Annotated in this window: 75 protein-coding genes, 1 rRNA gene and 1 pseudogene; 59 read left to right on the top strand and 18 right to left on the bottom strand. The window is 70.4% G+C overall.

Annotation, left to right across the window (positions count from 1 at the left end):
• Window positions 1-251: 251 nt before the first annotated feature.
• A complete protein-coding gene (locus HCC61_RS28345) occupies window positions 252-2,051 on the top strand; it encodes a PucR family transcriptional regulator (RefSeq protein ID WP_169140376.1) in 1,800 nt (599 codons plus the stop codon).
• Between the two features lie 153 nt (window positions 2,052-2,204).
• Here the strand turns inward: HCC61_RS28345 and HCC61_RS28350 are convergent, their stop codons facing one another.
• Together HCC61_RS28350 and HCC61_RS28355 are read right to left on the bottom strand one after the other, a co-directional pair.
• The gene (locus HCC61_RS28350) at window positions 2,205-3,584 is read right to left on the bottom strand and encodes an aspartate aminotransferase family protein (protein WP_169140378.1); all 1,380 of its coding nucleotides are present in this window, start codon (window positions 3,582-3,584) and stop codon (window positions 2,205-2,207) included.
• Complete coding sequence (locus tag HCC61_RS28355) at window positions 3,569-4,057, bottom strand: Lrp/AsnC family transcriptional regulator (RefSeq protein ID WP_169140380.1); 489 nt, start codon at window positions 4,055-4,057, stop codon at window positions 3,569-3,571. The genes HCC61_RS28350 and HCC61_RS28355 overlap by 16 nt, the downstream gene beginning before the upstream one ends.
• A gap of 171 nt (window positions 4,058-4,228) precedes the next feature.
• Between HCC61_RS28355 and HCC61_RS28360 the strand changes: the two genes are divergently transcribed.
• On the top strand, window positions 4,229-5,662 hold the full coding sequence (locus tag HCC61_RS28360) for a gamma-aminobutyraldehyde dehydrogenase (protein WP_169140382.1): 1,434 nt from the start codon (window positions 4,229-4,231) through the stop codon (window positions 5,660-5,662).
• A gap of 97 nt (window positions 5,663-5,759) precedes the next feature.
• On the opposite strand, the gene HCC61_RS28365 is transcribed toward HCC61_RS28360, so the two are convergent.
• Both HCC61_RS28365 and HCC61_RS28370 read right to left on the bottom strand, forming a co-directional pair.
• On the bottom strand, window positions 5,760-6,155 hold the full coding sequence (locus HCC61_RS28365) for a zinc ribbon domain-containing protein (protein WP_169140384.1): 396 nt from the start codon (window positions 6,153-6,155) through the stop codon (window positions 5,760-5,762).
• A 172-nt stretch (window positions 6,156-6,327) separates the two neighbouring features.
• Window positions 6,328-7,422 carry an adenosine deaminase gene (locus HCC61_RS28370; RefSeq protein ID WP_240969371.1) on the bottom strand — a complete coding sequence of 365 codons (1,095 nt, stop codon included), beginning with the start codon at window positions 7,420-7,422 and terminating at the stop codon, window positions 6,328-6,330.
• A gap of 64 nt (window positions 7,423-7,486) precedes the next feature.
• On the opposite strand from HCC61_RS28370, the gene HCC61_RS28375 reads away from it, so the two are divergent.
• From HCC61_RS28375 to HCC61_RS28410, 8 genes are all read left to right on the top strand, one after another.
• Window positions 7,487-8,380: a DUF4190 domain-containing protein gene (locus HCC61_RS28375; RefSeq protein ID WP_169140388.1), complete on the top strand. Its 894-nt coding sequence runs from the start codon at window positions 7,487-7,489 to the stop codon at window positions 8,378-8,380.
• 131 nt (window positions 8,381-8,511) lie between these two features.
• Window positions 8,512-10,026: a gamma-aminobutyraldehyde dehydrogenase gene (locus HCC61_RS28380; protein WP_169140390.1), complete on the top strand. Its 1,515-nt coding sequence runs from the start codon at window positions 8,512-8,514 to the stop codon at window positions 10,024-10,026.
• A gap of 189 nt (window positions 10,027-10,215) precedes the next feature.
• Complete coding sequence (locus HCC61_RS28385; RefSeq protein ID WP_169140392.1) at window positions 10,216-11,469, top strand: spermidine/putrescine ABC transporter substrate-binding protein; 1,254 nt, start codon at window positions 10,216-10,218, stop codon at window positions 11,467-11,469.
• Window positions 11,470-11,486: 17 nt separating this feature from the next.
• The gene (locus HCC61_RS28390; RefSeq protein WP_169140394.1) at window positions 11,487-12,671 is read left to right on the top strand and encodes an ABC transporter ATP-binding protein; all 1,185 of its coding nucleotides are present in this window, start codon (window positions 11,487-11,489) and stop codon (window positions 12,669-12,671) included.
• Window positions 12,668-13,663: an ABC transporter permease gene (locus HCC61_RS28395; RefSeq protein WP_169140396.1), complete on the top strand. Its 996-nt coding sequence runs from the start codon at window positions 12,668-12,670 to the stop codon at window positions 13,661-13,663. The genes HCC61_RS28390 and HCC61_RS28395 overlap by 4 nt, the downstream gene beginning before the upstream one ends.
• Window positions 13,663-14,490 (top strand): ABC transporter permease, encoded by an 828-nt coding sequence (locus tag HCC61_RS28400; protein WP_206323135.1) that lies wholly within the window; start codon window positions 13,663-13,665, stop codon window positions 14,488-14,490. Before HCC61_RS28395 ends, HCC61_RS28400 begins: the two co-directional genes overlap by 1 nt.
• A gap of 17 nt (window positions 14,491-14,507) precedes the next feature.
• Entirely contained in the window at window positions 14,508-15,995 is a 1,488-nt protein-coding gene (locus HCC61_RS28405) for an FAD-dependent oxidoreductase (RefSeq protein WP_169140508.1), read from the top strand.
• A 165-nt stretch (window positions 15,996-16,160) separates the two neighbouring features.
• A complete protein-coding gene (locus HCC61_RS28410) occupies window positions 16,161-16,868 on the top strand; it encodes a C39 family peptidase (RefSeq protein WP_169140398.1) in 708 nt (235 codons plus the stop codon).
• Window positions 16,869-16,998: 130 nt separating this feature from the next.
• Here the strand turns inward: HCC61_RS28410 and HCC61_RS28415 are convergent, their stop codons facing one another.
• Both HCC61_RS28415 and gabT read right to left on the bottom strand, forming a co-directional pair.
• On the bottom strand, window positions 16,999-17,727 hold the full coding sequence (locus HCC61_RS28415; protein WP_346777427.1) for a phosphatase PAP2 family protein: 729 nt from the start codon (window positions 17,725-17,727) through the stop codon (window positions 16,999-17,001).
• Between the two features lie 334 nt (window positions 17,728-18,061).
• The gene (gene gabT / locus HCC61_RS28420) at window positions 18,062-19,411 is read right to left on the bottom strand and encodes a 4-aminobutyrate--2-oxoglutarate transaminase (RefSeq protein ID WP_169140512.1); all 1,350 of its coding nucleotides are present in this window, start codon (window positions 19,409-19,411) and stop codon (window positions 18,062-18,064) included.
• Between the two features lie 375 nt (window positions 19,412-19,786).
• On the opposite strand from gabT, the gene HCC61_RS28425 reads away from it, so the two are divergent.
• From HCC61_RS28425 to HCC61_RS28480, 12 genes are all read left to right on the top strand, one after another.
• A complete protein-coding gene (locus tag HCC61_RS28425) occupies window positions 19,787-22,081 on the top strand; it encodes an ATP-binding protein (RefSeq protein WP_240969372.1) in 2,295 nt (764 codons plus the stop codon).
• A 73-nt stretch (window positions 22,082-22,154) separates the two neighbouring features.
• On the top strand, window positions 22,155-23,996 hold the full coding sequence (locus tag HCC61_RS28430) for a PucR family transcriptional regulator (RefSeq protein WP_169140400.1): 1,842 nt from the start codon (window positions 22,155-22,157) through the stop codon (window positions 23,994-23,996).
• 432 nt (window positions 23,997-24,428) lie between these two features.
• Window positions 24,429-25,883 carry an aldehyde dehydrogenase family protein gene (locus tag HCC61_RS28435; RefSeq protein ID WP_169140402.1) on the top strand — a complete coding sequence of 485 codons (1,455 nt, stop codon included), beginning with the start codon at window positions 24,429-24,431 and terminating at the stop codon, window positions 25,881-25,883.
• Window positions 25,884-25,972: 89 nt separating this feature from the next.
• Window positions 25,973-26,962, top strand: coding sequence for a phosphotriesterase (locus tag HCC61_RS28440; RefSeq protein ID WP_169140516.1), 990 nt, complete (start codon window positions 25,973-25,975; stop codon window positions 26,960-26,962).
• A 4-nt stretch (window positions 26,963-26,966) separates the two neighbouring features.
• Window positions 26,967-27,731, top strand: coding sequence for a metallophosphoesterase (locus HCC61_RS28445; protein ID WP_169140404.1), 765 nt, complete (start codon window positions 26,967-26,969; stop codon window positions 27,729-27,731).
• 219 nt (window positions 27,732-27,950) lie between these two features.
• On the top strand, window positions 27,951-29,864 hold the full coding sequence (locus tag HCC61_RS28450) for an acyl-CoA dehydrogenase family protein (RefSeq protein ID WP_169140518.1): 1,914 nt from the start codon (window positions 27,951-27,953) through the stop codon (window positions 29,862-29,864).
• 279 nt (window positions 29,865-30,143) lie between these two features.
• Complete coding sequence (gene dxr / locus HCC61_RS28455; protein WP_169140406.1) at window positions 30,144-31,415, top strand: 1-deoxy-D-xylulose-5-phosphate reductoisomerase; 1,272 nt, start codon at window positions 30,144-30,146, stop codon at window positions 31,413-31,415.
• Window positions 31,412-32,716, top strand: coding sequence for a site-2 protease family protein (locus HCC61_RS28460; RefSeq protein WP_169140408.1), 1,305 nt, complete (start codon window positions 31,412-31,414; stop codon window positions 32,714-32,716). Before dxr ends, HCC61_RS28460 begins: the two co-directional genes overlap by 4 nt.
• 192 nt (window positions 32,717-32,908) lie before the next feature.
• Window positions 32,909-34,072 carry a flavodoxin-dependent (E)-4-hydroxy-3-methylbut-2-enyl-diphosphate synthase gene (ispG, locus tag HCC61_RS28465; RefSeq protein WP_169140410.1) on the top strand — a complete coding sequence of 388 codons (1,164 nt, stop codon included), beginning with the start codon at window positions 32,909-32,911 and terminating at the stop codon, window positions 34,070-34,072.
• 227 nt (window positions 34,073-34,299) lie between these two features.
• The gene (locus HCC61_RS28470; RefSeq protein WP_169140412.1) at window positions 34,300-35,145 is read left to right on the top strand and encodes a GNAT family N-acetyltransferase; all 846 of its coding nucleotides are present in this window, start codon (window positions 34,300-34,302) and stop codon (window positions 35,143-35,145) included.
• A gap of 110 nt (window positions 35,146-35,255) precedes the next feature.
• Window positions 35,256-35,828 (top strand): GNAT family N-acetyltransferase, encoded by a 573-nt coding sequence (locus HCC61_RS28475; RefSeq protein WP_169140414.1) that lies wholly within the window; start codon window positions 35,256-35,258, stop codon window positions 35,826-35,828.
• A gap of 221 nt (window positions 35,829-36,049) precedes the next feature.
• The gene (locus tag HCC61_RS28480; RefSeq protein WP_169140416.1) at window positions 36,050-37,762 is read left to right on the top strand and encodes a proline--tRNA ligase; all 1,713 of its coding nucleotides are present in this window, start codon (window positions 36,050-36,052) and stop codon (window positions 37,760-37,762) included.
• A 41-nt stretch (window positions 37,763-37,803) separates the two neighbouring features.
• On the opposite strand, the gene HCC61_RS28485 is transcribed toward HCC61_RS28480, so the two are convergent.
• From HCC61_RS28485 to HCC61_RS28495, 3 genes are all read right to left on the bottom strand, one after another.
• Window positions 37,804-38,784, bottom strand: coding sequence for an aminoglycoside phosphotransferase family protein (locus HCC61_RS28485; protein WP_169140418.1), 981 nt, complete (start codon window positions 38,782-38,784; stop codon window positions 37,804-37,806).
• 272 nt (window positions 38,785-39,056) lie between these two features.
• The gene (locus HCC61_RS28490; RefSeq protein ID WP_169140420.1) at window positions 39,057-39,536 is read right to left on the bottom strand and encodes a ferritin-like domain-containing protein; all 480 of its coding nucleotides are present in this window, start codon (window positions 39,534-39,536) and stop codon (window positions 39,057-39,059) included.
• Window positions 39,533-40,165, bottom strand: a complete 633-nt coding sequence (locus HCC61_RS28495) for a hypothetical protein (RefSeq protein ID WP_240969373.1) — start codon at window positions 40,163-40,165, stop codon at window positions 39,533-39,535. The genes HCC61_RS28490 and HCC61_RS28495 overlap by 4 nt, the downstream gene beginning before the upstream one ends.
• A 294-nt stretch (window positions 40,166-40,459) precedes the next feature.
• Between HCC61_RS28495 and rimP the strand changes: the two genes are divergently transcribed.
• From rimP to HCC61_RS28560, 13 genes are all read left to right on the top strand, one after another.
• Window positions 40,460-41,008 carry a ribosome maturation factor RimP gene (gene rimP / locus HCC61_RS28500; protein WP_169140422.1) on the top strand — a complete coding sequence of 183 codons (549 nt, stop codon included), beginning with the start codon at window positions 40,460-40,462 and terminating at the stop codon, window positions 41,006-41,008.
• A 2-nt stretch (window positions 41,009-41,010) separates the two neighbouring features.
• Window positions 41,011-42,048, top strand: a complete 1,038-nt coding sequence (nusA, locus tag HCC61_RS28505; RefSeq protein WP_169140424.1) for a transcription termination factor NusA — start codon at window positions 41,011-41,013, stop codon at window positions 42,046-42,048.
• Between the two features lie 61 nt (window positions 42,049-42,109).
• Window positions 42,110-42,397 carry a YlxR family protein gene (locus tag HCC61_RS28510; RefSeq protein ID WP_169140426.1) on the top strand — a complete coding sequence of 96 codons (288 nt, stop codon included), beginning with the start codon at window positions 42,110-42,112 and terminating at the stop codon, window positions 42,395-42,397.
• Window positions 42,398-42,553: 156 nt separating this feature from the next.
• Window positions 42,554-45,562: a translation initiation factor IF-2 gene (gene infB / locus HCC61_RS28515; RefSeq protein ID WP_169140428.1), complete on the top strand. Its 3,009-nt coding sequence runs from the start codon at window positions 42,554-42,556 to the stop codon at window positions 45,560-45,562.
• 101 nt (window positions 45,563-45,663) lie between these two features.
• On the top strand, window positions 45,664-45,960 hold the full coding sequence (locus HCC61_RS28520) for a DUF503 domain-containing protein (protein WP_169140430.1): 297 nt from the start codon (window positions 45,664-45,666) through the stop codon (window positions 45,958-45,960).
• Between the two features lie 15 nt (window positions 45,961-45,975).
• Complete coding sequence (gene rbfA / locus HCC61_RS28525; RefSeq protein ID WP_169140432.1) at window positions 45,976-46,464, top strand: 30S ribosome-binding factor RbfA; 489 nt, start codon at window positions 45,976-45,978, stop codon at window positions 46,462-46,464.
• Between the two features lie 3 nt (window positions 46,465-46,467).
• A complete protein-coding gene (gene truB, locus HCC61_RS28530; RefSeq protein ID WP_169140434.1) occupies window positions 46,468-47,403 on the top strand; it encodes a tRNA pseudouridine(55) synthase TruB in 936 nt (311 codons plus the stop codon).
• A gap of 311 nt (window positions 47,404-47,714) precedes the next feature.
• Complete coding sequence (locus HCC61_RS28535) at window positions 47,715-49,193, top strand: four-carbon acid sugar kinase family protein (RefSeq protein ID WP_169140436.1); 1,479 nt, start codon at window positions 47,715-47,717, stop codon at window positions 49,191-49,193.
• Window positions 49,190-50,221 (top strand): 4-hydroxythreonine-4-phosphate dehydrogenase PdxA, encoded by a 1,032-nt coding sequence (gene pdxA / locus HCC61_RS28540; RefSeq protein ID WP_169140438.1) that lies wholly within the window; start codon window positions 49,190-49,192, stop codon window positions 50,219-50,221. Before HCC61_RS28535 ends, pdxA begins: the two co-directional genes overlap by 4 nt.
• 41 nt (window positions 50,222-50,262) lie before the next feature.
• Window positions 50,263-51,663 (top strand): MFS transporter, encoded by a 1,401-nt coding sequence (locus tag HCC61_RS28545; RefSeq protein WP_169140440.1) that lies wholly within the window; start codon window positions 50,263-50,265, stop codon window positions 51,661-51,663.
• The gene (locus HCC61_RS28550) at window positions 51,660-52,448 is read left to right on the top strand and encodes a DeoR/GlpR family DNA-binding transcription regulator (RefSeq protein WP_169140442.1); all 789 of its coding nucleotides are present in this window, start codon (window positions 51,660-51,662) and stop codon (window positions 52,446-52,448) included. The genes HCC61_RS28545 and HCC61_RS28550 overlap by 4 nt, the downstream gene beginning before the upstream one ends.
• 287 nt (window positions 52,449-52,735) lie before the next feature.
• The gene (locus HCC61_RS28555; RefSeq protein WP_169140444.1) at window positions 52,736-57,088 is read left to right on the top strand and encodes a hypothetical protein; all 4,353 of its coding nucleotides are present in this window, start codon (window positions 52,736-52,738) and stop codon (window positions 57,086-57,088) included.
• 63 nt (window positions 57,089-57,151) lie between these two features.
• Entirely contained in the window at window positions 57,152-58,102 is a 951-nt protein-coding gene (locus HCC61_RS28560) for a bifunctional riboflavin kinase/FAD synthetase (RefSeq protein ID WP_169140446.1), read from the top strand.
• 220 nt (window positions 58,103-58,322) lie between these two features.
• Here HCC61_RS28560 and HCC61_RS28565 read toward each other — a convergent pair whose 3' ends face one another.
• From HCC61_RS28565 to eccE, 4 genes and pseudogenes are all read right to left on the bottom strand, one after another.
• Window positions 58,323-60,764 (bottom strand): MinD/ParA family protein, encoded by a 2,442-nt coding sequence (locus tag HCC61_RS28565; protein WP_169140448.1) that lies wholly within the window; start codon window positions 60,762-60,764, stop codon window positions 58,323-58,325.
• Window positions 60,765-61,451: 687 nt separating this feature from the next.
• Window positions 61,452-61,667, bottom strand: a pseudogene (locus HCC61_RS31360) (SCO5717 family growth-regulating ATPase); the annotation flags it as partial.
• Window positions 61,668-61,990: 323 nt separating this feature from the next.
• A complete protein-coding gene (locus tag HCC61_RS28570) occupies window positions 61,991-62,860 on the bottom strand; it encodes a hypothetical protein (protein WP_240969374.1) in 870 nt (289 codons plus the stop codon).
• A 14-nt stretch (window positions 62,861-62,874) separates the two neighbouring features.
• The gene (eccE, locus tag HCC61_RS28575) at window positions 62,875-64,200 is read right to left on the bottom strand and encodes a type VII secretion protein EccE (RefSeq protein WP_169140450.1); all 1,326 of its coding nucleotides are present in this window, start codon (window positions 64,198-64,200) and stop codon (window positions 62,875-62,877) included.
• A 590-nt stretch (window positions 64,201-64,790) separates the two neighbouring features.
• Here eccE and eccB point away from each other — a divergent pair.
• From eccB to HCC61_RS28620, 9 genes are all read left to right on the top strand, one after another.
• A complete protein-coding gene (gene eccB / locus HCC61_RS28580; protein ID WP_169140452.1) occupies window positions 64,791-66,341 on the top strand; it encodes a type VII secretion protein EccB in 1,551 nt (516 codons plus the stop codon).
• A gap of 358 nt (window positions 66,342-66,699) precedes the next feature.
• The gene (locus HCC61_RS28585) at window positions 66,700-67,011 is read left to right on the top strand and encodes a WXG100 family type VII secretion target (RefSeq protein ID WP_070018068.1); all 312 of its coding nucleotides are present in this window, start codon (window positions 66,700-66,702) and stop codon (window positions 67,009-67,011) included.
• A gap of 90 nt (window positions 67,012-67,101) precedes the next feature.
• Window positions 67,102-67,392: a WXG100 family type VII secretion target gene (locus HCC61_RS28590; protein ID WP_169140454.1), complete on the top strand. Its 291-nt coding sequence runs from the start codon at window positions 67,102-67,104 to the stop codon at window positions 67,390-67,392.
• Between the two features lie 144 nt (window positions 67,393-67,536).
• Entirely contained in the window at window positions 67,537-68,922 is a 1,386-nt protein-coding gene (gene mycP, locus HCC61_RS28595; protein WP_169140456.1) for a type VII secretion-associated serine protease mycosin, read from the top strand.
• Window positions 68,923-68,948: 26 nt separating this feature from the next.
• Complete coding sequence (locus tag HCC61_RS28600; protein ID WP_169140458.1) at window positions 68,949-69,278, top strand: hypothetical protein; 330 nt, start codon at window positions 68,949-68,951, stop codon at window positions 69,276-69,278.
• Between the two features lie 40 nt (window positions 69,279-69,318).
• Entirely contained in the window at window positions 69,319-70,830 is a 1,512-nt protein-coding gene (locus HCC61_RS31365; RefSeq protein WP_169140460.1) for a hypothetical protein, read from the top strand.
• Between the two features lie 94 nt (window positions 70,831-70,924).
• Complete coding sequence (locus tag HCC61_RS28610) at window positions 70,925-72,229, top strand: S8 family serine peptidase (RefSeq protein WP_240969376.1); 1,305 nt, start codon at window positions 70,925-70,927, stop codon at window positions 72,227-72,229.
• Between the two features lie 80 nt (window positions 72,230-72,309).
• Window positions 72,310-73,641 (top strand): type VII secretion-associated serine protease mycosin, encoded by a 1,332-nt coding sequence (gene mycP / locus HCC61_RS28615; RefSeq protein ID WP_169140374.1) that lies wholly within the window; start codon window positions 72,310-72,312, stop codon window positions 73,639-73,641.
• 973 nt (window positions 73,642-74,614) lie between these two features.
• Complete coding sequence (locus tag HCC61_RS28620) at window positions 74,615-75,118, top strand: hypothetical protein (RefSeq protein ID WP_169140462.1); 504 nt, start codon at window positions 74,615-74,617, stop codon at window positions 75,116-75,118.
• 105 nt (window positions 75,119-75,223) lie between these two features.
• On the opposite strand, the gene HCC61_RS28625 is transcribed toward HCC61_RS28620, so the two are convergent.
• The gene (locus HCC61_RS28625; protein WP_169140464.1) at window positions 75,224-75,613 is read right to left on the bottom strand and encodes a hypothetical protein; all 390 of its coding nucleotides are present in this window, start codon (window positions 75,611-75,613) and stop codon (window positions 75,224-75,226) included.
• Window positions 75,614-75,994: 381 nt separating this feature from the next.
• Here HCC61_RS28625 and HCC61_RS28630 point away from each other — a divergent pair, with 381 nt between their 5' ends.
• From HCC61_RS28630 to HCC61_RS28650, 5 genes are all read left to right on the top strand, one after another.
• Entirely contained in the window at window positions 75,995-76,315 is a 321-nt protein-coding gene (locus tag HCC61_RS28630) for a hypothetical protein (protein WP_169140466.1), read from the top strand.
• On the top strand, window positions 76,315-77,604 hold the full coding sequence (locus HCC61_RS28635; protein WP_169140468.1) for a putative T7SS-secreted protein: 1,290 nt from the start codon (window positions 76,315-76,317) through the stop codon (window positions 77,602-77,604). Before HCC61_RS28630 ends, HCC61_RS28635 begins: the two co-directional genes overlap by 1 nt.
• Complete coding sequence (locus HCC61_RS28640) at window positions 77,601-78,305, top strand: hypothetical protein (protein ID WP_169140470.1); 705 nt, start codon at window positions 77,601-77,603, stop codon at window positions 78,303-78,305. The genes HCC61_RS28635 and HCC61_RS28640 overlap by 4 nt, the downstream gene beginning before the upstream one ends.
• Window positions 78,302-79,135, top strand: coding sequence for a hypothetical protein (locus HCC61_RS28645; protein WP_169140472.1), 834 nt, complete (start codon window positions 78,302-78,304; stop codon window positions 79,133-79,135). Before HCC61_RS28640 ends, HCC61_RS28645 begins: the two co-directional genes overlap by 4 nt.
• Before the next feature lie 70 nt (window positions 79,136-79,205).
• Window positions 79,206-79,901, top strand: a complete 696-nt coding sequence (locus HCC61_RS28650; protein ID WP_169140474.1) for a hypothetical protein — start codon at window positions 79,206-79,208, stop codon at window positions 79,899-79,901.
• Between the two features lie 89 nt (window positions 79,902-79,990).
• Here the strand turns inward: HCC61_RS28650 and HCC61_RS28655 are convergent, their stop codons facing one another.
• Window positions 79,991-80,245: a DUF397 domain-containing protein gene (locus HCC61_RS28655; RefSeq protein WP_169140476.1), complete on the bottom strand. Its 255-nt coding sequence runs from the start codon at window positions 80,243-80,245 to the stop codon at window positions 79,991-79,993.
• Between the two features lie 427 nt (window positions 80,246-80,672).
• A complete protein-coding gene (eccCa, locus tag HCC61_RS28660) occupies window positions 80,673-84,614 on the bottom strand; it encodes a type VII secretion protein EccCa (RefSeq protein WP_169140478.1) in 3,942 nt (1,313 codons plus the stop codon).
• A 268-nt stretch (window positions 84,615-84,882) separates the two neighbouring features.
• Here eccCa and eccD point away from each other — a divergent pair, with 268 nt between their 5' ends.
• From eccD to HCC61_RS28690, 6 genes are all read left to right on the top strand, one after another.
• Window positions 84,883-86,346 carry a type VII secretion integral membrane protein EccD gene (eccD, locus tag HCC61_RS28665; protein WP_169140480.1) on the top strand — a complete coding sequence of 488 codons (1,464 nt, stop codon included), beginning with the start codon at window positions 84,883-84,885 and terminating at the stop codon, window positions 86,344-86,346.
• Between the two features lie 188 nt (window positions 86,347-86,534).
• Window positions 86,535-86,825, top strand: coding sequence for a 30S ribosomal protein S15 (gene rpsO / locus HCC61_RS28670; RefSeq protein WP_169140490.1), 291 nt, complete (start codon window positions 86,535-86,537; stop codon window positions 86,823-86,825).
• A gap of 340 nt (window positions 86,826-87,165) precedes the next feature.
• A complete protein-coding gene (locus HCC61_RS28675; RefSeq protein WP_169140492.1) occupies window positions 87,166-89,418 on the top strand; it encodes a polyribonucleotide nucleotidyltransferase in 2,253 nt (750 codons plus the stop codon).
• On the top strand, window positions 89,415-90,869 hold the full coding sequence (locus HCC61_RS28680) for a pitrilysin family protein (protein ID WP_346777428.1): 1,455 nt from the start codon (window positions 89,415-89,417) through the stop codon (window positions 90,867-90,869). Before HCC61_RS28675 ends, HCC61_RS28680 begins: the two co-directional genes overlap by 4 nt.
• A 58-nt stretch (window positions 90,870-90,927) precedes the next feature.
• The gene (gene dapB / locus HCC61_RS28685; RefSeq protein WP_169140494.1) at window positions 90,928-91,683 is read left to right on the top strand and encodes a 4-hydroxy-tetrahydrodipicolinate reductase; all 756 of its coding nucleotides are present in this window, start codon (window positions 90,928-90,930) and stop codon (window positions 91,681-91,683) included.
• A 4-nt stretch (window positions 91,684-91,687) separates the two neighbouring features.
• Window positions 91,688-92,218: a hypothetical protein gene (locus tag HCC61_RS28690; RefSeq protein ID WP_346777429.1), complete on the top strand. Its 531-nt coding sequence runs from the start codon at window positions 91,688-91,690 to the stop codon at window positions 92,216-92,218.
• Window positions 92,219-92,231: 13 nt separating this feature from the next.
• On the opposite strand, the gene HCC61_RS28695 is transcribed toward HCC61_RS28690, so the two are convergent.
• Both HCC61_RS28695 and HCC61_RS28700 read right to left on the bottom strand, forming a co-directional pair.
• On the bottom strand, window positions 92,232-92,807 hold the full coding sequence (locus tag HCC61_RS28695; protein WP_169140496.1) for a hypothetical protein: 576 nt from the start codon (window positions 92,805-92,807) through the stop codon (window positions 92,232-92,234).
• 143 nt (window positions 92,808-92,950) lie between these two features.
• Window positions 92,951-93,187, bottom strand: coding sequence for a hypothetical protein (locus HCC61_RS28700; protein ID WP_169140498.1), 237 nt, complete (start codon window positions 93,185-93,187; stop codon window positions 92,951-92,953).
• Window positions 93,188-93,456: 269 nt separating this feature from the next.
• On the opposite strand from HCC61_RS28700, the gene thyX reads away from it, so the two are divergent.
• The 4 genes from thyX to HCC61_RS28720 form a co-directional block, all read left to right on the top strand.
• Window positions 93,457-94,197: an FAD-dependent thymidylate synthase gene (thyX, locus tag HCC61_RS28705; RefSeq protein WP_169140500.1), complete on the top strand. Its 741-nt coding sequence runs from the start codon at window positions 93,457-93,459 to the stop codon at window positions 94,195-94,197.
• 261 nt (window positions 94,198-94,458) lie between these two features.
• Window positions 94,459-95,358: a 4-hydroxy-tetrahydrodipicolinate synthase gene (dapA, locus tag HCC61_RS28710; RefSeq protein WP_169140502.1), complete on the top strand. Its 900-nt coding sequence runs from the start codon at window positions 94,459-94,461 to the stop codon at window positions 95,356-95,358.
• Window positions 95,359-95,558: 200 nt separating this feature from the next.
• Complete coding sequence (locus tag HCC61_RS28715; RefSeq protein ID WP_169140504.1) at window positions 95,559-97,244, top strand: ribonuclease J; 1,686 nt, start codon at window positions 95,559-95,561, stop codon at window positions 97,242-97,244.
• A gap of 404 nt (window positions 97,245-97,648) precedes the next feature.
• Window positions 97,649-97,717, top strand: a 16S ribosomal RNA gene (locus HCC61_RS28720); the annotation flags it as partial.

The following is a 97,717-nucleotide window of genomic DNA, read 5'->3' on the forward strand; positions in this document are numbered from 1 at the left end:
CTGTCAGTGCCTCCGGAGCCGGTGACACCACCCCCCAGGCCATGCACTCGACAGGGGGATTCAGTCATGCCAGCTCCAGAGGCCGGGAGCCCCATTGCGGGGCCACGAAGAAGGTAATGGGCGTGGGGACGCGGGGGGTTCGGGACGCTTTTCGTATCGCGTGACGAGGAGCCTAGGTGTCGTCAAGACGGCCGGGAAGTGTACGTTTCCCACATCGATGCAGCCTCGGCTGTAGGAATCGTCCATAGCTCATGACATCGGGGGTGGCCGTGCAGGAGCTGGTGCCGACGACCGTCCCCGTCCCGCTGTCCGTGCTGACGGACGACGCCCAGCTGGGGCTTCGGCAGGTGGCGGGTCCGGACGGTTCGGGCGAGACGCCCGTGCACTCGGTGCACACCAGCGAGATGGCCGATCCGCTGCCGTATCTGCTCGGTGGCGAGCTGCTGCTGAGCGCCGGGGTGCACTGCCCGCCGGGGCCGGACCGGGGCGAGCACTGGGAGCGTTACGTGCTGCGCTCGGTGGAGGCCGGTGCGGCGGCGCTCGGATTCGGCGTCGCCCCGGTCCACGACGAGGTTCCGGCACAGCTCGCCGAGGCCTGCGACCGTCATGGGCTGCCGCTCGTCGAGGTGCCGCGGGACACGCCGTTCACTGCGGTCGCGCGGGCCCTGTGGCAGGCGGTCACGCAGCGCAGGCACCGGGCGCTGCGCAGGCTGAGCGATGCGCAGCAGACGCTCGCCGCGGCGGCGGCCGGGCCCCATCCCGTACCGGCGGTGCTCGGTCAGCTGGCACAGCATCTGGACGCCTGGGCCGTACTGCTCGACCGGGACGGCGGTGAACTCGTATCGGCGGGCTCCGCGCCTCCGGGCGACGCCCGGGCCGAACTCGCCTCGCTCACGCGGCTGTTGCATCCGGGGCCGTCGTCAGCCGCCGGCTCCTGCGGCGAACTGCGGCTGAGCGTCTACGGGTTGGGAGGCGGCGCCGGCGGTCGTGGCGCCCGTGCCGGAGGGGGCGCCGGTCCCGGGCGCAAGCCTCTCGCGCTCGGCCTGTGCGCACCGCACCGCGACGGGATCGACGGCGCCATCGCGGCCGTGGCGGTCGTGCTGCTGGCGCTGCTCACCGAACGGCGTGCCGCGGAGGCCGAGGAGCTGCGCTCGGCCGCGCTCGTACGGCTGATGCTGGGCGCTTCCCCGGAGGAGGCGGCGTCGCTGCTGCACGGAGACGGGGACGGCGGACCGCGGGGGGACGGACACAGCCACGGACACGGCCACGCACGCGGAGAGGCACGCGGGGACGGGGACGCACTCGACGAGGAGGACGCGCGCCGGTGGATCGTGGTGCACGGGCGGCGGCGCGGCCCGGACGCGGGCGCGGAGCGCACCGCCGGCGAGGATGCGCCCGAACTGCCGCCCGAGCAGGACCCGTTCGCGACGGCCGCGCTCGCGGCGGGTCTCGGCACCACGCTCATCGACCGGGCGGACGGCGAACTGCGTGCCCTGGTACCGGTCTTGGACGCGCGCCCGGACGGCGCGCACCCGGACACCGGCGAGGACATGCACGTGGATGCGCGCGGGGACACGGAAGGGGACATGGACGGGGACATGGACGGGAGCGGCACCGCACCCCTCGACGTCGAGCCCCAGCCGGGCTGGACCCTCGGCGTCAGCCGCCCCGTGCCCGCGGCCCAATTGCCCCGCGGGGACGCCGAGGCCGCACGCGCGCTGCGCCGGGCACTCGCCGAACGCCGCCCGCTCGTGCGGCAGCGCGCGGCCGGCGCCGACGACGCCGGGGGCCTTGCCTCGCTGGTCGCGCCGGAGGAGGCCCGCGCACTGGCGAAGGGACGGCTCGCGCCCCTCGACGGAAGCCCGCGGCTCGTGGAGACGCTGCGCATGTGGCTGTCGCTGAACGGCAGTTGGGACCGTACGGCGGTTGCGCTGGAGGTCCACCGCAACACGGTACGGCAGCGCATCGCCCGCACCGGCGCCCTGCTGGGTCAGGACCTGGCCGATCCGGACGTACGGATGGAGCTGTGGTTCGCACTCAAGTGGCGCTGATCCGCCGGGTGTTGTGACCGGGCGGGCCGGAACGGCACGGGCCCGGCCCGGTACTTGGACCTGCCGCCGTACCGGACCCGGCCCTGTACCGGACCCGGCCCCGTACCGGACCCGGCCCCGTACCGGACCCGGACCGTGAAGGTGCCCGGCGGTTCAGAGCTTCGTCCACGCCTCCGTCAGCACCGAACGCAGAATCTGCTCGGCCTCGTCGAAGACGCTCTGGTCGGAGATGAGCGGCGGTGCGAGCTGTACGACCGGGTCTCCGCGGTCGTCGGCGCGGCAGTAGAGCCCGGCGTCGAAGAGCGCCTTGGAGAGGAAGCCGTAGAGGATCCGCTCCGACTCCTCCTCGGTGAAGGTCTCCTTGGTGGCCTTGTCCTTGACGAGCTCGATGCCGTAGAAGAAGCCGCTGCCGCGCACGTCGCCGACGATCGGCAGATCGAGCAGCCTGCGCAGCGTCGCGAGGAAGGCGTCCTCGTGGTCCAGCACGTGCTGGTTGAGCCCCTCGCGTTCGAAGATGTCGAGGTTGGCCAGCGCCACCGCCGCCGAGACCGGGTGGCCGCCGAAGGTGTAGCCGTGCAGGAAGGTGTTGTCCCCCTTCCAGAACGGCTCGGCGATGCGGTCCGAGATGACGGCGGCGCCGATCGGGGAGTAGCCGGAGGTCATGCCCTTGGCGCAGGTGATGATGTCCGGCACGTAGCCGAACTTGTCGCAGCCGAAGAGGGTGCCCAGTCGTCCGAAGGCGCAGATGACCTCGTCGGAGACGAGCAGCACGTCGTGCCGGTCGCAGATCTCGCGCACGCGCCGGAAATAGCCGGGCGGGGGCGGGAAGCAGCCGCCCGCGTTCTGCACGGGTTCGAGGAAGACGGCCGCGACGGTCTCGGGGCCTTCGAAGAGGATCTGCTGCTCGATCTGGTCGGCGGCCCAGCGGCCGAACGCCTCGGGGTCGTCGCCGTGCGCGGGCGCGCGGTAGATGTTCGTGTTGGGCACCTTGTGCGCGCCGGGCACCAGGGGCTCGAACGGCGCCTTGAGACCCGGGAGTCCGGTGATCGACAGGGCTCCGTGCGGGGTGCCGTGATAGGCGACGTTGCGCGAGATCACCTTGTACTTGCCGGGGTTGCCGGTCAGCTTGTGGAACTGCTTGGCCAGCTTCCACGCCGTCTCGACGGCCTCTCCTCCGCCCGTGGTGAAGAAGACCTTGTTGAGGTCGCCGGGAGCGTGGTGGGCCAGGCGCTCGGCGAGTTCGACCGCCTTGGGGTGCGCGTAGGACCAGATCGGGAAGAAGCCGAGGTCCTGCGCCTGCTTGTTGGCGGCTTCGGCCAGCTCCGTACGGCCGTGCCCGGCCTGTACGACGAAGAGCCCGGCGAGGCCGTCGAGGTAGCGCTTGCCACGGGTGTCGTAGATGTGGGCGCCCTCGCCGCGGACGATCGTGGGGACGGGCGCCTGCTCGTACGACGACATGCGGGTGAAGTGCATCCACAGATGGTCGTAAGCGGTCTTGGAGAGATCCTTGCTCACGGTTATCGCGTTCCCCATGTGTAGGTCTGCTTTCGCAGCTTGAGGTAGACGAAACTCTCGGTGGAGCGCACGCCCGGAAGCGAGCGGATCCGCTTGGTGATCATTTCCAGGAGATGTTCGTCGTCCTGGCACACGATCTCGACGAGCAGGTCGAACGAACCGGCCGTGACGACCACGTAGTCGACCTCGTCGATCTCGGCGAGGGCATCGGCCACGGCCTCGAGATCGCCCTCGATGTTCATGCCGACCATCGCCTGCCGCAGGAAGCCCACCGTGAGCGGGTCGGTGACGGCGACGATCTGCATGACACCCTGGTCCTGGAGCTTCTGGACCCGCTGACGCACGGCGGCCTCCGACAGGCCGACGGCCTTGCCGATGGCGGCGTACGGCCGCCGGCCGTCCTCCTGGAGCTGCTCGATGATCGCCAGCGACACATCGTCGAGCGAGCGGATGCCGTTTGTCTTCTTCGCGTCTCGGGCCACGCACGACACTGTGCATGAGACCTCCGCCGGATAGCAACCCGTAAGCGATGTAATTCGAAGCAATAAGTGCTTGTAAAAACAGAATCCGTCGTAGGCGGTGTGGTGGTGTATCGAAAGCGTTGCACTGCTGGTTAGGGTGGCGGTCTCACCCAATGGACAACGAAGCAGGAGGGGTGCGAAGTGACCACCGAGCTGCGTCGGCTGCGCAACTACATCGACGGGGAGTTCCGGGACGCCGCTGACGGCAGGACCACCGACGTGGTCAATCCGGCCACGGGCGACGTGTACGCCACCGCGCCGCTTTCCGCAGCCGCCGACGTCGACGCGGCGATGGCCGCGGCCGAGAAGGCGTTCCCGGCCTGGCGCGATGCGACTCCGGCCGAGCGTCAGAAGGCGATCCTGAAGATCGCCGACGTGCTGGAGGCCCGCGCGGACGAGTTCCTGGCCGTCGAGTGCGAGAACTGCGGCAAGCCGCTGGAGCTGACGAGGCAGGAAGAACTGCCCATGATGCTCGACCAGATCCGCTTCTTCGCCGGTGCCGCCCGCATGCTGGAGGGCAAGTCGGCCGGCGAGTACATGGAGGGGCTCACCTCCTATGTACGGCGCGAACCCGTCGGCGTATGCGCCCAGGTCGCCCCGTGGAACTATCCCGCGATGATGGCCGTCTGGAAGTTCGCGCCGGCGCTGGCCGCGGGCAACACGGTCGTGCTGAAGCCGTCCGACACCACCCCCGCCTCAGCCGTCTTCATGGCCGAGGTGATGGGGGAGATCCTGCCCAAGGGCGTCTTCAACGTCATCTGCGGCGACCGCGACACCGGGCGCCTCATGGTCGAGCACGAGACGCCCGCGATGGCGTCGATCACCGGGTCGGTGCGCGCCGGTATCGAGGTCGCGGGCAGCGCGGCCAAGGACGTCAAGCGCGTGCACCTGGAGCTGGGCGGCAAGGCGCCGTGTGTCGTCTTCGACGACGCCGACGTGGCCGCCGCCGTCGAGGGCATCAGGGACGGCGGCTTCTTCAACGCCGGCCAGGACTGTACGGCCGCCACCCGCGTCCTCGTGCAGGAGGGCGTGTACGAGCAGTTCGTCACCGCGCTGGCCAAGGCGGCGGGCGAGGTCAAGACCGGCGACCTCAGCGACCCGGACTGCTTCTACGGGCCGCTGAACAACCCCACGCACCTGGAGAAGGTGAGCGGCTTCATCGACCGCCTTCCCGCGCACGCCAAGGTCGAGTCGGGCGGCGAACGCGTCGGCGACAAGGGCTGGTTCTACGCGCCGACGGTCGTCTCCGGGCTGCGCCAGGACGACGAGATCATCCAGAACGAGGTCTTCGGGCCGGTGATCACCGTGCAGAAGTTCACGGACGAGGACCAGGCGGTGGGCTGGGCCAACGACGTGGAGTACGCGCTGGCTTCGTCGGTGTGGACCACCAACCACGGCCGTGCCATGCGGCTTTCGAAGTCGCTGGACTTCGGCTGCGTATGGATCAACACGCACATCCCGCTGGTCGCGGAGATGCCGCACGGCGGATTCAAGAAGTCCGGCTACGGAAAGGACCTTTCCGCGTACGGACTTGAGGACTACACGCGCGTCAAGCACGTGATGACGGCGCTGTGAGCGGCTGAACCGCCGGGCTGCCGGCGGGAACGCGAGGGCCCCGGGGCGGACGAGCCCCGGGGCCCTCGCGCGTCAAGGCGCAGGTGGCGTCGCCGTGTCAGGACTGGTACGGGTTCTGCGGCGGCGGGCCGAACCCCTGAGGCGTCTGCCCCTGCGGCTGCTGACCCGCGTACGGGTTGCCCTGCGGCGGCAACTGCCCCTGGCCGGGCTGCGGAGCGCCGTGATCGGGCTGAGGACCGCCGGGCTGCGGACCGCCGCCGCCCTGTGCGAGCAACTGCTCGGCGTTCTCCTTCGTCACCTCGCTCGCACCGCCGCAGAACGTGCACTGGAGATAGTGCTTCGCCGGTGCGATCGGGAACAGCGGGATGAAGAAGAGCGAGAACTTCGTGACGCGCTTGCGCAGCGAATGAGCCGCGGGGTTGCCGCAGAAGTTGCACAGCAGATTCAGCATGGCCAGCTGAAGCATCTTGGTCGAGGTGCCGAAGATGAGCACGCGATCCCCGTTTCTGAATGTGTATCCGGATGTTGCGGTGGTGTCCAAAGCAGCCAACCATCCGGCATGTGCCGCCCGTCAAGCGGTTCGCGCAACGGCACGGCCCACCGGACGGGCCGGCCGTAGCGGGTGCCGCGGGTGCCGCGGTGCGCACCGGCCGGTCCGCCCGCCGTCACACGGCGCCGGCCCCGTCTCCCGTACGCGTGCGGTGCCAGGAGGCGAGATGCGCGTCGATCTCCTCGTTCAGCCGCCGCTTGCCCGAGTCGTCCATGAAGGAGGCGCGCACCGCGTTCCCGGCGAGCGCGGCGACGCCCGCCGCGTCGAGGCCGAGCAGCCGGGCGGCGATCACGTACTCGTTGTTGAGGTCCGTGCCGAACATCGGCGGGTCGTCGCTGTTGACCGTCACGAGCACGCCGGCCTCGGACATCTCCCGCAGCGGGTGGTCCTCCAGCTTCTCCACCGCGCGGGTCGCGATGTTGGAGGTGGGGCAGACCTCCAGGGGGATCTGCCGCTCGGCGAGATGCTCCAGCAGCCGCGGATCCTTCACGGCGCTGGTGCCGTGCCCGATGCGCTCGGCCCGCAGCGAGGTGAGGGCGTCCCAGACCGTCCCGGGTCCCGTGGTCTCTCCCGCGTGCGGCACACTGCGCAGCCCCGCGGCGATCGCACGGTCGAAGTACGGCTTGAACTGCGGCCGCGGAACGCCGATTTCGGGCCCGCCCAGCCCGAAGGAGATCAGCCCGTCCGGCCCCTTCTCGGTGGCGATGCGCGTGGTCTCCTCGGCCGCCGGGAGCCCGGCCTCGCCGGGGATGTCGAAGGTCCAGCGCAGTACGACGCCCAACTCCCGCTCCGCCGCGGTCCGTGCGTCCTCGATGGCCTCCAGGAACGCCTCGGCCGGTATGCCGCGGCTGGTCGAGCTGAACGGCGTGACGGTCAACTCGGCGTAGCGCACCTGCTGGCGGGCCATGTCGCGGGCGATCTCGTAGGTGAGCAGCCGTACGTCCTCGGCGTCCCGCAGCAGGTCGACGACCGAGAGATAGATCTCGATGAAGTGGGCGAAGTCGGTGAAGGTGAAGTAGTCCCGCAGGGCGGCGGGGTCCTGGGGAACGCCGGAGTCCGGGTGCCGCGCCGCGAGTTCGGCGACGATGCGGGGCGAGGCGGAGCCGACGTGGTGCACGTGCAGTTCGGCCTTGGGCAGCCCGGCGATGAATGCGTCGAGGTCGGAAAACTCTGACAACGGGGCCTCCTGCGGGAAAGGGAACCGGATCATCGTATGCGGGGTGTCACGGCGGACGAATAGCATGGGCGGCCGACGAGGAACCCCGGGAGGGGACATGGCAGACGACACCGGACGCCCCGGGCGGTCCGGCGACGAGCAGCACAATCCGTGGGCGCCTCCTCGGGACGGGGTCGCACCGGGCAGGGGGAGCATGGACCACAGCGAAGAGGACCGGAAGCGCCGGTCGGTCGCCGAGCAGCCGACGATCACCTCGGGGTCGGGTGCGGTGCCGCCTCCGGTTCCGCCTCCCGTTCCGCCCGCGCCGGGTGCGGGTCCAGGGGCGGGTCCGGGTGCGGCTGCCGGAGGGCCCGGCGGGGGGCCGGGCTCCGGTTATGCGGCGTCGCCGTACGGGGCACCGTCGCCGTACGGACAGCAGCACCAGCAACAGCAGCAGTACCCGCATCCGCCGCAGCAGCCCCAGGCGCCGCAGCCCTACGCGGGCAGCGGTGCGGCGTACGGCTATCCGAATCCGGCGCCGCAGCCGTACGGATACGGCGCGGGCCCCGGCCCCGTCGGCTACGGGTGGCACGGACCGCCGCAGCAGCCCGGCGGCAAGGCGGTCGCCGCGATGGTGCTCGGCATCATCGGTCTGCTCACCGTCTCGACCTGCTGGGGAAGCTTCCTCGGGATCTTCCTCAGCCCGGTCGCCCTGGGCCTCGGCCTCTCCGCGAAGCGGGCCGCCGACCGCGGCGAGGCGGGCGGACGCGGCCAGGCCGTGGCGGGCTTCGTGATGGGCATCATCGGCACGGTGCTGTCCGTGCTGCTCGTCGCGTTCCTCGTGGTGATGCTGACGGCCTACAACGAGGAGTTCGGCGAGTACGACTCCGATCCCGGCTCCGGCGACGGTTCCTCGCTCGACGCCCGTGAGCGTGCGGTGGTCCTCGTGCTGCCCGGGGCCGGAGCAGCCACCGGCGGCATCGGCGGCGGCGCTGCGGATCGTGGGGCCTGAGCACCGGTCATGGTGCAGATTCCGTAGCGCAATCAAACGGTAACGACGGAATCCCTTGTTTGATCGGGATCCTCCTGTCAGGATCGGCGTCCGACACCAGCTGACGCCCCGCCGTAGGCAGGAGGAGCCCGATGGTCCAGCGCTTCGACGTGTCCTCACGGTTCGCAGCGGGCGCGCAGTTCACCGGCGGACGGCTCGGATCCGGCGCCTCGGGAAGGACGCACACCGTCGTCGACCCGGCCACGGGCGAGAGCGTCCTCGGCTATGAGCTGGCGAGCCCCGACGACGTCGGCGCCGCCGTGGAGGCGGCGGGGCGCGCACTGCCGGAGTGGGCGGGCGCCACACCCGGCGAGCGCTCCGACGCGATGCACCGCTGGGCGGCCCTGCTCAAGGAGCGCACCGGGGAGTTCGTGTACGCGGAGTCGCTCCAGTGCGGAAAGCCGCTGAAGCTGTCCGAGGAGTTCGACGTGCCGGGCTCCTTCGACAACGTCGCCTTCTTCGCGGGCGCCGCCCGGCAGCTTCCCGGTGTCGCCGCCGCCGAGTACAGCGGCGACCACACCTCGTACGTACGGCGTGAACCGCTCGGCGTGATCGGGTCGATCGCCCCCTGGAACTACCCGCTCCAGATGGCCGCTTGGAAGATCCTCCCGGCCGTCGCCGCGGGCAACACGATCGTCCTCAAGCCCAGCGAACTCACCCCGCTGACCTCGCTGATGTTCGCGGAGGCGGCGTGCGAGGCGGGCATACCGGACGGCGTGGTCAACATCCTCTCCGGCGCCGGTCAGGACGCCGGCGAGGCCCTGGTGGGCCACCCGTCCGTCGCCATGACCTCCTTCACCGGGTCGACCGCGGTGGGCAAGCGCGTCGCGGAGATCGCGACCGGCACCGTCAAGCGGCTCCACCTGGAGCTGGGCGGCAAGGCGCCGTTCGTCGTCTTCGACGACGCCGACCTGACGGCCGCCGTGCACGGCGCGGTCGCCGGCGCCCTGATCAACTCCGGTCAGGACTGCACCGCCGCGACCCGCGCGTACGTACAGCGGCCGCTCTACGACGAGTTCGTCGCCGGCGTCGCGGACCTGATGCGCGAGGTGCGCGTCGGCGACCCCTTCGCGCCCGGCACCGACCTCGGCCCCCTCGTCTCGTACGCGCACCGCGACCGCGTCGCCGGATTCGTGGAGCGGGCCCGCTCGTACGCCACCGTCGTCACCGGCGGCGATACACCCGGTGGCGAACTCGCCAAGGGCGCCTACTATCTCCCTACGCTCATCACGGACGCGCCGCAGGACAGCGAGATCGTCCAGCAGGAGGTCTTCGGGCCCGTGCTGACGGTGCTGCCCTTCGACGCCGACGACCAGGGCATCGCCCTGGCCAACGACACCCCGTACGGACTGGCCGCCTCTGCGTGGAGCCGCGACGTCTTCCGCACGGGCAGCGCGGCCCGGCGGATCCGGGCCGGCTGCGTGTGGATCAACGACCACATCCCGATCATCAGCGAGATGCCGCACGGGGGCTACAAGGCCTCCGGCTACGGCAAGGACATGTCCGCGTACTCCTTCGAGGAGTACACACAGATCAAGCACGTCATGCAGGACGTCACCGCGGAGCCGCGCAAGGACTGGCACCGCACCGTGTTCGGCGACCGCTGAGGGCGCCGGTGCCGGTGCCTGTGCCACCGGCGCATCGCTGGCACCGCGCGCACCGATGGCCCCCGGACGCAGCCGACGCCCCCGGGCTCCCGGCGCCCCCGCCGGACGCCGCCCCGTACCACGTACCACCGTCCACCCGCGATCCGCCCGCACTTCCTTCCCCGCCCCTCAACCGGAAGGCAGCCCCCGATGGACCTGGACCCGCAGCTGTACGAAGGCCTGCCCGACCCCATACGCAAGGCCTGGGAACGGAGCCTCGCCGACGGCCGCGCCGCCATGAGCCGCCGCCGGCTGCTCCGCCTCGGCTCGCTCGCGATGGGCGGCGCCGCGCTCGCCGCGTGCGGCATCCCGCCCGCGGCGGGCGGCCAGGGCGGCAACGACCCGGAGGACACTCCCGACTGGTCCAAGAAGGAGAAGGTCCTCAACTTCGCCAACTGGCCCCTCTACATCGACGTCGACGACAAGAACAAGAAGAAGCGGCCCACGCTCGACCGCTTCGAGCGGCAGCACGGCATCAAGGTCAAGTACGTCGAGGACATCAACGACAACAACGAGTTCTTCGGCAAGATCAAGCCGCAGCTCGCCGCGGGCCAGGACACCGGACGCGACCTGGTCGTCCTGACCGACTGGATGTCCGGGCGCATCATCCGCCAGGGCTGGTCGCAGCGCCTCGACCCCGCGCATCTGCCCAACGCGGTCACCAACCTGGAGGACCGCTTCCGTACGGCACCCCACGACCCCGGCCGCCAGTACAGCTATCCGTGGGCCGGCACCGCCTGCGTCGTCGCCTACAACAAGAAGGCCACCGGCGGCAAGAAGGTCACCAGCGTCTCGCAGCTGCTGGAGGACGACTCCCTCAAGGGCAGGGTGTCCATGCTCACGGAGATGAGCGACACCATGGGCCTGTCGATGCTCGACGGGGGCATCAACCCCGAGAAGTTCACCGCGGACGACTTCGACAAGACCCTCGCCCGCCTCCAGAAGGCCGTCGACGGCAAGCAGCTGCGCCGCTTCAGCGGCAACGACTACCTCGACGAGCTCAACTCCGGTGACATCGCCGCCTGTCTGGCCTGGGCCGGCGACATAGTGCAGCTGAAGATCGACAACCCGGACGTCGAGTTCGCCCTGCCCGACAGCGGCTACCTCTACGGCACGGACGACCTCCTCATCCCCGCGAAGGCCCGGCACCAGGCCAACGCCGAGGCGCTGATCAACTACTACTACCAGCCCGAGGTGGCCGCCGAACTCGCCGCCTGGGTCAACTACATATGTCCCGTCACGGGCGCCAAGGCCGAGATGGAGAAGATCGACAAGGACCTCGCGGACAACCCGCTGATCTTCCCGGACGCCAAGACCATCGAGCTCGGCAAGAACTTCCGGCCCATGTCGACCGGTGAACACGCCCGCTACGAGAACAAGTTCGCCAAGCTCATCGGCGCCTAGGCCAGGAAGACCAGACCATGACGATCACTCTTTCCGGTGTCAGCAAGGTCTTCGGCGACTTCACCGCCGTGCACCCGCTGGACCTCACCATTCCCGAGGGCTCCTTCTTCGCCCTCCTCGGCGCATCCGGCTGCGGCAAGACCACCACCCTGCGCATGATCGCGGGGCTGGAGGAGCCGACCGGCGGCGGCATCCTCCTCGGCGACGAGGACATCACCGCGCTCCCGCCGCACAAGCGCCCCGTGAACACCGTCTTCCAGAACTACGCGCTCTTCCCGCACCTCGACGTGGAGGAGAACGTCGCCTTCGGGCTGCGGCGGCGCGGCGTCACCTCCGTGGGCAAGCAGGTCGAGGAGATGCTGGAGCTGGTCGAACTCGGCCCGCTCGCCAAGCGCAAGCCCCGCCAGCTCTCCGGCGGGCAGCAGCAACGCGTCGCGCTCGCCCGCGCGTTGATCAACCGGCCGCAGGTGCTGCTGCTCGACGAGCCGCTCGGCGCCCTCGACCTCAAGCTGCGCCGCCAGATGCAGCTGGAGCTCAAGCGCATCCAGACGGAGGTCGGCATCACCTTCGTACACGTCACGCACGACCAGGAGGAGGCCATGACCATGGCCGACACCGTGGCCGTCATGAACGCGGGACGGGTCGAGCAACTGGGCGCGCCCGACGAGCTGTACGAGCGGCCCCGCTCCACCTTCGTCGCCAACTTCCTCGGCACCTCCAACCTCATCGAGGCGGAGATCGCCGAGACGAAGGGCGAGGAGCTGCTGCTGAAGGCCGTCGGCTCCGGCACGCCGCTGCGGCTGCCCGTGGAACGGTGCGCGGTCGAGAACCCGCAGGCGGGCGTCAAGGTGCTGGTGGGGGTGCGGCCCGAGAAGATCTCGCTCAGTCATGCCGAGGACGGTGGTGAGGATTCCGGCGGCTCGGGCTCCGGCTCCGGTTCGGGTTCCGGCTCCGCGCCCGGCCCTGGCTCCGACAACCGCCTCACCGGCCGGATACGCGACGCGGGCTACCTCGGCGTCTCCCTCCAGTACGTCGTCGACAGCCCCGTCTGCCCCGAGTTCAGCGTCTACGAGCAGAACGTCGAGCGTGACGCACGGCTGACACCGGGCGCCGAGGTCGTGATGCACTGGCGGCCCGCCCACACCTTCGCGCTGGACGCCGCACAGGACGCCGACGCCGGCACCGTGGAGGAGGCGCTGTGACCGCCTCGACCGCGCAGGCCTCACCGGGCGCACCGCCGCCGTCCGGTTCGGGTTCCGGTAGCGGGTCCGGTCCCGAGCCGTCGGGCGCCGCGGAGCCGGACGGCACGAAGGGCGGCACGCCCGCACGCTCCCGGCGCCGCCTCACCCCGTACTGGCTGCTGCTTCCCGCGGGGCTCTGGCTCGCCGTGTTCTTCGTCGCGCCGTTCTTCTACCAGGCCTCGACGTCCGTGCAGAGCGGCTCCCTCGAAGAGGGCTTCCGCGTCACCTGGCACTTCGCCAACTACACCGATGCGCTGGCCGTTTACGGGCCGCATTTCGTGCGCTCGTTCCTGTACGCCGCCACAGCCACGCTGCTGTGCCTGCTCGTCGGCTACCCCCTCGCGTACATGATCGCCTTCCGCGCCGGGCGGTGGCGCGGGGTGCTGCTGGTGATGGTGATCGCGCCCTTCTTCACCAGCTTCCTGATCCGCACGCTGGCCTGGAAGACGATCCTCTCCGACGCGGGCCCGGTCGTCGGCGTACTGAAGTTTGTCCATGTACTGGACTTCACAAGCCAGTTGGGCCTCACCGGGGACGACAGGCTGCTGGCGACACCGCTGGCGGTGGTGTGCGGGCTGACGTACAACTTCCTGCCGTTCATGATCCTTCCGCTCTACAGCTCGCTGGAGCGGATCGACCAGTCGCTGCACGAGGCGGCACGGGATCTGTACGCGAAACCGGCGACCGTCTTCCGCAAGGTGACCTTCCCGCTCTCCCTGCCGGGGGTCGTCGCCGGCACGCTGCTCACCTTCATCCCGGCCTCGGGCGACTACATCAACGCGCAGCTGCTCGGCTCCCCGAACACGCAGATGGTCGGCAACGCCATCCAGAAGCAGTTCCTCAACGTCCTCGACTACCCCGCGGCGGCCGCCATGTCCTTCATCCTCATGGCGATCATCCTGATCGTGGTCAGTGTCTATATGCGCAAGGCGGGAACGGAGGAACTCGTGTGATGGCCGCTGCAACACGCTCCCGGGCTCTCGCGCCGCTGCACTGGCTGCGCCGCAACGCGGTCGTACTCGCCGGTGCGGCCTCCCTCGTCTACCTGCTGCTGCCGAACGCGGTGGTGATGCTCTTCTCCTTCAACAAGCCGGCGGGCCGCTTCAATTACGAGTGGCGCACCTTCTCCACCGACGCCTGGACCGACCCGTGCGGCGTCGCCGACATGTGCGGATCGCTCGGGCTCAGCCTCCAGATCGCCGTGCTGGCAACGGTGTTCGCCACCGCCTTCGGCACGCTCGCCGCGTTCGCCCTGGCCCGTTACCGCTTCCGCGGCAAGGGCACGGGCAACGCGCTGATCTTCCTCCCGATGGCCATGCCCGAGGTCGTCATGGGCGCCTCGCTCGGCACGCTGTTCCTCAACACACGCGTCGCGTTCGGCTTCGTCACGATCCTGATCGCGCACATCATGTTCTGCCTGAGCTTCGTGGTCGTCGCCGTGAAGGCCCGCGTGATGAGCATGGATCCGCGGCTCGAGGAGGCGGCGCGCGATCTGTACGCGGGGCCGCTCCAGACCTTCGTACGGGTCACGCTGCCGCTGGCGGCGCCGGGGATCGCGGCGGGCGCGATGCTCAGCTTCGCCCTGTCCTTCGACGACTTCATCATCACGCAGTTCAACGCCGGGCCCTCGACGGTCACTTTCCCGATGTTCGTGTGGGGCGCCGCGCAGCGGGGCGTCCCGGTGCAGGTCAACGTCATCGGCACGGCCATGTTCCTGATCGCGGTCGGGATCGTGCTGGGCGGCCGGATCGCGGCCGGTCGGCGCAAGAGGCAGGCATGACCGAGGGGGCGGAGGCCATGACACCGGACGGGGCGGCGGCCGTACGGGCCCTCGCGGGCGCGCGGCCCGTGCCGTACTGGCTGGACGACCCCGAGCACCGCCCCGAGCCGCTGCCCGCGCTGTCCGGCGGGACCCGGTGCGATCTGCTCGTCGTCGGCGGCGGCTACAGCGGTCTGTGGACGGCGCTGATCGCGAAGGAGCGCGACCCGTCCCGCGACGTGGTGCTGCTGGAGGGCAAGGAGACCGGCTGGGCCGCCTCCGGCCGTAACGGCGGTTTCTGCGACGCCTCCCTCACCCACGGCTTCGCCAACGGACTCGCCCGCTGGCCCGACGAGATCGAGACGCTGGAGCGCCTCGGGCTCGCCAACCTCGACGCCATCGAAGAGGCCGTCGCGCGCCACGGCATCGACTGCGACTTCGAACGCACCGGGGAGATCGACCTGGCGACCGAGCCGCATCAGGTGGCGGAGCTGCGCGAGGCCGCCGAGGAGGCGGCGCGGCACGGGCTCGGCGAGCGCGTGACGTTCCTGGACCGCGCCGCCGTACGCGAACAGGTCGACTCTCCCGCCTTCCTCGCGGGCCTGTGGTTCCGGCACAGCGTGGCGATGCTCCACCCCGCCAAGCTCGCCTGGGGACTCAAGCGTGCCTGTCTGGAGGCGGGCGTGCGCATCTACGAGCACACGCCGGCGCGCGGCCTGACGGACGGCCGGGGCGGTGAAGGCGGTGCCGGGGAGAAGGGCGGCAGCGTCGCGGAGAAGAGCGGGAAGGGCGGCAGCGCCGGGGCGGTCATCGTGAGCACCCCGCACGGACGCGTCCGCGCCCGGCAGGCCGCCCTCGCGACGAACGCGTTCCCGTCGCTGCTGCGCCGCCTGCGCCCGTACATCGTCCCCATCTACGACTACGCGCTGATGACCGAGCCGCTGAGCGAGGAGCAGCTGGCGTCCCTCGGCTGGCAGGGGCGGCAGGGGCTCGCCGACAGCGCGAACCACTTCCACTACTTCCGGCTGACCGCCGACGACCGCATCCTGTGGGGCGGTTACGACGCGCTCTACCACTACGGCAGCCGGATCGCCGCGGAGTACGACCAGCGGCCCGAGACGTTCCGCAAGCTGGCGGGCCATTTCTTCGCCACCTTCCCGCAGTTGAAGGGCGTGCGCTTCAGCCACACCTGGGGCGGGGTAATCGACACCTGCTCCCGCTTCTCGCCCTTCTTCGGCACGGCACACGGCGGCCGGGTCGCCTACGCGGCGGGCTATACGGGGCTGGGCGTGGGCGCGACCCGGTTCGGGGCCGAGGTGATGCTCGACCTGCTCAGCGGCGAGTCCACTGAACGCACGGAACTGGAACTCGTGCGCAAGAAGCCGCTGCCCTTCCCCCCGGAACCGGTGCGCTGGGCCGGGATCGCCATGACGCAGTGGTCCCTCACGCGTGCGGACGCGCGTGGTGGCCGCCGCAACCTGTGGCTGAAGGCGATGGACGCGGCGGGAATGGGCTTCGACACCTGAGACACCCGACGGCGGGCCGCGCGCCACCGGCGTGCGCGGCGGCAGCGGCGCTCCGCGTCGTCACTGGTGGGCCCGGTGAAAGGCCGTTCAGACCTCTGCCCCGCCCTGCCTCCGTGGTGGCATGCTCCGTTCAACTACCCCCCACCAAGGAGCAGTTGAATGCGCATGCGCATCAGACCCATGGCCGCGACCGTGGCCCTGACGGCCGCGGGACTGCTGGCCGTACCCGGAACGGCGATGGCGGACGAGTCCCACGGGAGCGCCGTCACGCGGATCGCCGCCGAGCCGGGAGCGTCGGCGGCCCCCGTCGAAGTGAGCCGCGACGGCTCGCACATACGCACCGAGGGCAGCGAGGCCGAAGCCGCCAAGACCCTCGAAGTGGACTACCAGGTCCAGGAGATGGGCTACTGGTGCGGCCCCGCCGCGACCCGTATCGCCCTCTCCGCACGCATCGCGCCGCCCAGCCAGGCGGACCTCGCGGCACAGCTCGGTACCACCGAGAACGGCACCGACGACATCAGCCAGGTCACCGGCGTGCTCAACGCCAACCTCGGCGGCAGCGACTACGAGTCGAAGTACATGCCCGGCGACCCGCCGTCGCAGGAGCAGAAGGACCTGCTGTGGCAGGACGTCGTGGGCGGCATCGACAACAACCTGCCGCTCGTCACCAACATCGTGGCGCCGCCCGGCAATCAGCCCCCCGGCTATCCGTCGGACCAGACGATCTACCACTACTTCACGGTCATCGGCTACGACGACGCCAACAAGACCGTACTGATAGCCGACCCGGCGTCCTTCTCCGGCAACCAGATCTACTGGCTCTCCTTCGACCAGCTCGCGTCCCTGATTCCGCCGAAGGGATACGCGGCCTGACGACCGGTCCCTCCGTCACGGTCCGGTGTGCCCGACGCCTCCGATGCGCCGTGACGGTCCGGGCCCCGGGACGCCGTACGCCGGGCAGGTCCTCCCATCCGGCCGCTCACCCCCCCTCTTGCGGCCGGGCTCACCGTCCGGCGTGCGGCCCGCCGCGCCGCGGCCCCCGTCGACCGGGGGCCGCGGCGCGTGCCTGACCGGACGGCTCCGCGGACGAGCCCTCGGGGGACGAGCTCTCGGAGGCCGAAGCCCCGGGGGCCGAGGCCCCGGGGGCCGACGTCTCCGTGTCCGCCGACCACGAGCCGCGGAGCCCGCGCACCGCCGCTGCCGTCGCCGACGTGAGCACCACCCAGCTCAGGCACCAGCTCGCCACCACGTCCAGCGGCCAGTGGTAGCCGCGCCAGACCAGACCCGCGCTGCACGCGAGGGTGAGCAGCGCGGCCGTGGCCGGCAGCGGCCAGTACGGGGGCCGCCGCACCGTCAGGGAGAACAGCAGCGCCGCGCCGCCGAAGGCGACGGCCGCCGTGGCGGTGTGGCCGGAGGGGTAGTAGTTGGTGCCGCCCGGCGGCCCCGGTCTGCCCAGCCACACCTTGACGAGGGTGACGGCCAGGCCCGTGGCCGTCAGGGCCAGCGCCGCGCACACGGGCGGCACCCAGCGGCGCGCGCCCCCGGTGACCACCGCATACGTCATGGCCGCAGCGAGCACAGGAACGGCGACCGCCAAGTTGCCCAGATCGGCGAGGAGTTCGGCGACCGCGTCGGGCGGAGAGTTGCGCTGGAGCAGGTTCCCCAGCCGCATGTCGGCGGCGACGAGAGGCCCGTCGACGGCGACCTGCCAGGTGATGAGGGCGAAGACCACGCAACACAGCGCACAGAGGGCCACATGAAAAACCGACCGCCCCGGAACAGGGGGGAAAGTTCCGGAGCGGCCGTATCGATCGGCATTCCGCGAGCCCCGGGGGGTATGGAGCGGGCGGTCCCCCGATCGGTGAGGAGCGTGCGCCAGGGCACTACCGGGCTCGTCTTGGGGAGAGACGGGTCCGGGCCGGGAGTCCGGAGTGGAGTTCCGGAGTACCCGGATACGGAAACCGTACGGCAGCCCGGCGAGGCCGGACAGCCGGATTACGTACCGGCCATCGGCCTCGCACACATTCTTCACGCCGAACGGTTTCCGCACCCTTGGCCGGCCCTGATCACAGACCGGCCAGCGCGCCTTCCAGCACGTCCAGGCCCTCCTCCAGGAGGTCCTCGCCGATCACCATGGGCGGCAGGAAACGCATCACGTTCCCGTAGGTGCCGGTGGTGAGCACCAGCAGCCCGTTCTCGTGGCAGGCCTTGGCGAGGGCGGCGGTGGTCTGCGGGTCGGGCTCCTTGCCGCCGGGCTTGACCAGCTCGATGGCGAGCATGGCGCCGCGTCCGCGCACGTCGCCGATGACGTCGTACTGCTCGGCCAGCTTCCGCAGCCGCGGCTTCATGATCTCCTCGATGCGCTTGGCCCTGGCGGGCAGGTCCAGCTCCCGCATCGTCTCGATGGAGCCGAGCGCGGCGGCGCAGGCCACCGGGTTGCCGCCGTAGGTGCCGCCGAGGCCGCCGACGTGCGGCGCGTCCATGATGTCGGCGCGGCCGGTCACGGCCGCCAGCGGCATGCCGCCCGCGATGCCCTTCGCGGTGGTGATCAGGTCGGGGACGATGCCCTCGTCCTCGCAGGCGAACCACTGGCCGGTACGGCAGAAGCCGGACTGGATCTCGTCCGCGACGAAGACGATGCCGTTCTCCTTCGCGAACTGCGCGAGACGCGGCAGGAAGCCCTTCGCCGGCTCGATGAAGCCGCCCTCGCCGAGCACCGGCTCGATGAGGATCGCCGCGACGTTCTCGGCGCCGACCTGCTTGCTGATCTGGTCGATGGCCTGGGCGGCGGCCTCCTCCGCGCAGTTCTCGGGGCCGGTCAGCCAGCGGAAGGGGTAGGCGACCGGGACCCGGTACACCTCGGGCGCGAAGGGCCCGAAGCTGTGCTTGTACGGCATGCTCTTCGAGGTCAGCGCCATCGTCAGGTTCGTACGGCCGTGGTAGCCGTGGTCGAAGACGACGACCGCCTGGCGCTTGGTGTACGCGCGGGCGATCTTGACGGCGTTCTCGACGGCCTCCGCACCGGAGTTGAACAGCGCGCTCTTCTTCGCGTGGTCGCCCGGGGTGAGCCGCGCCAGCTCCTCGCAGACCTCCACGTACGGCTCGTACGGCGTCACCATCACACAGGTGTGGGTGTACTTGGCGAGCTGCTCGCTCGCGCGGCGCACGACCGCCTCGGCGCTGTTGCCCACACCGGTCACGGCGATCCCGGAACCGAAGTCGATGAAGGAGTTCCCGTCGACGTCCTCCAGGACACCGCCCCCGGCCCGCGCGGCGAAGACGGGCATCACGGTGCCGATGCCGTCGGCCACCGCGGCCTGCTTACGGGCCATCAGGTCCTGGGACTTCGGCCCGGGAACGGAAGTGACGACGCGGCGCTCCTGGGGGAGGGCGGGGCCACCGGACAGTTCCGTCATCGTGCTCATATCGCTCTCTCTCAGGACGAAGGGGTCTGCCGTTCTTCGCAGGCTAGAGGCCCGGCGGAGGGCGGGACATGCACCGGTGCGGAGAAGTCTCCGTGTCGTGTTGGCCGTCACGGCTATAGGCAGCGGACGGCCGCGCGGCGCCGCGCACGGCCGCCGCGGCGTTGCTCCCCGCGGCCCTGGACGGGCCAACTCCCCACTCCGGCGGCTAGATTGGGGCCGGGAGATGCAAGCGCAGCGTGGAGCGACGGAACCCGGCCCGATACGGGCCCCAGGGCCCGCCCACGATGAGCCAACTCGGCGCCTGGGCAGCTAGATTGGGTAGCAGGCACACACGCACACAGGCTGGTCAAGGGGTAAGGGCGGCAGATGGACTCGGACGGCACACCCGGAGCCGGTCAGGTACCGCTACCCGGCTCCGGGGAGAGGTGGCCCGCCGGCGGACTGCCGCGGCAGGGGGCGGTACGGCCGGACCGCGAGACCTACGGACAGCAGCGCGGCGTCGCGGCCACGCCCGCAATGCCGGAGCGGATGCCGCGATCGGGCCCGTCGCTCGCCGAGTGGCTGCGTACCCCGCGCCCCGAGGCGATCCCCGGTATCTGGCGCTTCGGCCACCGGATGCGGCCTCCTGAGGATCCGGACCGGGTCGGTGATCGGCAACTGTTGGGTGGAGCGCTTCTTTCCCTGTTGGTCGGAGGCCTGGTCTGGTCGCTGATCAAGAACGGCTACTTTCCGCTCATCGACTGGATCTTTGCGATCTCCCCGAAGTCGTGGCTCCCTGTCCCTGATGCCCACGGTCATGTGGATGCAGGAAGGAAGTTGTTCAGTTACTTCGTCTCCTATGTCCTGATACTTGCCCCACTCCTCTACGTGACGGGGCGCGTGGGGCGCTGGGCAGAGGTGTGGCGGCGTCACGGCCTTCCCCGGCTCCGTGGGATTCGTGGCGCGGAGTCCAATTCGTCTTCCAGCAGTGCGGTACGGAGCAGCACGGACCGAATCAGCGCAGAAGGCCGCCCGAGTACCAGCGTGGGTCGGCCCGAGACACGACCAATGATTCATGCGGACCTTGCTGTTGACGAGGTGAGTGGTCCGGCCGACCCCGTCGGGTGGCCTGCGGTCCGGGATGCCGGCGAGCATGAAGCCGCTGATCTGCTCACCCGCGAAGTGCAGGCGGGCCGGATGAACGACGTGGATTACGTCCGTATCGACAGGAAGTGGCAGTCCGGACGGGCACAGCCCGCGGAACGAGCTTCCTTCGCTGCCGAGGTGCTCAGGTGTGGTGCCGCTGCCTGGACCCATCCGTCCGGGGCGCGGGACCTGCCCGGCCGTTTTGCCCGGCACGATCTCCTCACAGGTCAGGTGCGGCTCGGGACCGTGCCGGAGGCCGACCGGAACCCGTCTCGCTACCGGGGGGCCGGGGTCGCCGTCGATCCCGGCTCTCTCAGCACCTCACTGCTCGTCGTCGGCCCCTCGGGTGCGGGCAAGACCACCAAGGTCGCGCGCCCCGTGGTCGAAAACCTCGCGCTCCAGGCTCTCGTGGGACGCACTGCCGTTGTCGCGGTCGGGCCGCCTGGATCCGAGCTGGGTCCGGAGTCCGGCTTCGACGTGGTGATCAAGCTCGGAAACCCGGATTCCGCACATGACTTGGACCTCTACGGCGGCACCACCGACCCTGACGAGGCAGCCACCGTTCTTGCCGAGGCATTGATCGGTGACGACCCGCAGGCTGATACGCGCCGTGCGGCCACGGTGCTGGCTCAGCTCATCGGTCCTTACCGCGCCGCCCATGGGCACTACCCTCCCGTTCCCGTGCTCCGTGAATTGCTGGACGGGGTGCCTGTCGCCCTTGCCGCGCTGCGCGAGGCGTGCAAGGAGGCGCCGGAGACGGCGGGGACCGCGCTGCGTGAACTGGACGCGCGTGAACGGCAGTCCAGCCGCGAAGACGACCCTGGACGTCTTCTCGCAGATCGTGTGGCTCTCCTGGACCGTCCCGCGTTCGCCGGTTTCTTCGATACGGCCGCCGATGCCCGTCCGTTTTCGATGCGGGCGCTCGAGCACGCGGTCCGTGTCCGTATCGATCTCCCTGAGCGGGGACATGCGGAGGCGTCGCGGCTTCTGAGTCGGCTCTTGCTCGCCCAGTTCTCGGCATGCGTGGTCGCACGCGCCGATCAGTCCCGCTTCGCATGCCTGGTTCTCGACGACGCCACGCACACGCTCACGCCTGCGTCGGTGCGTGAGATCCAGCGGCTCCGCACCGCGAATGCGGGGGTCCTGTTCGGGCTGCGGTCTCTCGCCGAAGTCCCCGAGCGCCTGCGATCCGCCGCCCTCGGAGCGGTCGGCTGCAGGGTGGTGCTGTCCGGTATCAATACCTGGGACGGCGAGATCTTCGCGCAGGCCTGGGGCCAGGAGTGGGTCCAGACCGAGGACGTCACACGCACACCGGACTTCCACGGTGGTCTGATCACCCGCTGGGTGCGCGGCATCCGGACTCTGTTCACCGGCGTACGGGCCACCACCAGTTCGGTCACCGTCCGCACCGTGCAGCGCGAGCGCTGGTCCGCCTCCGACCTCGCCAACGACGTGCCGCCCGGCCATGCCGTGCTGTCGCTGACGAACGTCCGCGGGGAGCGGACTCCTCCGATCCTGGCGGAGCTGGGGGAGTGACCGCCGGAGCCGGTTCGGTGAGGACTTCGGGAATGACCGAAATGAACCGGGCGCCTGTACGGTGAGGCTTGTTATGCCACCGACACTCGCCTCGCTCGTCCAGCACTCCGCACTCCGGCTCGCCGTGCTCACGGGGCAGGACCGGCTGGACACGGATGTGCGCTGGGCACACGCCAGCGAGCTCGCCGATCCGACTCCGTATCTCGAGGGCGGCGAACTGCTCCTCGTCACGGCCCTGAAGCTGGACGCCGAGGACCCCGGGGCGATGCGTTCCTACGTACGGCGGCTGACCGAAAAGGGCGTGGTCGGCATGGGCTTCGCCGCCGGGGTCAACTACGAGAAGGTGCCGGACGCACTGGTCGAGGCGTGCCGCGAGGCGGACCTGCCGCTGCTCGAAGTGCCGCGCCGCACACCGTTCATCGCCATCAGCAAGGCGGTCTCGGCGGCCATCGCCGCCGAGCAGTACCGCGCGGTCACGGCCGGCTTCGAGGCGCAGCGCGAGATGACGCGGGCGGCCCTCTCCCAGGAGGGTCCGTCGGCGCTGCTCAGCAGGCTCGCCTCGGAGGTGGACGGCTGGGCCGCGCTGTACGACGCGTCGGGCGCCATGGTCGCCCACGCGCCGGCGTGGGCGGTGCGCCGTGCCGCCCGCTTCGTGGCGGACGCGGAGCGGCTGCGCGACAGGCCCGCACCGGCGAGCGCGGTGGTCAGCGGACCGGACGCCGGCGACGACCGGGTCGAGCTCCAGTCGGTCGGCGGCGGACGCCGCGCGAAGGCCGTGCTCGCGGTCGGCACGGCCGCACCCCTGGGCACCGCCGAGCGCTACGCCGTGCACTCTGCGATCGCGCTGCTGACCCTCACGATGGAGCGGTCGCGCGCCCTTCAGGAGGCCGAACAGCGCCTGGGCGCAGCGGTGATGAGGATGCTGCTGTCCGGTGAGGCCGACCACGCGCGCGCCGTCGCCGGAAGGCTGTACGGAGGGCTGCTGGACGCGCCGATGCGCGTGCTGGTGGCCGAGCCGGCCGCCGGTTCCGCGTCCCGGGTGCGCGGCGGCGGGAGCGCGACCGCCGGCGGGCAGCCGGTGAACGGGAGCGGACCGGCGGGCGGCGGCGCGGGCAACGCCGCGGCGGCCGGTGCGCGGGCCGCGGATCCGGGCGCACGCGCGGGCACCGGGAACGGCCACGGGACGGCGCCCGGCAATCTGCCCGTCGTGACCGTCACCGAGGCCTCGGCTGTCTCCGTGCCCGTACCCGAGGGCGTCGCCGAGGACCTGCCCGGCCCTCTCGAGCAGCTCTCCGACCTCATCGAGACCTCCGCCGCGCGCAACGGCGAGGCGGTCCTCGTCGTCCCGGACGGCAGCCGCATCGTGGTCCTCGCCTCCGACGGCGGCGCCGCGGTCGCCTCCTGCGCCCAGTACGCGGCGGCGTGCGCCGAGGCGCTCGAATCCTCCCGTTCCGGCGGGCCTCACCAGCCGGGCCGCGCGGGGTCGGTGCCCGACGACGCCCTCGTCATCGGGGTCTCCGCGCCGACCGGTCTCGCCGGGGCCGCGGTCGCGTTCAAGCAGGCCGACCAGGCGCTGTCGGTCGCCCGCCGCCGCGGCGCACCGCTCGTGGAGCACGAGGACGTGGCCGCCGGATCGGTGCTTCCGCTGCTCGCCGACGACGCGGTGCGGGCCTTCGCCGATGGCCTGCTCCGCTCGCTGCGCGAGCACGACGCCAACGGCAGGGGCGACCTCGTGGCCTCCCTGCGAGCCTGGCTCTCCCGGCACGGCCAGTGGGACGCGGCAGCCGCCGACCTGGGCGTGCACCGGCACACGCTGCGCTACCGGATGCGCCGCGTCGAGGAGATCCTGGGACGCTCGCTGGACGACCCGGACGTACGGATGGAGCTGTGGCTCGCGCTGAAGGCCACGGGCTGACGGCGGTCTGAGGGCTGGCTGACGGCGGGTTGACGACGGCGAGACGGGCTGACGGCCTGCTGGCGACGCGGGCGACGCGGGCGACGCGGGCGACGCGGGCGACGCGGGCCCGCGACGGGTCCGACGCGGCGCCGCACACGACGGGCGGGCGCCCCGTTACGAAGGCACGGGCACGGGAGACAGCGCCCGCGCCTACCCCCGCCCACCCGCCGAAGTGTCCGTGACAATCCGGCGTGTGCCGGATCACGACTGCTACGCGCCGGACAAGAAATCCCGGTGCGGGCAGCCCCTACGGTTGAGAGGGGAGAGAGCCGGACGGTGCCGTCCGCCGCGTATCGGGGAGGGCACGCCCACGTCGGTACGTACCGGACCACTCCGGCCCTCTCCCGCACCTCATTCCACGACAGCACCACTTCGGAAGGCGGGCCCGCAGTGACGACAGCGACTTCCCCGACCGCGTTCTGGCTCGCCGGCCGTCAGGCCACCGGCGACGAGACGCTCGACGTCACCTCGCCGTGGGACGGCCGGCTCGTGGGCAGCATCAGCCTTCCCACGGCCTCACAGACCGAGGAGGCCGTGGCCGCGGCCGCCGCCGTCGCCGACGAGTTCTCCGCGACGCCGGCGCACGTACGGGCCGCGGCCCTGGACCACATCACGGCCAGGGTCCGCGAGCGCTCCGAGGAGATCGCCGAACTCATCTCCGCGGAGAACGGCAAGCCGATGAAGTGGGCGCGCGGCGAGGTCGGCCGCTGCGTCTCCGTCTTCCGCTGGGCCGCCGACGAGGCCCGCCGCTTCAACGGAGGCGAGGCCCAGCGGCTCGACTCCGACGCGGGCGGCACGGGACGCCTCGCCTACACCCGGCGCTTCCCGTACGGACCGGTGCTCGGCATCGCGCCCTTCAACTTCCCGCTCAACCTGTGCGCCCACAAGGTCGCCCCCGCGATCGCCGTCGGCACGCCGATCATCCTCAAGCCCGCGCCGGCCACGCCGCTGTCCGGCCTCCTCATCGGCGAACTGCTCGCGGAGACCGACCTTCCCGCCGGCTCGTGGTCCGTACTGCCCGTGCCCAACGACCGGATGCCGGAGCTCGTCCAGGATGAGCGGCTGCCGATCATCTCCTTCACCGGCTCCGCGCCCGTCGGCTGGTCCATCCTCGACTCCGCCCCGCGCAAGCGCGTCACCCTCGAACTGGGCGGCAACGGCGCCGCGATCGTGCTCGGCGACTTCTCCTCCGAGGCCGATCTCGACTGGGCGGCGCAGCGCATCGCCACCTTCTCCAACTACCAGGCCGGCCAGTCCTGCATCTCCGTGCAGCGCGTCATCGCCGACAGCTCGGTCTACGACCGCCTCGTGCCGAAGGTCGTCACCGCCATCGAGGCACTGCGCACGGGCGACCCGGCCGACCCGGCCACGGACGTCGGGCCGCTGGTGAGCGAGGACGCGGCCAAGCGTGTCGAGGAATGGGTCGACGAGGCCGTCTCGCGCGGCGCGAAGCTGCTCGCGGGCGGCAAGCGCGAGGGCGCCACGTTCGCCCCGACTGTGCTGGAGAACGTCCCCGCCGACACCCGTATCGGCTGCGAGGAGGTCTTCGGGCCGGTCATGACGCTGACGAGGACCGACGGCGAGGACGAGGCGTTCGCCGCCGCCAACGACTCCAAGTACGGCCTCCAGGCAGGGCTGTTCACGCACGACATCCAGGCGGCGTTCCGCGCGCACCGGGCGCTCGAGATGGGCGGCGTGATCGTCGGCGACGTCCCGTCCTACCGGGCCGACCAGATGCCGTACGGCGGCGCGAAGCAGTCCGGGGTGGGCCGCGAGGGCGTCCGCTTCGCGATGGAGGACTACACGTACGAGCGCGTGATGGTGCTGACGGGCCTGGAGCTGTAGACCGCAGGCCGCCTCCCGGGGCCGGGCGAAGGCCTGCCCCCGGGAGGCGGTCCGTCGCCCCGGCGCCGGGGTACGTTCCCCCCATGCCCATGACCGGTGGCACAGAGGGGGCCGGGACGGGTGCCGGTCCGTGGGGCGGGGGCGCGGTCCGTACCGTCCTCGGTGACATCCCCGGCGACCTGCTCGGCGTCTGCGACGCCCACGCCCATCTCTTCCTCCGCACGCCCGCGTCGCCGGGCGAGGAACTGGCCGACCAGGACGCCGCCGAGGCCGAGTCGGCCGCCTTCGCGGAGGCGGGCGGCACGGCGGCGGTGCAGTGGACGCCGTACGGCATGGGGCGCTCCGCGGGCGCGCTCGCCGAAATCGCCCGGCGGACCGGACTGCACCTCGTCGCCGCGACCGGGCTGCATCAGGCGGTGCACTACGCCGGGCAGGAGCGCGGACAAGCCGGGCAGCCGGCGGGCCCCGGAACCCAAGTCGCCGACCTCGCCCGGCTGTTCGTCGACGAGCTGACCCTGGGCGTGAGCCGCAGCGTGTGCGGCGAGGCGCCGCGCGCCGGGCTGATCAAGGTGGCGGGCGCTCTCGGCGGCCTCGACGACCACGCCTCCCGCACCCTCCACGCCGCCGCCGAGGCCCATCACGCCACCGGAGCGCCCGTGGCCGTGCACCTTGACGGCGGCACCGCGGCGCACGACGTGCTCGACCTGCTCTGCGACCGCCGCGGCGTGCCGCCGCACCGCGTGCTGCTGGGCCACCCCGGCCGACTGCCGGACCCGCGGCTGCACCTCGCGCTCGCGCGCCGCGGCGCCTGGCTCGTCTTCGACGGACCCTCCCGCGCCCACCACGCCACCGACCTGAGGCTGGCGGACTGCATCACGGCCCTCGTCGATCGGGGCCACGCGGACAGCGTCCTGCTCGGCTCCGACACCACGACGGCGGCGGAGCGCGGCGCACCGGGGATGCGCCACCTCCCGGAGGTCCTTCTGCCGCGTATCGCACGGGAGTCGGGCAAGGAGACCGCCGAGCGCATCTCCGTACGCAATCCCGCCCGCGCCTTCGCGGCCGACTGGAAGGAGTGAGCCGTTGTTCGTCTTCGCGCACATCAGCGACACCCACCTGGGACAGGACCGCGCCGACGGCGGAGCCCGCGCCCTGGAACGCACGGAACGGGTGCTGCGCGCGCTCGACGCCCTCCCCGGCGAACTGGACGCCGTCGTCCACACCGGCGACGTCACCGACCACGGAACCCCGGAGGAGTACGCACAGGCCGCGAAGCTTCTCGGCGCCTCCAGGCACACGGTGCTGCACTGCCCCGGCAACCACGATGCGCGCGGCCCGTACCGTGCCGCCCTGCTCGACGGCGACCCGGACGACTCCGCACCGGTGAACAGGCTGCACGTGCTGCCCGGCGCCACCTTCGCGATGTGCGACAGCAGCATCCCTGGCCGGGGCGACGGCTACCTCGACGACGCCACCCTCGACTGGCTGGACGCGGCGCTCGCGGGCGCCCACCGGGACCGGCCGGCGTTCGTCTGCTTCCACCACCCGCCGCTGCGGCTGCACGGCCAGTACGTCGATCCCATCCGGCAGTTCGGGGAGGAGCGCCTCGCCGCGGTCGTCGAGCGGCACCCGCACGTGGCGGCACTGCTGTGCGGCCACAGCCACACCCCCGCGGTCACGGCCTTCGCGGGCCTGCCCCTCGTGGCCGCGCCCGGTGTCGTCTCCAGCCTGCGGATGCCGTGGGAGGGCGAGCAGAACGGCCCCCTCGACTACGAGCTCCCGCCGATGCTCGCCTACCACGTCCACGACGACGGCCGCCTCACGACCCACTTCCGCGTCCTGCCGTAGCGCACCCGCGCCGCGGCACCGGCGCCAAGCGCGCCCCGATCCCCGATCCCCGGGCCCCGGGCCCGATCCCGTGCGTCCCGCGCGGGAACCGTATGCGCGAGGCCTGGTACGCAACGGATGAATCGGGTACATACGAGCGAGTAGCACCGGCCGGTAGTGCGCGGCGCCCACGGCGCCGCACGGAGTCCACTGTCCCTACCACGCGGCGAGATGAGTGAGATGACTGTCTCCGAGCGCGAAGCCCGAGAAGTAGCCGAAGCCGCACGCGAACAGGACTGGCGCAAGCCCAGCTTCGCCAAGGAGATGTTCCTGGGCCGCTTCCGGCTGGACCTGATCCATCCCCACCCCGAACCTCCCGCCGAGGACGTGCGGCGCGGCGAGGAGTTCCTGACGAAGCTGCGCGACTTCTGCGAGACGACGATCGACGGGGCCCGGATCGAGCGCGAGGACCGCATCCCCGACGAGGTCGTCAGCGGCCTCAAGGAGCTCGGCGCGCTCGGCATGAAGGTCGGCCCCGAGCACGGCGGTCTCGGTCTCACGCAGGTCTACTACAACAAGGCCCTGGCCATGGTCAGCACGGCTAGCCCCGCCGTCGGCGCGCTGCTCTCCGCTCACCAGTCGATCGGGGTGCCGCAGCCGCTGAAGATGTTCGGCACGCAGGAGCAGAAGGACACGTTCCTGCCGCGCTGCGCCCGTACGGACATCTCCGCGTTCCTGCTGACCGAGCCCGATGTGGGCTCGGACCCGGCGCGGCTCGCGACCACCGCCGTACCGGACGGCGACGAATACGTACTCGACGGCGTCAAGCTGTGGACCACCAACGGCGTCGTCGCCGACCTGCTCGTCGTGATGGCCCGCGTACCGAAGTCCGAAGGCCACCGGGGCGGCATCACGGCCTTCGTCGTCGAGGGGGCCTCCGAGGGCATCACCGTCGAGAACCGCAACACCTTCATGGGCCTGCGCGGCCTGGAGAACGGCGTCACCCGCCTCCACCAGGTCCGCGTCCCCGCGGCCAACCGCATCGGCAAGGAGGGCGAAGGCCTCAAGATCGCGCTGACCACCCTCAACACCGGGCGGCTCTCCCTGCCGGCCACCTGCGTCGGCGCCGGCAAGTGGTGTCTGAAGGTGGCCCGCGAGTGGGGCGAGGCGCGGGTGCAGTGGGGCCGTCCCGTCGCGAAGCACGAGGCCGTCGGCGCGAAGATGTCGTTCATCGCCGCGACGACGTTCGCACTGGAGGCCGTGGTCGACCTCTCCAGCCAGATGGCCGACGAGGAGCGCAACGACATCCGCATCGAGGCCGCGCTGGCGAAGCTGTTCGGCAGCGAGATGGCCTGGCTGATGGCCGACGAGCTGGTGCAGATCCGCGGCGGACGGGGCTTCGAGACCGCCGAGTCGCTGGCGGCCCGCGGCGAGCGCGGCGTACCGGCGGAGCAGCTGCTGCGCGACCTGCGCATCAACCGGATCTTCGAGGGCTCGACGGAGATCATGCATCTCCTCATCGCCCGCGAGGCCGTCGACGCCCACCTGTCGGTGGCGGGCGACCTGATCGACCCGGACAAGACGCTCTCCGACAAGAGCCGCGCGGCCGTGGCGGCCGGCGGCTTCTACGCCCGCTGGCTGCCCAAACTCGTCGCGGGGCCGGGCCAGTTGCCCGGCACGTACCCCGACTTCGGCGAACTCGCCGCGCACCTGCGGTACGTGGAGCGCACCTCGCGCAAGCTGGCCCGCTCCACGTTCTACGCGATGTCGCGCTGGCAGGGCCGGATGGAGACCAAGCAGGGCTTCCTCGGGCGGATCGTGGACATCGGCGCGGAGCTGTTCGCGATGAGCGCCGCATGCGTACGTGCGGAGAAGCTGCGCCGTGACGCGCTGAGCAGCGGGCCCGACGGCAGGGCTCCGTACCAGCTGGCCGACGCCTTCTGCCGCCAGTCGCGGATCCGCGTCGAGGAGCTGTTCGGCAGGCTTTGGCACAACACCGACGACCTGGACCGGAAGGTCGTGACGGGCATTCTCGACGGCGCTTACACGTGGCTGGAGGACGGCATCGTCGACGCCTCGTCGGACGGGCCGTGGATCGCGGAGGCGCCGCACGGGCCGTCGAAGAAGAAGAACGTGCACAGGCGGATCGGCTGACGCCCACGCCCTCCCGGGAGGGGGCGGACGCCCGGTGCGCGGCCGATGACCGTGCGCCGGGCGTTCGCGGTGAAGTGGGGGCGCGTGCACCATCGTTGGGCGCTGCTCTCGCCATCCGTATGCGGGCAGGACAGGGCAGCGGGCACGGCCGCCACCGTGGGCGCGACGGCGTCCCGCGGCACCGCGGCGGCACCCGGACCGCACGGGCCCGCCGCGGTCCGCTCGGCCGGGCCCGGAGGCGGTGAACGCGGCAGGCCGGGGAGCCGTCAGAATGGATCCATGACGGAACCTCTCGCTGATCCGCATCTGCGGCCCGCCCCCGGCCCCCCGGACCTCCCGGAAGGCATCGACGCCCCGGCAGGCCCGCGCGACATCGTGATCCTCGGATCGACCGGCTCCATCGGCACCCAGGCGGTCGACGTCGTACTGAGCAATCCGGGACGGTTCCGGGTCACCGGGCTCTCCGCGGCGGGAGGCCGGATCGAGCTGCTGGCCGGCCAGGCGCACCGGCTCCAGGTGCGGACCGTGGCCGTCGCCCGCGAGGACAAGGTCGGGCAGCTGCGCCAGGCGCTGCGCGCCGAGTACGGACCGGGCGAGCCCATCCCCGAGGTACTCGCAGGGCCGGACGCGGCGACCGAACTGGCCGCGAGCGAATGCCACACGGTGCTCAACGGCATCACGGGCTCCATCGGGCTGGCGCCCACCCTCGCCGCTCTGGAGGCGGGCCGGATGCTGGCGCTGGCGAACAAGGAGTCGCTGATCGTCGGCGGACCGCTGGTACGTGCGCTGGCCGCACCCGGCCAGATCGTGCCCGTCGACTCCGAGCACTCGGCGCTCTTCCAGGCCCTGATGAGCGGCACGCACTCCGAGGTGCGCAAGCTGCTGATCACCGCCTCGGGCGGCCCGTTCCGCGGACGTACGAAGGACGCGCTCGCCGACGTCACGCCCAAGGAGGCGCTGGCCCACCCGACCTGGGACATGGGTCCGGTGATCACCGTCAACTCGGCGACGCTCGTCAACAAGGGCCTGGAGGTCATCGAGGCCCATCTCCTCTACGGCGTCCCCTTCGAGCGGATCGAGGTCGTCGTGCACCCGCAGTCGGCGGTGCACTCGATGGTGGAGTTCAACGACGGCTCGACCCTGGCCCAGTGCGGACCGCCCGACATGCGGCTGCCGATCGCGCTCGGGATCGGCTGGCCCGAGAGGGTGCCGGAGGCCGGGCCTGTCTTCGACTGGTCCCGCGCGATGTCGTGGGACTTCTTCCCGCTGGACGGTGACGCGTTCCCGTCCGTGCCGCTCGCCTTCGAGGTCGGCCGCGCGGGAGGCACGGCGCCCGCCGTCTACAACGCCGCGAACGAGGAGTGCGTGGAGGCGTTCTTGGGCGGAAGGCTGCCGTTCCCCGGCATCGTGGATACGGTTGCCGCTGTGGTCGAGGAGCACGGGACGCCCCGCGCGGCGGCGCTGACGCTCGACGATGTCCTCGACGCGGAGAACTGGGCGCGCGAGCGCGCCCGCGAACTGGCGACGGCAGCAGCGGAGGCCCGCGCATGACGACCCTCATGACCATCCTCGGCATAGTCGTCTTCTTCGTGGGCCTGCTCTTCTCCATCGCCTGGCACGAGTTGGGGCATCTCTCGACGGCGAAGATGTTCGGCATCCGCGTACCGCAGTACATGGTCGGATTCGGGCCGACGATCCTCTCCCGCCGCAGGGGGGAGACGGAGTACGGGTTCAAGGCGGTGCCACTCGGCGGCTACATCCGCATGATCGGGATGTTCCCGCCCGGCGAGGACGGGACGCTGCGCCAGCGTTCGACCTCCCCGTTCCGCGGCATGATCGAGGACGCACGGGCCGCGGCCTTCGAGGAGCTGCAACCCGGCGACGAGAAGCGGCTGTTCTACACGAGGGCGCCCTGGAAGCGCGTGATCGTGATGTTCGCCGGCCCGTTCATGAACCTGATCCTCGCCGTCGTGATCTTCCTCGTCGTCCTGATGTCCTTCGGCATCAACACCCAGACCACCACGGTCTCCTCGGTCTCCAAGTGCGTCATCCCGGCGTCGGCGAAGTCCGACTCGTGCCCGAAGGGGGCGAAGGACTCCCCGGCGAAGGCGGCCGGCCTGCTGCCGGGCGACAAGATCGTGGCCTTCGACGGCAAGCCCGTCACCGAGTGGGGCACCCTCCAGCAGTCGATCCGGGACACCACGGGGCACGCCACCATCACCGTCCGGCGCGACGGCGCCAGCAAGACCCTCGATGCCGATCTGATCTCGAACAAGGTCGCCAAGTCCGACGGCCGCGGCGGCTATGTCGACGGCGAGTACGTCACGGCCGGATTCCTCGGCTTCACTCCGGCCAGCGGCGTGATCCAGCAGTCGTTCCCGCAGTCGGTCGACCGGATGAGCGACATGATGGCCTCGGGCGTGCAGGCGCTGGTCGCGCTGCCGTCGAAGGTCCCCGACCTGTGGAACGCCGCGTTCGACGGCGCCGAGCGCAAGCAGGACTCCCCGATGGGCGTCGTCGGCGCCGCACGCGTCGGCGGTGAGGTCTTCTCACTCGACATCCCGCCGACCCAGCGGGTGGCGACGATGCTCTTCCTCGTCGCGGGCTTCAACCTGTCGCTCTTCCTGTTCAACATGCTGCCGCTGCTGCCGCTGGACGGCGGCCACATCGCGGGAGCCCTCTGGGAGTCGGTACGCAGGGCCTTCGCCAAGGTCTTCAGGCGACCCGACCCCGGTCCGTTCGACGTGGCGAAGCTGATGCCCGTCGCGTACGTGGTCGCCGGGATATTCATCTGCTTCACGCTGCTGGTGCTCGTCGCCGACGTCGTGAATCCGGTGCGGCTGGCGGGCTAGCACGACGGGTCGGCACGGCGGTCCCGTCCGTACCGTCCGTGCCATCCGGGCGGGATTCGGCCCGGCGTGTGCGCTTCGTCCCGCTCTCGGGACAGGGATGTGCTCGTACGGGTGACGGTGCCGTAATCTCGGTGACCGGAGCCCGCCGATCTCCCCGGACTTCTCTATTCACACCTTGGGGTTGCACGCCTGATGACAGCGACAGCGATTTCGCTCGGAATGCCGGACGTACCGACCAAGCTCACCGACCGGCGCAAGAGCCGGAAGATCCAGGTGGGCCCGGTGGCCGTCGGCGGTGACGCGCCGGTGTCCGTACAGTCGATGACCACGACGCGCACGGCCGACATCGGCTCGACGCTCCAGCAGATCGCCGAACTGACGGCGTCCGGCTGCCAGATCGTGCGAGTGGCCTGCCCCACCCAGGAGGACGCCGACGCGCTGTCCACCATCGCGGCCAAGTCGCAGATCCCCGTGATCGCCGACATCCACTTCCAGCCCAAGTACGTCTTCGCCGCGATCGACGCCGGCTGCGCGGCCGTCCGCGTCAACCCGGGCAACATCAAGCAGTTCGACGACAAGGTCAAGGAGATCGCCCGGGCCGCTTCCGGCGCGGGCGTCCCCATCCGCATCGGCGTCAACGCCGGCTCTCTCGACAAGCGGCTGCTGGAGAAGCACGGCAAGGCCACTCCGGAGGCGCTCGTCGAGTCCGCGCTGTGGGAGTGCTCGCTCTTCGAGGAGCACGACTTCCGCGACATCAAGATCTCGGTGAAGCACAACGACCCCGTGGTCATGATCAACGCCTACCGGCAGCTCGCCGCGCAGTGCGACTATCCGCTGCACCTCGGAGTCACCGAGGCCGGCCCCGCCTTCCAGGGCACCATCAAGTCGTCCGTGGCCTTCGGCGCGCTGCTCGCGGAGGGCATCGGGGACACCATCCGCGTCTCGCTGTCCGCGCCGCCCGCCGAGGAGTGCAAGGTCGGCATCTCGATCCTGGAGTCGCTGGGCCTGCGCCAGCGCCGACTGGAGATCGTCTCCTGCCCGTCCTGCGGCCGCGCCCAGGTCGACGTCTACAAGCTGGCCGACGAGGTCACCGCGGGCCTCGACGGCATGGAGGTCCCGCTGCGCGTCGCCGTGATGGGCTGCGTCGTCAACGGTCCGGGCGAGGCACGCGAGGCGGACCTCGGCGTCGCCTCCGGCAACGGCAAGGGACAGATCTTCGTCAAGGGCGAAGTCATCAAGACCGTTCCGGAATCGAAGATCGTCGAGACGCTCATCGACGAGGCCATGAAGATCGCCGAGCAGATGGAGAAGGACGGCGTCGCCTCGGGCGAGCCGGAGGTCGCCGTCAGCGGCTGAGCCGCGGCGACGGGCGGGACGGCCGGACACGGCCGGCAGACATCGGCTCCGGGACGGCCCCGGAGGCCCCGCGGCACCCCTTCCGGGATCCGCGGTCCGGCCTCCGGAGCCGCCCCGTGCCTACGGGCCCGTAGGTACGCCCCGCCGGCTGCGGGGTACAGTCGGAAGAGCGCCTTCCCCCCATCTCCTCAGTCCCCAGGGCACGTCACGGTGAGGCAGCCGACACGTTGTTGACCACCACCTCCACCCGGGTCGTCGAGCCCGGCGAACTCGACGACGTACTCGCGCTGATGAACCGCGAGCCCGTCAACAACGCCTTCATCGCCTCCCGCGTGCACACCGCCGGACTCGACGCCCTGCGCCTCGGCGGCGAGATGTGGGGCTGGTACCACCGGGGCAGGCTGGAGTCCCTCTGCTACGCGGGCGCGAACCTCGTGCCGCTGTGCGCCGGCCCGGAAGCCGTGCGCGCTTTCGCCGAGCGGGCCCGGCGCCAGGGCCGCCGCTGCTCGTCCATCGTCGGACCGGCCCGCCCCACCGCCGCCCTGTGGTCGCAGCTCGAACCGCACTGGGGCCCCGCGCGCGACGTCCGCCGCCGGCAGCCGCTCATGGTCACCGACGAGGTTCCGCGGGACGTACGGCCCGATCCGCTGGTACGCCGCATCCGCAAGGACGAGATGGAGACCGTGCTGCCTGCCTGCGTGGAGATGTTCACCGAGGAGGTCGGCGTCTCCCCGCTCGCGGGCGACGGCGGCCTCGTCTACCAGTCACGGGTCGCCGAACTCGTAGGCTCCGGGCGCTCGTTCGCCCGCGTCGAGGACGGCCGGATCGTCTTCAAGGCGGAGATCGGCGCGGCCACGCCCCGCGCCTGCCAGATCCAGGGGGTCTGGGTCACGCCCGAGCGGCGCGGCGAGGGACTGTCGGTCTCCGGGATGGCGGCGGTGCTGCGTTACGCGCTCAACGAGTTCGCGCCGGTGGCCAGCCTCTACGTCAACGACTTCAACGAGGCCGCGCGCGCCTCGTACAGACGCGTCGGCTTCCGCGAGGTCGGCTCGTTCATGAGCGTCCTCTTCTAGGGCGTGCCCGCGAGGTCCCGCCCGGGCCGCGACGGTCCCGGCGCGATCCGGCCGGCCCGTCGTGCGCACCGCCCGCCGCCGTACCCATGACTGGCTGTAGCCTCCCCGTCATGCTGCATTCCGCCGGGGGTCCGCCGCCCCAGGACCCCCGCGAGCCCGTCGTAGGACCGCTCGACCTCGAAGCGCACGTGGACGACGCGCTCGCGGTGCAGGCCGTCGCCTTCGGGCTGAGCGACGAAGAGATCGGGGTGCGGCGGCACATCGTGCTGCGCCATCTGAAGTCCCCCGGCGCCCGGGCGCTGGGCGCGCGCACGCCGGAGGGCAGGCTCGTCGGATTCGTCTACGGGATGCCCAACGACCGTACGCAGTGGTGGTCCACGGTCGTCGCGGGCCCGCTGCGCGCCGAGGGCTTCGAGGAGTGGCTCAACGACTCCTTCGTCATCACGGAGCTGCATGTGCTTCCGCTGTACCAGCGGCGCGGTATCGGCCGCCGGCTGATCACCTCGCTCACCGACACCGCCGGGGAAGCGCGTTCGCTGCTCTCCGCGATCGACACCGAGAGCCCCGCCCGCTCCCTCTACCACCGCCTCGGCTACCGGGATCTGGCGCGCAACGTGCACTTTCCGAGCGCCCCGAGCCCGTACGCGGTGATGGGGGCCTGGCTGCCGCTGCCCCGGCTCTGACGTCGGGCCCTGACGTCGGACCTTGACGTCGGGCTCTGATCTCGGCTCTGACGGCAGGCCCGGCGGCGAAGGCCCGCGGGTCCCCATGGCCCGGGCCGGGGCGGGGAATCGCATTTCCGTGGCGTGCGCGGGGCCGGATAGTCTCGTCCCCAGTCGTTTCCCGCAGAAGCAGTCGTTCCGCAGCAGTCCCCTCTGCTGTCAATCACCGCACGGAGAATTCCATGGCAGCCCGAGTCCAGCGTTTGTCCCGGTCGATGCTGAAGACGCTGCGCGACGCACCGGCCGACGCCGAGACCGTGAGCCACAAGCTGCTGGTGCGCGCGGGGTACGTGCGCCGCGCCGCGGCCGGCATCTGGACGTGGCTGCCGCTGGGCCTGACGGTGCTGGAGAACGTCACCCGGGTCGTGCGCGAGGAGATGGACGCCATCGGCGCCCAGGAGGTGCTGCTGCCGGCGCTGCTGCCCAAGGAGCCGTACGAGATCTCCGGCCGGTACGAGGAGTACGGCGACCTGCTCTTCCGCCTGGAGGACCGCAAGGGCGCCGCCTATCTGCTCGGCCCCACGCACGAGGAGATCTTCACCCAGGTCGTCAAGGACCAGTGCACGTCCTACAAGGACCTGCCGGTGACGCTGTACCAGATCCAGACGAAGTACCGCGACGAGGCGCGTCCCCGCTCCGGCATCCTCCGCGGCCGTGAGTTCACGATGAAGGACGCCTACTCCTTCGACGTCAGCGACGAGGGCCTCGCCGAGTCGTATGCGCAGGAGCGCGAGGCGTACCGGCGCATCTTCGACCGCCTCGGCCTCGACTACCGCATCGTCTCCGCCGTTTCGGGCGCGATGGGCGGCTCGGCCTCGGAGGAGTTCCTCGCGCCGGCCGCCGCCGGCGAGGACACCTACGCGCAGTGCCCCTCCTGCGGATTCGCGGCGAACACCGAGGCGCTGACCCATCCCGTGGTGGCCGCGGAGCCCGCCGAGCATCCGGCGGTCGAGGAGCTCGACACACCGGACACCCCGACCATCGAGACGCTCGCCGGATTCCTGGGCGTACCGGCGGCGGCCACGCTGAAGAACCTGCTGGTGAAGGTCGACGGCGAGATCACGGCGGTGGGCGTTCCCGGCGACCGCGACGTGGACCTGGGCAAGCTCGCGGAGCATCTCGCGCCCGCAGAGGTCGAGTTGGTCACGGCCGAGGACTTCACCGACCGGCCCGATCTCGTACGCGGCTACGTCGGCCCGCAGAACGGCATGGCGGGCAAGGCCTTCCGCTACATCGCCGACCCCCGCATCGCGCCGGGCACCGAGTGGGTCACCGGCGCCAACAAGCCGGAGAGGCACGCACGTCACGTGGTGTGCGGCCGCGACTTCGAGGTCGACGACTACCTCGACGTGGTCGTGGCCCTGCCCGGCGACCCCTGCCCGCGCTGCGGTTCGGGCATCGAGCTCGACAGGGCGATCGAGATCGGCCACATCTTCCAGCTCGGCCGCAAGTACGCCGACGCCTTCGAGCTGGACGTGCTCGGGCAGGACGGCAAGCCGGTGCGCGTGACGATGGGTTCGTACGGCATCGGCGTCACGCGTGCCGTGGCGGCCCTCGCCGAGCAGACCGCGGACGAACAGGGTCTGTGCTGGCCGCGGGAGATCGCCCCGGCCGACGTCCACGTCGTCGCCGCGGGCAAGGCGCTCCAGACGGAGACGGCCGTGGAGGTCGGGGAGAAGCTCGGCGCGGCCGGAGTGCGGGTGATCGTGGACGACCGTGCTGGGGTCTCGCCGGGCGTGAAGTTCACGGACGCGGAGCTGATCGGCGTGCCCACGATCCTGATCGTGGGCCGGGGCGCGAAGGACGGGCTCGTCGAGCTGAAGGACCGCCGCAGCGGCGAGCGCGAGGAACTGACGGTGGCGGACGCGGTCGCACGCCTGTCGGCGGCCGGCTGAGCGTCGCGGTCCGGGCGTACGGACGCCGGCCCCGGTCGCGGTCAGAGCCAGCCGGCGAACTCCAGCAGCAGTTCGCCGTCCTCCCTGCTGCCGCTGCTGATGTGCCGTACGCCCGACTCCACCGCACGGTAGAGCGACCAGCCCCGAAGCCGCTCACGGTCGACGTCGAGGGAGTCGGCGAGCTTGTGCACCCGGCGCCGCGTCGCCGAGGCGGCACCGGGGGAGGCCACGAGATCGTGCAGCCGGTCGCGCACCAGCCGTGCCAGGTCGTACGTACGCTCGCCCACCACCGGATCCGGCCCCGCCGCGAGCCACGGAGCGCGCCCGGAGTCGGCGGAGAGGACCGCGCCCTGCCTGAAGTCGCCGTGCAGCAGCACCTGTTCGGGCGGACCGTCCAGCAGGGCGTCCCGCAGTTCCAGCGCCTCGTCGCGCAGCGGCCGCGCTTCCTCCGGCGTCGCGGGCGAACGCAGGAACTCGCTGCTCGCCGCCGTGTGCTCGGCCACGGTGCACAGCGCCCCCGCCGCGGCACCCGGCGCCTCCGCGGACGCCGCCTCCGCCGGGATCCACAGCCTCCGTACCGCCGAGGCCGCCTCCAGCATCGCCTTCGCCTCCGGAAGCGAACGCAGCGACATCTCGCCGTGCAGCCGCTCCAGCAGCAGCGCCCCCTCGCCGGGCTCGGAGCGCAGCAGCCGTACGGCGCCCCGGCCGTCCCACAGCGTGAGGGCCGCGGCCTCGCGCTCGGCGCGTTCCCGTGCGCCGGCGGCGTACGGCGCGAGCAGCTTGAGCGCCGCCGGACTCCCGTCGGCCTCCCGCACGAGCGCCACCAGGCTGCCGCGTCCGCCGGGAGAGACCACGCGCTCAGCCGTCAGCTCCCACTTCTCCAGCATCCGCTCCAGCAGCGAAGGCAACTCCGCGAGCCATTGCTCACCGGCACGGGCCGTCGGTTCGCCGGCGTGCCCCTGCTGCGAGCCGAGGGTGCGCACAAGCCGCTGCGGAGGATCGAGAGGCAGTGCAGAAGCCATGCGGTGAAGGGGACCTTTCTTTACGGCTGATCTTTTACGGCTGACCGTCGTTGCGGCTGACAGTGACCTGTCCTTCCGGCCGGCATCGGACGTGGCCGGCCTCGCACGTCGTTGCGGCGGCACGCCGGTGCATCGTTGCGTCGGCGCGAGGCGGTGCCGCGTCATCCGGGCCTTGTGATGTGGGCGTTTTGTGTGCTGCGGGCGTGCGGGCATTGCGAACAGCGTTGCGCTGCGGTGCGAGTACGCGGGCCGGTCCGGGGTCCGGGGGACGGTCAGAGCGAACCGGACGTCTCACCGGGCGTCGGCGACCCCGAAGCCTCCGGGCCGTCGGAGGCGGAGCGCTCGGAGAGACCAGGGAAGGCTACGCTGCTGCCCCGCCAGCGCACCGACCGGACCGCCGCCTCGCGCAGCACCCCCGCTGCCTCGCGCCTCCGGGCGCCCCCGCTGGCACGTACGAGATCCGCGTACACGCCGGCCAGCCGGTCCTCCAGCTCCGCCGCGAGCCGCACGGCGGCCGCGCTGTCGGGCACGGCGAACGGCAGAGCGTACGCCGCTGCCGCCGGCTCCGGCTCACCGCCCAGGTCGCGGACTTCGCGGCGCAGCGCGTCACGCCGGGAGCGGTGTGCGTCGTAGGCGCTGCGCGCCTCGTCCTGGCGTGACGAGTCGATACGGCCGCCGACGACGCCATAGCCGTAGACGGTGGCGTGCTCCGCGGCGAGGGCCGCCTGCACGGCGTCGACCAGCTTCTTCATGCGCCGTCGTCCTCTCCGTCCTCGCCCTTCCCGTCCTCGTACGTGCCCTCGCCCGCGCCGAGCAGATACGCGTGCGCAGCGCCCGCCGCGGCGAGCGAAGCCAGCAGCCGTGCCGTCTCCGGGGGCGCCGTCACCAGCGCAGCCGTACGCACCCGGGCCGTACGCTGCTCCGCGTCGCCCAGTGCCGTCAGCGCCGCCTTCTCGTCACCGGGCACCCTCGGCTTGTCCTGCCCGCGCTTCCCGCCGCCCGTGCCGTCGTCACCGGGCCCGGTCCCGTCGCGCCCTCGGCCGTCGCGTCCCTTGCCGCCCTCGCTGTTCTTCTCGTCCTCGCCGCTGAGGACTTCCGCGTGCCGCATCGTCGCCGCACGCAGCGGGCGGAGCCGTTCCGCGAGACCGGAGTGGGCGTCGGCTGTGGCGTCATAGCGGGCCAGGAGGTCCAGGCTCTGCCGGGTCGCCTGCCGGCGCAGCCGCTTGTCCGCCGCGGTGACCTGCGCGGAGTCCTCGCCGCCGCCGTCCCCGGAGCAGCCCGTGAGCGTCGTGAGAGCACCGAGCGGCCCCAGCGCGCCCAGCGTGCCGGCGACCATGGACCGCCTGCGCGGGCCGTCCGGCGGCGACGGCGTGAGCGGCATGGGGGCTCCCTGGTCGGCGTCGGCATCGCTCGGAACTGCGCGGCGGGCACACGTGTGCGGTGATCACCGCCCGAGAGCGTACCCGCGCGCTTCCGAACGCCTCGACGGGCCACCCTCACTGGGCCCATCAATACCCCCGCGTCCCCTGACATCGCGCCCGGATCGCCCGTCTGGTCGGCGGCACCCGCGGCAGACGTTAGGCTTGGAGCCCTGCACGCCGACGTCAACTCCCCCAGTACAGGTCCCTGGTACAGGCACCCCTACAACAGCACACGCGGCCGAGGAGTCACCCGGATGAGCACCACCCAGAACGAGAGGCTGCGCGGACTGCTGGAGCCCCTCGTGAGCAAGAAGGGGCTGGATCTCGAAGAGATCGAGGTGACCCCCGCCGGGAAGCGGCGGGTCCTCCGCGTCGTGGTCGATTCCGACGACGGAGTCCAGCTGGACACCTGCGCCGAGCTGAGCCGCATCCTCTCCGAGGTCCTGGACGGGACCGACACCATGGGCGGCACCCCGTACGTACTGGAAGTGACCTCGCCCGGAGCCGATCGTCCCCTCACCGAGGAGCGCCACTTCCGCCGAGCCCGCGGCCGGCTGGTCAAGGCGAACCTCACCGAGGCCGCGGGGGGCGGAGAGCTGACGGCGCGCATCACGAGCGTGGACGCGGAGGGCATCGACCTCGAGGTCCCCGGCGTGAAGGGCCGCAGGCCCACCGCCCGCCGGCTCGGCTACGGCGAGATCGCCAAGGCGCGGGTGGAGATCGAGTTCAACCGCAAGGCCGCCGAGAAGAGAACACAGGACGAGTCCGCGGCCGCTGAGGACGAAGGCAAGGAGGAGGCGTAGCCGTGGACATCGACATGAGCGCCCTGCGCGGGCTGGTGAGGGAGAAGGAGATCTCGCTCGATCTGCTGGTCGAGGCGATCGAGTCCGCGCTTCTGATCGCCTACCACCGCACCGAGGGCAGCTACCGCGACGCCCGCGTCGAACTGGACCGCAAGACCGGCCACGTGACCGTCTGGGCGAAGGAGAGCGCGGCCGACCTGGCCGAGGGCGCCGAGCCGCAGGAGTTCGACGACACCCCCAGCGGATTCGGGCGCATCGCTGCCACCACCGCGAAGCAGGTCATCCTCCAGCGGCTGCGGGACGCCGAGGAGGAGGTCACCTTCGGCGAGTACGCGGGCCGCGAGGGCGACGTCGTCGCGGGCGTGGTCCAGCAGGGCAAGGACCCCAAGAGCGTGCTCGTCGACATCGGCAAGCTGGAGGCGATCCTCCCGCCGCAGGAGCAGGTCCCGGGCGAGGACTACGCGCACGGCACCCGGCTGCGTACGTACGTCGTGCGCGTGGCGAAGGGCGTGCGCGGACCGTCCGTGACCCTGTCCCGCACCCACCCGAACCTGGTGAAGAAGCTCTTCGAGCTGGAGGTGCCGGAGATCGCGGACGGTTCCGTCGAGATCGCCGCCATCGCGCGCGAGGCCGGCCACCGTACGAAGATCGCGGTGCGTTCGACGCGCTCCGGGCTGAACGCCAAGGGCGCCTGCATCGGCCCGATGGGCGGCCGGGTGCGCAACGTCATGGCAGAGCTGCACGGCGAGAAGATCGACATCGTGGACTGGTCCGAGGACCCCGCGGATCTCGTCGCGCACGCGCTCTCCCCGGCGCGTGTCAATCAAGTCGAGATCATCGACCTGGCGGCACGGTCCGCGCGGGTCACGGTGCCCGACTACCAGCTGTCGCTCGCCATCGGCAAGGAGGGCCAGAACGCCCGCCTCGCCGCCCGGCTGACCGGCTGGCGCATCGATATCCGCCCGGACACGGCCGACGGCGGCGAAGTGGTCTCCGCGGAGCCCGAGCCCGCACCCGGGCAGGCTGCCGAGCAGGGCTGAAACCAACAGGGTGCTCGTTACCCCCGAAGGGGTGTGACGGTACGGGGAGGTAGACTTAACGGTGTCTGGCCGGACGCGAGTCCGAGCATGCCCACAGCGCACTTGCGTGGGCTGTCGGAAGCGCTCGGACAAACCCGATCTGCTGCGTGTGGTGCTGAGCGGGGGCCGCTGCGTCCCTGATCTTCGCGGTACGCTGCCCGGCCGGGGCGCGTATCTGCATCCCACGTCGGCTTGCCTCGACCAGGCCGTCCGCCGACGGGCGTTCAACAGGGCCTTCCGTGGCCCGGGGCCGTTCGACGTGGCAGGGCTGCGGCGGCAGGTCGAGCAGATCGAGAAGGCGGAACCGTAAGACAGTCCGTTCGGAACCCTCCGTTCGGAGAGGTACCTCGCGAGTCGGAAGTAGGTCGAGATTGCGATGAGCACTCGATGAGTACGCGATGAGTACGCCCATGCATAAGTAGCGAAGGTCCGGCGGCGGATGGCCCCCCGGACCGTAAGGAGCGAAGTGGCTAAGGTCCGGGTATATGAGCTCGCGAAGGAGCTCGGAGTCGAGAGCAAGGTCGTCATGGCCAAGCTCAACGAACTGGGCGAATTCGTCCGCTCGGCGTCCTCGACGATCGAGGCGCCGGTAGTACGCAAGTTGACCGACGCGTTCGACGCGGGCGGTGGTGCCGGCAAAGCCTCCGGCGCCAAGAAGTCCGCGGCGAAGCCCGCGGCCCCGAAGAAGGCCGCACCCAAGCCCGGTGGCGCGGCCGCCCCGAAGCCCGGCGGCGCAGCGGCGCCCAAGCCCGGTGCGGGAGCCGCGAAGACGGGCCAGTCCAAGACCCCCAAGCCGGGAGCCCCGAAGCCGGCGCCGGAGACCCCTGTTTCGCCTGCCGCCACGTCCGAGGGCGAGGCCGGCGGCCCGGTCACTCCGGCCGCTCCCGCCTCCGGGCAGACGCAGGCGCCCAAGCCGGGCGCTCCGAAGCCCGGTCCGGCCAAGCCGGAGTTCTCGGCTCCGGCCGGTTCGGCCGACGCCCCCAAGCCGGGTGCGACGGCTCCCAAGCCGGGCCAGGCGCCGAAGCCCGGTCAGTCCGCGCCGAAGCCCGGTCAGGGCCAGGGCCAGGGCCAGAGCCAGGGCCAGGGCCAGGGCGGTCGCGGCGGTCAGGCCGCACGTCCCGGTCAGGGAGCGCCCAAGCCGGGCGGCCGCCCGTCGGGTCCCCGTCCGGGCAACAACCCCTTCACGTCCGGTGGTTCGACCGGCATGGCGCGCCCGCAGGCCCCGCGGCCCGGCGGTGCGCCCAAGCCGGGTCAGCCCCCGAAGCCCGGTCAGGGCCAGGGCGGTCCGCGTCCGCAGGCGCCGGGCGGCCGTGGTGGTGCGACTCCGGGCAACATGCCTCGTCCGCAGGGCGGCGGCCAGGGCGGTCCGCGTCCCGGCGGCGGCGGTGGTAACCGGCCGAACCCGGGCATGATGCCGCAGCGTCCCGCTGCCGCTCCGCGTCCGGGCCCCGGCCGCGGTGGTCCCGGCGGCGGTCCGGGTCGTCCCGGCGGCGGCGGTGGCCGTCCCGGTTTCGCCGGCCGTCCCGGTGGTCCCGGCGGCCGCGGCGGTACGCAGGGCGCGTTCGGCCGTCCCGGCGGTCCGGCCCGACGCGGGCGCAAGTCGAAGCGGCAGCGCCGCCAGGAGTACGAGCAGATGCAGGCGCCGTCGGTCGGCGGCGTGATGCTTCCGCGCGGCAAGGGCGAGACCGTACGGCTCTCGCGCGGCGCCTCGCTCACGGACTTCGCGGAGAAGATCAACGCCAACCCGGCGTCGCTGGTCCAGGTGATGTTCAACCTGGGCGAGATGGTCACCGCGACCCAGTCCGTCTCCGACGAGACGCTGAGCCTGCTCGGCGAGGAGATGAACTACGTCGTCCAGATCGTCAGCCCGGAGGAGGAGGACCGCGAGCTTCTCGAGTCCTTCGACATCGAGTTCGGCGAGGACGAGGGCGGCGAGACGGCGCTCATGCCGCGTCCGCCGGTCGTGACCGTCATGGGTCACGTCGACCACGGCAAGACGCGTCTTCTGGACGCGATCCGCAAGACGAACGTCATCGCGGGCGAGGCCGGCGGCATCACGCAGCACATCGGTGCCTACCAGGCCGCGACCGAGGTCAACGACGAGGAGCGCAAGCTCACCTTCATCGACACCCCTGGTCACGAGGCGTTCACCGCCATGCGTGCCCGCGGTGCCAAGTCGACGGACATCGCGATCCTCGTGGTCGCGGCGAACGACGGCGTCATGCCCCAGACGATCGAGGCGCTGAACCACGCCAAGGCGGCCGAGGTGCCGATCGTGGTCGCGGTCAACAAGATCGACGTCGAGGGTGCCGACCCGACGAAGGTGCGGGGTCAGCTGACCGAGTACGGCCTGGTGGCCGAGGAGTACGGCGGCGACACGATGTTCGTCGACATCTCCGCCAAGCAGGGCGAGAACATCGACGCGCTGCTGGAGGCGGTCGTGCTGACCGCCGACGCCGCGCTCGACCTGCGGGCCAACCCGGAGCAGGACGCACAGGGCATCGCGATCGAGGCCCACCTCGACCGCGGCCGTGGCGCCGTGGCCACCGTCCTGGTGCAGCGCGGCACGCTCCGCGTCGGCGACACCATGGTCGTGGGCGACGCCTACGGCAGGGTCCGCGCGATGCTCGACGACAAGGGCGAGAACATCAAGGAAGCGGGTCCCGCGACCCCCGTCCTCGTCCTGGGCCTGACGAACGTCCCCGGCGCCGGCGACAACTTCCTGGTGGTCGAGGAGGACCGTACGGCCCGTCAGATCGCCGAGAAGCGTGCGGCCCGCGAGCGGAACGCCGCGTTCGCCAAGCGCACCCGCAGGGTCTCCCTGGAGGACCTGGACAAGGTGCTCAAGGCTGGCGAGGTGCAGCAGCTCAACCTCATCATCAAGGGCGACGCGTCCGGTTCGGTCGAGGCCCTGGAGTCCTCGCTCATGCAGCTGGACGTCGGCGAGGAGGTCGACCTGCGCATCCTGCACCGGGGCGTGGGTGCGGTCACCGAGACCGACATCGACCTGGCGACCGGCTCCGACGCCATCGTCATCGGCTTCAACGTCCGCGCCGAGGGGCGCGCGACGCAGATGGCCGAGCGCGAGGGCGTGGACGTCCGCTACTACTCGGTGATCTACCAGGTCATCGAGGAGATCGAGGCGGCGCTGAAGGGCATGCTCAAGCCGGAGTACGAGGAGGTCGAGCTCGGCACCGCGGAGATCCGCGAGGTCTTCCGCTCCTCCAAGCTCGGCAACATCGCGGGTGTGCTCATCCGTACCGGCGAGGTCAAGCGGAACACCAAGGCCCGCGTCGTGCGCGACGGCAAGGTCGTGGCGGAGAACCTCAACATCGAGGGGCTGCGCCGCTTCAAGGACGACGTGACCGAGATCCGTGACGGTTTCGAGGGCGGTATCAACCTCGGCAACTTCAACGACATCAAGGTCGACGACGTCATCGCCACGTACGAGATGCGGGAGAAGCCCCGCGGCTGACGCCGCCGGGGCGCCACAGCAGGCGAGTTGAGCCGGTCCGGGGCCGGTCGGCGGAGGAAACTCCGTCGATCGGCCCCGGCGGCATCTTCTACGATCTCCGGGTGTATGTGGGGACTCTTTCCATCGATCTGCTGCTGGGCGACGTGCGTTCGCTCAAGCAGAAGCGCTCCGTCGTACGACCGATCCTCGCCGAGCTTCAGCGCAAGTACGCGGTGAGCGTGGCCGAGGTCGCGGAGCAGGATCTATACCGCCGCACCCGGATCGGGCTGGCGGCGGTCTCGGGGGACGCGGGCCACGTGACGGACGTGCTGGACCGGTGCGAGCGGCTGGTCGCCGCACGTCCGGAAGTGGAACTGCTGTCGGTGCGGCGGCGCTTCCACGGAGAAGAAGACGATTAGCGAGGAGACGGACCAGTGGCCGACAATGCACGGGCGAAGAGGCTCGCAGACCTCATCCGTGAGGTGGTCGCGGAGAAGCTGCACCGGGGGATCAAGGACCCGCGGCTCGGCACACATGTGACCGTCACGGACACCCGCGTCACCGGGGACCTGCGGGAGGCGACGGTCTTCTACACGGTCTACGGCGACGACGAGGACCGTAAGGCGGCGGCCGCCGGGCTGGAGAGCGCGAAGGGCGTGCTGCGTACGGCCGTCGGTGCGGCGGCGGGCGTGAAGCACACCCCGAGCCTCAGCTTCGTCGCGGACGCCCTGCCGGAGAGCGCCCGTACGATCGACGACCTCCTCGCAAAGGCAAGGGCCTCGGACGAAGAGGTGCGCAAGGCTTCGTCGGGGGCGGACTACGCGGGCGGGGCCGATCCGTACCGCAAGCCGGACGAGGGCGAGCAGTCCGGCGAGCAGTCCGACGAGGAGCGGCCCGGCGGCGGGCCGGCCGGGGACGAATGACCTGTGGCGCGTAAGAAGGACCAGGAACCGGGCGGGCTCGTCGTCGTCGACAAGCCCGCCGGCTTCACGTCGCACGACGTCGTCGCCAAACTGCGCGGCATGGCCCGCACCCGGCGCGTCGGGCACGCGGGCACGCTGGACCCGATGGCCACGGGCGTGCTCGTCGTCGGCACCGGGAAGACCACGCGGCTGCTGGGGCATCTCGCCCTGACGGAGAAGGAGTACGCCGCCACGGTCCGGCTCGGGCAGACCACCGTGACCGACGACGCGGAGGGCGAAGTCACCGCTGCCCGTGGGGCGTCCGGCATCACGGACGGCGCTCTCGAAGCCGCCGTCGGCAAGCTCACGGGCCGCATCAGTCAGGTGCCGTCGAAGGTGAGCGCGGTGAAGGTCGACGGCAAGCGCTCCTACCAGCGCGTGCGCGAGGGCGAGGAAGTGGAGCTGGCGGCCCGCGAGATCACGGTCTCCGAGTTCCGGGTGCACGAAGTGCGGAGCGGGGAGCGGGCCGCGGACGGTACGGAGGTCACCGACGTACTCGTGTCGGTGGTGTGCTCCTCCGGCACGTATGTACGGGCGCTGGCGCGCGATCTGGGCGAATCCCTGGGCACGGGCGGCCACTTGACGAAGCTGCGGCGCACCAGGGTCGGGCCCTTCCGGCTGGAGGACGCGCGGTCGCTGGAGGAGTTGCAGGGCGAGACCGACAGCGGTGCGGGCGTTCCGCTGGTGCCGCTCGCGGAGGCGGCGGCCGCCGCGTTCCCGCGGTGGGACGTCGACGCGGAGCAGGCGCGGCTGATCGGCAACGGGGTCCAACTGCGCATGCCCGCACGCGAGTCGGCGCCCGGGACGGTGCCCACCGCGGTGTTCGACCCCGAGGGGCGGCTGGTGGCGCTCGTGGAGGATCGCGCGGGGCGGGCGAAGAGCCTCGCGGTGTTCGTCTGAGGGCTGAGGGCTGAGGGCTAACGGCTGGCAGGTGGCAGATGACAGATGTTGATATCTGTCATCCGTCAGCTGCCACCTGTTGTTTGTCATCTGTCATCTGTCGTTGGTCATCTGAAATCCGTCAGCCGTCAGCCGTCAGCCGTCACGCACCGGACTTGCGCGATCCGTGCGAGAAGTCGTGCGAGAAGTCCTCGCCCCGTACCTCTTGACACTTGAAGAGCGCGGCGACGACGCTTCGCTGAGCGAAACGCGCAGGAAACATTGCGCGAATCGATCAAGTTGAAGTGGCAGGGGCAGCGCGGAGGGGCATCGTGGCGCAGATTCTGGTGGTCGCCGACGACCTCACCGGCAGCAACGCCACCGGTGCTCTCTTCGCCCGGCTCGGTCTGCACACCGTCACGGTCAGCGATCTCGCGCAGGTACCGCGTTACAGGGACGCCGTCGACGTACTCGTCGTCAACACCGGTTCGCGCCGCTTCACGGCCGCCGAGAGCTACGACGTCGTCCACGCGGCGACTAGCGCCGCCACCGCCACCGCCGCCGTCACGAACGGGGCCGCATCGGGGCCGACGGGCGTGGGTGAGGCGCTCGTCGTCAAGCGCGTCGACACCACCCTGCGCGGCAACCCCGGCCGTGAACTCGACGCCGTGGTCGACGCGATGACCGCCCGCCACGCTCCGGCACGCTCTTCGTCCGCGGGGGCTCCGGTCTCAACTCCCGTACGGGTACTGGCCGTTCCGGCGTTTCCCGACGCCGGGCGCACGACGGTCGGGGGCATCCATCTCGTGGACGGAGTGCCGCTCACCCGTACCGCTGCCGCGCAGGACCTCTTCAACTCGGTACGGCACTCCCGGGTCGCCTCCGTCATCGGTGAGCAGAGCACGCTGCGCACGGCCGAAATCCCCCTCGACGTCGTCGACGAGGGCGAGGACGGCGTGCTGGACGCGCTGCGCCGTACGGCCGGGCAGGTCGTGATCTGCGACGCGACCGAGAACGGACATCTGCGTACCGTCGCAGCGGCTGCCGCCCGGCTGAGCGCCGAGGACGGCACGCGCTGGATCTCCCTCGACTCCGGGCCCTTCGGCGCCGCGCTCGCCGCGGAGCTGGGAGTCCGGCCGTCCGGAGACGCGCCGCGCATCCTCGCGATCGTCGGCAGCGTCACCGAAGCCACGCACGAACAGCTCGCCAGGACCGAGAAGGCGCTCGGCGCCCACTACGTGCTGATGGATCCGGACGAGGCGGCGCCCGAACCGATGCGTATCGTCCGCGAGTTGAGTGCGGCGGCGGATTCCGGGGCCTCGGTGCTGGGCGTACGGGTCGCTCCGCGCGCGGTGCGCGATCCCGACGCGGCGGAGCGCATCCTGCGCTGCCTCGCCGAGGTCGCCGTGCAGGCCGTGAGCGCCCTCGGCCCCGGCGGGCTCTACACCTCCGGCGGCGATGTCGCGGCCGCCGTCACCGGGGCGCTCGGCGCCGAGGGGTTCGCCATCGAGGCGGAGGTGCTGCCGCTGGCCGTCGCCGGTCATCTCGTCGGCGGTCCGCACAGCGGGATGCCCTTCGCCACCAAGGGCGGCCTGATCGGCGGTCCCGACGCCGCCGTGGCCTGTCTGGAACGGCTGCGTGCCATGCACTCCCGCGGCGCTCCCCGCCTCCCCGGTCTCCCCGGCGGTCCCCGACAGAGCCCCGACCGCCCGCGTTCCGACCTACTGAGAACCGAACGTCCGAGTCCCGAACGTCCGAGTCCCGAACGTCCGAGTCCCGACCACCCCAGAGCAGAAGAGGTTTCACCATGACCGACCGCCGGCTTCCCGTACTCGCCGTCACCCTCGGTGACCCGGCAGGGATCGGGCCGGAGATCACGGCCCGTACCCTCGCCGGTCCGCGTACCGCGGAAATCGGGCGCGGCATCGCCGTAGGGGACGCCGCCGTGCTGCGGCGCGCCGCCAAGGTGTGCGGCCTGGACGTGGAGGTGAACGCGGTCGCGTCGGTCGGGGAAGCGCGTTTCGCGCCGGGCACCATCGACGTCCTGGACCTCGGCATCGCCGGAGACGACCTCGAATGGGGACAGGTCAGCGCCGTGGCGGGCCGGTCGGCGGTGGCCGCGATCGAGGCGGCGACCAGTGCCGCCATGGCGCGCGAGGTCGACGGCATCGTCACCGCCCCCATCAACAAGGAGGCGGTCTGGGCCGCCGGAGCGGAACACCTCGGCCACACCGAGATGCTCGGCGAACTCACCGGCGCCGCACACTTCGACACGATGTTCGTCGTCCGCGGCCTGAAGATCTTCTTCACGACGCGTCACGTCTCCCTGCGCAAGGCGCTGGACCAGATCGACGAGGAGCGGGTCGCCGCCAGCATCCGCCACGCGGTCACCGCGCTGCGGGTGTTCGGCCACGACGAGCCCCGCCTGGGCGTCGCCGCCATCAACCCGCACGGCGGGGAGAACGGCCACTTCGGGGACGAGGAGATCACCGCGCTGCGGCCCGCGGTCGAGCGGACCGCGGCGGAGGGACTCGACGTGACCGGGCCCGTCCCGGCGGACTCCGTCTTCCACCAGGGACTTCAGGGACGGTTCGACGGGGTGCTCTCGCACTTCCACGACCAGGGCCACATCCCCGCGAAGACCGTCGACTTCGACGGAACGGTCTCGGTGACCGTCGGCCTGCCGATCCTCCGTACGTCCGTGGACCACGGAACGGCCTTCGACATCGCGGGCACCGGGAAGGCGTCCCCGGAGACCATGGCCGCCGCGTTCCGTGCGGGCGCCGACTTCAGCGGTTCGACCGAACGCATCCGCGCCGCGTACGGCGACGGAGCCTGAGCCCCCGATTCCCTTACCGAGCAGCGCAGTTGGAGCCGCACATGACAGCCGCCACATCTTCCGAGTCAGGGACGCCGATACCTGCGAAGCGCTGGACGTACGTCATCCCCGTAGCCGTGGTGATGTACATGCTGGCCTTCGTGGACCGGAGCAACGTCTCCGTGATCCTGCCCTACATGCACGGCGACCTGAGCCTGTCGCCCGCCGACGAGGGCATGGTCACCGGCATCTTCTTCCTGGGCTACGTCTTCCTCCAGATTCCCGGCGCGATCCTCGCGCAGCGCTGGAGCGCCCGTAAGACCGTGGTGATCCTGATGGTGGCGTGGGGCGTCGCCGCGATGGCCTGCGGGCTCGTACAGACGAAGGAGCAGTTCTACGTCGCGCGGTTCGTCCTCGGGCTGTTCGAGGGCGGGGTGTGGCCGGCGGTGCTGATCCTGCTGGCCTCGTGGTTCCCGCTGCGGGAGCGTGCCAGGGCCAACGCCCTGTGGATGGCGTGCCTGCCGATCTCCTCCATCCTCATGGCCCCGCTGTCGGGGCTGATGCTGGACCACATGGACTGGCGCTGGGTGCTCATGCTCCAGGGCTTTCCGCCGCTGGTGTGGGCGGTGGTGTGGTGGTTCGCCGTGGCCGACCGCCCGTCGCAGGCGCGCTGGATCTCGCGGAGCGAGGCCGAGTACGTCGAGGGCGAATTGGCCGCCGACGAGGCCGGCAAGCCCGCCACCGGCTCGGGTTCGTATCTGGACGCCGTTAGGCAGCGGTCCGTGCTGGTCCTCATCGGGGTCTACTTCTTCTGGATCACGGGCTTCTACGGGTTCACGCTGTGGCTGCCGTCCGTCGTCAAGACCCTTACGCACGACGGTTCTTCGACTGAGGTGGGGCTGCTCAGCGCGATCCCGTTCACTGTGGCGCTGATCGTGATGGTCGCCAACGCGGCCTGGTCGGACCGTACGGGGAAGCGCCGTCAGGCCGTGGCGGTGCCTCTCGTCGTCGCGATCGTCGCTCTGCTGCTGGGACAGGTCGTGGAGGGCGGCGTGTGGGGGATGCTGCTGCTGTGCGTCACCGCGGGTGCCGTGTACGCGCCGTACGGTCCGTTCTGGGCGATCCCGGGCGGCGTGCTGCGCTTCGAGGTCGTGGCGGTCGCCATGGGACTCATCAACGCCCTTGGGAATCTGGGCGGTTACGTGGGCCCCTACATCGTCGGCTGGCTGACGGACAGCACGGGAACGAGCGTGACCGGGTTCGCCGTACTCGCCGGGTTCCTCGCGGTGGCGGTGGTGCTGGTGCTCACCGGGCTGCGTCCTTCCGCGGAGCCGGCGCGGGGCGCTGCGGCGGCGGCCACGACGGCGTCCGTACCGCCCGGGAAGGTCTCCGGTTCGGTGCCCGAATCGGCTTCAGGGTCCGGGTCGTCCACCTCGAAGGACCCCGCGGAGGACGGGAGTTGACCGCCGCACGCGTCCGCGCGCCGCGCCGTGGTACGGCGCGGCGCCGCGACGACATCCTCCGGGAGGTGCTGGCCGGCAACGGCGACATAACCGAACTCGCCGCGCGCTTCGGCATCTCCGTCTCCACCGTCCGCCGCGATCTGCAACAGCTCGCCGGGGACGGGCACATCCACCGCACCTACGGCGGCGCCGTCGCGGGCGGGCACGCGGCCGAACGCACCCTGGACGAGAAGGAGTCCGGCAACAGCGCTCAGAAGGAGGCCATCGCAAGGGCCGCGGCCGAGCGGGTGCGCGACGGCGACGTGATCCTCATCGACGCGGGCACCACGACCGGTCGACTCGCGCGGGCGCTGAACGCCCGTACCGGGCTCACGGTCATCACCAACTCCACCATCGCCCTGCGCCATCTCGCCGAGGCGCAGGGCGTCGAACTGGTCGTGCTCGGCGGCCGGGTGCGCCGTCCCAACGGTGCGATCCTCGGCCCGGAGGGCGAGGAGACGCTGCGGAGGCTCACACCCGATCTGGTCTTCCTCGGCGCGGACGGTGTGCACGCCCGCGACGGTCTCTCCTGCCCCAGCCTCGAACAGGCCCATTCCAAGGAGCTGATGGCGGCGCGCGGGCGCGAGGTGTTCGTGCTCGCCGACTCCTCCAAGCTGGGCAGCAGCCCGTTCCCGTATCACGCGCGGCACGGCGGTGCGTGGACGCTCGTCACGGATGCCCGGGCGGTGCCGGAGCAGTTGTCGCTGATCGCGGCGGATGTGAAGTGCGAGGTCGTGACCGCGTAGCCGCCGGTCGGGGCGGGCAGCGGGGCCCTCTCAGGGCTTGTCCCCTTTTGCGTTGCATTCCTGCGTATCGCGGTATTCACCCCAACGGACGGGCGCTCGGCGTGAGTCGAGGGCGTGTGCGGGGGCGCTTTCCCGGTCGGCTCTGTCGCCGGTGATCAACTGCGTTCTACGGTCGGGACATTCAGGCCGGGCAAGGAGTCCGGACGTCGGAAGCGGGAGTTCACGCCGGGAGTTCGGACCGGGGTCTGGTCCGGGGTCCGGACGGTGAGTCCGCCCGGGTTCGACCGGTGGAACTGCCGAGGTGCGTTGCGGGTGGCGGTGCGTTGCAGTTGAGGGAAGCGGTGCTCGCGGAGCAGGCGCTGGTGCGGATCTGCGATCTGGCGGGGCGTACGCGCGGGACGGGCTTCGTCGCGGACGGCACGGGCACGGTCGTCACCAGCCATGAGGCGGTGGACGGTCTGGCCCGCGTCGTCGTGCACGCGCGGGGCCGCCCGGGTCTGCTCGTGGAGGACGACGGGATCACGTCGCTGCCGGAGTGGGACCTCGCCCTGATCCGTACGGACGGTCTCGGCATCGCTCCGCTGCTCATCGGCGCGGACCGGGCAGGCGCTCCGGGCACGTCCGGGATTCCCGTACGGATCTTCACGGGGCGCGAGGACGGCCGGTACGGCGACGGGCACGAGGGCGGTGGGCGCGAGGACGGCCGGTACGGCGATGGGCACGAGGACGGCCGGTACGGCGAAGGGTGCGACGACGGCGGGCACGATGGTGGGCACGAGGGCGGTGAGGGGCAGGGCGCTGCGCGTGAGGACGGCGGCTGGACACGGGCGACGCTGGCCGGGGCATCCGCCACCGTCACCTACACGTCCACGACCCGCTTCCAAGACCTCGAAGGCGCACTGGAGTTGAGGCTCCCCGAGGGCGCGCACGTACGGTTGCGCCTGGACGGGCCCGCGTCGGGCTCTCCCGTACTGGACGCTGTCACGGGCGCGGTCCTCGCCGTGGTGGGCACGGCGCTGCACGCTCCCGGCGGCTGCGACCGCCGTGCGGGGTTCGCCGTCCCGTTGCGTACGGCGGGACTCTGGGACGTCGAGGGCCGGTTGGCGGCCACGCTCGCCCGCAACGGCGCGACCGTCCCCGGGACGGGCCCGGACCTCAATCTCGCGGGCGCGCTGCGGCTCACGGCCACGACCGTGCGCCCGGCGCTGGAGCGCGCCGCTGCCACCGCCTCCCGCCATGTGGACCGCCCTGAAGTCGCCGGGGCGCTGCGGGAGTTCAGCGGAAGCGACGCCTCGGTGACGGCCCTCGTGGGGCGACCGGGAACGGGCCGTACGACTCGGCTGGCCGCGCTGGCCGCCGAGCGGGCGGCCGAGCGGGCGGCCGAGTCCGAGCCCGCACCCACGATCTGGCTGCGCGGCGCGCAACTGCGCGAGGGCGACGGCAGTGTAAGGGAGGCCGTGGGACGGGCGTTGACGGCGGAGGCGCCACCGGCGAGGCACCCGGCGGGCGGCACGGACGAGTCGACGTGCGCCGATGAGTCTGGGTCTCGTGCCGAATCCCCGTGCGCCGATGCGTCGTCCCTCGCGGACGTCGTCGCGCGGCTGGCGCGGGAGGCGCGCCGCCCGCTGCTGGTGCTGCTGGACGCGCCCGAGGAGATGCCCGCACGCCTCTCCCGGGACCTGCGCCGGTGGACGGCGGGAACGGCGGGCTGGCTGCGTGCCGCCGGTGCCCGGATGATCGTCGCCTGCGGTCCCGAACAGTGGGAGCAGCTCGGTCCGTTGATGCCCGCCGGCCTGTTGTACGACGGGCCGGGCACCCGCCTCGCCGCCGGTGCTCGCCGGGCCGACGACGCTCCCCGGGGGCTGCCGCCGTGCGTGCTTCTCCCGGAGCTGGCCGCCGCCGAGGCGGCTCACGCACGCGCGCTGTACGGGCTCGGCGCCGACGACCTGGCGGCACCCGATGCGGGACACCCGCTGACGATGCGCATGCTGGCGGAGATCCGTGCGGATCAGAACGACCGACATGAGCCGAACGACGACGATGAGCACAGCGACCGCGAAGATCAGAACGACCGCGGCGGTCAACAGGACCGCGAAGATCAGAACGACCGCGACGATCAACACGATCGGGGAGATCACAGACACCGGGGCCGACCGGATCACGAGGGCGATCGGACCGGACCCTTCGATCGCGTCGGTCTCGTCGGGCGCGTGGACCTCGTCGAAGGGTGCGGTCAGGCCGCCGTCGGTGTCGCGGCGCCTGCCGGAGACTGCCGCCCGCCAGGGCACTCGCCCCAGCCCCCACGACCACGCCAACCCCTCGGCAGAGACGCCGTGTTCGCCGCCTATCTCGACCTCACCGCTCTGCGGATCGCACGCGAACTGCCCGCTGCGGCACCGCCCGTAGTGCTGCGGCGCCTCGCCGTCCGTACGGCAGGCGCGCTGCACGAGGCCGCGCGCCGCAGTCTCGGACCGGTCGGGGGCTCCCTCGGCCGGTACGACTTCGAGGAGGTGTTCCCGCGAGCGGGCGGCTGGGCCGAGGCGGTGCTCTCGGTGGGGGTGCTCGAAGCGGCGGGCGACGGATTCCGGTTCGCCGACGAGGAGTTCGGCGACTGGTTGCAGGGCCGGCACCTGGATGTGGACGCGGCGCTGGCGGCGCTCGTGCACGGACGCGGCCACGCCACGGACGGAGCCGGTGGTGCCGCCGCCGCGGAGCCCCGCATCCCGAGGCGACGGATCGGCCCCGTCGTACACGCCCTGGTGCTCTGCGAAACGCTGGAGGGGGCGGACGCCCTGGACAGGCGGCTGCGTCCACTCGCCGACGTGATCGCGTCCGCCGGGTCCAGCCCGGCCGGTCCGGAGGATCCGTGCGGTGAGGCCGTCTGGTGGGCCGGGCGGCTGCTGAGGGACACGCTGCTGCGCGTGCCCGACGCCCGCCCGTACTACGGGCTGCTGCGCGGGCTGGCGGAGCACTTCGGCACCCGAGTACGTGGAGCGGCAGGGGAGTTGGGGCCGTCGTTCTGGCGGCGGCTCGCGCTGCCGGCCCCGCAGCGGATCGGTCTGCTGCGCCTGCTGCTCCCCGCGGACGCACCACCCGCTGGCGGCCGCAGCGGGAAGCAGCCGGAGGAGCGGTACATCGACGTCGTCGGCGAACTGCTGGCGGCGGAGCCGGAGACCGTACTGCCGCTGCTGTGCGGCTGGTTCACCGACCGCCGGCCGCTGACCGAACGCGCGGCATCGGAAGGCGCCTCCGGCTCCGGTGGCTGCTCCGGGACAGGCTCCGGTTCCGTACCGGCCCGGGACGACCAGTACGACAGGGACGGGCAGGACGACAGGGACGGGCAGCGGGAGGCCGGACTGCCGCGGCCCACCGTCGCGTCCGCCGCTCAGGCACTCCTGTACGCACACGGCCGGCGTGCGGGCGACCTGATGCTGGACCTGCTGACCGACGCCTGCCATCCGCGTGCGGACGAACTACTCGGCGAACTCGCGCAAGAGGAACCCTCGGCACTGTGCCGCGCCGTCGAACGCTGGGCGAACCACGCGGCGACCCTCCGGCAGATCGCCGCCGCCGAGTACGGGCCGCGGCTGGCGCGGAGGGCGCGTTCGCAGGCCGACCGACGGCATCTGGAACGTGCCGCGCACGCGCTGCTGCGTATCCCCGGCGGCTCGGCACTGCACGCGCCGTCGGCCATGGCGATGCTGCTGAGGCTCCGGCAGGGTTCGCAGTCGTCTGCGTCCCCGTCTGTGTCTCCGACCGCGTCCCGGTCGGTGTCCCCGCCCGCGAACCCGCTCGCGCACCCGGTCGCGCACCCGGCGCCTCCGGAGGGCGGGCCGTCCGCGGAGCAGGGTGCGTCGGAGCCAGGGGCGTCCGCGGCCTCCGCCGAACGGGACCGTGATCTCGACGCCGCGCTCGGCCTGCTCGCCGCCACGGGCTCCGCCGAACTGGCGGACGCGCTCGCCGGCGAGGTCTGCGACCGGCCCGCACCCGCCCTCGCGGCGTTCCGCTCATATCTGTGCGACCGGCCCGGCGGTGGGGCGCACCACCTCACCGGGGTGCTCGCCCGCGTCCGGCGTGCGGATCTCGCCGTACCGGTCGCGGAAGTGGTGCGCGAGTACGCGGAGATCCGGCCGGAGACCGCCGCCGAGGCGCTGGCGACATTCGTACGGGGCAGGCTCGCGCACCGCCCGCGCGAGTGCTGTCCCGGGCTACAGCTGCTCACCGATGCGCTGCTGTGCACGCCGTATGCGCCGCTGAGGGCGGGCCTCGCTCGTGCTCTGGGCGCCCTCGAAGGACCGGTGGCGGAGGAACTGCTGAGCGTGCTGCTCGTGGGGGAGCGGGATCCGGCGGTGCTGGACGCGGCGCTGGAAGCCTCGGGGCACCGACGGCGGGCCGCCGCCCGCGAAGCCACGGGCGCACAAGGCGCGAACGCCGCGGGCCCGAGTGCCGCCGTTCCGGGCACCGCCCCGGGCACCGCTACGGATGCCGGACCGCACGCCCCGGGCTCTGCCGGACCGACCGCCCCGGCCTCTGCCGGACCGACCGCCCCCACTGCCCTGACCGCCCCTGTCGCCGCGGAGCCCACCGCCCCGGGCACCCGCGGAGCCGCCGGGGCCCGGGTCCCGTGCGTGAGCCGCTGAGCAGCATGGCACCCTTGGACCGGCGAAAGCATCGGGACATCGGCATCGGCGAGGAGCAGGGACGTGCAGCGCTGGCGTGGCTTGGAGGACATCCCGGAGGGGTGGGGGCGCAGCGTCGTCACCATCGGCTCGTACGACGGGGTGCACCGCGGGCACCAGCTGATCATCGACCGGACGGTGGCACGCGCCCGTGAGCTGGGCGTGCCCGCCGTCGTCGTCACCTTCGACCCCCACCCCAGCGAGGTCGTACGGCCCGGAAGCCACCCTCCGCTGCTCGCGCCGCATCCGCGCCGTGCGCAGATCATGGGGGAGCTGGGCGTGGACGAGGTGCTCGTGCTGCCCTTCACGGCCGAGTTCTCGCAGCTGACGCCCGCCGACTTCGTCGCGAAGGTACTGGTCGACAAGCTGCACGCGTGCAGCGTCGTGGAGGGGCCCAACTTCCGCTTCGGGCACAGGGCTTCGGGCGACGTCGCGTTCCTGGCCGAGCTGGGTCAGACGTACGACTACGAGGTCGTGGTCGTCGACCTCTACGAACGGGGCGCGGCCGGAGGCGGCGAGCCCTTCTCCTCGACGCTCGTGCGGCGCCTCATCGCGGAGGGTGACACCGAGGGCGCCGCGGAGGTCCTGGGACGTCCGCACCGTGTCGAGGGCGTGGTCGTACGGGGCGCGCAGCGCGGCCGTCAACTGGGCTACCCCACGGCCAACGTCGAGACCGTCCCGCACACCGCGGTGCCCGCCGACGGCGTCTACGCGGGCTGGCTGAACGCCGACGGCGAGCGGATGCCCGCGGCGATCTCCGTGGGCACGAACCCCCAGTTCGACGGGACCGAACGCACCGTCGAGGCGTACGCGATCGACCGTGTGGATCTGGACCTGTACGGCAAGCACGTCTCCGTCGACTTCCTCCAGTACATCCGCGGCCAGGAGAAGTTCGACACCCTCGACGCCCTGATGGAGCGGATGGCCGACGACGTCGACCGCTGCCGTGCGCTGGTGGCGGGCGCGGAGGCGTAACCGCAGCCGGGGCGGCCGCACGTCGCGGAACGGGCTCGCGGAACGCGCTCGCGGAACGGGCTGACGCGGGGACGCCGCACCGACTGGCCGGACCGCGCTGACGACCGGCCGGACCGGGCGGACGCCGTCGTACGTACGTCACAGGCACACGGCGAGTGCCGGACGGGCGCACCCCGTCCGGCCCTTCGAGCGTCGGCGCCCTCCGGGCCGGTCGAGACCGCTAGCGCTGCGGCGGCACCTGCCCCGGAGGCTGCTGCGGCCACCCGCCGCCACCGCCTTGCTGCGGATACGGCTGCTGCCCCGGCTGTGGCTGTTGCTGCTGCGGGAACGGGTGCTGACCGTACGGCTGCTGCTGCGGGGGCTGGCCCTGCTGCTGGCCGGGCAGCGGGGGCGCCATCTGTGCGGGCGGGTTGTTGCCGTTCCCCGACCACAGTCCGTGCTCCTGCTGCTGACGTGCGAAGTCCTCGGCGATGAGGGCCGAGAGGTTGAAGTACGCCTCGCGCGTCTTGGGACGCATCATGTCCAGGTCCAACTCGGCGCCCGCGGAGAGGTGTTCGTCGAAAGGAATGGTGATCACGCCGCGGCAGCGCGTCTGGAAGTGCGCGACGATGTCCTCGACCTTGATCATCTTTCCGGTCTCGCGGACACCGGAGATGACGGTGATGCTCCGCTGCACCAGGTCCCCGTACCCGTGGGCCGAGAGCCAGTCGAGCGTCGTGCTCGCGCTGCTGGCGCCGTCCACGGACGGGGTGGAGATGATCACCAACTGGTCGGCGAGGTCGAGCACTCCGCGCATCGCCGAGTACAGCAGCCCGGTGCCCGAGTCGGTGAGGATGATCGGGTACTGCTTGCCGAGGATGTCGATCACCCGGCGGTAGTCGTCGTCGTTGAAGGTGGTGGAGACGGCCGGGTCCACGTCGTTCGCCAGGATCTCCAGCCCGGACGCCGCCTGCGAGGTGAAGCGGCGGATGTCCATGTAGCTGTTGAGATACGGGATCGCCGTCACCAGGTCGCGGATCGTCGCACCCGTCTCACGCCTGACGCGGCGCCCGAGGGTGCCCGCGTCGGGGTTCGCGTCGATGGCGATGACCTTGTCCTGCCGCTCCTGCGCGAGCGTCGAACCGAGCGCCGTCGTGGTCGTCGTCTTGCCTACGCCGCCCTTGAGGCTGATGACGGCGATGCGGTAGCAGGAGAGCACGGGCGTACGGATCAGGCTCAGCTTCCGCTCGCGCTCCGCCTCCTCCTTCTTGCCGCCGAAGCGGAACTTGCCGCCCAGCGCCGGGTTCTGGGAACGCGGCTTCTTGCGGTTATTGACCAGACGGTCCGACGAGAGCTCCACCGCTGCCGTGTAGCCGAGGGGGTTGCCGCCCTGGCCCTGGCGCCGCGCGTCCTCGGCGGGCGACTGTCCGGACGCCACGGCACCGGGATCGGCACCGGGCGGCGGGGGACCCTGGGGGCCGGGGCCCGCCGGTCCGGCAGGTCCTGCCGGGCCCGGCTGCTGCTGAGGCTGCTGGTAGGGCTGCCCGGGCTGGGGCGGCTGACCCGGCTGGGGCTGCTGAGCCTGCGGGCCGGGCTGGCCTTGCTGGGGGTAGCCGTAACCCTGTGCGCCCGGCTGACTTTGCTGCGGATAGCCGTAACCCTGTGGAGGCTGGGCCTGCTGCTGGGGTGGCTGTGCCTGTGGGGGTTGGGGCTGGGCCTGCTGGCCTGGCTGTGGGTAGCCGTAGCCCTGCGGTGGCTGGGCCTGCTGGGGATACCCGTAACCGGGTTGTGCGGCTTGGGGGTTGGGAGGCGTCTGCTGCTGTGGCGGTTGTGCCTGCGGGGGTTGGGGCTGTGCCTGCTGTCCCGGCTGCGGGTAGCCGTAGCCCTGTGGTGGCTGGGCCTGCTGGGGATACCCGTAACCGGGTTGTGCGGCTTGGGGGTTGGGAGGCGTCTGCTGCTGTGGTGGCTGAGCCTGCGGCGGCTGTGGCTGTGCCTGCTGCGGATAGCCGTAGCCGGGCTGTGCGGGCTGTTGTGCTTGTGCGGGCTGCTGCTGCCAGCCCTGCTGGGGGTAGCCGTAACCCTGCGGAGGCTGGGCCTGCTGTGGCGGTTGTGCCTGCGGCGGTTGAGGCTGGGCCTGCTGTGGGTAGCCATAACCGCCCTGCTGCGGCGGCTGCGTGGGCGTACCGGCCGCAGGCGTACCGGCCGCAGGCGTACCAGGAGCAGGGGTCTCCGCGGACGGGGCCGCGGCGGCGGGCGGCGGATTGGCCGCTACGGGCGCGCCGTCCGTTTCGGATGTCGCGGGCTGGAAGTCCGGGGGCAGCGGCGGCAGTTCGTCGGACTGAGCGGGCTGTGCCACATCGCCGCCGTCGGCCGACGGTGCCCAGGGCGCGTTCTCCTGGGGGAGTGGCGCCGGTCCGGCGACTGGGCCCTCCTCCGGCGGCGGTGCTATGCCGGAGTGGCCGTCTCCGCTGTCGTCGGCGGAGACGGACTCCTCCGCCTCCTCCTCGGCAGCGGCGTCCGCCGTCCCGGGGCCGTCCTCATCCGCCGGCTCCTCGCCGGACGTACGGGACTCCTCGGCGCTCCCGATGTCCCCGGTCGCGACGCTGCCCGTGCTGTAGGTGCCGTCCGCGATGCCCGTGCTGCCGGTGTCCTGACCGTCGGGCCGGGGCGTCTCGCCCGTCATGGACGGATCGTCCTCGGCGGAAGTCCCTTCATCGGCACGGGAGTCGTCGTCCGCAGCCGCGGCGGGGGACACGTCGCCGGAGTCGGCGCCCACCGTGCCCTCAGCGCGGTCACCGTCGTCTGCCGGCGACCGCCAGTCCTCGGCCGACTGCGGGACGGACGGGAAGGAAGGGAAAGAGGGGAACGACGGAGGAGAGTGCGCAGAGGTCTCCGAGGTTCTTTCCGGGGGCGCCTCCGCAGTCGCTTCCGTCGCCTCCGGTTCGGCCCCCGCCGGCTGCTGCCACTCCTGCCGTCCGCCCTGCTCCTGCTGATCCGGCTGCGGCCTCGAGTCGTCCGGCGTGAGGGGCGCGAACATCCGGGTGGCGTCCGGGGCATGCGTGCCGAACGAGCCGCTCGGTGGCCCGGACGGGCTGAACGGCTGGTTCCGGGGGTCGTGTTCGACAGGCTCCGGCGTCGGGGGGGCCTGCGGAGGGGGAGGCGGCGAAGGCGCCGAATACGGGGGCTCGGGAGCGAAGGGACCGTTACCGGGACCCGGCCCGTGACCGGCTGGACCCGCCGGCTCCCCGGGCTGCGCACCCGGAAGCGGCTGCGGCGGGCTCGTACCCGCGAACGGGGCAGGCGTCGTCGGACCGCTCGGATTCTCCCCGACGCCGGGGGTGTTGGGGGCGGCGGCACTGTCCGCGTCCTGCGTGTACCAGGCAGGGGGCGTGTAGTCGATGGTGAACTGCCCCGTCGACTCAGTGTCGTTCTCGGGCGCTGAGTCAGCGTCGAACCGATCGGTATCGGGCCCCGTCCTGCCCCAGCGGATCTCGTCCCGATCGCTGCTCACAATGCCTCCTGCTGTGTGGTCGCACACCCCGTTTGTTGCGCAGTGGCCCAGCCTAATCACGATGGCTCCGGGCACGGCACTGTGGCCCCGTCGTGCTCAGTGCCCGGGGGCCACTTCTGTTCGACTCTGCTCCGACTCAACCAGCCGAAGGTCTCGGTCCAGTCTCGGAGCACGCCGTCCGGCGGTCAACTTTCCGCCGATTCACGCCTGCTGTCCGTCCTGTACCCCGGCGGTGCGGGCAGGCATGTGCGGAGGCAGGGGCGTTACGGGTGACGAGTGTCAGGCGAGGAGGGCGCTGACGGGTGACGGCACCGGGAGCAGGGGCCCGGTGCCCGCGGAACCGGCCGCGCCGAACCGGCCGTGCGCCGAACGGAGTTCGGTCCGGACCGGAACGAAGTTCAGTCCAGACGCCGGGCGTTGCCGAGCAGTCCCGCCTCGACGTCCGTCGGCTGCGTCAGCGAGTAGTACCTGTCCTTGCGAGTGCACCAAAGAGTGACGCCGTCGCCCAGCGTCGGAAGCGCGTCGGTCTCCTCGCGCGGCAGCCGCATCGTCCGTGCCAGATGTGACGACTCCTCCGGGGACACCCGCTGGATGCCCACGAGCGACGACGTCTGCAACAGCCGTGGCGCGGCCGGGCTCAAGTAGGGAAGCAGCGTCACCACGGACTGCCACGGCGCCGAAGTCACGCGCCCGCGCGGCGGTTTCATGCCGCAATCGCGGATGATGACGACGGGGCTGCTCACGGACGGGCCGAGCGACGGCACATGGCCGACGTCGTACAGCGTCATGCACTGCTGCTCCGCGCCCGCGGCCCGCACCAGCGACGTCCACACATGTGCACGGCCCGTCTCCACGGCGACGCGCGCGCCCGTGCCCGCGGCCCGCAGCGCCAGCACCTGCGCCGTCCACAGACCGCCGATGAGCAGCACGTCGTACGCCGTCCGCCGGCTGAGGCCCAGCACCGCGGGCTGCCGCTGCGCGTCCGTGCCGATGACCACGCCGTCGTCGCCGAGGGGCACCCCTATGGCGCCCAGCTGCTCCACCGCGACGCGGTGCCGCAGATGACGGGGCCCGCGCAGGCCGAATCCGGGACGGCGCGGCCGGGCCGCCTGCTCCTGTTCGTCGGACTGGCCGAAGACCGGGATGACTCCCGTGTCGGTGGCCGTCGCCACGTGCCGCGGCTGTGCCGGTTCGCCGTCCTGCCCCAGGCCGCCCTGCGGCTGCTGGCGCCCCAGGCCCGCACCGGGCATGCCGGTCTGCCTGGGCATCATCGGAGTGGACATCAGGCGGTGCCTCCGAGGGGCAGAGTGGCGAGCACGCCGGGCACTTGCTCCCGGTCCAGCGGGACGAGTCCGGTCTTCGCCCGGCTCGCCGTGCGCTGGAGTTCACGCCGCGCGGTGGACAGGTCGTTCTCGCTGTGGGTGACGATGCGCACGTGCCCCGAGATGGCGGCCGAACGCCCGTCGCCCCGGCCGAGCGTCAGGCTGAAGACGGAGGTGAACACGCGCAGCGAAGTGAGGATCGACGCGAGGTGCGCCGAACTCACCGCGCTCGGGCCGACCTGCGGCCAGCGGCTGATCCAGTACGTCGTGTGCCACCGGTCGTCGCAGCGCCAGCCGCGCACCGACTCCTCCGTACGGCGCTGCGCCGGGCGGCCGTCGGGCGAAGCGGCGTTGCCCGCACGCGGGTTGAGGCACGAGGAGGTGGCGAGGGCCTGGACGACCTCACTCTCGTTGAGCACCGACGCACTGAACCCCGCGCCTTCGAGCCGGCTCGCGAGCTGATCCGCCGCGCGCACCAACGAGCGCTGCGCGCCGCCGAGTCCGCCTCCGCGCGCCTCGATCGCCTCGGGCGTCAGCTCGGGCGTGAGCTTCAGCGCCACCCAGGTCATACGGAGCGACGGGATTCCCGAAGCCTCCTGGAGCGTCCCGTACGACCGGGCCACCACGGACTGTTCGGGCAGGTGCGGCGCCGGAGCGGGCTGTGTGTGCTGCACGATCTGCACGGACTCCAGACGGATGTCGTCGGTCGTCAGCGCGTCGTGGAGCACATCGAGCGGTACGGGGCGCTCGACGCGGCCGGTGCGCCCCGGGCGCAGCGGAGCGTCCTTGCCCTCCACCGCGATAAGAGCGGTCAGGAACGTGCCGTCGCCGACCATGCCGACCGCACGGTCCTCACGCGTCACATAGGTGGACGTCTGCACCGCGGGATCGCACTCGACGACCGGCACGAGGCTGGGATCCGTGCCCGCGGGGACCGGGTACTTGGCGCCGCGCTTGCGCCGCCGCAGCGAGCGCTTCAGCTCGTACCACTCCGACAACGGGTGCTGCCTGCGGCGCACCAGGGCGAACACCGTCAGCAGCCCGGCCGCCACGGCGGCGGGCAGCAGCAGCCACTTCTGCACGATCCACGCGAGCAGCAGCAGCCCGGCGGCGATCTCGATCAGCACCAGTTGCTGGAGCCGCACGGGGCCGAAGCTGCCGGCCTTGCTGCTCAGCCGCAGCGTCGCGTTGGCGGGCGGCTGCGAGGCGCCTGCGGCCTGTTGCTCGTCGTTCCGCTGCGACGGAACGCGCCGGTCCCCGGACCGGCTGCGGGTGGCGCTCGTCATCCCCCGTACTTCCCCTTCGAGATGTCGTCTGCACGGCTCCCGGAACGGCTGCCGACCGCGCCCGCCGATTCCGCTCGCGGACGCGTGCAGACCGACGTCGTGTTCGCGGTCCCCGCCGATTCGGCGTCTGCGGTCGCCCCCTGCCGTGCCGTCGGTTCACAGGCTCCACATGTACGTGTGCGCGCGTGACGTGCGCGTACGACGCGGAACCGGACCGGCCCGCAACGCAACGGACGCCGGCCGGACGTCAGGATACTCATCGCGGACGGGGTCCCGCAGGCGGCCGGTGGTCATCGCAAGTGAGGGCATTGTGCGGATACCGCGACCCTTGGCGGATGTGCCCGCTCCCGCGCCACCCTGTCGTTTGCGTACACACCGCGGCGCGGCATAGTAGTGCAGTCGGGGGAGGCGGACTCGGGGGCGGCGCGGAGCCGCGCAGGGCGGCGGCGCACACGGCGCACACGACGACCCGGGACCGCACACCGCCGGAGGATGAGGCGGAGCGGACCGGTGCGCACGCCGGTGCACGCTCCAAGTCACCACCAGCACCGGGTACTTCACCAGCACGGAAACGGGAGAGACGGGGACCGATGGCGACGCGGCGGGACGAGCTCAGCGCCCACACCTTCGCGCGGAAGCGCACGCTTGCAGCCTTTCTACAGCCGGAATCGAGAGTGTCCGACGAGGAGGCCCCGCGTCCCGTACGGGCGATGATGCCCAGCATGGTGGTGGGGCTGGTGCTGGTCGCCGGCGCCGTCGCGTGGGGAGCGATCGCCCCCAGCGCGCCCCACGGCTGGAGCACGGTGGGCGAGCACATCATCGTGGACAGCGACTCCACGACCAGGTATGTGGTCCTCAAGGAGCGCGACAAGAACGGCAAGAAGGTCCCCCAGCTCCACCCGGTGCTGAACTTCGCCTCCGCCAAGCTCGTCCTGGACAAGGGCAAGGGCCAGGTCATAGAGGTCTCCGGCAAGGACATCGACGAGAGCACCGTCGCGCGCGGCTCCACCATCGGCATTCCCTACGCGCCGGACCGGCTGCCCAGCACGGCCGACGCCGAGTCCCCGAAGGAGTGGGCCGTCTGCGAGAAGCCGGGCTCCCACGCCCGAGGCGAGCCGCAGCAGGGCATGTTCGTACTCGGCGGGCAGGACAAGAACAAGCTCAAGGACAAGAACCGCCTGGGCGACGGCGAAGCAATGTTCGTCGAGGACAGCAAGACCGGCGACCAGTACATGGTCGACGGGACGGGCACCAAGATGCTTCTTCACGACCGCATGCGGGAGAACGCCAAGTTCCTGAAGGAGCGGAGCCTGCTGACAAGGCTCGCCATCAAGAACCCCGGCGACCCGCAGAAGGTGTCCAGCCAGTGGCTGGAGACGCTCAACACCGGCGACCCCCTCACCTTTCCGTACCTGGGCGGCGCCGGGGCGGGGAGTCCCGCGTCGTTCTCCGGGGCGGACCAACTCCCGCCCGAGGGCCGAGAGGTCGGAAAGGTGCTGAGGTCCAGGGCCGGTAACACGTCGTACTACTACGTCGTGATGAAGGACAAGGTGCAGCGCACGACACCGCTCGTCGGCAAGCTCGCCATGGGCGGGGCGGGCCTGGGACAGCAGAAGCCAATCACCGTCAACGAGCTCCAGATGGCCAACGCGGGTGCGAGCGAGAACACGGCCACCGGAGGCAAGGGCTGGCCGCGGGACATCATGAACCAGGTCAACCGCCCCGCTGAGGGGATTGGTTCGACCTCGCGCACCGTCTCGTGCAGCGTCTACACGGGCAAGACGTCCGGCGGCAAGCCGCAACTCGCCGCGTGGGCGGGCCCGCGGTACCCGGCCAACATCGTCGACGGCGCGGCGAGCGCGTACGTCAGCTCCGGTTCCGGGCTGCTCTACCAGGAGGTCACCGGGAGCGGAAGCCGGAGCGGCACCCAGTACCTGCTGACGGACTCCGGTCTGCGCTACGCGTTGCCCAAGGGCGGCGGTGACAGCCAGCAGGGCTCGGGCTCCAGCGAGAAGAGCCCCACCGCGCGCCTCGGCTACGAGAAGGCCAAGGTCGCGCCCGTGCCGCGGAGTTGGTCCTCGCTGCTGCCGAAGGGGCCCACGCTGGACACCAGGAGCGCGTCGCAGGAACAGGGACTGTGAGGGGCGCGTGACAGCCGTAACGACTTCGCGTATCGGCCGGCGGATTCCCGTGTAGCGCACAAGTCCCGTCTTAGGGGCGGGAGTTGCGTCATTCCCGCGGGTTTGAAGGGTTTCGCGGGGTGGGCCGGGGGCAGGGTCAGTGCGGTGCACGAAAGTGCCGGCTGCGCCGCGATCACGAATCGATCGCGGCGGTGTGTTGACCACGTGACGGTAATGGCATGCGAACGGCTGTGTCGGTGGGGCAAGGTAGTGTTCTCACGGTGTCAGCTGACGGCCCGTTCTGTACGTGGCATAGGGTGACCCATCAGCCCGACGCGGGCTGCTGAGACGTTACAGAAGACATGGGGGAAGGTGCGCCATGGCAGGACAGTTTCGGGTAACAGAGGACGAGCTCCGGGCTCTGTCGTCCAAGATCAGCGAGGTCAACAGCTCCGTCCAGGGTGAGGTAAAGCGCCTCGACGGTGTGATCTCCCAGATCGCCGGCGGATGGCAGGGTCAGGCGGCCAGCGCTTACCACCGGCTCCAGCAGCAGTGGAACGAGGATGCGCGCAAGATGAACAACATCCTCAACGACATCAAGGAAGCGGTCGACTCCACCCGCCAGAACTACTCGGCGACGGAAGAGCAGCAGAACTCCGAGGTCAGCAAGATCATGTCGGACTTCGGCTGATCAAGGTCCACTCGACCGGTCAACCGGCGTCCGCGCCATACGAGTTCACAGCTACTGCTACCGAAGAATCGCTGAAGGAGGAGTCGTAAAGTGTCCGGAATTCTCGTCAATTTTCAGACGGTGTCGCAGGCTTCCCAGGACGTGAGGTCCACGGCCGGCCGCATCAAGAGCCAGCTGGACGACCTCGAGGCCATGGTGAAGCGCGTCGCCAACACCTGGGAGGGCTCCGCCCAGGAGGGTTACCAGGCCAAGCAGCGCCAGTGGGACCAGACGGCGGACCACCTGCACCAGGTTCTGCTCAAGATCTCGACCGCGCTTCAGAACTCGGCGGACAACTACCAGTCCACCGAGAAGAGCAACGCGAACGTCTGGGGCAACTGAGCTACCGGCAGCGCCCGTACGAGGAGTGGGTCCGGCCGTCACCGGCCGGCCCGCTCCTGCCGTTGCGTCAAGGGCGTTCGACCGGGCCGGGGTGAGCACGTCGGCACGGACCGGCGTCCCCCGGGGGAGAAGAACACCATGTCCATGCCTGCCAGTGGATCCGATGTCAGCGGGTCCGATGAGAACGCCCTGAGCACGGGGGCCGTCGGGCGGCGCTCCCGCAAGACCCGCTGCGCGCAGCGGGCGTTCGTGGTGCTCGCGGCGCTGGGACTCACGGCCGTCGGCACCGCGGTGCCCGCCACCGCGGATGAGGCGCATCACCGGCAGCCCGGCGGTTCGTCCGCCGGCCGGGAGCATGCCCGTACGGGCCAGGATCCGGGTCTGGACAGCACCGGCGAATGCAAGTTCGGCGGCAAGGACATCAAGAGCACGCCGTGGTCGCTCCAGCGCGTACTGCTGGACGAGCTGTGGAGCGAGGCCACCGGCAAGGGCGTCACGGTCGCAGTGATCGACACCGGCGTCGACAAGGACAATCCGCAGATCCGCCCCGCACTCGGCTCCGGCGGCAAGGACTTCGTCGGCAAGTCGAAGAACGGCACGACCGACGTCGAGGGCCACGGCACCCGGGTCGCGGGCATCATCGCCGCCCGTAAGTCCAAGGACAAGGAATCGGGCTTCACCGGCATCGCGCCGGCCGCGGAGATCCTGCCGCTGCGCTACACGGGCAGTGAGGACCCGGAGGAGAAGGGCAACGCGAGGACGCTGGCCAAGGCCATCGACTACGCGGTGTCGAAGAAGGTCAAGATCATCAATATCTCCTCGGACACCGCGGACAAGAAGTCGAGTCCCGATCTTCAAGCAGCGATACAGAAGGCCGTGGACGCGGGGATCCTCGTGGTGGCCGCCGCGGGCAACGACGGAGCCAACGGGAAGCAGGAGTACACCTATCCCGCCTCGTACGAGGGGGTTCTGGCCGTCGCGGCCTCCGACCGCAACAACGAGCGGGCCTACTTCTCCCAGTCCGGGCGCTTCGTGGACATCGCCGCACCCGGAGTCGGCATGGTCTCCACCGTCCCGGACGGCGGCCAGTGCCCGGCCGACGGCACCTCGTTCTCCGCGCCGTACGTCGCGGGTGTGGCGGCGCTGATGTACGAGAAGTACCCCAACTGGGACGCACAGCAGATCGCCGGCCGGATGCAGCAGACCGCGGACCGGCCCGGCTCCAGGAACGACACCCAACTCGGGTGGGGCGTCGTCGATCCCGTCGCCGCCCTGACCGGTGACGACGACCCACCGCAGGACGAGCCGCACTCGGACACCCGGCAGCAGAGCCGCCATGTCACGCCGATGAACCTCACCGTCGGCGAGAGCGCCACGGAACGCACCCAGCGCATCTCGGTCTACGTCATGGCCGCAGGCACCGTACTGACACTTCTGATCGGCGGCACTGCCATCGCAGCCCGCGACCACCGCCGCAAGCGCTCACCCGAGGGCAACGCGGCAGACACCACAACTTCAACGAGGCATTAGGCAGCAGGGGGAGAGGAGACGGGGCAATGAGCAGCGGATACAAGGTCGATCTGAGCGCCCTGGACGAGGTCATCAAGAAGCTCAACCGCGTCGTCGACGACATGGGCGGCCCGCACACCTGCGCCAAGTACGAGACGTACCTGCCTCCGGGGTGGCTGGGGAAGGGCTTCGCGGAGGAAGAGGGCTTCCGCGGTGCGCACTCCGGAATGAAGGACGCGATCGAGGGCTACATCAAGCAACTGCAAGGCCTGATCAATCAGTTCAGCTCCAATGCGTCGCAGGTCCGCCGCAACTACGACGACCAGGAGCATAAGACCAAGCACGGTGTATCGACGGAAGCCGGTGGCGGCAAGTGACGTGCGCTGACCAGATTTCAACGGTGGGGAGTGGCAGCTGATGGGATATCCGGCTTACGAAGCGCCGTCACAGGAGCAGATCGAGGCTCAGCGGCGGGCGATCGAGCAGGCGAAGACGGACTCTCACAACGAAGGCCTGAAAGGTCACGAGAAAGAGATCTCGGACTACAAGAAGGTCAATGAGCAGTTCCACCTCAAGACCGACTTCACGACTCACGACATCGATCAGCTGAAGGGCATGATCGAGCACGCCAACCCGGACGGCGTTGACGGAATCGGCAAGAACTGGAAGCGAGTTCACGACAAGCTGGTCGGTGAGGGCGGTGGCGGGTCCCCTTCGGGCGACAGTGCCTACGGTCAGTTGAAGAAGGCCGTCGACGACGTACTCGAACACTGGGAAGGCGAGAGCGCCAACCAGTTCAAGGCCAAGGCTGAGAGAATCCTTCAGCAGATCACCAACAGCGCGTCGCACGCCCACAACGTGTCTCAGGTGATGACGCAGGCGTCGGACGACCTCCGTACACAGCGGGACGCGATCAGCAAGATCGAGAAGCCCAGCTGGTTCTCCAAGGCATGGGACTGCGTCACGGACTCCGGACGTGACGACAAGTACACGGAGCAGGACATCAAGAGCGGGAACATCCCGAAGGATCTGATCGCGCAGGCCAACGAGGGCTACATCGGGGCTGAGAAGGAAGAGCAGCTCAAGGCCGTCGCGATCATGGAGAACCTGGGGCGGAGCTACGTCGGGTACGGACAGCGGATCAAAACTCCGGTCGACCCTCCGGATCAGGGCGTGCCGCCTTCCAACCCCCAGACGCCGATGCCCGTGCCCATTCCAGCGCCGTCGGGCTCCGCATCCACACCCTCATCCGGTGGGAGGGTGAAGTCCTCAACGAGCATGGCCGGTACCAGCAAGGTGCCCGAGACGACCGGCCCCCGCGACCCTGGAATCTCCGGCGGTCAACAAGTACCGGCGAGTCAGACGAACGTCGACAGCCTGCCGTCGGGTATTTCCGGTGGAGGAACTGCCGGCGCCGCGGGCGGCGGTGCTGTCTCCGGAGCCGGGGCGGGTGGCGGCGTAGCCGGTGCCGGAGGCGCTGGGGCCACCGCCGGTGTGCCCGGTGGCGGACTCATCGGCGGAGCAGCCGCTGCCGGGGCCGCCCGGGGCGCCGCCGGACGTGCGGGTATCGGCGGTGCGGGCGGCATGGGCGCTCGCGGAGGCGGTGCCGCTGCCGGTGGCAGGGGAGCCGCAGGTGCTGCGGGGCGTGGCGCGCTGGCAAGGGCGAGGGGCGGTGTCGCCGGAGCCCCCAAGGGGATCAGCGGCGGCAAGCCTGCGACTCCCGGTGGCACGGGTCTTGGGAAGGGCCGGGGTGGTGCATCGGGAGCCGCCGGGCGAGGCGGCGCCGGGATGCTCGGCGGTGCACGGGGCACGAGCCAGCGGCCCGGAGAAGAAGAGCGCGACCAGGGAAGCCGTCCCGACTACTTGGTTGAGGACGAAGAGACCTGGACGCCGGAAGACGGCCGTAGCGTGCCGAAGACGATCGAGTAGAAACGGTGGCAGATAGCCACTGAGGAAGACGGATGGCCCTCGCGAGAAGCGGCTTCGCGGGGGCCGTCGTCGAGAGTACGAAGAGGAGCAGGAGTTGAGTCTTCGACGAGCGCTGCACCTGGTGGGCACCGGAGCGTTGACGGGGGCCCTGCTCCTCGGCTTCGTTCCATCAGCTTTTGCTGATGACATCCGTGACCGTCAGTGGGCCCTGGACTTCTTTGCAGCAGAGGATATTTGGCAGCAAGCCACAGGCAAGGAGGTGACCGTAGCTGTTGTCGACACCGGAGTGGACAAAGGTCACCCTGACCTCAAGGGCTCCGTACTTGCCGGCAAGAACTACACGGATGGGAAATCCGACACCATTGACGGTGGTCGGCATGGCACGGCGATGGCCAGCCTGATTGCTGCGCACGGTCATGGCGCAGGCGGCAAGTCCGGCATGAAAGGGCTGGCGCCCGAAGCCAAGATCATGCCCATCACCGTGCCGACTGCCTCCAGTTACGGCAACGGTATTCGGTACGCAGTCGATCACGGCGCTGATGTAGTCAATCTCTCGTATGCGGGACCTGACGACCAGGGAGATCGCGAGGCGGTCCAGTACGCGATCTCGAAGGATGCCGTCGTTGTGGCGGGTACCGGCAATTCTCCTGGCAAGCACAGGAACTACCCTGCGGCTTATCCCGGAGTGGTATCCGTGGGTGGTCTCGGGCGTGACGGGACCATGTGGGATGGGTCGTCCTGGGGGTCGAACACGACCCTGGTCGCGCCGGCCGAGGAAAACATCACGGCGAACAGGAGGCATGAATCCGGGTATGGAATCACCAGCGGCACCTCCGACGCCACTGCGTACGTCTCTGCCGCTGCGGCCTTGGTTCGGGAGAAGCATCCCGACCTCACTGCGGGGCAGGTCATCAATCGCTTGATCAAGTCGGCCAAGCCGCTGACGGATGCCAAGGGGAATGCGCCCAAGTTGCCGGATGAGAAGTTCGGTTATGGCGTGGTTCGGCCCTTCCGGGCTGTGACGTCTGACTATCCGGCGGGTCCGAAGGCCGGGCCGTTGGCTCAGGCGGACAAGCCGTCGGGTGCGGCCGCTGGGGACTCTGGTTCTGATTCGGGCTCGTCTTCGGACGACTCCTCGGGCTGGATGTTCGTGCTGGGCCCGCCGATCGTTCTCTTCGGGTTGATCTTCCTTGTGCTCGTGGGTGTCGCGGTTTTGATCGTGGTGCTGGTGAAGCGGAAGGACGGTCGGGATCGGGTGAGTGATCCATGGGGTTCGGGCGCTGGTCCGGCGGTGCCGCCGCAGCAGTATCCGGGGCAGCAAGTCCAGGCTCCAACGGGGCAGTTCGGTGGACCTCCGAACTCGCCGCCTCCGCCGCCGAACCAGCCTCCGTCGCGCTGAGCTGGTTCGCGCCCATCGACGGCCCTCGCGGGAACCAATCTCGCGGGGGCCGTCGTCGAAAGTATGAAGAGGAGCAGGAGTTGAGTCTCCGACGAGCGCTGCACCTGGTGGGCACCGGAGCGTTGACGGGGGCCCTGCTCCTCGGTTCCGCGCCCGCTGCCGGTGCGGATGATATTCGAGACCGGCAATGGGCCCTTGACGCCTTCGATGCCGACAAGATTTGGCAGCAGTCCACTGGCAAAGGCGTCACCGTCGCCGTGGTCGATTCTGGAGTTGACGCCTCCCATCCGGATCTCAAAGGACAGGTACTGAAGGGCAAGGACTTCACGAAGGAAGGGGGAAGTGCGCAAGAGGATTCTGACGGCCACGGGACTGCTATGGCTGGGTTGATCGCCGGGCGTGGTCATGGAGCGGGGGGCGGATCAGGCGTGAAGGGGCTCGCGCCGGACTCCAAGATTCTTCCCATCCGGTATCAGCACAAGGACTCTGAAGCAGGTGCTTCATTGGATGCGGGCGTGCGGTACGCGGTTCGTGAAGGTGCCGATGTCATCAACATCTCTCAGGTGACTCATCGCAATGCCGAGGATGCTCGGGCCATTGCGTACGCGACCAAGCACGACGTGGTCGTCGTTGCCGGAACTGGCAACGAGGGCATCGAGAAGAAGAATTACCCCGCTTCCTATCCGGGTGTGGTGTCGGTCGGTGGCGTCGACGACCGCGGAGCGGTGTGGGAAGACTCCTCCTGGGGGTCGAATACCACTCTGGCCGCTCCTGCTGTCAACAATGTTGTGACGAACTCGACTTACGAGTCGGGATACGCCATGGCCAAGGGCACGTCGGACGCGACGGCGTATGTGTCAGCGTCAGCGGCTCTGGTACGTGCCGAACACCCCGATCTCACTGCGGGTCAGGTGATCAATCGCTTGATCAAGACCGCCAAGGTGCCCGGTCCGGAAGAAGCACGTGATCCGAAACTGCCGGACGAGAAGTTCGGTTACGGGGTGGTCCGCCCGTACCGGGCCGTGACATACGACATTCCGGCGGGTCCGAAGGCGGGGCCGTTGGCTCAGGCGGACAAGCCGTCGGATGCGGCGGCGGGGGATGCGTCTTCGGGGTCGGGGTCGTCTTCGGAGGGTCCCTCGGGGTGGATGTTCGTGCTGGGTCCGCCGATCGTTCTGTTCGGGCTGATCTTCCTTGTGCTCGTGGGTGTCGCGGTTTTGGTTGTGGTGCTGGTGAAGCGGAAGGACGGTCGGGATCGGGTGAGTGATCCCTGGGGTTCAGGTGGTGGTCCGGCGGTGCCGCCGCAGCAGTATCCGGGGCAGCAGGTCCAGGCCCCGACGGGGCAGTTCGGCGGACCTCCGAGCTCGCCGCCTCCGCCGCCGAACCAGCCTCCGCCTACTCCGTGGCGATGAGCCGGCGGAAGCGGAGCAGCCGGGATCTACAGCTCAACCCGATCGGAGGGGCTTCGGGCCGGTGAGCACTCATCACGCGCCCGTGCGGGCGGCCGAGCGCACCAGCAGGACTGTTTGGTTCACGACGCCCATCGCCGCCATGATTGTAGTGGGTGCGTTGGTTCTCTGGGCGGTTTCGTCATCCCTGGTTGTGCGGCGTACGGCAGTACTCGTCTGCATCGGCGTCCTGCTGGTATGCATAGTTGCGCTCGTCGTGGCCAAGAGGGGCGCGGGTCGTCCCGGTCTCGCTCAGGCGTACGCGGCCGTATGTCCCCCGACGAGCAAGGTGGACGCATCGAGCGTGCTGCCTGCCTCCGTACCCTCCGGACGTTCACTGAGGATCCGTGGACTCGTGGGAATGGTGGGCTTCTTCGCTGCCCTCATCGGTATTTGGGGGCTTGCGGGTGGAGATGACATACATGCCAGCCAAGCTGCGGACATTCGCAGTTCGGGTGCTCAGATAGCTGAGGTCCCGGTGACGAAGGTGAGCGGCCTCGAGCGGTACGGCGGCCGGACGGACACCGAGTTCTCAGCGGCCGTCACGGTGTTGCTTCCCGGTTCCGGACCGGAGGCAGACAGAAATCCGGCAACCATTGATGTCCGTACACACGAGGAACCCCGACGTGGCGGCTCGCTCAATGTGATGTACGCGCCGAGCGCTCCTGAACTCGGTGCTGTACACGGGGACTCGGCGACGTTGACCCGTTTGGCAAGTGGCAAGGCCATGAGTCCGGAGCTGAGCTGGGGACTGACCCTGGCGTGGGTCGGGGTGGGACTCCTCCTTGTCGGTGCAAGTGTTCTGACGGGCGAGTTTCGTCCGATCACACGTGTCGGACAGGGCGCTCGTGTCGGTCGGGGTGCCTGCGCCGGCTCGGGGCCTTGGGACGTACGCGATTCCCGGTCGAACACCGGTGGCGAGTGTCTACTCGTTGCTATGGACAGCGGCGAGCAGTTGGGTTTCTGGGTCGAGCGGAATGCCTCCGCGGTCGCAGAGGTCGCGGGAAGCGAGCCGGTCTGGGTCTGTTGGAAGCCCTCCGAGGCCGGGACAGGCGGGGACAAGAAGGTCGCCGCCGTTGTTCTGGCGGACTCGGGTTGGGCTTTGCATGGCGAAGTGTGGGCCGAGCAGGCACGTCAATTGGAACGGCACGCAATCGACCCGGGACGCGGCGGTGTTCCCGTCGACGATCACCGCAAGATGCGGCTGTGGAGCCCGGTGCTCTCCTGGCCGCTGATTCTGCGCGGCAGTTCACTGCTGTGCATTGTGCTGGCTCTGGCTTCCGCCGCAGCACTCATCACCGATTTCGGCGTCAGGTGGCGCTGGGGGCTCGGGGTCATCGGGACGGTTGCGTTGCTTGGCGCTCTTGCCACGTACGTAGTGCCTTCCACCAAGGATGAGAAGGACGGCCGGGGTTCATCCGTGTCGACAACCACCGTGTAAGCGACCGACTTAGTGCACCGGCGGCGCTAGGCCACCGGGCCGGAGTGGCCCGGTGGCCGCCCGCGGAGCCCCTGGGCGGCCAGTCGCGCGCCGGAGGCGCCCCCCTCAGAGCTGCTTGACCATCTCCACCGCGTCCTTCAGGGACAGCCGCGGCTCCTGGCGGCGCAGCTCCTTCACCGCGCGGACCTCGCCCTTGCTCGCCTTCACCGAGCGCACGGCGTCGGTGTCGATGCGGTCGCGCACGTCGTCGAGGGACGTCGACTGCTGCGGCATGGTGAGCCGCTTCCGGCGGCGAAGCCAGAAGCTGACCACGACGGCGAGTGGGACGTAGATCCACGCCATGATCTGGATGGCTTCCCCGATCGGTGTGCCGGTGAGCGAGAGGCCGAGGACTACGGCCACTGCCAGGATCAGAAGACCCACGAACCAGTACATCTCGATGGTCTTGAGGGAACGTGCATCGGAAGTCTGCCCGTCCCGGGGCTGGTTCTTCACGCGGGAACCCTTCTGCCTTGTTGTCGGGAGTGCCTGGAGGGCGGTTTCACCCTGGCCATACCGTACGTGGCACCGGCCGTTACGCCACAGGGCGGTGTGGATTTCCTGTGGGGTTTCCCGAAGGGTCCTGCTGAGATCCGCGGCTGTTTGCGGCCCGATCTCAGTGCTCTCAACTCCCTTACCGCGTAAGGCCGTCGGCGTTCGGCGCGCAACAGTCTCCAAGCTGTCGGAGCCCAGGACGAGCGCGTTCCAGGTGTCCGTTCCTGCTCGTATAATCAGCGCCGGCTGCGGGATGCATCACCGTCACCAGGGGGATTCCCCCTATTTGCATGCCTCTCGCCCGGCTTGTTCGCTCCATTCACCACCGAGGAGAAGCACTTCATGGGGGACCACTTCAAGACGGATCTGGGTGTACTGGATCAGTTTGTCAAGACGTTGAACAGCAGCGTCAAGGATCTCGACGATGCCCGCACGGCGTTGTCGCACGTCCGGGGCGACCAGATCGGCACCTCCCGGCTGGACAAGGCCTGCGACGACTTCCAGGAGGAATGGAAGTACGGTGCCGAGCAGATGAGCGAGATGATCGGCGGCATCAAAGAGGGTGTGGAGTCGAACAAGAAGAGCTATAAGGAAATGGAGACGAACCTCGCGAAGGCGCTCAACGAGATGGAGCAGCAGGGCACTTCGGCGGGGGGCAAGTGATGGTAGCGAATCCTTATCCTCACCTCGGCTGGAACCCGGTTCCCGGTATTCCCTCGGAAGTCGAGGCGCTCAAGAACAAGGTGAGCAAGGCCGCCACTGCACTTCGCAGCTGCCACACGCAGATCGAGCGTCTGATCGGCGAGAGCAGCCACTGGGAAGGTGACGCCGCTGACGCCTTCCGCGACAAGCTCGACGGCGATCTGCCCAAGTACATGAAGGACGCCGCCACCTCGATGGAGAAGGCCGCCGCCCAACTTGCCAAGTGGGACGGCGACTTGAATGCCAACCGCGAGCTCGCCAAGAAGTACGACGACGAGGCGCGGGAGAAGAAGGAAGCCGCGGGCACCGCCAAGGAGCGGCAGGACACCGCCCAGAAGGACCCGGACCTCAAGCTGGGCGGCAAGGAGTTCCCCAGCCAGGCCGAGGCGGACGCGGCGACGGAGCGGCTGCGGGCGGCCGAGCGCCGGCTGAAGGAGGCCTCGGACAGCCTGGAGAAGGCCAACGAGGCGTACAACAGCGTCATCGAGAAGGCCAAGACTCTGGAAGGGGAGCACGAGCGGCAGGCCAACAAGGTCGCGGAGGAACTGGACAAGGCGGACGACGACCTTGCTCCCGACGAGCCCGGCTGGCTCAGCAAGACCCTCAGTACGATCGGCGACGCGCTGAAGACAGCCGGCGACTTCGTTCTCGAACACGCGGGCACCATCGGCGCGATCGCCGGCCTGCTGGCGCTCTTTCCGACACCGCTGGCTCCGGTCTTCGCGGGCATCGCGGTCGTCGCGAGCGCCGCCTCGCTGGGCAAGAACTTCGCCAGCGAGGACTTCCGGGCTTCCTTGACCGGCAAGTACGGCACCGGTGAGGCCCTGAGTGCCTGGGGTTCCGTCGCCGGCGACGCGCTCGGCGTACTGCCCGGGGCCGGTGCGCTGGCCAAGGGCGGTGGCGAGGCAGCCATGCTGGCGGGCGCGGCCAGGGAGGGCGGCGAGGCGATGTCCGCCGGCTCCAAGGCCGCCGCCTTCGGGCGGGAGACCGTCGAGGCGTTCAACTTCAAGGCACTCGACGTCGCCACCGACCCGGGAACAGGGATGGTGGATTACGGCGTGAACGGTGTCAACGCTCTGGCCAACACCGCATCTTCCTTGGAGTCGTTGGACGTTCTGCCTGAAGACGGAAGCAGCCACTACACCGCCGAGGGCGTCAAAGCAGGTGTCGCGGCTCAAGGTGCGAAGGGCAACATCGAGGTCCTGACGGAGGGACTGGGAGATCTGAGGGCGGGGCTCCAACTGCTGTGAACAGCATCCAGGAAGGTTCCGCGGTCAAGCCACGGCCGGCGTTCTGGTACGACCTCCCCTACGGGTACCTGCAGATCGACGTCTATCCCGGCGGCGAGCGCATGGAGCAACTGGCGCGCGAGATCCTTGCGTTGCCCGAAGGCCTCCGCGATCGAGCGGACCAGGTGTTCCGCATGTATGCCCTCATGATGTGGGAGCTGCAGAAGCATCGTGTGGTGGGTTGTGCGCTCGGCTTGCACCCGGATGGCGAGAGCGCCTCCATGTCGGTACTGACGGTTTCCATCGTCGAGATGCAAGGTGTCAATCCCAAGGCGGCGCTGACGTTGCTGCTGGCGTCCGGAGCGGGTGAGACCAGGGAAACAGGCGTCGTGCCCGTCGAACTGCCCTGTGGCACAGCCTTCGTCACCGGCACCGTCGAGGAGACGGACGTGCCGGAACCTCAAGCGGTACCAGGCGAAGCCCCTGCGAAGGCTCCAGTCTGGCGCGGTATGGTCGCGATCCCGGACACGCGCTCCTCTTCGGTGACGGTTCTCCAACTCGTCACTCCGTCTCTGCATCTCGCTGACGAGTACCGAAGTGTGCTGCTCGGCGTGGCCAGCACGGTCACTTACACCGATCCGCAGTCGGCAGACTCAACGGGTGGAGCGTTGCAACGGGATGCCGGGGCGATCGCCGAGGCAGTGAGGAATGATTTCGGATGACGGCGGAGAGCAGCCAGGGGAATGCGGTGCCGGAGCCCGCAGCGGCACGGAGCGAGACGGCGGGCCCCTCGACCGACAAGGAAAGGGCGGGGCGGCGCCGGTTGGCGATCCTCGCGACGTCGACGTGGCTGGTCAGCTATGCACTCACCCTGGCCATCTTCAGCGACTCCCTTTTCATTCTGGGGATTCCGGGGATCATCGGCCTGGTCACGGCGACCGTCATGACGGCCGTGGGGTGGATGTACAAGTCGGTGAACGCCGTCCCCTACGCCACCGACTGCACGGACCCGAGGGGTGCCCTGAGGTATCACCGCCTGGTCGTGACACGGAGGTTCGTGTTGCTCGTCCTGGTGGCAGGGGCGCTCGGAGCAGTGCCGCTCATCACGGAGATCTCGTATTTCTTCCCGCTCATCGTCGTGGGGATGATGAGTCTCGTTGTGGCGGCGATCGTGCTGGTGCAGCAGTTGACCTGGCTTCGGCACTGTTCCCGGGCCCTGAAGACATACGACGCGGAATTCCGCACGCCGGTGGAGAAGCTGGGACGGCAGAGCGGAGGGAAGCGCATTCTCCGGCTCAGTGAAGGGGAGCAGGCGTCTCCGAAGATGTCGGCACGTCAGCCGTTGGGCCTCGAGTGGCCCGAGGCGATCCACGATGGCGTGTGGTTCGCCGGGGACGACATGTTCGGTGGGGCCCTCCTCGTGCCCGGCAGCGGGGAGTTGGTGCTGGTGCAGCCGCTCGAGTGGGCAGCGTTGAGTGCGCAGCGTGGACGAGTTGAAGCAGCACGTCAGCAGGCTGCTGAACACGCTGGTTTCCACCGGAAACTGATCTGAATCGACTGCTGAAGCGGGCCCGCGAACTGCGCCAATGCCCATTCCCGGCTCGGAGGAGAGACAAGGCGTGATGCACGGCAGTGAGCTGCGGGTCCCGCTGACCAAGGTCGCATTCGATCACCCCGAGACGCGGTCGGAGTGGAAGGCGACGCGTCGCCGGGTGAGACTCAAGCTGTCGCTGTGGAGCGTGCTGCTGGTCGGCGCCTTGACGCTGTGCGGTCTGCTCGCGGAGGTGCGGTGGGCCGCTCCCACCGCCCGCAGTGACAACAGCGTCGGCGGCCTCATCGGCGGTGTGGGCATTCTGGGCTACGTGTTCGCGCTGTACACCTGCTGCGGTGCGCTGTCCCGGCTGCGCAAGGCCCGCAGCATCCTGGAGGCGTATCCATGGCGGAGGTTCCCCGCAGTGCGGAGGCTGTCCGGGAAGGACCCGGCGGGCGTGCCGGTGCAGTTCCGCCTCGCCGAGCGCGGTGAGGAACCGGGCCGCGGCGACAGTTCGTCCGCGGACGACGTGTACGTGGACGACGACGGCACGGTCTGGTCCCAGAGCATGTCCGCCCGTAATCCGCTCCGTTGGAACCGCTGGAACGAGTCGATGGAACGGGGCGCCTGGTACGCCGGTGACGTCGCGATAGGGGGCGTCCTCGCGCTGCCCGGTGGCAGCGGGTTGATGACCGTTCAGCGCAGGATGCAGGTGCTCTCCATGGACCGTCAGCCGGGGAGGACCGACCACGAGCGCATCCTCGCGGCCGCGCCGGGGCGGGACTGACTCTTCCGGGACTGACTCTTCCCGGGCCGGCGGGCCGTGAGCGGAGGCGCCCCAGGCGCCGCCTCAGACCGCGCCGTCCTCCGGCGTCCTCAGACCCCGCCGTTCTCCCGCGTCGGCTCCAGGTCGAACTCGCCGTCACGCGCGCCCAGTACGAACGCGCGCCACTCGGCCGCGGTGTAACGCAGCACCGTGCCGGGGTCCTTGGAGTTGCGCATAGCGACGGCTCCGTCCGGAAGGTGGGCGATCTCGACCCTCTCCTCCTCGGGCCCGCCCGGCGCGGACTCCCAGACGGCGTCGGAGATGTCCATCGCGTACAGTTCGTCCTTCTCCTGCTGCGTCCCCATGGCGCATGCTCCCCTCTTCGACACCGGCTGCACCGACCGAACGGGCTGCACGGACTGAACGGGCCGTACCGACCCCGACCGGATCTGCCGCACTGACCGGACCTGCTTGCCCGGCGGTCAGCGTCCAGTGGCAAAGGTGAGCCCCGGGGCACTCGGCCCGGCCCCCGGCCCCGTCTTCGCAGCCCCGCCCATCATTCCATGCACCGGCTCCCCACAGCCCGGATCGAGCCCGTCCGTACGAGCCGCCCCCGGATCCGTACGGATCGTACGAGCCGTCGGCTGTCAGTTGTCACCCGTCAGCCGTCAATACGTACGACGCCGGGCCGGGAAGGCGTTCCCGGCCCGGCGTCTCAGGCGTTGTTCACGGGCGGCCGGAGCGACCCGCAAAGCGCCCCCCGGGGGACCGCTCCCCGGCCCGCCCGGCTTCTCAGTTGTTCGCCGGCATCCAGCCCGTCTGGACCAGCTGCCCGCCCCTGCGCCGCGTCTGGAAGTAGCCGCGGCCCGGCGGCAGTTGCGTCGGAGAGATGCTGCCGAGCAGAGCGCCCTCCGACTTGTCACCGGAAAGGACGACGCCCTGTGCGCCCAGCTCCTTGATGCGCTGCATCACGGGCTCGTACAGCGCACGGCTGGCGCCGCCGGACGAGCGGGCGAGGATGACGCGCAGCCCGACGTCGCGGGCGAACGGCAGGTACTCCAGCAGCGGCATCAGCGGGTTCTGCCCGGTGGCCACCAGGTCGTAGTCGTCGATGACGACGAACGCGTCCGGGCTGTCGTACCAACTGCGGTTGCGCAGCTGCTCCGGTGTGACGTCCGGCCCCGGCATGCGCCGCGACATGGATCCGGCGAGCCCTTCGAGGGTCTCCTGTAGCGAGGGCGCAGCGGCGCAGTACCGCGAGAGATGCGCCTCGGGTACGCCCTGGAGATGGGCGCGCCGGTAGTCGCCGACCACGATCTTCGCCTTGTCCGGCGAGTAGCGTTCCGTGATCTGGTGCATCAGCAGCCGCAGCAGCGCGCTCTTGCCGGATTCGCTCTCGCCGAAGACCACGAACAGCGGGTCCGTCTCGAAGTTGACGAAGACGGGCCGCAGCGAGCTCTCGTCGATCCCGAACGCGAGGCCGTGATCCGGGTAGTCGGAGCCCTTGGGGAGCCTTGAGGCCTCCAGCATGGTCGGCAGCAGCCGGACCGCCGGTGCCGGTTCGCCCTTCCAGTGCTCGTTGATGGAGCTGACCGTCTGCCGCGTGGCGTCCGGCAGGTCCTCCAGCGTGGCGGAGCCGTCGATGCGCGGCAGTGCCGTCATCAGGTGCAGCTTGTCCGGGCTGAGGCCGCGGCCCGGCATGGCCACGGGGACGTTCGCGGCGACCTTGCGGTCGATCTCCGACTCGGACGGGTCGCCCAGCCGCAGCTCCAGGCGGTTCTGGAGGAGATCCTTCAGCGCGGGACGCACCTCCGTGTACCGCGACGCGGTGAGGACGAGGTGGACGCCGAAGCCGAGACCCCGGGTGGCGATGTCGGTGACGTCGCCCTCCAGCATCTCGTAGTCGTTCTTGAACGTCGCCCAGCCGTCGATGACGAGGAAGACGTCGCCCCACTTCTGGTCCGGCAGCTGCCCCGCGGCGCGGCGCTGGCGGAAGGTGGCGATGGAGTCGACGTTGTGCGCGCGGAAGTACTCCTCGCGCTCGTTGAGGATCGACATGACCTCGCTGACCGTACGGCGCACCTTCTCGCCGTCGAGGCGGTTGGCGACGCCGCCGACGTGGTGCAGCTCCTCCATCGCCAGCAGCGAGCCGCCGCCGAAGTCCAGGCAGTAGAACTGGACTTCGGACGGGGTGTGGGTCAGCGCGAACGACGTCATGAGCGTGCGCAGCAGCGTCGACTTGCCGGACTGCGGGCCGCCGATGACGAATCCGTGGCCGGCCGCACCGGAGAAGTCGCGGTAGAGCACGTCGCGGCGCTGCTCGAACGGCTTGTCCAGCAGGGCCACCGGCACCGCGAGCCGGCCGAGCGCCGTGTAGTCCGGGGCCGTGAGGCCGCGGTCCTGGGTGGCGGCCAGCGCCGGCAGCAACTGGTCGAGGGACGGCGGCTCGTCCAGCGGCGGCAGCCACACCTGGTGTGCGGAGGGGCCCTGGCCGACCATCTTCTGCACGATGACGTCGAGCACGGTGTCGGCGAGCGCGTCGTCGACCGTGTCCGTCTCCGAGGTCTCCGGCTCCGGCGCCGCGGGCAGTGCCACGGGCGTCGCTGTGAACTTCACCGGCCGCGTCTGCGTGGCCTGGCTGACCCGGGTCGGGCCCGCCGTGCGGTACGCGCCGGAGACGTAGGCCGCCTTGAACTGCACCATCGTCTCGGTGTCGTACTTGAGGAAGCCGGCGCCCGGCACGTTCGGGAGGTGGTACGCGTCCGGGACGCCGATCGCGGTGCGCGACTCGGCGGCCGAGAACGTACGCAGACCGATCCGGTACGAGAGGAACGTGTCCAGACCGCGCAGCTTGCCCTCCTCCAGGCGCTGCGAGGCCAGCAGCATGTGCACGCCCAGCGAACGGCCGATGCGGCCGATCTGGATGAACATGTCGATGAAGTCGGGCTTGGCGGTGAGGAGTTCGCTGAACTCGTCGATGATCAGGACGAGCGACGGCAGCGGGTCGAGTGCGGCGCCCGCCGCCCGCGCCTTCTCGTAGTCCGTGATGTTGGCGTAGTTGCCCGCCCTGCGCAGGACCTCCTGACGCCGGTTCAGCTCACCGGTGATCGCGTCGCGCATGCGGTCGACCAGGGTGAGTTCGTCGGCGAGGTTGGTGATGACCGCCGCGGTGTGCGGCATGTCGGCCATGCCCGTGAAGGTCGCGCCGCCCTTGAAGTCGGCGAGGATGAAGTTGAGCGTCTGGGACGAGTGCGTCACGGCCAGCCCGAGCACGAGCGTGCGCAGCAGCTCCGACTTGCCGGAGCCGGTCGCGCCGACGCACAGCCCGTGCGGGCCCATGCCCTCCTGCGAGGCCTCCTTGATGTCGAGCATCACGGGCTCGCCCTCGCCGCCGATCCCGATCGGGACCCGCAGCCGCTCGTGCAGCGAACGCGGCCGCCAGGTGCGCGCCATGTCCACGGAGCCGGCGTCGCCGATGCCCATCAGGTCGGTGAAGTCCAGGTTGGACAGCAGGGGTTCGCCCTCCTCGCCGCTGCCCATGCGGAGCGGCGAGAGCTGGCGGGCGAGGGCCTCGGCCTGCTCGTAGCTCAGCAGGTCGGGCCGGCCGGAGTACGCCGACTCACGGCCGACGTACAAGTCGAGGGCCTTCTCCCGTACGTGCACCGTCAGGCCGCCGGACATCTGGTCGTCCAGCGTGCCGGGGGCCACCTCGATGAAGGTGACGCCCTGAAGGCCCTCGGCGCCCGCGAGTTGGGAGTCCGGAGGTATCGACCCGCCGTCGAGGATCACGATGAGGTGCGGCTGGTCGGCCACGGGCGTGCCGTCGCGGTTCCAGCGGGGACGGCCGTCGAGCTGGCTGTGGAGCGATTCCTCCAGCTGGCCGAGGTCGTCGTAGAAGAGGCGTGCCTGCCCGGCGCCGTCGGACTGCGACGGGTGCTGCGCGTGCGGCAGCCACTTCGTCCAGTCCCATTCGGCCATCGAGCCCGGGTGGGCGACGATGGCGATCAGCATCTCCTCGGGGGAGTGCAGCGCGGACAGCTGACCGATCGCGGCACGGACATTGCCGTACACCTCGTCGGTGCCGCCGGTGACGACCACGTGGTAAAAGGCGCGCAGACTCACGGCGATGGGAAGGTCCGGAAGCGAACGGTGAATGTCCAGAAAGGACTTCATCGCTTCTGCCGTGAGCGGTTCCAGTTCATCCTTGGGCGCCGTTTCCGGCGCGACGAGCGGAGTGCTCAACTGCTGCCAGCCGGTGCCGATTCGCACGGAGGAGAAGTCGTTGTCGGAGGGGCGCCTCTCCCACAGGCGTTTGCCGTCGCCTGCGATCGCCCACAACTGATCCGGACTCGGATGCTGGTACAGCTGCGCGTTCCGCTGTGCATCCGAGGTCTTGCGCACGTCCTTACGGATCTGGTCGAGATAGCGGAAGTAATCCCTCCGCGCCTGGCCCATCTGGGCCCGGCCTCCCCGTCTGGCCTTGACGACCTGCGCGATCGCCATTGCGACCGTGGATACGGCCATCAGGCCGCCGACGACCTTCATGTAGGCCTGCGAGCCCGGCATGAAGAAGAATGCGACCGAGCCCCCCATGCCCATCACGGGCAGGAGATTCATCCAGATGTCGCTGTCACCGTCGCGCGGCAGTTCGGGAGGGGATTCCAGCTTGACATCCCCTTCGGGCACGGTCGGCGGCATGACCCGTGGCTGCCGCTTCACGATGACCACACTCACCGTTACATCAGTCCTTCACGATAAATTCGCAATTACGCACCGACGCCCCCGCCATCGCAACAGCTACCGGTCATGCAGACGCTGATCCTAGTCGGTGCGGGAGTCTCCGGGATCCGGGAGGACCGACTGTCCGCCATGGACGGTAAGGTGACCCGCAATCTTCCCAAGTGCTTCCCCGCCGCGGGAGCTTGGGGCAATCAACGAGCCCGAGATGTCTGTAATTCATCGTGACGCCGAGTCCGAGCGGTGAGCAAGGGGGAACAAGAAGGTGGCCACGACCGCAGCGACAGGCTTCTGCCGCGTCACGGTAGTTGCACCCGGGGGGCGCATCGACGTCGCACTGCCCGAGGACGTGCCCCTGTCCGACGTCTATCCGGAGATCGCCCGGCTCTCCGGAGGCAGCCCCGCCGAGGGCGCCCTGTCGGGGTATCACCTCGTCCGCCGGGACGGGCGGGTCCTCGAATCGGGCCTGTCCCTCGCGGGCAACGGCATCAGGGACGGCGAGGTGCTGCTGCTGCGCCCGTTCGCCGACTCCCTGCCCTCCGCCGTCTTCGACGACGTCAGCGACGCGGTCGCCACGGCGGTGCGCCAGGACCGCGCGCTGTGGAACGAGCAGCGGATGCGTGCCGCCGGACTCACCGGCGGCGGCGTCCTGTTGGTGCTCATGGCCTTCTCGCTATGGTTCGCCGACCCCGTCGAGCACGACATGCACGGACTGCCGGGCATCATCGCCGGCGCGGCGGGCGTCCTGCTCGTCGCGCTCGCGTGCGTACGGGCGCGCGTGTACGGGGACAGGGCGTCGTCCATAGCGCTCGGCCTCGGGGCCATGCCGCACATCATGATCGCCGGGTCGGGGATCCTTCCCCTCCCGGCGGGCGAGGGCATCGGCCGTCTCCAGTTCCTGCTGGGCTGCGTCGCGGTGCTGCTGGCCTCGGCGGTGCTCATCGCGATCACGCCGAGGGGCGACGGCCCGTTCGTCGCCTCCGCGATCGTCTCGGCGGTCGGCACGGTGTTCACCTTCGTCGCGGTCCTCGCAGACCTCGACGCCTCCGGGGCGGCGGCCATCGCGGCCCCGGTCTCCGTGGGCACCATCGCCTTCCTGCCCGGTCTCTCCGCCCGCTTCGCCCGGCTCCCCATAGGCTTCGAGCCCCGCGCGGCGGGCCCAGGCGGATACGACGGCGGTGAGAGCGCCCGCGCTCAGGGGCCCGTGGACGCGGAGCGCATCGCGGCCCAGGCCCGCCGCGGCCACGAGATGCTCGTCGGCCTGGTCGGCGGCTGGTGCGCGGCGGTCGTGGGCACCGCGGCCGTGCTGGGCTTCTCGCACAACGGCTGGGGCCAGCTGCTCGCCCTCGCCACGGGCATCTCGATGCTGCTGCGCGCCCGCCTCTTCCGGTACACCTCGCAGGTCACGTGCTCCCTGGCGGCGGGCCTGGGCACCCTCACGCTGCTCGCGCTCGGGCTGTCCCTCAACCCTCCGTCCCAGCTGGTGCGCGACTTCGTCACGGGCGACAGCGCCGGGCTCGACGTCCGTACGGTCTGGATCGCGGCGTCCATCGCGGTCGCCGCGGCGCTGATCACTGCCATCGGCCTGATCGTGCCGCGTACGGGGCTGACGCCCTTCTGGGGCCGGTTCATGGAGCTCACCGAGACGTTCGTGCTGCTCTCGCTGATCCCGCTGTGCCTCGCGGTCCTCGACGTCTACGCGGACGTCCGCGGCTCCATCGGAGGCTGACCGGAGCCTGCGTACGCGGCGTTCCGTACGCGACGAACTCACGCCGTCCGCCCGCTCCCTGGCCGTTCAGGGGGCGGGCGGAGGCATGAGGAAGCGCTGGTAGGCTGGGTCGGTCCTGCGAGTAGCCGAAGCATCCCCTGAGACGAAGACCAGGGGCGCTCGAGGGCCTGAACGGAAGAGGAGTACGCGTGTCGTCTCTCGATACCGCGACGAAGAAGCAGATCATCTCCGAGTTCGCCACCAAGGAGGGTGACACCGGCTCCCCCGAGGTCCAGGTGGCGCTGCTCTCCCGGCGCATCTCGGACCTGACCGAGCACCTGAAGACGCACAAGCACGACCACCACTCCCGCCGGGGTCTGCTGCTGCTGGTCGGCCAGCGCCGCCGCCTGTTGCAGTACCTGGCGAAGAAGGACATCCAGCGCTTCCGCGCCCTGGTCGAGCGCCTCGGCATCCGCCGCGGCGCGGCGGGCGCCCGCTGACATGTGACTCGGGGAGCGGTTCCCTAAAAGGGGGCCGCTCCCTTCGCCGTATCTGAAGGACCGGATGGTTTGTAGGCTGGTCCCCAGCACGGCGTACATCACGGCGTGCGGCACGGGACCGCCCCCACAGGGCTGCGGTCGCACGCCGGCACAACGCACACACGCATACATAGGCAAACAGACGCGGCAGGGGCGCGCCGCCCGTCGCCGGTCCTCGGTAGTGGCCCCCGGACAGCAGGTTCCGGGTGCTTCGATCGAAGACCGGCCCGCAAACGGAGCGCTCCTCCGCAGCCGGTCCGTCGCCATCCGGGCGCCGGACGCAGACGAGGAGATATCCCTGGTGGAGAACGAGACCCACTACGCCGAAGCCGTCATCGACAACGGCGCGTTCGGCACCCGCACGATCCGATTCGAGACGGGCCGGGTGGCCAAGCAGGCCGCCGGTTCCGCCGTGGCGTACCTGGACGACGACACCATGGTGCTGTCGGCCACGACCGCCTCGAAGCAGCCCAAGGACCAGCTCGACTTCTTCCCGCTGACGGTCGACGTCGAGGAGCGGATGTACGCCGCCGGGAAGATCCCCGGCTCCTTCTTCCGCCGCGAGGGCCGCCCTTCCGAGGACGCCATCCTCACCTGTCGCCTGATCGACCGGCCGCTGCGCCCCTCCTTCAAGAAGGGCCTGCGCAACGAGATCCAGATCGTCGAGACGATCATGGCGCTCAACCCCGACCACCTCTACGACGTGGTCGCCATCAACGCCGCCTCCTGCTCCACGCAGCTGTCGGGCCTGCCCTTCTCCGGCCCCATCGGCGGCACCCGCGTCGCCCTCATCCGCGGCCGGTGGGTGGCCTTCCCGACCCACACCGAGCTGGAGGACGCCGTCTTCGACATGGTCGTCGCCGGCCGCACCCTCCCCGACGGCGACGTCGCGGTGATGATGGTCGAGGCCGAGGCCACCGAGAAGACCGTCGAGCTGGTACGGGGCGGCGCCGAGGCCCCCACCGAGGAGGTCGTCGCCGCCGGACTCGAGGCCGCCAAGCCCTTCATCAAGGTGCTGTGCAAGGCCCAGTCGGACCTCGCCGCGAAGGCCGCCAAGCCCGTCGCGGAGTTCCCGATCTACCTGGACCACCAGGACGACGTGCTGGAGGCCCTCACCGAGTCCGTGCGCGACGAGCTGGCCCAGGCCCTCACCATCGCGGGCAAGCAGGAGCGCGAGGCCGAGCTGGACCGCGTGAAGGGGCTCGCCGCGGAGAAGCTCATCCCGCAGTTCGAGGGCCGCGAGAAGGAGATCTCCGCCGCGTACCGCACGCTGACCAAGGAACTGGTCCGCGAGCGCGTCATCAAGGAGAAGAAGCGCATCGACGGCCGCGGCGTCACGGACATCCGTACGCTCGCCGCCGAGGTCGAGGCGATCCCGAGGGTGCACGGCTCGGCGCTCTTCGAGCGCGGCGAGACGCAGATCCTCGGCGTGACGACGCTGAACATGCTGCGCATGGAGCAGCAGCTGGACACCCTGTCGCCGGTGACCCGCAAGCGCTACATGCACAACTACAACTTCCCGCCCTACTCCACCGGCGAGACCGGTCGCGTCGGCTCCCCGAAGCGCCGCGAGATCGGCCACGGCGCCCTCGCCGAGCGCGCGCTCGTGCCGGTGCTGCCCACGCGCGAGGAGTTCCCGTACGCGATCCGTCAGGTCTCCGAGGCGCTCGGCTCCAACGGCTCGACGTCCATGGGCTCGGTCTGCGCCTCCACCATGTCCCTGCTGAACGCCGGTGTGCCGCTGAAGGCCCCCGTCGCCGGCATCGCCATGGGCCTGATCTCCAAGGAGATCGAGGGTGAGACGCACTACGTCACCCTCACCGACATCCTCGGTGCGGAGGACGCCTACGGCGACATGGACTTCAAGGTCGCCGGCACCCGCCAGTTCGTGACCGCGCTCCAGCTCGACACCAAGCTGGACGGCATTCCGGCCTCCGTGCTCGCCGCGGCGCTCAAGCAGGCGCGCGACGCCCGGCTGCACATCCTCGACGTGATGAACGAGGCCATCGACGTACCGGACGAGATGTCCCCGAACGCCCCGCGGATCATCACCGTGAAGATCCCCGTGGACAAGATCGGCGAAGTCATCGGCCCCAAGGGCAAGATGATCAACCAGATCCAGGAGGACACCGGCGCCGACATCACCATCGAGGACGACGGCACCATCTACATCGGTGCTGCCGACGGCCCGGCCGCCGAGGCCGCCCGCACCACGATCAACGGCATCGCGAACCCGACGATGCCCGAGGTCGGCGAGCGCTACCTGGGCACGGTCGTCAAGACGACCACCTTCGGCGCCTTCGTCTCGCTCCTCCCCGGCAAGGACGGTCTGCTGCACATCTCGCAGATCCGCAAGCTCGCGGGCGGCAAGCGCGTGGAGAACGTCGAGGACGTCCTCGGCGTCGGCCAGAAGGTCCAGGTCGAGATCGCCGAGATCGACCAGCGCGGCAAGCTGTCGCTGATCCCCGTTCTCGAGGACGAGGAGTCCGAGGGCTCCGGCGGTCCCGACGGGAAGGAGTCCGCGACGGCCGACGCCGCCGCGGGTGACCAGTGACGCGCAAGCACCGTGTGACGGCCCGCCCCACCACTGCGGAGGGGCGGGCCGTCGCCCGTACAGCATCGGGAGTGAAGGCGATGTCCGGCGGCGGCCGTCCGCATGCGGGCCGGGGTCACGCGGGCACGGGCAGAGGCACGGGCGCCGGCCGGAGCGCCGGCGGAGGCGAGGTCCGCAAGACCGTCCTGCCGGGCGGGCTGCGGGTCGTCACCGAGACGGTGCCCACGGTCCGTTCCGCGACGCTGGGCATCTGGGCGCACGTCGGCTCCCGTGACGAGACCCCGGCGCTCGGCGGCGCCACCCACTATCTGGAGCATCTGCTCTTCAAGGGCACGAAGCGGCGCAGCGCCCTCGACATCTCCGCCGCGCTGGACGCCGTGGGCGGTGAGATGAACGCCTTCACCGCCAAGGAGTTCACCTGCTACTTCGCCCGCGTCCTCGACTCCGACCTGCCCCTGGCCATCGACGTCCTCGGCGACATGCTCACCGGCTCGGTGCTGGACGCCGCCGAGATCGAGGCCGAGCGGGGCGTCATCCTCGAAGAGATCGCCATGACCGAGGACGACCCGGGCGACTGCGTACACGACCTGTTCGCACGGGCCCTGATGGGCGATTCACCGCTGGGGCGCCCCGTGCTGGGCACCGTCGACACCGTCAACGGCTTCACCCGCGACCGCCTCGTGCGCTTCTACCGCAAGCACTACGACGCCCCGCACCTCGTGGTCGCCGCCGCCGGCAACCTCGACCACGACACGGTCGTACGGCAGGTGCGCGAGTCCTTCGACAGGACGGGTGCACTGGAGCGTACGGAGGGCCGCGCCCCCTTGGGGCCCCGCGCCGGCGCGCGCCCCCTGCGCGCCAACGGCCGCGTGGAGATCGCCGACCGCAGCACCGAACAGGCCCATCTCGTCCTGGGCATGCCGGGTTACTCCCGCAACGACGACCGCCGCTGGGCGCTCGGCGTGCTCAGCGCGGCCCTCGGCGGAGGCATGAGCTCCCGCCTCTTCCAGGAGATCCGCGAGAAGCGCGGCCTCGCCTACAGCACGTACTCCTACACCTCCTCCTTCGCCGACTGCGGCCTCTTCGGCGTCTACGCGGGCTGCCGCCCCGGCCAGCTCTCCGACGTGCTGAAGATCTGCCGCGACGAACTCGACCACGCAGCACGCCACGGCCTGCCCGACGACGAACTGCGGCGCGCCGTCGGCCAGTTGTCCGGTGCGACGGTGCTCGGCCTGGAGGACACCGGCGCACTCATGCACCGGCTGGGCAAGAGCGAACTGTGCTGGGGCGAGCAGCTATCGGTCGACGAGATGCTGGCGAAGATCTCCGCCGTCACGCCCGACGACGTACGGGAGGCCGCCCGCGACGTGCTCGGCCGGCGCCCCTCCCTGGCCGTCATCGGCCCGCTCACCGACCGCCAGACCGCACAGCTCCACGAGGCCGTCGCCTGACACCGCTGTCCCGCACGGCGCCCCGCCCCGTCCGCAAGTACCGGAGGAACGAGACAAGATGAGCAAGCTGCGCGTGGCCGTACTCGGCTCCGAGGGACGGATGGGCTCCGAGGCCGTACGAGCCGTCGAGGCCGCCGACGACATGGAGCTGGCCGCCGCCCTCGACCGCGACGACAGCCTCGACGCCCTCACCGGCTCCGGCGCGCAGGTCGCCGTGGACCTCACACACCCCGAGGCCGTCATGGGGAATCTCCAGCACTGCGTCGGCCACGGCATCCACGCCGTCGTCGGCACCACCGGCTGGACGGACGAGCGCCTCGCGACCGTACGGAGCTGGCTGGAGGCCTCGCCCGGCACCGGCGTCCTCATCGCCCCCAACTTCGGCATCGGCGCGGTGCTGATGATGCGGTTCGCGCAGCAGGCGGCGCGCTTCTTCGAGTCCGCCGAGGTCGTCGAGCTGCACCACCCGGACAAGGCGGACGCACCGAGCGGCACGGCGGCACGCACGGCACACCTCATCGCCTCCGCCCGCGCCGACGCCGAACTGCCCGAGCAGCCCGACGCCACCACCACCGCCCTGGACGGCGCGCGCGGCGCGGACGTCGACGGCGTGCACGTGCACTCCGTGCGGCTGCGGGGGCTCGTCGCCCACCAGGAGGTGCTGTTCGGAGGCGAGGGCGAGACCTTCACCATCCGGCACGACTCGCTGCACCGCAGCTCGTTCATGCCCGGTGTGCTGCTCGGAGTGCGCCGCGTCGGCTCCGTACCCGGACTCACACACGGTCTCGAGCACTTCCTCGGCCTGGACGCGTGACACCGTGCGCGCGAAGATCACGTACTTCACCCTGGCGGCCGTTCTGCTCGCCTACTTCGTACTGGCAGGCAGCCGCGGGGTGCTGCTGATCGAGCAGGGCACAGCCATCACCGTCCCCTTCGGGCTGGCGGTCCTCGTGCTGCCGCTGATCGGCGTCTGGTTCCTGTGGCAGACCACGCGCTTCGCGCACAACGCCGAGCGGCTCGCGCGCGAGCTGGAGGCCGAGGGCGGACTTCCGCCCGACGAGCTGCGGCGCACGCCGTCGGGCCGCATCGACCGCGACTCCGCGGACGAGGTGTTCGCACGCAGGAAGGCCGAAGCCGAGGCGGCCCCCGGCGACTGGCGCAGCTGGTTCCGGCTCGCCGTCGCCTACCGGGACGCGCGCGACACCCCGCGCGCCCGCAAGGCGATGCAGCACGCCATCTCCCTGCACGACTCGGCACAGGACCCGGTACACGACTCCGTACAGGACTCGGTGCAGGACCAGGACGGGGGCGGTCCCCGGACCACCGCCGGCGGCGAGCAGCTCCTCTAGACGGTCCGGCCTCCTACATACCGGCGCCGGCTCCCGCCCACGACTCGGCCGCCCATCCCTCTATGACGTCCGTGGCCCGGTCGAAGGCCTCCGGCCTCGCCAGAAAGTCCGCGTTGTGGTCGGTGAGCAGCGTGCGCAGTGGCTCGCCGTTCCCCGCCCGCACGACGGTCAGCGCCTGCCCCTGCACGGTGCGCGGCAGGCCCAGCCACCGCACGGGCTGCTGCACGGTGCGCACGGCGGCCACCTCGGACCAGCGCACGGTCACCGTCTTCAGCAGCCCCACCTGCCGCACTCCGTACGCCGAGACCCAGACGCCCACGCGCAGCAGCCGCAGCGAGAGCGCGATCACCACCAGCCCCGCGCCCACGCACACGAGCGCGCCCGGCACCGACCCGGCGAGCGCGATGATCAGCGCGGAGAACAGCATGTACGAGGCGAGCAGCAGGAGCACCGCCGCGCCACCGACCCTCCATGGCCCCGGCCGGTACGGGCGGCGCCAGTGCTCACGGGCGTCGTGCGGCAGCGGTCCGGGCTCTGCGGGTTCGGCCGCGCCGGTCTGTCCTGCGGCCGTCATGAAGGGCAGGGGCACTGGTGGTCCTCGTTCGGAACGGTCTCGATCGGGTGGATCGGCTGTTGCGCGAGGACACTAGCGAGGTGTACGGGACGCGGCCAGCACCGCTGGTCGGCGGCCCGCAGGAACCGTGGGCCGGGACGGGCCCACGGATCGGTACGTCAGCGGCTCTCGGCGGCCGTGGGCCCGTGATGCTGCGACTGACGATCGGGATCGAGGGCGGGAACGCCCAGAACCAGCGAGCCGACCAGCCCCGCCACCACAGTCAGACCGAACAGCGCGCTGCCCGCTTTCTCGGTGACGCTGCGGTGAGCACGGGGCGGCGGTGTGACATTGCTGCGGAACCGGTCGGCGTCGGCGATGAACGCGAACGGTACGGACTCTCCGCGGCTGGGCATGGGCAGGGAACTCCTGTCAGGATCGTTCTGGAAGGTTTCGTAGGTAGAACGTCCCTGACGGCTCAGAAGTGCCGGGTCGAAGGGGACGTGCGTCAAAAAATACCAAGCCGCCAAGCGCCTTCGCACACCGACCCCCCTTATCACGACAGACAGTCCCTTTTGTCCGGACGCAAGGTGCATAACGGTCGTGCGCCCACCGTCCCCGCGCTGTCAGTGGTGCGCCTTAGGCTGGGCGCGCCCGGCAGCCGTACGACCAGGAGGCATCACCCGTGACCGACACCGAAGAGCAATCCGCCGCTCCGACCTTCCGCGGCGGGATGACCGTCGAGCTGGTCAAGCACAGCGCTGCCGACACGGATGTGCTGTGGGCGGCCCGGGTGTCCACGGGCGGCGAGAAGTCCCTGGAGGAGCTGCACAAGGACCCGGAGCGCTCCAAGGGCCTGATCAACTACCTGATGCGCGACCGCCACGGAAGCCCCTTCGAGCACAACTCGATGACCTTCTTCATCAGCGCTCCCCTATTCGTCTTCCGCGAGTTCCACCGCCACCGCGTCGGCTGGTCGTACAACGAGGAGTCCGGTCGCTACCGCGAGCTCCAGCCCGTCTTCTACGTTCCGGAGGCCACGCGCAAGCTCGTCCAGCGCGGACGCCCCGGCAAGTACGAGTTCGTGGAGGGCACCCCCGAGCAGCACGAGCTGACGGTCTCCGCCATGGAGGACTCCTACCGCCAGGCGTACGAGAGCTATGAGCGCCTCCTGGCCGCCGGCGTCGCCCGCGAGGTGGCCCGCGCCGTCCTCCCCGTCGGCCTGTACTCCTCCATGTATGCGACGTGCAACGCCCGCTCCCTCATGCACTTCCTCGGCCTGCGCACCCAGCACGAGCAGGCGAAGGTGCCGTCGTTCCCGCAGCGGGAGATCGAGATGGTGGGCGAGCTGATGGAGGAGCAGTGGGCCAAGCTCATGCCCCTGACCTACGACGCCTTCAACACCAACGGCCGGGTCGCCCCCTAGCGAGCACACTGCGGCCCGGTTCTTCCCGGGGCAGAGATGCCCGGATTGCGGGCTTTCCGCCAGTACGTCTACGCTGAAATCACGGCCCGGTACTGCTTGAACCCCCGAGCAGGCAGTGCCGGGTCGCTCTGTCCCGGCGGGTGTTCCAGGCGTCTTCGACCCCCGAGCCACCGCCTCCCGTGCCTCGGCCGCCCCGCCCGGAGCCCAAGACCAAGGCCCCGAGGGGGCACTACCACCCGTGCTGCGAGTAGCGTGGACCCTATGGCTCCGACCTCCACACCGCACACGCCCTTCGGGCGGGTTCTGACAGCGATGGTCTCGCCGTTCACCGCGGACGGCGCTCTCGACCTCGACGGCGCGCAGCAGCTCGCCGTCCATCTGGTGGACGCCGGCAACGACGGCCTGGTCGTCAACGGCACCACGGGCGAGTCCCCGACGACCAGTGATGTCGAGAAAGCCCAGCTGGTGCGGGCCGTGGTCGAGGCGGTCGGAGACCGCGCCCACGTGGTCGCCGGAGCCGGTACGAACGACACCGCGCACAGCCTCGAACTCGCCCGCGACGCCGCCAAGGCCGGCGCCCACGGGCTCCTCGCGGTGACGCCGTACTACAGCAAGCCGCCGCAGGAGGGCCTCTACCGGCACTTCACCGCGATCGCCGACGCCACCGAACTGCCGGTGATGCTCTACGACATCCCGGGCCGCTCCGGTGTCCCGATCAACACCGAGACGATCGTCCGCCTCGCCGAGCATCCCCGCATCGTCGCGAACAAGGACGCCAAGGGCGACCTCGGCCGTGCGAGCTGGGCCATCGCCACCAGCGGACTCGCTTGGTACAGCGGCGACGACATGCTCAACCTCCCGCTGCTCTCGGTCGGCGCCATCGGCTATGTCTCGGTCGTCGGCCACCTGGTCACACCCGAGCTGCGTTCGCTGCTGGAAGCCCACCTGAGCGGCGATGTGACGAAGGCCACCGAGATCCACCAGAAGCTTCTCCCGGTCTTCACGGGCATGTTCCGTACGCAGGGTGTGATCACGACGAAGGCGGCCCTCACCCTCCGCGGGCTGCCGGGCGGGCCGCTCCGGATGCCGCTCGTCGAGCTCTCCCCGGAGGAGACCCAGCAGCTGAGGCACGACCTCGCGCACGGCGGCGTGGAGATCTGAACCAGACGTCATAACTGCATAACGGGCAAGATCTGAAACGTAGAGACATCAGTAAGCAAGCACGAGCGTAGAAACACCGAACCCATTCACGAATATCGCGCGCGCCACGTGTCCCACGGGGTCCCCCATGCCGGAGGCCAGTGGGGTCCCCCATGCCAAGGCCCGGGGGAGCGTGGCGCGCGTCATGTGAGGAGAGTCTTTTGAGTCATCCGCATCCCGAGCTCGGCTCGCCGCCGAAACTGGCCGAAGGCGGCCTGCGGGTCACACCGCTCGGCGGCCTCGGCGAGATCGGCCGCAACATGACGGTCGTCGAGTACGGCGGCCGGCTGCTGATCGTCGACTGCGGCGTGCTGTTCCCCGAGGAGGAACAGCCCGGAGTCGACCTCATCCTGCCGGACTTCAGCTCCCTGCGGGACCGCCTCGACGACATCGACGGCATCGTCCTGACGCACGGTCACGAGGACCACATCGGGGGCGTACCGTTCCTGCTGCGCGAGAAGGCCGACATCCCGCTCATCGGCTCCAAGCTGACCCTCGCCCTGATCGAGGCCAAGCTCCAGGAGCACCGCATCCGTCCGTACACGCTGGAGGTCGAGGAAGGCCACCGCGAACGCATCGGCCCCTTCGACTGCGAGTTCGTCTCGGTCAACCACTCCATCCCCGACGCGCTGGCGGTGGCCATCCGCACACCCGCGGGCATGGTCGTGCACACCGGCGACTTCAAGATGGACCAACTCCCGCTGGACGGGCGCCTCACGGACCTGCGTGCCTTCGCCCGCCTCGGCGAGGAGGGCATCGACCTGCTGCTCTCGGATTCGACGAACGCCGAGGTGCCGGGCTTCGTCCCGCCGGAACGCGACATCTCCGGGGTGCTGCGGCAGGTCTTCGGCGGAGCGCAGAAACGCATCATCGTGGCGAGCTTCGCCAGCCACGTGCACCGCATCCAGCAAATCCTCGACGCCGCCCACGAGTTCGGACGCCGGGTGGCCTTCGTGGGCCGCTCCATGGTCCGGAACATGGGGATCGCGAGGGATCTCGGCTATCTCGACGTGCCGGCCGGCCTGGTCGTCGACGTCAAGACGCTCGACGACCTCCCGGACGACGAAGTGGTGCTCGTATGCACCGGTTCACAGGGCGAGCCGATGGCGGCGCTCTCCCGCATGGCCAACCGCGATCACCAGATCCGGATCGTCCAGGGCGACACCGTGATCCTTGCCTCGTCCCTGATCCCCGGCAACGAGAACGCCGTCTACCGGGTCATCAACGGCCTTACGCGGTGGGGCGCCAACGTCGTGCACAAGGGCAACGCCAAGGTCCACGTCTCCGGCCACGCCTCCGCGGGCGAACTGCTGTACTTCTACAACATCTGCCAGCCGAAGAACCTCATGCCGGTACACGGCGAGTGGCGGCACCTGCGCGCCAACGCGGAACTGGGCGCCGCCACGGGCGTTCCCCGGGAACGGGTCGTCATCGCCGAGGACGGCGTCGTCGTCGACCTCATCGACGGCAAGGCCACCATCGCGGGCAAGGTGCACGCCGGTTACGTGTACGTGGACGGCCTCTCGGTCGGCGACGTAACCGAGTCCTCGCTGAAGGACCGCCGCATCCTCGGCGACGAGGGGATCATCTCGGTCTTCGTGGTCGTGGACAGCAGCACCGGCAAGATCGTCGGTGGCCCCCACATCCAGTCCCGTGGATCCGGCATCGACGACGCCGACTTCGGACAGGTAGTGCCGAAGATCGAGGAGGCCCTGTCCAAGTCGGCCCAGGACGGGATCGTGGAGATGCACCAGCTACAGCAGCTCGTGCGGCGCACGTTGGGCAAGTGGGTCTCCGACACCTACCGCCGCAGGCCGATGATCCTCCCGGTGGTCGTCGAGGTCTGAGCCTCAACGACGGGCGGAGCGCCGCGATTTGCGTTGAGGCGCTCCGCTCCAGTAGGTTTACAGCCTCAACTCCGCGGGTACCGGGCGATCTTCGCCGGGAGGCACCCGCAGCCAGAATCAACTCGACGGTCCGGCAAACAAATTCGGATGGTCACCCTGGTAGAGTTGAGATCACCGAGATGGAAGTGCCCGGAGCGGCCTGTTGTGGGTCTGTGATGGAAGCGTCCGTTCTTTGAGAACTCAACAGCGTGCCAAAAGTCAACGCCAGATATGTTGATACCCCGTGCCCTGAGGCTTGGATTGCTTTGGGGTGGGGATTTCTTTGATGACAGCGAGGATGCTGTGCATGGCTGGGATTATTCCTCCTGGTTGTGCCGCTCTTTGTGGTCTGTCTTTTTGAGGCATTCACGGAGAGTTTGATCCTGGCTCAGGACGAACGCTGGCGGCGTGCTTAACACATGCAAGTCGAACGA

The organism is Streptomyces sp. HNM0575 (genome assembly GCF_012726265.1).
In the GTDB taxonomy this organism is placed as follows: Bacteria; Actinomycetota; Actinomycetes; order Streptomycetales; family Streptomycetaceae; genus Streptomyces.

Excerpts from the sequence above, each read along its gene's own strand:
- HCC61_RS28600 (WP_169140458.1), top strand. The coding sequence starts at position 68,949 with ATGAGCAGCGGATACAAGGTCGATCTGAGCGCCCTGGACGAGGTCATC.
- HCC61_RS31365 (WP_169140460.1), top strand. The coding sequence starts at position 69,319 with ATGGGATATCCGGCTTACGAAGCGCCGTCACAGGAGCAGATCGAGGCT.
- HCC61_RS28380 (WP_169140390.1), top strand. The coding sequence starts at position 8,512 with ATGGTCCAGCGCTTCGACGTGTCCTCACGGTTCGCAGCGGGCGCGCAG.
- HCC61_RS28565 (WP_169140448.1), bottom strand. The coding sequence starts at position 60,764 with ATGACGGGCGAGACGCCCCGGCCCGACGGTCAGGACACCGGCAGCACG.
- HCC61_RS28480 (WP_169140416.1), top strand. The coding sequence starts at position 36,050 with ATGGCAGCCCGAGTCCAGCGTTTGTCCCGGTCGATGCTGAAGACGCTG.
- HCC61_RS28430 (WP_169140400.1), top strand. The coding sequence starts at position 22,155 with ATGCCACCGACACTCGCCTCGCTCGTCCAGCACTCCGCACTCCGGCTC.
- HCC61_RS28400 (WP_206323135.1), top strand. The coding sequence starts at position 13,663 with ATGGCCGCTGCAACACGCTCCCGGGCTCTCGCGCCGCTGCACTGGCTG.
- HCC61_RS28440 (WP_169140516.1), top strand. The coding sequence starts at position 25,973 with ATGACCGGTGGCACAGAGGGGGCCGGGACGGGTGCCGGTCCGTGGGGC.
- HCC61_RS28545 (WP_169140440.1), top strand. The coding sequence starts at position 50,263 with ATGACAGCCGCCACATCTTCCGAGTCAGGGACGCCGATACCTGCGAAG.
- HCC61_RS28405 (WP_169140508.1), top strand. The coding sequence starts at position 14,508 with ATGACACCGGACGGGGCGGCGGCCGTACGGGCCCTCGCGGGCGCGCGG.
- HCC61_RS28700 (WP_169140498.1), bottom strand. The coding sequence starts at position 93,187 with ATGCCCAGCCGCGGAGAGTCCGTACCGTTCGCGTTCATCGCCGACGCC.
- eccB (WP_169140452.1), top strand. The coding sequence starts at position 64,791 with ATGGCGACGCGGCGGGACGAGCTCAGCGCCCACACCTTCGCGCGGAAG.
- HCC61_RS28370 (WP_240969371.1), bottom strand. The coding sequence starts at position 7,422 with ATGATCCGGTTCCCTTTCCCGCAGGAGGCCCCGTTGTCAGAGTTTTCC.
- eccE (WP_169140450.1), bottom strand. The coding sequence starts at position 64,200 with ATGACGAGCGCCACCCGCAGCCGGTCCGGGGACCGGCGCGTTCCGTCG.
- HCC61_RS28385 (WP_169140392.1), top strand. The coding sequence starts at position 10,216 with ATGGACCTGGACCCGCAGCTGTACGAAGGCCTGCCCGACCCCATACGC.
- HCC61_RS28635 (WP_169140468.1), top strand. The coding sequence starts at position 76,315 with ATGGTAGCGAATCCTTATCCTCACCTCGGCTGGAACCCGGTTCCCGGT.
- HCC61_RS28450 (WP_169140518.1), top strand. The coding sequence starts at position 27,951 with ATGACTGTCTCCGAGCGCGAAGCCCGAGAAGTAGCCGAAGCCGCACGC.
- HCC61_RS28425 (WP_240969372.1), top strand. The coding sequence starts at position 19,787 with ATGGACTCGGACGGCACACCCGGAGCCGGTCAGGTACCGCTACCCGGC.
- HCC61_RS28410 (WP_169140398.1), top strand. The coding sequence starts at position 16,161 with ATGCGCATCAGACCCATGGCCGCGACCGTGGCCCTGACGGCCGCGGGA.
- dapB (WP_169140494.1), top strand. The coding sequence starts at position 90,928 with ATGAGCAAGCTGCGCGTGGCCGTACTCGGCTCCGAGGGACGGATGGGC.
- HCC61_RS28620 (WP_169140462.1), top strand. The coding sequence starts at position 74,615 with ATGGACAGCGGCGAGCAGTTGGGTTTCTGGGTCGAGCGGAATGCCTCC.
- gabT (WP_169140512.1), bottom strand. The coding sequence starts at position 19,411 with ATGACGGAACTGTCCGGTGGCCCCGCCCTCCCCCAGGAGCGCCGCGTC.
- pdxA (WP_169140438.1), top strand. The coding sequence starts at position 49,190 with ATGACCGACCGCCGGCTTCCCGTACTCGCCGTCACCCTCGGTGACCCG.
- HCC61_RS28490 (WP_169140420.1), bottom strand. The coding sequence starts at position 39,536 with ATGAAGAAGCTGGTCGACGCCGTGCAGGCGGCCCTCGCCGCGGAGCAC.
- HCC61_RS28390 (WP_169140394.1), top strand. The coding sequence starts at position 11,487 with ATGACGATCACTCTTTCCGGTGTCAGCAAGGTCTTCGGCGACTTCACC.
- HCC61_RS28485 (WP_169140418.1), bottom strand. The coding sequence starts at position 38,784 with ATGGCTTCTGCACTGCCTCTCGATCCTCCGCAGCGGCTTGTGCGCACC.
- HCC61_RS28375 (WP_169140388.1), top strand. The coding sequence starts at position 7,487 with ATGGCAGACGACACCGGACGCCCCGGGCGGTCCGGCGACGAGCAGCAC.
- HCC61_RS28350 (WP_169140378.1), bottom strand. The coding sequence starts at position 3,584 with ATGGGGAACGCGATAACCGTGAGCAAGGATCTCTCCAAGACCGCTTAC.
- HCC61_RS28345 (WP_169140376.1), top strand. The coding sequence starts at position 252 with ATGACATCGGGGGTGGCCGTGCAGGAGCTGGTGCCGACGACCGTCCCC.
- rimP (WP_169140422.1), top strand. The coding sequence starts at position 40,460 with ATGAGCACCACCCAGAACGAGAGGCTGCGCGGACTGCTGGAGCCCCTC.
- mycP (WP_169140456.1), top strand. The coding sequence starts at position 67,537 with ATGCCTGCCAGTGGATCCGATGTCAGCGGGTCCGATGAGAACGCCCTG.
- HCC61_RS28495 (WP_240969373.1), bottom strand. The coding sequence starts at position 40,165 with ATGCCGCTCACGCCGTCGCCGCCGGACGGCCCGCGCAGGCGGTCCATG.
- dapA (WP_169140502.1), top strand. The coding sequence starts at position 94,459 with ATGGCTCCGACCTCCACACCGCACACGCCCTTCGGGCGGGTTCTGACA.
- HCC61_RS28655 (WP_169140476.1), bottom strand. The coding sequence starts at position 80,245 with ATGGGGACGCAGCAGGAGAAGGACGAACTGTACGCGATGGACATCTCC.
- HCC61_RS28570 (WP_240969374.1), bottom strand. The coding sequence starts at position 62,860 with ATGCCCAGGCAGACCGGCATGCCCGGTGCGGGCCTGGGGCGCCAGCAG.
- HCC61_RS28650 (WP_169140474.1), top strand. The coding sequence starts at position 79,206 with ATGCACGGCAGTGAGCTGCGGGTCCCGCTGACCAAGGTCGCATTCGAT.
- ispG (WP_169140410.1), top strand. The coding sequence starts at position 32,909 with ATGACAGCGACAGCGATTTCGCTCGGAATGCCGGACGTACCGACCAAG.
- HCC61_RS28475 (WP_169140414.1), top strand. The coding sequence starts at position 35,256 with ATGCTGCATTCCGCCGGGGGTCCGCCGCCCCAGGACCCCCGCGAGCCC.
- HCC61_RS28585 (WP_070018068.1), top strand. The coding sequence starts at position 66,700 with ATGGCAGGACAGTTTCGGGTAACAGAGGACGAGCTCCGGGCTCTGTCG.
- HCC61_RS28630 (WP_169140466.1), top strand. The coding sequence starts at position 75,995 with ATGGGGGACCACTTCAAGACGGATCTGGGTGTACTGGATCAGTTTGTC.
- dxr (WP_169140406.1), top strand. The coding sequence starts at position 30,144 with ATGACGGAACCTCTCGCTGATCCGCATCTGCGGCCCGCCCCCGGCCCC.
- HCC61_RS28645 (WP_169140472.1), top strand. The coding sequence starts at position 78,302 with ATGACGGCGGAGAGCAGCCAGGGGAATGCGGTGCCGGAGCCCGCAGCG.
- HCC61_RS28460 (WP_169140408.1), top strand. The coding sequence starts at position 31,412 with ATGACGACCCTCATGACCATCCTCGGCATAGTCGTCTTCTTCGTGGGC.